The 109,707-nt window shown below is 63.2% G+C and carries 119 protein-coding genes, 4 tRNA genes and 1 pseudogene (1 of these 124 running past the window's edge); 53 read left to right on the top strand and 71 right to left on the bottom strand.

Annotation, left to right across the window (positions count from 1 at the left end; all coding sequences use genetic code 11):
* The 3 genes in view from QM801_RS06605 to QM801_RS06595 are tightly spaced (at most 12 nt apart) and all read right to left on the bottom strand, a layout consistent with a single transcriptional unit that may run on beyond the window.
* A protein-coding gene (locus tag QM801_RS06605; protein WP_415018416.1) for a class I SAM-dependent methyltransferase crosses the window boundary here: on the bottom strand, positions 1 to 171 show its start. Its footprint begins 636 nt before the window's first position; the window shows 171 of its 807 coding nt (coding positions 1–171); its start codon is at positions 169 to 171; the stop codon falls past the left edge of the window.
* Positions 172 to 183: 12 nt separating this feature from the next.
* Positions 184 to 1,068 (bottom strand): DMT family transporter, encoded by an 885-nt coding sequence (locus QM801_RS06600; RefSeq protein ID WP_415018415.1) that lies wholly within the window; start codon positions 1,066 to 1,068, stop codon positions 184 to 186.
* 6 nt (positions 1,069 to 1,074) lie between these two features.
* On the bottom strand, positions 1,075 to 1,605 hold the full coding sequence (locus QM801_RS06595; RefSeq protein ID WP_415018414.1) for a tetratricopeptide repeat protein: 531 nt from the start codon (positions 1,603 to 1,605) through the stop codon (positions 1,075 to 1,077).
* 78 nt (positions 1,606 to 1,683) lie between these two features.
* Between QM801_RS06595 and QM801_RS06590 the strand changes: the two genes are divergently transcribed.
* From QM801_RS06590 to QM801_RS06575, 4 genes are read left to right on the top strand one after another with little or no spacing between them, the layout of a single operon-like run.
* Positions 1,684 to 2,622: a DMT family transporter gene (locus QM801_RS06590; protein ID WP_415018413.1), complete on the top strand. Its 939-nt coding sequence runs from the start codon at positions 1,684 to 1,686 to the stop codon at positions 2,620 to 2,622.
* Entirely contained in the window at positions 2,619 to 3,545 is a 927-nt protein-coding gene (locus QM801_RS06585; RefSeq protein WP_415018412.1) for a DMT family transporter, read from the top strand. The genes QM801_RS06590 and QM801_RS06585 overlap by 4 nt, the downstream gene beginning before the upstream one ends.
* Positions 3,546 to 3,555: 10 nt before the next feature.
* Positions 3,556 to 4,794 carry an MFS transporter gene (locus QM801_RS06580; RefSeq protein ID WP_415018411.1) on the top strand — a complete coding sequence of 413 codons (1,239 nt, stop codon included), beginning with the start codon at positions 3,556 to 3,558 and terminating at the stop codon, positions 4,792 to 4,794.
* Positions 4,795 to 4,797: 3 nt separating this feature from the next.
* Positions 4,798 to 5,157 (top strand): hypothetical protein, encoded by a 360-nt coding sequence (locus tag QM801_RS06575; RefSeq protein ID WP_415018410.1) that lies wholly within the window; start codon positions 4,798 to 4,800, stop codon positions 5,155 to 5,157.
* Here the strand turns inward: QM801_RS06575 and QM801_RS06570 are convergent.
* Both QM801_RS06570 and QM801_RS06565 read right to left on the bottom strand, forming a co-directional pair.
* Complete coding sequence (locus QM801_RS06570; protein WP_415020900.1) at positions 5,152 to 6,465, bottom strand: NAD(P)H-hydrate dehydratase; 1,314 nt, start codon at positions 6,463 to 6,465, stop codon at positions 5,152 to 5,154. The genes QM801_RS06575 and QM801_RS06570 overlap by 6 nt on opposite strands.
* A 34-nt stretch (positions 6,466 to 6,499) precedes the next feature.
* On the bottom strand, positions 6,500 to 7,738 hold the full coding sequence (locus tag QM801_RS06565; RefSeq protein ID WP_415018409.1) for a pyrophosphate--fructose-6-phosphate 1-phosphotransferase: 1,239 nt from the start codon (positions 7,736 to 7,738) through the stop codon (positions 6,500 to 6,502).
* Between the two features lie 157 nt (positions 7,739 to 7,895).
* Between QM801_RS06565 and QM801_RS06560 the strand changes: the two genes are divergently transcribed.
* The 5 genes from QM801_RS06560 to QM801_RS06540 all read left to right on the top strand — a co-directional run bounded on the left by QM801_RS06560 (position 7,896) and on the right by QM801_RS06540 (position 12,222).
* Positions 7,896 to 9,179, top strand: a complete 1,284-nt coding sequence (locus QM801_RS06560; protein WP_415018408.1) for an MFS transporter — start codon at positions 7,896 to 7,898, stop codon at positions 9,177 to 9,179.
* A gap of 98 nt (positions 9,180 to 9,277) precedes the next feature.
* Complete coding sequence (locus QM801_RS06555; RefSeq protein ID WP_415018407.1) at positions 9,278 to 9,718, top strand: DUF2852 domain-containing protein; 441 nt, start codon at positions 9,278 to 9,280, stop codon at positions 9,716 to 9,718.
* A 245-nt stretch (positions 9,719 to 9,963) separates the two neighbouring features.
* The gene (locus tag QM801_RS06550; RefSeq protein WP_415018406.1) at positions 9,964 to 10,302 is read left to right on the top strand and encodes a P-II family nitrogen regulator; all 339 of its coding nucleotides are present in this window, start codon (positions 9,964 to 9,966) and stop codon (positions 10,300 to 10,302) included.
* A 42-nt stretch (positions 10,303 to 10,344) separates the two neighbouring features.
* The gene (gene glnA, locus QM801_RS06545; RefSeq protein ID WP_415018405.1) at positions 10,345 to 11,763 is read left to right on the top strand and encodes a type I glutamate--ammonia ligase; all 1,419 of its coding nucleotides are present in this window, start codon (positions 10,345 to 10,347) and stop codon (positions 11,761 to 11,763) included.
* A 105-nt stretch (positions 11,764 to 11,868) separates the two neighbouring features.
* The gene (locus tag QM801_RS06540) at positions 11,869 to 12,222 is read left to right on the top strand and encodes a hypothetical protein (protein WP_415018404.1); all 354 of its coding nucleotides are present in this window, start codon (positions 11,869 to 11,871) and stop codon (positions 12,220 to 12,222) included.
* Positions 12,223 to 12,228: 6 nt separating this feature from the next.
* Here the strand turns inward: QM801_RS06540 and QM801_RS06535 are convergent, their stop codons facing one another.
* From QM801_RS06535 to QM801_RS06520, 4 genes are all read right to left on the bottom strand, one after another.
* Positions 12,229 to 12,690, bottom strand: coding sequence for a methylated-DNA--[protein]-cysteine S-methyltransferase (locus QM801_RS06535; RefSeq protein WP_415018403.1), 462 nt, complete (start codon positions 12,688 to 12,690; stop codon positions 12,229 to 12,231).
* Between the two features lie 218 nt (positions 12,691 to 12,908).
* Positions 12,909 to 15,596, bottom strand: a complete 2,688-nt coding sequence (locus QM801_RS06530) for a valine--tRNA ligase (RefSeq protein WP_415018402.1) — start codon at positions 15,594 to 15,596, stop codon at positions 12,909 to 12,911.
* A gap of 111 nt (positions 15,597 to 15,707) precedes the next feature.
* Entirely contained in the window at positions 15,708 to 16,541 is an 834-nt protein-coding gene (locus QM801_RS06525) for a DUF2497 domain-containing protein (protein WP_415018401.1), read from the bottom strand.
* A gap of 112 nt (positions 16,542 to 16,653) precedes the next feature.
* On the bottom strand, positions 16,654 to 18,018 hold the full coding sequence (locus QM801_RS06520; RefSeq protein WP_415018400.1) for a TolC family outer membrane protein: 1,365 nt from the start codon (positions 18,016 to 18,018) through the stop codon (positions 16,654 to 16,656).
* A 249-nt stretch (positions 18,019 to 18,267) separates the two neighbouring features.
* On the opposite strand from QM801_RS06520, the gene QM801_RS06515 reads away from it, so the two are divergent.
* Positions 18,268 to 18,341, top strand: a tRNA-Cys gene (locus QM801_RS06515).
* Positions 18,342 to 18,381: 40 nt separating this feature from the next.
* On the opposite strand, the gene QM801_RS06510 is transcribed toward QM801_RS06515, so the two are convergent.
* Complete coding sequence (locus tag QM801_RS06510; RefSeq protein WP_415018399.1) at positions 18,382 to 18,696, bottom strand: hypothetical protein; 315 nt, start codon at positions 18,694 to 18,696, stop codon at positions 18,382 to 18,384.
* 115 nt (positions 18,697 to 18,811) lie between these two features.
* On the opposite strand from QM801_RS06510, the gene QM801_RS06505 reads away from it, so the two are divergent.
* The 4 genes from QM801_RS06505 (at position 18,812) to sseA (ending at position 21,579) form a co-directional block, all read left to right on the top strand.
* Positions 18,812 to 18,887: transfer RNA gene (locus QM801_RS06505), tRNA-Asn, on the top strand.
* Between the two features lie 102 nt (positions 18,888 to 18,989).
* Entirely contained in the window at positions 18,990 to 20,015 is a 1,026-nt protein-coding gene (locus tag QM801_RS06500) for a cysteine synthase A (protein ID WP_415018398.1), read from the top strand.
* Positions 20,012 to 20,734, top strand: a complete 723-nt coding sequence (locus tag QM801_RS06495; RefSeq protein ID WP_415018397.1) for an alanyl-tRNA editing protein — start codon at positions 20,012 to 20,014, stop codon at positions 20,732 to 20,734. The genes QM801_RS06500 and QM801_RS06495 overlap by 4 nt, the downstream gene beginning before the upstream one ends.
* An 8-nt stretch (positions 20,735 to 20,742) precedes the next feature.
* Positions 20,743 to 21,579, top strand: coding sequence for a 3-mercaptopyruvate sulfurtransferase (sseA, locus tag QM801_RS06490; RefSeq protein WP_415018396.1), 837 nt, complete (start codon positions 20,743 to 20,745; stop codon positions 21,577 to 21,579).
* Here sseA and QM801_RS06485 read toward each other — a convergent pair whose 3' ends face one another.
* From QM801_RS06485 to QM801_RS06475, 3 genes are read right to left on the bottom strand one after another with little or no spacing between them, the layout of a single operon-like run.
* Positions 21,580 to 22,593 (bottom strand): amino acid ABC transporter substrate-binding protein, encoded by a 1,014-nt coding sequence (locus QM801_RS06485; RefSeq protein ID WP_415018395.1) that lies wholly within the window; start codon positions 22,591 to 22,593, stop codon positions 21,580 to 21,582.
* 31 nt (positions 22,594 to 22,624) lie between these two features.
* Positions 22,625 to 23,368, bottom strand: a complete 744-nt coding sequence (locus tag QM801_RS06480; RefSeq protein ID WP_415018394.1) for a cobalt-precorrin-6A reductase — start codon at positions 23,366 to 23,368, stop codon at positions 22,625 to 22,627.
* Complete coding sequence (locus QM801_RS06475) at positions 23,358 to 24,398, bottom strand: cobalt-precorrin-5B (C(1))-methyltransferase (protein ID WP_415018393.1); 1,041 nt, start codon at positions 24,396 to 24,398, stop codon at positions 23,358 to 23,360. The genes QM801_RS06480 and QM801_RS06475 overlap by 11 nt, the downstream gene beginning before the upstream one ends.
* 21 nt (positions 24,399 to 24,419) lie before the next feature.
* On the opposite strand from QM801_RS06475, the gene cobA reads away from it, so the two are divergent.
* From cobA to cbiB, 4 genes are read left to right on the top strand one after another with little or no spacing between them, the layout of a single operon-like run.
* Positions 24,420 to 25,286 (top strand): uroporphyrinogen-III C-methyltransferase, encoded by an 867-nt coding sequence (gene cobA / locus QM801_RS06470; protein WP_415018392.1) that lies wholly within the window; start codon positions 24,420 to 24,422, stop codon positions 25,284 to 25,286.
* Positions 25,279 to 26,571 carry a cobyrinate a,c-diamide synthase gene (locus tag QM801_RS06465; protein ID WP_415018391.1) on the top strand — a complete coding sequence of 431 codons (1,293 nt, stop codon included), beginning with the start codon at positions 25,279 to 25,281 and terminating at the stop codon, positions 26,569 to 26,571. Before cobA ends, QM801_RS06465 begins: the two co-directional genes overlap by 8 nt.
* Complete coding sequence (locus tag QM801_RS06460) at positions 26,568 to 28,037, top strand: cobyric acid synthase (RefSeq protein WP_415018390.1); 1,470 nt, start codon at positions 26,568 to 26,570, stop codon at positions 28,035 to 28,037. The genes QM801_RS06465 and QM801_RS06460 overlap by 4 nt, the downstream gene beginning before the upstream one ends.
* A 43-nt stretch (positions 28,038 to 28,080) precedes the next feature.
* Positions 28,081 to 29,085, top strand: coding sequence for an adenosylcobinamide-phosphate synthase CbiB (gene cbiB / locus QM801_RS06455; RefSeq protein ID WP_415018389.1), 1,005 nt, complete (start codon positions 28,081 to 28,083; stop codon positions 29,083 to 29,085).
* 5 nt (positions 29,086 to 29,090) lie between these two features.
* On the opposite strand, the gene cobU is transcribed toward cbiB, so the two are convergent.
* Both cobU and QM801_RS06445 read right to left on the bottom strand, forming a co-directional pair.
* Positions 29,091 to 29,591 carry a bifunctional adenosylcobinamide kinase/adenosylcobinamide-phosphate guanylyltransferase gene (gene cobU / locus QM801_RS06450; protein ID WP_415018388.1) on the bottom strand — a complete coding sequence of 167 codons (501 nt, stop codon included), beginning with the start codon at positions 29,589 to 29,591 and terminating at the stop codon, positions 29,091 to 29,093.
* Positions 29,588 to 29,977 (bottom strand): DUF1636 family protein, encoded by a 390-nt coding sequence (locus QM801_RS06445; RefSeq protein WP_415018387.1) that lies wholly within the window; start codon positions 29,975 to 29,977, stop codon positions 29,588 to 29,590. Before QM801_RS06445 ends, cobU begins: the two co-directional genes overlap by 4 nt.
* A gap of 99 nt (positions 29,978 to 30,076) precedes the next feature.
* On the opposite strand from QM801_RS06445, the gene QM801_RS06440 reads away from it, so the two are divergent.
* Positions 30,077 to 30,844, top strand: coding sequence for an NAD kinase (locus QM801_RS06440; RefSeq protein ID WP_415018386.1), 768 nt, complete (start codon positions 30,077 to 30,079; stop codon positions 30,842 to 30,844).
* A 110-nt stretch (positions 30,845 to 30,954) separates the two neighbouring features.
* Here QM801_RS06440 and QM801_RS06435 read toward each other — a convergent pair whose 3' ends face one another.
* Positions 30,955 to 32,115, bottom strand: a complete 1,161-nt coding sequence (locus QM801_RS06435) for a DUF2336 domain-containing protein (RefSeq protein ID WP_415018385.1) — start codon at positions 32,113 to 32,115, stop codon at positions 30,955 to 30,957.
* 91 nt (positions 32,116 to 32,206) lie between these two features.
* Positions 32,207 to 32,581: a response regulator gene (locus QM801_RS06430; protein ID WP_415018384.1), complete on the bottom strand. Its 375-nt coding sequence runs from the start codon at positions 32,579 to 32,581 to the stop codon at positions 32,207 to 32,209.
* A 363-nt stretch (positions 32,582 to 32,944) separates the two neighbouring features.
* On the opposite strand from QM801_RS06430, the gene QM801_RS06425 reads away from it, so the two are divergent.
* Entirely contained in the window at positions 32,945 to 33,397 is a 453-nt protein-coding gene (locus tag QM801_RS06425) for a MaoC family dehydratase (RefSeq protein WP_415018383.1), read from the top strand.
* Between the two features lie 9 nt (positions 33,398 to 33,406).
* Here the strand turns inward: QM801_RS06425 and QM801_RS06420 are convergent, their stop codons facing one another.
* Genes QM801_RS06420 through QM801_RS06410 form a run of 3 tightly spaced genes read right to left on the bottom strand, consistent with a single transcriptional unit; the run spans position 33,407 to position 35,303 of the window.
* Complete coding sequence (locus QM801_RS06420) at positions 33,407 to 34,003, bottom strand: flavin reductase family protein (protein WP_415018382.1); 597 nt, start codon at positions 34,001 to 34,003, stop codon at positions 33,407 to 33,409.
* The gene (locus QM801_RS06415) at positions 34,003 to 34,707 is read right to left on the bottom strand and encodes an HAD family hydrolase (protein ID WP_415018381.1); all 705 of its coding nucleotides are present in this window, start codon (positions 34,705 to 34,707) and stop codon (positions 34,003 to 34,005) included. Before QM801_RS06415 ends, QM801_RS06420 begins: the two co-directional genes overlap by 1 nt.
* Positions 34,707 to 35,303, bottom strand: coding sequence for a nitroreductase (locus QM801_RS06410; protein ID WP_415018380.1), 597 nt, complete (start codon positions 35,301 to 35,303; stop codon positions 34,707 to 34,709). Before QM801_RS06410 ends, QM801_RS06415 begins: the two co-directional genes overlap by 1 nt.
* Positions 35,304 to 35,500: 197 nt before the next feature.
* Between QM801_RS06410 and QM801_RS06405 the strand changes: the two genes are divergently transcribed.
* Entirely contained in the window at positions 35,501 to 36,442 is a 942-nt protein-coding gene (locus QM801_RS06405) for a hypothetical protein (protein WP_415018379.1), read from the top strand.
* 4 nt (positions 36,443 to 36,446) lie between these two features.
* Here QM801_RS06405 and QM801_RS06400 read toward each other — a convergent pair whose 3' ends face one another.
* The 5 genes from QM801_RS06400 to thrS are packed head-to-tail and all read right to left on the bottom strand — an operon-like array spanning position 36,447 to position 41,296.
* Positions 36,447 to 37,340, bottom strand: coding sequence for a pirin family protein (locus QM801_RS06400; protein WP_415018378.1), 894 nt, complete (start codon positions 37,338 to 37,340; stop codon positions 36,447 to 36,449).
* 24 nt (positions 37,341 to 37,364) lie between these two features.
* Positions 37,365 to 38,393 carry an LLM class flavin-dependent oxidoreductase gene (locus tag QM801_RS06395; protein ID WP_415018377.1) on the bottom strand — a complete coding sequence of 343 codons (1,029 nt, stop codon included), beginning with the start codon at positions 38,391 to 38,393 and terminating at the stop codon, positions 37,365 to 37,367.
* 20 nt (positions 38,394 to 38,413) lie between these two features.
* Entirely contained in the window at positions 38,414 to 38,572 is a 159-nt protein-coding gene (locus tag QM801_RS06390; RefSeq protein WP_415018376.1) for a DUF2256 domain-containing protein, read from the bottom strand.
* A complete protein-coding gene (locus tag QM801_RS06385) occupies positions 38,572 to 39,297 on the bottom strand; it encodes an SDR family NAD(P)-dependent oxidoreductase (RefSeq protein WP_415018375.1) in 726 nt (241 codons plus the stop codon). Before QM801_RS06385 ends, QM801_RS06390 begins: the two co-directional genes overlap by 1 nt.
* Before the next feature lie 43 nt (positions 39,298 to 39,340).
* On the bottom strand, positions 39,341 to 41,296 hold the full coding sequence (gene thrS / locus QM801_RS06380) for a threonine--tRNA ligase (RefSeq protein WP_415018374.1): 1,956 nt from the start codon (positions 41,294 to 41,296) through the stop codon (positions 39,341 to 39,343).
* Positions 41,297 to 41,505: 209 nt separating this feature from the next.
* On the opposite strand from thrS, the gene QM801_RS06375 reads away from it, so the two are divergent.
* Entirely contained in the window at positions 41,506 to 42,186 is a 681-nt protein-coding gene (locus QM801_RS06375) for an outer membrane protein (protein ID WP_415018373.1), read from the top strand.
* A 49-nt stretch (positions 42,187 to 42,235) separates the two neighbouring features.
* On the opposite strand, the gene yidD is transcribed toward QM801_RS06375, so the two are convergent.
* Complete coding sequence (yidD, locus tag QM801_RS06370) at positions 42,236 to 42,472, bottom strand: membrane protein insertion efficiency factor YidD (protein WP_415018372.1); 237 nt, start codon at positions 42,470 to 42,472, stop codon at positions 42,236 to 42,238.
* A 12-nt stretch (positions 42,473 to 42,484) separates the two neighbouring features.
* Here yidD and betC point away from each other — a divergent pair, with 12 nt between their 5' ends.
* Positions 42,485 to 44,035: a choline-sulfatase gene (betC, locus tag QM801_RS06365; protein ID WP_415018371.1), complete on the top strand. Its 1,551-nt coding sequence runs from the start codon at positions 42,485 to 42,487 to the stop codon at positions 44,033 to 44,035.
* Here the strand turns inward: betC and QM801_RS06360 are convergent, their stop codons facing one another.
* From QM801_RS06360 to rpoZ, 10 genes are all read right to left on the bottom strand, one after another.
* Positions 44,036 to 44,311, bottom strand: a complete 276-nt coding sequence (locus QM801_RS06360) for a DUF1467 family protein (RefSeq protein WP_415018370.1) — start codon at positions 44,309 to 44,311, stop codon at positions 44,036 to 44,038.
* Positions 44,308 to 44,712 carry a methylmalonyl-CoA epimerase gene (gene mce / locus QM801_RS06355; RefSeq protein ID WP_415018369.1) on the bottom strand — a complete coding sequence of 135 codons (405 nt, stop codon included), beginning with the start codon at positions 44,710 to 44,712 and terminating at the stop codon, positions 44,308 to 44,310. Before mce ends, QM801_RS06360 begins: the two co-directional genes overlap by 4 nt.
* Before the next feature lie 51 nt (positions 44,713 to 44,763).
* Positions 44,764 to 45,486, bottom strand: a complete 723-nt coding sequence (gene recO, locus QM801_RS06350) for a DNA repair protein RecO (protein WP_415018368.1) — start codon at positions 45,484 to 45,486, stop codon at positions 44,764 to 44,766.
* Positions 45,487 to 45,495: 9 nt separating this feature from the next.
* On the bottom strand, positions 45,496 to 46,401 hold the full coding sequence (gene era / locus QM801_RS06345) for a GTPase Era (protein WP_415018367.1): 906 nt from the start codon (positions 46,399 to 46,401) through the stop codon (positions 45,496 to 45,498).
* Positions 46,398 to 47,093 carry a ribonuclease III gene (gene rnc, locus QM801_RS06340; RefSeq protein ID WP_415018366.1) on the bottom strand — a complete coding sequence of 232 codons (696 nt, stop codon included), beginning with the start codon at positions 47,091 to 47,093 and terminating at the stop codon, positions 46,398 to 46,400. Before rnc ends, era begins: the two co-directional genes overlap by 4 nt.
* Positions 47,093 to 47,908 (bottom strand): signal peptidase I, encoded by an 816-nt coding sequence (gene lepB, locus QM801_RS06335; protein WP_415018365.1) that lies wholly within the window; start codon positions 47,906 to 47,908, stop codon positions 47,093 to 47,095. Before lepB ends, rnc begins: the two co-directional genes overlap by 1 nt.
* 144 nt (positions 47,909 to 48,052) lie before the next feature.
* Entirely contained in the window at positions 48,053 to 48,445 is a 393-nt protein-coding gene (acpS, locus tag QM801_RS06330; RefSeq protein ID WP_415018364.1) for a holo-ACP synthase, read from the bottom strand.
* Positions 48,446 to 48,461: 16 nt separating this feature from the next.
* Positions 48,462 to 49,049 carry an orotate phosphoribosyltransferase gene (gene pyrE, locus QM801_RS06325; RefSeq protein WP_415020899.1) on the bottom strand — a complete coding sequence of 196 codons (588 nt, stop codon included), beginning with the start codon at positions 49,047 to 49,049 and terminating at the stop codon, positions 48,462 to 48,464.
* A 6-nt stretch (positions 49,050 to 49,055) separates the two neighbouring features.
* Positions 49,056 to 51,230 (bottom strand): RelA/SpoT family protein, encoded by a 2,175-nt coding sequence (locus QM801_RS06320; RefSeq protein WP_415018363.1) that lies wholly within the window; start codon positions 51,228 to 51,230, stop codon positions 49,056 to 49,058.
* 83 nt (positions 51,231 to 51,313) lie between these two features.
* Positions 51,314 to 51,721 (bottom strand): DNA-directed RNA polymerase subunit omega, encoded by a 408-nt coding sequence (rpoZ, locus tag QM801_RS06315; RefSeq protein ID WP_415018362.1) that lies wholly within the window; start codon positions 51,719 to 51,721, stop codon positions 51,314 to 51,316.
* 80 nt (positions 51,722 to 51,801) lie between these two features.
* On the opposite strand from rpoZ, the gene QM801_RS06310 reads away from it, so the two are divergent.
* The gene (locus QM801_RS06310; protein ID WP_415018361.1) at positions 51,802 to 52,281 is read left to right on the top strand and encodes a methyltransferase family protein; all 480 of its coding nucleotides are present in this window, start codon (positions 51,802 to 51,804) and stop codon (positions 52,279 to 52,281) included.
* 96 nt (positions 52,282 to 52,377) lie between these two features.
* Here the strand turns inward: QM801_RS06310 and QM801_RS06305 are convergent.
* Positions 52,378 to 52,463, bottom strand: a tRNA-Leu gene (locus QM801_RS06305).
* Between the two features lie 286 nt (positions 52,464 to 52,749).
* On the opposite strand from QM801_RS06305, the gene QM801_RS06300 reads away from it, so the two are divergent.
* The 4 genes from QM801_RS06300 (at position 52,750) to QM801_RS06285 (ending at position 55,170) form a co-directional block, all read left to right on the top strand.
* Positions 52,750 to 53,334 (top strand): transglutaminase-like cysteine peptidase, encoded by a 585-nt coding sequence (locus tag QM801_RS06300; protein ID WP_415018360.1) that lies wholly within the window; start codon positions 52,750 to 52,752, stop codon positions 53,332 to 53,334.
* 321 nt (positions 53,335 to 53,655) lie between these two features.
* Complete coding sequence (locus tag QM801_RS06295) at positions 53,656 to 54,207, top strand: transglutaminase-like cysteine peptidase (RefSeq protein ID WP_415018359.1); 552 nt, start codon at positions 53,656 to 53,658, stop codon at positions 54,205 to 54,207.
* Positions 54,208 to 54,235: 28 nt separating this feature from the next.
* A complete protein-coding gene (locus tag QM801_RS06290; protein WP_415018358.1) occupies positions 54,236 to 54,838 on the top strand; it encodes a helix-turn-helix domain-containing protein in 603 nt (200 codons plus the stop codon).
* 101 nt (positions 54,839 to 54,939) lie between these two features.
* Positions 54,940 to 55,170, top strand: coding sequence for a hypothetical protein (locus QM801_RS06285; RefSeq protein WP_415018357.1), 231 nt, complete (start codon positions 54,940 to 54,942; stop codon positions 55,168 to 55,170).
* On the opposite strand, the gene QM801_RS06280 is transcribed toward QM801_RS06285, so the two are convergent.
* From QM801_RS06280 to QM801_RS06260, 5 genes are all read right to left on the bottom strand, one after another.
* The gene (locus tag QM801_RS06280; RefSeq protein ID WP_415018356.1) at positions 55,162 to 55,692 is read right to left on the bottom strand and encodes a gamma carbonic anhydrase family protein; all 531 of its coding nucleotides are present in this window, start codon (positions 55,690 to 55,692) and stop codon (positions 55,162 to 55,164) included. The two genes, QM801_RS06285 and QM801_RS06280, sit on opposite strands and share 9 nt — an antisense overlap.
* Before the next feature lie 8 nt (positions 55,693 to 55,700).
* The gene (locus QM801_RS06275; RefSeq protein WP_415018355.1) at positions 55,701 to 56,015 is read right to left on the bottom strand and encodes a DUF6949 family protein; all 315 of its coding nucleotides are present in this window, start codon (positions 56,013 to 56,015) and stop codon (positions 55,701 to 55,703) included.
* 143 nt (positions 56,016 to 56,158) lie between these two features.
* Entirely contained in the window at positions 56,159 to 56,371 is a 213-nt protein-coding gene (locus tag QM801_RS06270) for a DUF3126 family protein (protein WP_415018354.1), read from the bottom strand.
* Positions 56,372 to 56,402: 31 nt separating this feature from the next.
* Positions 56,403 to 57,236 carry a serine O-acetyltransferase gene (gene cysE / locus QM801_RS06265; RefSeq protein WP_415018353.1) on the bottom strand — a complete coding sequence of 278 codons (834 nt, stop codon included), beginning with the start codon at positions 57,234 to 57,236 and terminating at the stop codon, positions 56,403 to 56,405.
* Positions 57,237 to 57,340: 104 nt separating this feature from the next.
* Entirely contained in the window at positions 57,341 to 58,105 is a 765-nt protein-coding gene (locus QM801_RS06260) for an alpha/beta fold hydrolase (protein ID WP_415018352.1), read from the bottom strand.
* A 52-nt stretch (positions 58,106 to 58,157) separates the two neighbouring features.
* On the opposite strand from QM801_RS06260, the gene QM801_RS06255 reads away from it, so the two are divergent.
* Both QM801_RS06255 and QM801_RS06250 read left to right on the top strand, forming a co-directional pair.
* Positions 58,158 to 58,403, top strand: a complete 246-nt coding sequence (locus QM801_RS06255; protein WP_415018351.1) for a zinc-finger domain-containing protein — start codon at positions 58,158 to 58,160, stop codon at positions 58,401 to 58,403.
* Between the two features lie 58 nt (positions 58,404 to 58,461).
* A complete protein-coding gene (locus QM801_RS06250) occupies positions 58,462 to 59,661 on the top strand; it encodes a winged helix-turn-helix domain-containing protein (protein WP_415018350.1) in 1,200 nt (399 codons plus the stop codon).
* On the opposite strand, the gene QM801_RS06245 is transcribed toward QM801_RS06250, so the two are convergent.
* From QM801_RS06245 to QM801_RS06235, 3 genes are all read right to left on the bottom strand, one after another.
* On the bottom strand, positions 59,654 to 60,961 hold the full coding sequence (locus QM801_RS06245; RefSeq protein WP_415018349.1) for an aspartate aminotransferase family protein: 1,308 nt from the start codon (positions 60,959 to 60,961) through the stop codon (positions 59,654 to 59,656). The genes QM801_RS06250 and QM801_RS06245 overlap by 8 nt on opposite strands.
* A gap of 25 nt (positions 60,962 to 60,986) precedes the next feature.
* A tRNA-Leu gene (locus tag QM801_RS06240) sits at positions 60,987 to 61,072 on the bottom strand.
* Positions 61,073 to 61,120: 48 nt separating this feature from the next.
* A complete protein-coding gene (locus QM801_RS06235) occupies positions 61,121 to 61,405 on the bottom strand; it encodes a hypothetical protein (RefSeq protein ID WP_415018348.1) in 285 nt (94 codons plus the stop codon).
* Between the two features lie 134 nt (positions 61,406 to 61,539).
* On the opposite strand from QM801_RS06235, the gene QM801_RS06230 reads away from it, so the two are divergent.
* Positions 61,540 to 61,890, top strand: coding sequence for a cyclic nucleotide-binding domain-containing protein (locus tag QM801_RS06230; protein ID WP_415018347.1), 351 nt, complete (start codon positions 61,540 to 61,542; stop codon positions 61,888 to 61,890).
* A gap of 1 nt (position 61,891) precedes the next feature.
* Here QM801_RS06230 and QM801_RS06225 read toward each other — a convergent pair whose 3' ends face one another.
* Positions 61,892 to 62,254, bottom strand: a complete 363-nt coding sequence (locus QM801_RS06225; protein WP_415018346.1) for a DUF3307 domain-containing protein — start codon at positions 62,252 to 62,254, stop codon at positions 61,892 to 61,894.
* A gap of 127 nt (positions 62,255 to 62,381) precedes the next feature.
* On the opposite strand from QM801_RS06225, the gene QM801_RS06220 reads away from it, so the two are divergent.
* Positions 62,382 to 63,146 (top strand): FecR domain-containing protein, encoded by a 765-nt coding sequence (locus QM801_RS06220; RefSeq protein ID WP_415018345.1) that lies wholly within the window; start codon positions 62,382 to 62,384, stop codon positions 63,144 to 63,146.
* A gap of 36 nt (positions 63,147 to 63,182) precedes the next feature.
* A complete protein-coding gene (locus QM801_RS06215) occupies positions 63,183 to 65,372 on the top strand; it encodes a CHASE2 domain-containing protein (protein ID WP_415018344.1) in 2,190 nt (729 codons plus the stop codon).
* Here the strand turns inward: QM801_RS06215 and gpt are convergent.
* Positions 65,369 to 65,866, bottom strand: coding sequence for a xanthine phosphoribosyltransferase (gpt, locus tag QM801_RS06210; protein WP_415018343.1), 498 nt, complete (start codon positions 65,864 to 65,866; stop codon positions 65,369 to 65,371). The genes QM801_RS06215 and gpt overlap by 4 nt on opposite strands.
* Before the next feature lie 149 nt (positions 65,867 to 66,015).
* Here gpt and QM801_RS06205 point away from each other — a divergent pair, with 149 nt between their 5' ends.
* The gene (locus QM801_RS06205; protein WP_415018342.1) at positions 66,016 to 68,337 is read left to right on the top strand and encodes an ATP-binding protein; all 2,322 of its coding nucleotides are present in this window, start codon (positions 66,016 to 66,018) and stop codon (positions 68,335 to 68,337) included.
* A 23-nt stretch (positions 68,338 to 68,360) separates the two neighbouring features.
* On the opposite strand, the gene QM801_RS06200 is transcribed toward QM801_RS06205, so the two are convergent.
* A complete protein-coding gene (locus QM801_RS06200; protein ID WP_415018341.1) occupies positions 68,361 to 69,131 on the bottom strand; it encodes a competence/damage-inducible protein A in 771 nt (256 codons plus the stop codon).
* Positions 69,132 to 69,189: 58 nt separating this feature from the next.
* Between QM801_RS06200 and sfsA the strand changes: the two genes are divergently transcribed.
* The 3 genes from sfsA to radC are packed head-to-tail and all read left to right on the top strand — an operon-like array spanning position 69,190 to position 71,414.
* A complete protein-coding gene (gene sfsA / locus QM801_RS06195) occupies positions 69,190 to 69,897 on the top strand; it encodes a DNA/RNA nuclease SfsA (RefSeq protein ID WP_415018340.1) in 708 nt (235 codons plus the stop codon).
* A complete protein-coding gene (gene map, locus QM801_RS06190; RefSeq protein WP_415018339.1) occupies positions 69,894 to 70,700 on the top strand; it encodes a type I methionyl aminopeptidase in 807 nt (268 codons plus the stop codon). The genes sfsA and map overlap by 4 nt, the downstream gene beginning before the upstream one ends.
* A gap of 21 nt (positions 70,701 to 70,721) precedes the next feature.
* Complete coding sequence (gene radC / locus QM801_RS06185) at positions 70,722 to 71,414, top strand: RadC family protein (protein WP_415018338.1); 693 nt, start codon at positions 70,722 to 70,724, stop codon at positions 71,412 to 71,414.
* On the opposite strand, the gene QM801_RS06180 is transcribed toward radC, so the two are convergent.
* From QM801_RS06180 to QM801_RS06145, 8 genes are all read right to left on the bottom strand, one after another.
* Complete coding sequence (locus QM801_RS06180) at positions 71,407 to 73,014, bottom strand: NTP transferase domain-containing protein (protein ID WP_415018337.1); 1,608 nt, start codon at positions 73,012 to 73,014, stop codon at positions 71,407 to 71,409. The two genes, radC and QM801_RS06180, sit on opposite strands and share 8 nt — an antisense overlap.
* An 18-nt stretch (positions 73,015 to 73,032) precedes the next feature.
* On the bottom strand, positions 73,033 to 73,710 hold the full coding sequence (locus QM801_RS06175; protein WP_415018336.1) for an XdhC family protein: 678 nt from the start codon (positions 73,708 to 73,710) through the stop codon (positions 73,033 to 73,035).
* Positions 73,707 to 74,018: an XdhC family protein gene (locus tag QM801_RS06170; protein WP_415018335.1), complete on the bottom strand. Its 312-nt coding sequence runs from the start codon at positions 74,016 to 74,018 to the stop codon at positions 73,707 to 73,709. The genes QM801_RS06175 and QM801_RS06170 overlap by 4 nt, the downstream gene beginning before the upstream one ends.
* A 16-nt stretch (positions 74,019 to 74,034) precedes the next feature.
* Positions 74,035 to 75,279: a vWA domain-containing protein gene (locus tag QM801_RS06165; protein WP_415018334.1), complete on the bottom strand. Its 1,245-nt coding sequence runs from the start codon at positions 75,277 to 75,279 to the stop codon at positions 74,035 to 74,037.
* 7 nt (positions 75,280 to 75,286) lie between these two features.
* Entirely contained in the window at positions 75,287 to 76,210 is a 924-nt protein-coding gene (locus QM801_RS06160; protein WP_415018333.1) for an AAA family ATPase, read from the bottom strand.
* A 113-nt stretch (positions 76,211 to 76,323) separates the two neighbouring features.
* Positions 76,324 to 77,118: an FAD binding domain-containing protein gene (locus tag QM801_RS06155; RefSeq protein WP_415018332.1), complete on the bottom strand. Its 795-nt coding sequence runs from the start codon at positions 77,116 to 77,118 to the stop codon at positions 76,324 to 76,326.
* A gap of 18 nt (positions 77,119 to 77,136) precedes the next feature.
* Positions 77,137 to 79,500, bottom strand: coding sequence for a xanthine dehydrogenase family protein molybdopterin-binding subunit (locus QM801_RS06150; protein WP_415018331.1), 2,364 nt, complete (start codon positions 79,498 to 79,500; stop codon positions 77,137 to 77,139).
* Between the two features lie 14 nt (positions 79,501 to 79,514).
* Positions 79,515 to 79,979, bottom strand: a complete 465-nt coding sequence (locus tag QM801_RS06145; RefSeq protein WP_415018330.1) for a (2Fe-2S)-binding protein — start codon at positions 79,977 to 79,979, stop codon at positions 79,515 to 79,517.
* Between the two features lie 431 nt (positions 79,980 to 80,410).
* Between QM801_RS06145 and QM801_RS06140 the strand changes: the two genes are divergently transcribed.
* The 3 genes from QM801_RS06140 (at position 80,411) to QM801_RS06130 (ending at position 82,095) form a co-directional block, all read left to right on the top strand.
* Positions 80,411 to 80,839, top strand: coding sequence for a DUF4864 domain-containing protein (locus QM801_RS06140; protein ID WP_415018329.1), 429 nt, complete (start codon positions 80,411 to 80,413; stop codon positions 80,837 to 80,839).
* A gap of 248 nt (positions 80,840 to 81,087) precedes the next feature.
* Positions 81,088 to 81,495 carry a rhodanese-like domain-containing protein gene (locus tag QM801_RS06135; protein WP_415018328.1) on the top strand — a complete coding sequence of 136 codons (408 nt, stop codon included), beginning with the start codon at positions 81,088 to 81,090 and terminating at the stop codon, positions 81,493 to 81,495.
* A gap of 6 nt (positions 81,496 to 81,501) precedes the next feature.
* A complete protein-coding gene (locus QM801_RS06130) occupies positions 81,502 to 82,095 on the top strand; it encodes a DUF2585 domain-containing protein (protein WP_415018327.1) in 594 nt (197 codons plus the stop codon).
* 54 nt (positions 82,096 to 82,149) lie between these two features.
* Here QM801_RS06130 and QM801_RS06125 read toward each other — a convergent pair whose 3' ends face one another.
* From QM801_RS06125 to QM801_RS06115, 3 genes are all read right to left on the bottom strand, one after another.
* Positions 82,150 to 83,430 carry a hypothetical protein gene (locus tag QM801_RS06125; protein ID WP_415018326.1) on the bottom strand — a complete coding sequence of 427 codons (1,281 nt, stop codon included), beginning with the start codon at positions 83,428 to 83,430 and terminating at the stop codon, positions 82,150 to 82,152.
* 120 nt (positions 83,431 to 83,550) lie between these two features.
* A complete protein-coding gene (locus QM801_RS06120) occupies positions 83,551 to 84,933 on the bottom strand; it encodes a glutamate--cysteine ligase (protein WP_415018325.1) in 1,383 nt (460 codons plus the stop codon).
* A gap of 84 nt (positions 84,934 to 85,017) precedes the next feature.
* Positions 85,018 to 85,776 carry a 16S rRNA (uracil(1498)-N(3))-methyltransferase gene (locus QM801_RS06115; protein WP_415018324.1) on the bottom strand — a complete coding sequence of 253 codons (759 nt, stop codon included), beginning with the start codon at positions 85,774 to 85,776 and terminating at the stop codon, positions 85,018 to 85,020.
* A gap of 53 nt (positions 85,777 to 85,829) precedes the next feature.
* On the opposite strand from QM801_RS06115, the gene ubiA reads away from it, so the two are divergent.
* The 4 genes and pseudogenes from ubiA to QM801_RS06095 all read left to right on the top strand — a co-directional run.
* Positions 85,830 to 86,738 (top strand): 4-hydroxybenzoate octaprenyltransferase, encoded by a 909-nt coding sequence (gene ubiA / locus QM801_RS06110; protein ID WP_415018323.1) that lies wholly within the window; start codon positions 85,830 to 85,832, stop codon positions 86,736 to 86,738.
* Positions 86,735 to 88,054 (top strand): TldD/PmbA family protein, encoded by a 1,320-nt coding sequence (locus QM801_RS06105; protein ID WP_415018322.1) that lies wholly within the window; start codon positions 86,735 to 86,737, stop codon positions 88,052 to 88,054. Before ubiA ends, QM801_RS06105 begins: the two co-directional genes overlap by 4 nt.
* Positions 88,041 to 88,799: a 3'(2'),5'-bisphosphate nucleotidase CysQ gene (locus tag QM801_RS06100; protein WP_415018321.1), complete on the top strand. Its 759-nt coding sequence runs from the start codon at positions 88,041 to 88,043 to the stop codon at positions 88,797 to 88,799. Before QM801_RS06105 ends, QM801_RS06100 begins: the two co-directional genes overlap by 14 nt.
* An 83-nt stretch (positions 88,800 to 88,882) precedes the next feature.
* Positions 88,883 to 89,092 (top strand): annotated as a pseudogene (locus QM801_RS06095) (DUF4170 domain-containing protein); the annotation flags it as partial.
* 3 nt (positions 89,093 to 89,095) lie between these two features.
* Here QM801_RS06095 and QM801_RS06090 read toward each other — a convergent pair.
* The 6 genes from QM801_RS06090 to QM801_RS06065 all read right to left on the bottom strand — a co-directional run bounded on the left by QM801_RS06090 (position 89,096) and on the right by QM801_RS06065 (position 94,710).
* Entirely contained in the window at positions 89,096 to 90,106 is a 1,011-nt protein-coding gene (locus QM801_RS06090; RefSeq protein WP_415018320.1) for a bifunctional riboflavin kinase/FAD synthetase, read from the bottom strand.
* Between the two features lie 27 nt (positions 90,107 to 90,133).
* Positions 90,134 to 90,556 (bottom strand): MaoC family dehydratase, encoded by a 423-nt coding sequence (locus QM801_RS06085; RefSeq protein WP_415018319.1) that lies wholly within the window; start codon positions 90,554 to 90,556, stop codon positions 90,134 to 90,136.
* Positions 90,557 to 90,649: 93 nt separating this feature from the next.
* Complete coding sequence (locus QM801_RS06080; RefSeq protein WP_415018318.1) at positions 90,650 to 91,468, bottom strand: TIGR01459 family HAD-type hydrolase; 819 nt, start codon at positions 91,466 to 91,468, stop codon at positions 90,650 to 90,652.
* 43 nt (positions 91,469 to 91,511) lie between these two features.
* Positions 91,512 to 92,735 carry an EAL domain-containing protein gene (locus QM801_RS06075; RefSeq protein WP_415018317.1) on the bottom strand — a complete coding sequence of 408 codons (1,224 nt, stop codon included), beginning with the start codon at positions 92,733 to 92,735 and terminating at the stop codon, positions 91,512 to 91,514.
* Between the two features lie 148 nt (positions 92,736 to 92,883).
* On the bottom strand, positions 92,884 to 94,239 hold the full coding sequence (locus QM801_RS06070) for an aspartate aminotransferase family protein (RefSeq protein WP_415018316.1): 1,356 nt from the start codon (positions 94,237 to 94,239) through the stop codon (positions 92,884 to 92,886).
* A gap of 117 nt (positions 94,240 to 94,356) precedes the next feature.
* Positions 94,357 to 94,710, bottom strand: a complete 354-nt coding sequence (locus QM801_RS06065; RefSeq protein ID WP_415018315.1) for a hypothetical protein — start codon at positions 94,708 to 94,710, stop codon at positions 94,357 to 94,359.
* Between the two features lie 207 nt (positions 94,711 to 94,917).
* Between QM801_RS06065 and QM801_RS06060 the strand changes: the two genes are divergently transcribed.
* Positions 94,918 to 95,646 (top strand): SIMPL domain-containing protein, encoded by a 729-nt coding sequence (locus QM801_RS06060; protein WP_415018314.1) that lies wholly within the window; start codon positions 94,918 to 94,920, stop codon positions 95,644 to 95,646.
* Between the two features lie 26 nt (positions 95,647 to 95,672).
* Here the strand turns inward: QM801_RS06060 and QM801_RS06055 are convergent, their stop codons facing one another.
* A complete protein-coding gene (locus QM801_RS06055; protein ID WP_415018313.1) occupies positions 95,673 to 96,116 on the bottom strand; it encodes a Crp/Fnr family transcriptional regulator in 444 nt (147 codons plus the stop codon).
* Positions 96,117 to 96,258: 142 nt separating this feature from the next.
* On the opposite strand from QM801_RS06055, the gene iolE reads away from it, so the two are divergent.
* Positions 96,259 to 97,158 (top strand): myo-inosose-2 dehydratase, encoded by a 900-nt coding sequence (gene iolE / locus QM801_RS06050; protein WP_415018312.1) that lies wholly within the window; start codon positions 96,259 to 96,261, stop codon positions 97,156 to 97,158.
* Between the two features lie 65 nt (positions 97,159 to 97,223).
* Here iolE and QM801_RS06045 read toward each other — a convergent pair whose 3' ends face one another.
* The 3 genes from QM801_RS06045 to QM801_RS06035 form a co-directional block, all read right to left on the bottom strand.
* Positions 97,224 to 97,556 carry a hypothetical protein gene (locus QM801_RS06045; protein ID WP_415018311.1) on the bottom strand — a complete coding sequence of 111 codons (333 nt, stop codon included), beginning with the start codon at positions 97,554 to 97,556 and terminating at the stop codon, positions 97,224 to 97,226.
* 143 nt (positions 97,557 to 97,699) lie between these two features.
* On the bottom strand, positions 97,700 to 98,599 hold the full coding sequence (locus QM801_RS06040; protein ID WP_415020898.1) for an NAD(P)-dependent oxidoreductase: 900 nt from the start codon (positions 98,597 to 98,599) through the stop codon (positions 97,700 to 97,702).
* Between the two features lie 19 nt (positions 98,600 to 98,618).
* On the bottom strand, positions 98,619 to 99,812 hold the full coding sequence (locus tag QM801_RS06035) for a mandelate racemase/muconate lactonizing enzyme family protein (RefSeq protein WP_415018310.1): 1,194 nt from the start codon (positions 99,810 to 99,812) through the stop codon (positions 98,619 to 98,621).
* Between the two features lie 138 nt (positions 99,813 to 99,950).
* Between QM801_RS06035 and QM801_RS06030 the strand changes: the two genes are divergently transcribed.
* Positions 99,951 to 101,564 carry a GMC family oxidoreductase gene (locus QM801_RS06030; RefSeq protein ID WP_415018309.1) on the top strand — a complete coding sequence of 538 codons (1,614 nt, stop codon included), beginning with the start codon at positions 99,951 to 99,953 and terminating at the stop codon, positions 101,562 to 101,564.
* A 1-nt stretch (position 101,565) separates the two neighbouring features.
* Here the strand turns inward: QM801_RS06030 and QM801_RS06025 are convergent, their stop codons facing one another.
* Both QM801_RS06025 and QM801_RS06020 read right to left on the bottom strand, forming a co-directional pair.
* On the bottom strand, positions 101,566 to 101,829 hold the full coding sequence (locus QM801_RS06025) for a hypothetical protein (protein ID WP_415018308.1): 264 nt from the start codon (positions 101,827 to 101,829) through the stop codon (positions 101,566 to 101,568).
* A gap of 46 nt (positions 101,830 to 101,875) precedes the next feature.
* Positions 101,876 to 102,865 carry a GlxA family transcriptional regulator gene (locus tag QM801_RS06020; protein ID WP_415018307.1) on the bottom strand — a complete coding sequence of 330 codons (990 nt, stop codon included), beginning with the start codon at positions 102,863 to 102,865 and terminating at the stop codon, positions 101,876 to 101,878.
* Positions 102,866 to 102,948: 83 nt separating this feature from the next.
* On the opposite strand from QM801_RS06020, the gene QM801_RS06015 reads away from it, so the two are divergent.
* Genes QM801_RS06015 through QM801_RS05990 form a run of 6 tightly spaced genes read left to right on the top strand, consistent with a single transcriptional unit; the run spans position 102,949 to position 109,612 of the window.
* Positions 102,949 to 103,833, top strand: coding sequence for a 3-keto-5-aminohexanoate cleavage protein (locus tag QM801_RS06015; RefSeq protein ID WP_415018306.1), 885 nt, complete (start codon positions 102,949 to 102,951; stop codon positions 103,831 to 103,833).
* Positions 103,830 to 104,822, top strand: coding sequence for a 3-hydroxyacyl-CoA dehydrogenase NAD-binding domain-containing protein (locus tag QM801_RS06010; RefSeq protein ID WP_415018305.1), 993 nt, complete (start codon positions 103,830 to 103,832; stop codon positions 104,820 to 104,822). The genes QM801_RS06015 and QM801_RS06010 overlap by 4 nt, the downstream gene beginning before the upstream one ends.
* Before the next feature lie 29 nt (positions 104,823 to 104,851).
* Positions 104,852 to 105,619, top strand: a complete 768-nt coding sequence (locus tag QM801_RS06005; RefSeq protein WP_415018304.1) for an SDR family oxidoreductase — start codon at positions 104,852 to 104,854, stop codon at positions 105,617 to 105,619.
* Positions 105,620 to 105,624: 5 nt separating this feature from the next.
* Positions 105,625 to 106,788 carry an acyl-CoA dehydrogenase family protein gene (locus QM801_RS06000; RefSeq protein ID WP_415018303.1) on the top strand — a complete coding sequence of 388 codons (1,164 nt, stop codon included), beginning with the start codon at positions 105,625 to 105,627 and terminating at the stop codon, positions 106,786 to 106,788.
* A gap of 11 nt (positions 106,789 to 106,799) precedes the next feature.
* On the top strand, positions 106,800 to 108,833 hold the full coding sequence (locus QM801_RS05995; protein ID WP_415018302.1) for an acetate--CoA ligase family protein: 2,034 nt from the start codon (positions 106,800 to 106,802) through the stop codon (positions 108,831 to 108,833).
* Positions 108,830 to 109,612: a carnitinyl-CoA dehydratase gene (locus tag QM801_RS05990; RefSeq protein WP_415018301.1), complete on the top strand. Its 783-nt coding sequence runs from the start codon at positions 108,830 to 108,832 to the stop codon at positions 109,610 to 109,612. Before QM801_RS05995 ends, QM801_RS05990 begins: the two co-directional genes overlap by 4 nt.
* Positions 109,613 to 109,707: the final 95 nt, after the last annotated feature.

Here is a 109,707-nt window from a genome sequence, read left to right as displayed (position 1 = left end):
GGCGTTCGATGCATTGGGCATCTTGAGGTTGGCAAAGGGTGCGAAGGCCCGCTGCCCTTCGCCGGTCATGAAGCGTTGCGCAAAGGTGTCGCCGCAGATGGGGTCGGGGTCCGCCGCGTCCTGCGCCCTCACTCCGCAGCAGTAGTAGGCAGTCTGTGCAACGGCATCCATGTCATCCTCCGTTCACCGCCGGCGCTGGGGCCAGTTCGAGATGCCCACGCCGATGGCAATCGCCCCTGCCCCCGCCCACACAAGAGGCGGGTAGTGTTCACCCAGAAAGACCACCCCGAGCAGCAGGCCGACCGCCGCCGCAACATAGCCGATCTGGCTCAGGTAGGTCGGTCCGCCCACCCATTGCAGGCGGAAGAACACCACGAACATCGCAGAAGAGATCGCAATCTGCAAAAGAAGAAGGCCGGGTGTTTGCAACGCCTGCGCGACGGCCCCCTCCTGCCCCCACAGCATCAGCAGGATGGCAAGCGGCACCGCCGCCACGAGGTTGGTGATCGCCGCCATCTGCAGGGGCGCCATCCCTTCGGGCCAGTAGGCTGTGCGGTAGACGTTGCCGAGGCCGAGCGAGATGGGCACCAGAAACGCCAGCCAGAACCAGTGCCCGCCGCCTTCCATGGTGAGCCCGTTGCGCGACAGCGTGATCAGAAACGCACCCGCAAAACCAAACGCCACGCCGGCGAGCAGCCGTCCGTTGGGTGGCCGCACACCCGCCGCCATGGAGAGCGCGGCGGTCACCAGCGGAGAGAAGGCATACATCAGCGACATGAACCCGCTCCCCACATGGGGCAGCGCCGAGAAGCCCACCGCATTCGGCACCACATAGGCGAGCAGTCCGGAGATGAAGCCGAAGAGAATATGAGGTGCCTTCAGGCTGAAGCTTCCGAGCACCAAGCTTGCAATCGCAATCAGCACGCCGGGCCCGAGCGAAATCACCAGCGCCCACAGCATGGGGTCGAAGCCTGCGCCATGCGCCAGCTTGCCCACCGGAAAATAAAGCCCGAGCAGAAGCCCGGTCGTCAGCAGCAGGAAGAGCGGGTTGTCTTTTGCGGGCACCATGCCGCCTTACTTGTCGAGGCCCATCTGCTCGCGCATCTTGGTCAGCACCTCGGCGGCGTGGGCATCGGCTATCTTGATCGCCGCATCCATGTCGGACTTGGCGGCCTTCTTGTCGCCCTTCCCCATGAGGTAGGAGGCGCGGATCACGAGCACCCGGTAATCGTTCGGGCTCGCCGCCACGGCCTTGTCAAAGTCTTCGAAGGCGCTCTTCCAGTTGTTGAGGACGATCTTCACCTCGCCGCGATGGGCAAAGGCCTGGCCGTTCGTGGGGTCGGAGAGCACGGCAGTGGTAAAGTCGGCAATCGCCTCGTCCAGCTTGCCAGCCTTCATGTAGAGCACGCCGCGCTCGAAGGCGGCAGCGGCATGCTTGGGATCAAGCTTCAGGGCGGCGTCGAACTGCGCCATGGCTCCGGGCATGTCCATCGCCTTGAGGGCGGCACGCCCGCGCTCCACCGCATCATCGGCGGGGGCGGCGTGGGCCAGCGTGGAGAGGGAGATCAGGGCGGCGGCGAGTGCAATGCGGGAGAATTTGAACATGATCACAATGCTAGCCACGGCTGGCATGACAGGCAAGCGCCGCTGGAGAATTGACCCCGCATCCGGAAACGGGCACCCATGCACGCCATGAGCGCGGCGCACGACAACACTCTCCCGAACACCGGCCCCAATACGGGCAAGGCCCTCGCGGCCCTGCTCTTCACGACCCTGACCTGGGGTGTGACGCCGGTCTTCGTGCGCGCCTTTTCCCTGGCTGTGGGCCCCATCGATGCGCTCCTCATCCGCACCACCCTGGTGGCAATCGTCTTCATCGTGCTGATGGCACTGACGACCGGCTTTGCCATCGCCGGCAAGGACTGGCCGCGCCTCCTCATGGTGTCGCTGGTGGGCGTCCTTGGCTACTTCGTCTTTTCGATCTTCGGCTTCGTCCACGCCCCTGCCGGCATCGGCACCCTGATCATGTCGACCCAGCCGCTCCTCATCGCCATCTTCGCGCGGCTCGCCGGAACCGAGAAACTGACCACCGCCACCATCATCGGCCTCCTCGTCTCCTTCGGCGGCTCGGTACTGCTGGTCTCGGGCAACGATCTCGCGACCACAACCTCCACCACCGCGCAGGTGCTGATGGGCTGCGTGCTGATCTTCCTCGCCGGCGTCAGTTGGGCGGTCTTCGTGGTCTTCAGCCGGACGCTTATCCTCGACTACGGCTCGCTCAAGATCACCGGCTATTCCAGCATCCTGATCGTACCGCCGATCCTGCTGATGCTTCTCGTGCCCTCCTTGGGGGCGGACCCAGTGGCAAAGATTGCAACGCTCGACGGCAATGCCTGGGCCTCGCTTGCCTTCCTCACCTTCATCGGCGCCACTCTCAGCGTCGTCACCTGGAATTATGCCGCCGGCGTCTTGAAGCCGTCCATGCTGGGGGCCGCGCTCTACGTGATCCCCGTGCTCGCGGTTTTCGCCGGCTGGGCCATGCTGGGCGAACAGATCACCCTGCACATTATCATCGCAGCCATCATCATCCTCGCGGGCGTCGCCATATCGCAACTCAAATGAAGCAGAGCAAACTCCTCGGGCTGGCGCTGGTGATCTATGCCGTCACCATGTGGGGGCTCGTGCCGGTGGGCATGCGTTCGCTGCTGCTTGAAGTCTCTCCGCAGACGGCCCTTCTGCTCCGCATTTTCCCGGCGGGCCTTTTCGCTGCGATCCTGCTGCCCTTCCTGCCCATGCGGAAACTCACCGGCGGCCACTGGCTCAGGCTGATCGCCGCCGCCCTCATCGGCAACATGGGCTATCAGGCGCTGGCCGCCATCGGCATCCAGCTGATCCCGGCGAGCTGGACGGGGATGCTCTTCGGCCTCGAGCCGGTCTTCATCGCATTGGGCGCCAGCCTCTTCGCGTCGGAGAAATTGACCGCGTGGTTCCTGGTGGGCCTCCTCGTGGCACTTGGTGGAACGGCGGTGCTTGTCCTCGGCAGCGCCACGGGTCAGGTCCGCGATGTCAGCGTCCTCGGCGTGCTGCTGGTCACCGCCAGCACCATGGGCTGGGCGATCTACACCATCCTCATCCGGCCCGTCTCACAGGCGAACGGTGCCTTTGCCACCGCCTGCCTCGCCCTTTCCATTTCCGCAATGCCCACCGTCGCACTGGTCTCGCCCAAGGCCGTCGCGGAAATTCTGACTCTCACCATCGCGCAGTGGGGCATCGTCGCCTTCCTCAGCATCTTCGCGACTGTACTTGCGACCGGCGCCTGGAACGTCGCCCTCGGCCACATGGAAAGTTCACGGGCGGGCATGTTCCTCTATGTCCAGCCGCTGGTTGCGGCGGCAGGCGGCATCCTGCTGCTGCGGGAAGAGCTGACCGGCTGGCTGGCGGCTGGCGGCGCCCTCATCTTCCTCGGCGTCGCCCTCAGCCAGATCCGGGGAAAACGCGACAATCAGCACAATAATGTGACAGACGAAACGGCCGAGGCATATTAAAAGCCGCACCATGACCACCTCCCAAACACCTTCCCAAACCGTCCCCTGGTACTTTGCACCGATGATCGTGCTGATTGCAGGTTGCGTCGTCGCCATCATCAATTTCGGCGTGCGCTCCACCTTCGGCCTGTTCACCCTGCCGATCACCGAGGCCAACCAGTGGCCACGCGAAACCTTCTCGCTGGCAATCGCCATCCAGAACCTTGTCTGGGGCATCGCCACACCGATCGCCGGCATGCTTGCCGACCGTTACGGCTCGGCCCGTGTCCTCATGGCGGGTGCGGTGCTTTACGCCCTCGGCGTGCTGGTCATGAACAACACCTCCGATGCCATGATCTTCAACGTGGGCGGCGGCATCATCGTCGGCATTGGAATCGCCATGTCGTCCTTCAGCATCGTGATGGCAGCACTCGGCCGCATCGTTCCGCCGGAAAAGCGGTCATGGGCGTTCGGGCTTGCCACCGCGTCGGGCTCGCTCGGCCAATTCATCTTCGCGCCCTTTGCGGCAGCCCTGCTCTCGGCCTACGGCTGGCACAATGCGCTCGCCACCCTCGCCTTCTCGTCGCTGCTGATCATCCTCTTCGCGCTTCCGCTTCTCGTGCAGAACACAAAGGCCAGCGCCAAGGTGGCGGGCGAGGCTGATCTCACCATGAGTCAGGCCATCGGCAAGGCCTTCGGCGAACGCTCCTATGTGCTGCTCACCGCGGGCTTCTTCGTCTGCGGCTTCCAGCTGGCCTTCATCACCGTCCACCTGCCACCCTATCTGGCCGAACACGGCATCAGCAAGGAACTGGCGGGCCTCGCCATGGGCCTCATCGGCCTCTTCAATGTCGCGGGCTCCTACCTCTCCGGCATTATCGGCGGACGCGGCGAGAAGCGCGTACCGCTCAGCGTCATCTACTTCCTGCGCTCGCTGTCCGTCGTCGCCTTCATCACGCTTCCGATCACGCCGGTAACGACGCTGATCTTCACCGCGACCATGGGCTTCCTCTGGCTCTCCACCGTTCCGCTCACCATGGGACTGGTGACCGTCATGTTCGGCACCCGCTACATGGCCACACTCTACGGCTTCGTTTTCCTCAGCCACCAGATCGGCTCGTTCCTCGGCGTCTGGCTGGGCGGCAAGCTCTATGACATCTACGGCAACTACGACATCGTCTGGTGGCTGGGCGTGGCGCTGGGTGTCTTTGCGGCCATCGTGCACCTGCCGATCATCGAGAAGCGGGCCACCACCTTTGCAGCGGCGTGAGCCGTGAGCCTGCCGGGCCACCGCTTCGTCTTCACCTTCTTCGCCACGGTGATCATCCTGTGGCTCGTGGTGATGATGGTGGTCATGCGCCACTCCGCCCTGCCGGCCTCGGCAACAGGCCCCATGATGGTTGTCTTTGAACCGGGCACGCCGCAGGACCAGGCCTTCGCGGCGATCGTGCGCGCAGGCGCGAAGCCGATCCGCGAAACATCCTTCGGTTTCATCTGGGTCGTGGATGGAGAGGCCGGCAAACTGGTGAGCGTCGGAGCCCTCGGCGCCTATCGCGAACTGCCGATTAGCCCGGTCATTGCCGGATGCGTCGCCGTTGCCGATGCCAAGGCGTCCGAGGCCTTCGGACTATAGCGCCGCGACGAGGTCTTCAGCGACCAGCCTGCCACAGCGCTGGCCAGCGTCCGCATGGAGCCATGCCCCGGCAGCGGCCGCATCGAAGGCACTCATCCCCTGTGCCAGAAGCCCCGTGATGATGCCAGCCAGCACGTCTCCCGATCCCGCCACGGCGAGGCTCGGCGTTCCGTTGCCGTTGATGACGGCGCGGCCATCCGGATGTGCGATCACCGTATCCGGCCCTTTGTAGAGAACGACTGCACCTGACAGGCGCGCAGCATCGCGGGCCCGCGCCACCTTGTTGTCACTTGCCGGCGCGAGTGCGGAGAACAGTCTCTGGAACTCGCCCTCGTGCGGCGTCATGACGGTCTCGCCCTGGCGGGAAGAAACCGCCTTGAACAGCTCTGCCGGATCGTCCGCAAATGCACTGAGCGCATCGGCGTCCAGCACCACGGCGGCGGAGCTCTTCAAGATGCGCAGCACGGTCTTGCGGGTCGCCTCGTTCACTCCGGCCGCAGGGCCGATGCAGATGGCGGTGACGCGCGGGTCATCCACCAAGAGGCGGAGATCGTCTTGCCGCTCCACGGACTTCAGCATGATGGACGACACATGCGCGGCATGCACCGCCAGCGCTGCGGACGGGCCTGCGATGGACACGACCCCTGCCCCCGCCGCAGCCGCGGCGGTCGCGGCCAAACGGGCGGCTCCGGTCGCAAGTGGCGGTCCGGACCAGACGATGGCGTGACCCCGCTTGTACTTGTGCGTATCGGCGGCCGGAACCGGAAGCGACGGCCGCCGGTTCTCGTGGAGCCGCGGAACGATCTCGGTCAGCACCGATGGCGGAATGCCGATATCGGCCACCACCACCTCGCCGCAGAGCGCACGCCCCGGATAAAGCAGATGCGCTGGCTTCTTGCGGAAGAACGTGACCGTCAGGTTGGCCTGGATGGCAGCCCCGCGCGGCTGTCCCGTCAGGCCATCGAGCCCCGATGGAACATCGATGCTGACGACGGGAACGCCCGCCGCACGCACACGCGCAGCCACGCCGGCCGGCATGTCACGATTCAAACCGGAGCCATAGAGCGCGTCGATGATCAGTCCTGCACCGCTGAGGTCATCGCTCACCGACGCGGGCCAGCCCCAGGACTGGAGATAGCGGCAGGCGACGAGGCCATCCTTGCCGTTGTTGCCGGGGCCGGCCAGCACCACCGTCTTGCGCGCGCCGTAGCGGCGCACGATTTCTTCTGCAACGGCGCGGCCCGCCCGGTCGATCAACTGTGCCTCGCTCACGCCCGCCGCGATGGTCAGCGCATCGGCGCGGTACATCTCGGCAGGGGTGAGGATCTCGTTCACGGCCGCCTCAGTGCCCGCCGCCGCCGGACGACTTGCCCATCGGCTGTCCGATGTCCTTCAGAAGGGCGTGGAACCACTTCTGCGTGGTGTCGAACGGCTTGCCACCCTTGATGCGGGGGAACTCGATCGCCCGCAGCGGCTTGCCCTTCTTGCCTTCATCATGTCCGATCACGCCCGGCACGCCGGCGAGCGCGCTCTTCACCGCCTCGGTGCACATCTTCTTGATGAGCGCGAGGTCTTCCTTGTTCGCCTTGGCCGAGCGCGCGAAATAGCCTGATTTCTGCACCAGCGTCTTTTCCGCCCCCACCATGTCGGCGAAGCGCTTGCCGAACCACTGGCCGGGATTGATCTTGTCGATCTTGACGTGGCCGAAGGCATCACGCTCCGGCTCCTCGCCGCGGGCCTGCATCTCGGCCACGATGTCCTCAACCCCTGCACCTTCCGACAGGAAGATGGTCACGCAGTCTTCCTCATCCATCACCTTGCGCAGGCGCTTGGCCTCCGCCTCAAGGTCGATGGCGATCTCCGGCACATACACGGCATCAATGTCCTTGTAGGCCATGGGCAGGTTGAAGCCCGGCAGGAACTTCTGCTTCTTGAGCCGCTTGCGGTAGGTCTCCGCAGTTGCGGCGGTGAGCCAGCCGCAGTGGCGTCCCATGACCTCGTGGATGAGCAGCATGCGCGGATTGGTGCTCTGCTCGTTGATGGCATTTTCCCAGAAGATGGCGCCCTGCTCCGCCGCCGTGACGGCGCCAAGAGTCTGGGCGATCGGCACCACGTCGTTGTCGATGGTCTTGGGCAGGCCCACCACCGTCAGCTTGTAGTTGTTCTCCGCCAGATAGGCGGCGAGGTCTGCCGCAGTCGTGTTGGTGTCATCACCGCCGATCGTGTGGAGGATGGTGATCCCGTCCTTCACCAATTGCTCTGCCGCGACGTGGAGCGGGTCCTGCCCTTCCTTGACGAGGCCACGCTTCACGCAGTCCTTCACGTTGGTGAGCTTGACGCGGGAATTGCCGATGGGGCTGCCGCCATGCTGGGTGAGGACCAGCGCATTCTTACGGACCTCTTTGGTAACGGGGATGGTCCAGCCCTTGAGCAGTCCCATGTAGCCGTTGCGATAGCCGATGATCTCCGCCTTCGGCAGCTTGCGGGTATACATGTCAATCAGGTAACCGACCGACGCCGAGAGGCACGGCGCCAGGCCGCCCGCGGTCAACAATGCAATCTTGTGTTTGGTCTGGGCCACGTTCCGACTCCGCTTGTGACAGTTTTCGGAGCCTTCCTACGCCAGAGCCGCCCCGGTTTCCAGCGGCCCCACTGCGCCCCCGGCGGCCCGGCCGGATATTGGCGCATCAGGACGATTTTCGCCATCACGCCCGCGGTTCACAATCGGAAGGCCGACCATGGCGAAAGCACCTCCTGAACAACCGACCTCCCTGCTTGTCATCCTGGCCGGCCTCGTCGGGAACATGATGGAGTGGTTCGACTTCGCGGTGTACGGGAACTTCGCCATCATCATCGGCACCCTGTTCTTTCCCTCAACCGATCCGCGCGTCTCCCTGATCGCCTCCTTCGGCGCCTTTGCCGCCGGCTTCCTGGCGCGGCCGCTGGGCGGACTCCTCTTCGGGCGGATGGGCGATGTCTTCGGACGCCAGACGGCGATGCTCGTCTCCATCTGCGCCATGTCGCTGCCCACCATCGCGATCTCGATCCTTCCCGGCTTCGAGCAATGGGGTATCTGGGCTCCGGCCTGCCTGATCACGCTTCGCATCATCCAGGGCCTTTCGGTTGGCGGCGAATACACGAGCTCTCTGGTCTTCCTGGCCGAGCGCAGCGGCCGGGGCCACAGGGCGCGCAATTCCGTGTGGGGATTGTGGGGCGCGGTCTTCGGCATGTTGCTCGGCTCTCTGCTTGCCCTCGGACTTGCGAGCCTTGTGGGCGAAGACGCCATGAAGGCCTGGGGCTGGCGCGTGCTCTTTGCCACGGGCGGCGTCGTGGCACTGGCCGGCATCCTGATCCGGCGCCTGTTGCCGCCCGAAATGAACCACCAGCGGACGGAGGCGCCCATCACCGAACTCCTGCGCGAGCACAAGCGCGGGCTTGTCTATCTCTTCCTCATCAACATCGGTGGCGCGGCGGCCTTCTACACCGTGATGGTCTATGCCGTGACCTACGTCCGCACCATGAACACGTTCGACCGCGTGAGTGCCCTGCAGCTCAACATTTTCTCGATGGCGCTGATGCTGGCCGGCTTGCCGGTCGCCGCATGGGTGGCCGACCGCTTCGGATTACGACGCGTTCTGGTCTGGGGTCTGGCCTTCTCGGCTGTCGCGTCGCTCGTGCTGTTCCAGGGCCTCGTCTCGCAGCAGGTCTCTGTTGTCTATCTCGCCGAAGCGGTATTCGCCTGCATCGTGGCACTGCTGCTGGCGGGTCTCGTGTCCTACAACGTCGATGTCCTGCCGCGGCATGTGCGCTGCACGGGTCTTGCGATTGCGTACAACGCAGCTGTGGGGCTCTTCGGCGGCATCACGCCGATGGTGGCGACCTGGCTGATCGATCAGACCGGCGACAAGACGGCACCGGCCTACTGGTTGTCAGCGGCTCTTGCTGTTTCGCTCGGCGCGGTGCTGCTGCATCGCTCTGCGGACGAAGACAGAGCGCATTCAAAGGCGATGGCAAAACACTGATGCGCAACAGACAATGTTACCATTGCTGCTGTCGTGTTTTCCTTGAATTCTGACCGGGAGGGGCCACGTATGGGGCGTTCACCAAGGAGGTCGGTTTCATGAACACAACGACAGCAGAAGCAGTTGCCTGCGGCAGCAAGCGCAAATGGTCTGCCCTCGAACTTGCCGTGATGATCGGCGGCTTCATCATCTTCTGGCCCATCGGACTTGCCGCACTCGCACTCAAGCTCATCCGTGGCGAAATGTGGCCCGGCGCCGCCCAGTCGGACTCGCCATGGACCGCCTACAAGGCCTGGCGCGACACGCCCGGCAACAAGGGCTTCTCCATGCCGCAGGCTTGGACCGCGCCGGGATCCTCCGGCAACGCCGCCTTCGATGCCTACAAGAAGGAGCAGCTCGACCGGCTTGAGGCGGAACGCCGCCGCCTCGAAGACGAACAGAAGGCCTTTGGCGAGTATCTTGCCCGCCTGCGCAAGGCCAAGGATCAGGACGAGTTCGACCGCTTCATGGCCGAACGCAATCAGCCGCAGGCCGGCTGACCGGGCACTGATAAAAAGGCATGAAATGAATGAGATGACCGGGGCCAAATCCCGGTCATTTTTGTTGCTTCGGGAGCCTCACCTCAGGGCAAAAGACCGAAAATCAGGCATTCTGCATAATTTATAAGCAGATCAGTTTTGTCCGGTCTTCAGATTTCCCACTAAATCCTTGATATCAGGCGATTTCGAGTCTGGCACGCGTCCTGCAAACAAGTAGGAAAACATAAAGAGGCGTGCCGCATCACATGAAAAAGATCGAAGCAATCATCAAGCCCTTCAAGCTTGATGAGGTGAAGGAGGCCCTTCAGGAAGTCGGCCTCCAAGGCATTACCGTGACCGAAGCCAAGGGCTTCGGCCGCCAGAAGGGCCACACGGAGCTCTACCGCGGCGCGGAATATGTTGTGGACTTCCTGCCCAAGGTCAAAATTGAAGTCGTCATCGCAGACGAACTTGTCGAAAAGGCCGTCGAGGCAATCCAGAACGCCGCGCGCACCGGCAGAATCGGGGACGGCAAGATTTTCATTTCCACAATCGAACAAGCAATCCGCATCCGCACCGGCGAGTCCGGCACGGAAGCGCTCTGATCACCGCAACAAGAAACTTAAGCCAGATACGAGAGGACAAACATGGCCAAGGACTCAGCTGTTGAAAATGCCTTGAAGATGATCAAGGACAAGGACGTGAAGTACGTCGATCTCCGCTTCACCGATCCGCGCGGCAAGATGCAGCATCTCACGATGGACGTTTCCCAGATGCACGCCGATGCATGGGAAGAAGGCCTTATGTTCGACGGTTCGTCGATCGCCGGCTGGAAGGCCATCAATGAATCCGACATGATCCTGCGTCCCGACGCCACGTCGGTCACGCTCGACCCCTTCTATGCCCAGACGACCATGGCCGTGTTCTGCGACATCGCCGACCCGGGCACCGGCGAAGGCTACAACCGCGACCCGCGCTCCATCGCCAAGCGCACCGAAGCCTACCTCAAGTCCACCAAGATAGGCGACACCGTGTTCGTCGGCCCCGAAGCCGAATTCTTCGTGTTCGATGACGTGAAGTTCTCGACCAACCCCTACAAGACCGGCTTCGAACTCGACGGCATCGAACTGCCGAAGAACTCGGATCGCGACTACGAGACCGGCAACATGGGCCACCGCATGCGCACCAAGGGTGGCTACTTCCCGGTGAACCCGATGGACTCCGCCCAGGACATGCGCGGCGAAATGCTTTCGGTGATGGGCGAAATGGGCCTTATCGTTGAAAAGCACCACCACGAAGTGGCCTCCGGCCAGCACGAGCTGGGCACCCGCTTCCAGCCGCTCGTCACCGCCGCCGACCACATGCAGATCTACAAGTACGTGATCCACAACGTGGCCCACTCCTACGGCAAGACCGCAACCTTCATGCCGAAGCCGATCTTCGGCGACAACGGTTCGGGCATGCACTGCCACTTCTCGATCTGGAAGGAAGGCAAGACCCAGATGGCCGGCAACCAGTATGCCGATCTCTCTGAGGCCTGCCTCTATTTCATCGGCGGCGTGATCAAGCACGCCAAGGCGCTGAATGCCTTCACCAACCCCTCGACGAACTCCTACAAGCGTCTCGTCCCGGGTTATGAAGCGCCGGTGCTGCTGGCCTACTCGTCGCGCAACCGCTCGGCCTCCTGCCGCATCCCCTTCACCAGCAATCCGAAGGCGAAGCGCGTTGAAGTCCGCTTCCCGGATCCGACCGCGAACCCCTATCTCGGCTTCTCGGCCATCATCATGGCCGGCCTTGATGGCATCGTGAACAAGATCCACCCCGGCCCGGCAATGGACAAGAATCTTTACGACCTGCCGCCGGCAGAACTCGCCAAGGTTCCGACGGTTTGCGGTTCGCTGCAGGAAGCCATCGACTCGCTCCAGGCCGATCACGAGTTCCTCACCAAGGGCGGCGTGTTCTCCAAGGACCAGATCGACAGCTATCTCGAACTGAAGCAGGAAGAGCAGGATCGCTACCGCATGACCCCGCATCCGGTCGAATACGACATGTACTACAGCTGCTAAGCAAGACGCGGGCATACCGCTACAGAAACCCCGGCCCCACGGCCGGGGTTTTTGTTTTGGCGGCAATGGTTGCTATGCTCTGGTAGCCAACATGGAGTGTCCCCGATGACCGCCCGCAGCCTGACCGCCCTCCTCGCCCTCGCACTCACTTGCCTGCCCGCCGCAGCGCAGGAAGAAAGCGTCACGCTAGGCGGAATTGCGTTCCCCGACACAGACAACTGCGACAAAAACATGAAAGGCAAGGATTGCGTGCTCACCTTCTCGATCGAGGGTGACGCAGCCAAGCTCCTCTACAACGGCATCAAGGCCAAGGCCGTGCATGAGGAATGCACCGGGGGCATGGAAAAGGTGGGAGGCGGCGGCCTTCATTGCATCAAGACCGACGAGAAGACATACACCTGTGATTTCGGCTATGCCTTCGGCAAGGAAGAATTCACCGGCGGCCACATGGATTGCTGATCGGCCTCAGACGAGGAGCGCGCCTTCGTGGCGCAAGAGCCAGAGCTTCCGGTCCAACCCGCCACCATAGCCTGTCAGCGAGCCATCCTTGCCGATGACGCGGTGGCAGGGAACGGCGATGGCGATCGGGTTCTTGCCGTTGGCCAGACCGACCGCCCGCATGCCGTTGGGATTTCCGATGCGGTTGGCCAGCTCGCCATAAGAGATGGTTGTGCCCAACGGGATCTTGCGCAACTCTGCCCACACTCTCTGTTCGAACGCCGTGCCGCCACCATCACACAGTACTTGATCGAGGGCGTGGAGATCACCTGCGAAATAGTCCCGAACCCGGTCAGCAAGTCCGAAAGGATTCGAGGCAGGCTCAAGCCGGACATCACCGAAACGCGCCCGCATCTCCTTCGTCACCCGCTCCGTTGCATCCTCGAATTCGAGCAGCAGCAGTACGCCATCCCGGGCGACGAGAATCATGTCCCCCACCGGTGTGGTGATGCGCTCGGTCTGCAAGCAGTGCATGGCGCGAGGCTAGCACGGACAAGTGGCACCTGAACACAACTTGACAGGCGGCTCACCTCGACAATTTCAATTCGTCACCCCCGCGCAGGCGGGGGCCCAGCTTCAAAACTCTCGTGCAGATCTAGAAAAGCTGGGTGCCCGCCTCCGCGGGCATGACGTGTTTTGGGAATGACTTACCCCAGGCGCTTCAGGGCTTCCTCGACCTTCGCCTTGCGGGCCTCGAGGCCGGCGCGAAGTTCGCGGGATTCCTCGAGCACTTCGGCCGGGGCCTTGGCCACGAAAGCTGCATTGTTCAGCCGGCCGTCGATCACGCCCATGTCCTTGGCGATCTTTTCCAGTTCCTTGCCGAGGCGGGTGCGCTCGGCAGCGAAGTCGATCACACCTTCCAGTGGCAAGGCCACGGTTGCCTCGTCCAGCACCATCTGGGCCGAGGCCTTCGGAACCTGATCCTCGAAAGCGATGGACGACAGACGGGCCAGCCGCATGATCTCGGCCTCCCACTGGGCAGCCCGGCGGCGGGCCTCCTTGCCGGCGCCAACCAGCACCAGCGGAATCTTGGCGCCTGCGTTGACGTTCATCTCGGCGCGCACCGAGCGCACCTCAGAAACGAGGCGGATGACCCAATCCATTTCAGCATCCGCAGCCGCATCACCCAGGCCCGTGTAGGAGGCCCACGGAGCCTCGATCAGCCAAGTGTCGCGCGTGGCCGTCTTCTGCCACAACTCCTCGGTGATGAAGGGCATGAAGGGATGCAGCATCACAAAGATCTGCTCCAGCACCCAGGCGCAGGTGGCCTGCGTCTCCGCCTTCTCGGCTTCATCGGTGCCAGACAGGATCGGCTTGATCAGTTCCACATACCAGTCGCAGAACACGTTCCAGACGAACTGGTAGGCAGCACCCGCCGCTTCGTTGAACTTGTAGTCCTCGATGCCCTTGGTGACGGCCGCATGCGCACGGGCCATCTCGCCGGCAATCCAGCGATTGACGGTGACGCGGGCCGCGACAGGATCAAAGCCGGGCACATGCTTCACGCCGTTCATCTCGGCAAACCGCGTGGCATTCCACAGCTTGGTTGCGAAGTTGCGGTAGCCTTCCACACGGGTGGTCGAGAGCTTGATGTCGCGACCCTGGGCCGCCATCGCCGCCAGCGTGAAGCGCAGCGCATCCGCACCATAGCTGTCCACGATCTCGAGCGGGTCCATGACGTTGCCCTTGGACTTGGACATCTTCTGGCCCTTCTCGTCGCGGACCAGGGCATGGATGTAGACGGTGTGGAACGGCACTTCCTTCATGAAGTGCAGGCCCATCATCATCATGCGGGCCACCCAGAAGAAGATGATGTCGAAGCCGGTGACGAGCACGTCGGTCCTGTAGTGACGCTTGAGTTCCGGCGTCTTCTCCGGCCAGCCCAGCGTGGAGAACGGCCAGAGAGCGGAGGAGAACCAGGTGTCGAGCACGTCCTCGTCGCGGCGCAGCGTCACCACCTTGCCGTAGTGCGCGGTTGCGGCGGAAAGCGCCGCCTGCTCCGTTTCCTCGACGAAATACTTTCCATCAGGCCCATACCAGGCGGGGATCTGGTGTCCCCACCAGAGCTGGCGCGAAATGCACCACGGCTGGATGTTCCGCATCCACTCGAAGTAGGTCTTCTCCCAGTTCTTGGGCACGAACACCGTGTCGCCCTTCTCCACTGCCGCAATGCAGGGCTTGGCGAGTTCGGCGGCGTTCACATACCACTGCTCGGTGAGCCAGGGCTCGATCACAACGTCAGAGCGGTCACCGTGCGGAACCTGATGTGTGTGAGGCTCGATCTTGTCGAGAATGCCCTGCTCTTCCAGTCGTGCGACGATCTGCTTCCGTGCCTCGAAGCGGTCGAGGCCGTGCATGGCGAGGGTCTTGCTCAGTTCGTCCGAGGGCGCAACGCCCGCAACAAAGTCATCACCCTTGAGATCCAGCTTGCCGAACTGGTCGAGCATGTTGATCTGCGCAAGGTTGTGGCGCTTGCCCACGTCGAAATCGTTGAAGTCGTGGGCAGGCGTGATCTTCACGGCACCGGTTCCCTTTTCAGGGTCGGCATAGTCGTCACCCACGATCGGAATGATGCGGCCGACAAGCGGCAGTCGCACGTGCTTGCCGATGAGGTGCTTCAGCTTCTCGTTCTCGGGATGAACGGCAATGCCGGTATCGCCCAGCATCGTCTCGGGGCGCGTGGTGGCGACGATGATCTCTTCGCCCGGCGCACCATCGATGATCGGATACTTGAGATGCCAGAGATTGCCCTTCACTTCCTTCTGCACCACCTCAAGGTCCGAGATGGCGGTGAGAAGCTTGGGGTCCCAGTTCACAAGGCGCTTGTCCTTGTAGATCAGGCCATCCCGGAAGAGCTGAACGAAAACTTTGCGCACCGCGGCCGAAAGGCCTTCGTCCATTGTGAAGCGCTCGCGGCTCCAGTCGCAGGATGCGCCGAGGCGCTTCAACTGCTTGACGATGGTGCCGCCGGACTCAGCCTTCCACTCCCACACGCGCTTCAGGAACGCTTCGCGGCCCATGCTGCGGCGGTCGGTATTGTTCTCCTTCGCGAGAAGCCGCTCCACCACCATCTGGGTGGCGATGCCGGCGTGATCGGTGCCCGGCTGCCAGAGCACATCCCTGCCGCGCATGCGCTCGAAACGCACGAGGATATCCTGGATCGTGTTGTTGAGGGCATGCCCCATGTGGAGCGAGCCGGTCACGTTGGGCGGCGGAATGACGATCGTGTAGGGATCCGCCTTGGGCTTGCGGCCCGGCTTGAAATAGCCGCCCTTTTCCCAGCCTTCATAGAGGCGGGCTTCGATATCGGCAGGCGTAAAGGTCTTGTCGAGCATGATGGCGCAAAATCACTGTTTGTTTGCGCCCGCGTATAGAGGGCAGTCCTGCCCCAAGCAACTGATCAGGTGGGGTGTTTTACAGATGGTCCGGGAGGCGCGGTTGGCCGCTCAGCGGCCGTTCCGGGCAACCCGCGCAATTTCCTCGCGCACCAGACGCTCGACCAGCGGAGGAAGGTTGTCATCCAGCCACTGCTTCAGCATGCCGCGGAGAAGTTCGCGCGTCACATCTTCGAGTGAGCGCCCGCCCATACCCTGCGAAAACAGCGATTCAGACAAGTGCCGGAAGGCGGCTTCCGTCACCGCTTCGGCATGATGGGACATCATCGGCTGCTGGGTCGCGGGCGGATGGTAGGCGCGCGCCGGCGGGGCCGGCGGATCGGGTTGGAAATTGTCTTCCGTGTAGCCCGGTCCATAAGATTGTTCGAAGGGTGGAACGTAAGGCGGCTCCACGACCGGCGGCGCCGGAATGGACGGTCCACCGTAAGTGATCTCGTCGAATTCGTCCTGCAGCGTGCGGGTGCGAATGGGCGGTGGCTCGGGCTGCCGCTGGGCCGAGCGGCGATCAATCCGGGGAGATTGTTCCCGCATCTGCTGAAGCTGGCTTTGGCGGCCAGCAAGAATGGTCTTGAAATCGTTGCGCGCCGTGGCGGGCGGGCGCTGCGGTTCGAGCAGCGGACGGGCAGCGCGGCGGGGCGGCGCAGGAATGGGCGGCGGTTCCTGGGAACTGCGCAGGATGCGGCCGCGAAGTTCTGCGATTTCCTCGCGGGCTTCCCGGTTGCGCTGCTTCGTTTCGCTGAGATTGACGCGCAATTCCCGCAGCGCACCACGCATCAGCGTGCCACGCGACTCGCTTGCGGTCGAAGAGCCCGGCTCATCCTCATCGCTGTCGATTGCCTTGCGGATGGAGGCCAGCAGGTCTTCCATTTTTGGTTCGATCGACAACCCAATACCCCCAACAAGACTGCCGGCCCACACCGGCAGCGTCGAACACCGTCACCCTATCAATAGCAACTTGCGTGGAAATGTCACGTCCGGAGAGACCCGCCGTGGCTGGTTATTCGACCGTCTCGACGTCGGTTCCGATCCACTTGTTCTTCACGCGACGGTAATTTTCCCCTGCGTCGTAATAGGGGCCGGCCAGGCCGAGATTGCGGGCCGTCAATTTGCCGATCGCCGCCTGAAGCTCGTAGGAGGCGAGCACATGATCATGCTCGGCGGAAACAAGGTTGATGCGGGCGTTTATCACTTCCTGCTCGGCGTTCAGCACGTCGATGGTCGAGCGTGAGCCGACCAGGTACTCCTGCTGCACACCGTTCAGGGCTTCAGCCGCTGCGGCCACCTGCGCACGGGCGGAGACAATCACTTCACGGGCCGCCGAGAGGAAGTTCCACGCCGTGGTCACGCCCTTGACGACGGCGCGCCCTGCCTCAACCACCTGAATGCGGCGCTGGCTTTCGATCTGCTTGGCGCGGCGCACATCCGAATAAACGGCGCCCGCCTCGTAGATCGGTACGTTGAGCACACCCGCAATGTTGGCGGACCGGGATTCGCCCCCGCCGAATTGTGCATCATTCGACAACGACGCGCTGGCCTGCAGGCTGGCCGATGGCAGAAGATCACCCTTCGCCACCTCGACCGCATGCTCCTGTGCGAGTTGGGTATGTGCGGCCTGAAGAATGTTGGGGTTGACGCTGCTGGCGATCTCGATCGCAGCGCTCAGCGTCTTCGGATTGTTGGCAAAGCCGGGCGTTGCCAGCTTGTCCGGCTTGTGGCCGATGATCTGGGCATAGCGCGCCGAGCTTTCGGCAAGCGTGGAACGGGCCGAAGCGACCTGCGCCTTCGCACCGCTCACGCGGGCACGGGCCTGCGAGACATCCGTGCGGGTGACTTCACCCGCTTCGAACCGGGCCTGCGCCGCGTTGGCCTGTCGCTGCAGGTTGGCAACGTTCTGCTCGCGCAGTGCCAGGATGCGGCGGTCACGGATCACATTCATGTAGGCGGTCGCGGCATCCAACAGAACCTGCTGTTCAACAGCAAGGAGCTGCTGGCGTCCGGCCTTCACGTTTTCACGGGCCTCGGCCACCCCTTCCACGGTCTTGAAGCCGCGGAACAACGGCTGCGTCAGCTGGATGTCGACTGAACTCGAGGTCCAGTCCCTGTCGGGGACGCCTTCCGGGTTCGAGTAATTGCGGGAAACGTCTCCGCTGGCTTCGATGCGCGGACGCCAGCCCGACTTGGCCGACGGCACCAGTTCATCAGTGCTGCGCTGACGGGCCCGGTCACCCTGAAGTGTAGGATTGCTGCGATAGGCGTTTACCAACGCCTGCTTGAAGGATTCGGCCTGTGCCGCAGGCGTCACGCCCAGCATCACTGCTGTCAGGCCTGCAAATGCGGCCTGCTGCAACAAACGGCTTTTCAAGTAGGTCATCATATCCTGCACCCCGACTCACGCCTGCGCGAGCCACCTATCAATTCGATATATGCTTTAGAGTATAGGTTACCAGTTGTTTCAAGTGTTTTTCATGCATGGAATGGCCGCAGCCCCGCCTCTTAAGCAAGTCTGCCACAAGATTCTTCAATTGACAGGGAAAGGTTGTGCGAGGCGGGACAGTCGTCTATAGCCCCGACCGGATTGTTGACCGCTCCTTCGAGTGCGAGACGACCCAATGGCCTCGTGGCGGAGTGGCTACGCAGAGGACTGCAAATCCTTGTACGGGGGTTCGATTCCCTCCGAGGCCTCCATTAAACTTCCGGCAGAACGAATGGCGCTGAAACCCCGGGTTCAGGGGTAGGCAGACGACTTCCTGTTGGAGCGGCGGCGGCCCAAGCCCAGCTTCTGTGACAGCCCCGGAAAACGCCGCGACAGCCAGTCCACGATCTTCACCGTCACCGCCCGCCGGAACCGCCGCACGGGCGGGAAATCGATCGACAGAATCAGAAGGCCGAGGGGCAGCATCCAGAAGCCCAGGACCGGCAGGAAGCCGAGGAAGCCGCCCAACACCAGCGCCACCCCAAGGATGGCCCTCAGGATGGGGTGCCCTGGCACGGGTACGCTTTTGCCCAGGAATTTGACCGACCGCACGTTCTTCTCCTTCAACGATCACTACATATAGGAGGGAAAGCTGAAGTTTCACCCCCTGGGTGGCCCGCCGGCCGGCTGGGCAAAAAACACTTTGACTGGCAATTCGGCTCTGCTAAAGCCCGCGCCACATTCCCCGATAGCTCAGTTGGTAGAGCATTCGACTGTTAATCGAATGGTCCCTGGTTCGAGTCCAGGTCGGGGAGCCAGATCTTTAAACGCCGGTCCCCAGGGCCGGCGTTTTGTTTTAGTTTCCTCGATTTGACGCCACGGCAGCGAGCCGCCATTGTTGTGGCCAAAGGACCCTTGAAATGCACATTCGCACCGACGTCACCGCCGCCATCGGCAACACGCCCTTGATCAAGCTGCGCAAGGCGTCCGAACTCACCGGCTGCACCATTCTCGGCAAGGCGGAGTTCATGAACCCCGGCCAGTCGGTCAAGGATCGCGCTGCGCTCTTCATCATCAAGGATGCCATGGCCCGCGGCGAACTCAAGCCCGGCGGCACGATCGTCGAAGGCACGGCCGGCAATACCGGCATCGGACTCACCGTGGTGGCGAATGCCCTCGGCATCCGCAGCGTCATCGTCATTCCCGAAACGCAGTCGCAGGAAAAGAAGGACGCACTGCGCCAGCTCGGCGCCGAGCTCGTCGAAGTGCCGGCGGTGCCCTACAAGAACCCCAACAACTACGTGAAGTATTCGGGCCGCCTCGCAAAGGCCATGGGCGGCGTCTGGGCCAACCAGTTCGACAACGTGGCCAACCGGCAAGCGCACATCGAAACCACAGCTCCCGAGATCTGGGAACAGACCGAAGGCAAGGTGGATGGCTTCGTCGCGGCGGTAGGCTCCGGCGGTACGCTGGGCGGCGTCAGCCTCGCGCTCAAGGAGCGCAACAAGAATGTGAAGATTGCCCTCGCCGATCCCATGGGGGCAGCCCTCTTCAGCTACTACAAGACAGGCGAACTGAAGTCGGAAGGTTCTTCCATCACCGAAGGCATCGGTCAGGGCCGCATCACCAAGAACCTCGAGGGCATCGTCGTCGATGATGCCTTCCAGATTCCGGACGACGAAGCGCTCACGGTTGCCTTCGACCTGCTCGAGCACGAGGGCCTTTGCATGGGCGGCTCGACCGGCGTCAACGTCGCAGGCGCCATCCGACTCGCTAAACAGCTTGGTCCGGGCCACACCATCGTGACGATTCTTTGCGACTACGGCACCCGCTACGCTTCGAAGATCTTCAACCCAGCCTTCCTGCGTTCCAAGAATCTGCCGGTGCCACGCTGGCTTGAGGCGCCTTCGACGGCACCCAAGGTCTTCGAAGAGGTCCCGAAGTGACCACCCTGCTCTTCCGCGAGGACGCCTACGCAACATCCTGCGAGGCCATGGTCGTAGCGGTAAACGAGCGCGGCGGAATCCTGCTCGACCGCACCGTATTCTATGCCACTGCGGGCGGACAGCCGGGTGACAAGGGTACACTGACACTGAACGGCCAGCCCATCGTCATCGCCACGACAGTTTACGACGAACAGAAGAACGTGGTGCACGTGCCGGCGGAGGGACAACCTGTTCCGGCGGTTGGCGACACGGTCACCGCCGAACTCGACTGGGCTCATCGCCAGCGCATCATGCGCTGCCACACCATGATGCATCTGCTTTGCGCGGCGGTGCCCTTCCCCGTCACCGGTTCCTCGATCACCGAGGATGGCGGACGCATCGACTTCGATATACCCGAGGGGCAGATTCCGGATCGCACTGCGCTCGGCGAGAAGATCAATGCGTGGATCACCGACAACCATCCCGTGAGCACGCGGTGGATCACCGACGAGGAACTGGATGCCAATCCGGAACTCGTGCGCACCATGTTCGTGAAGCCGCCGCGCGGCACCGGCAAGGTACGCCTCGTGCTGATTGGCGAGGATGGCCGCATCGATCTCCAGCCCTGCGGCGGCACCCACGTCAAGGCCACCGGCGAGATCGGCCCCATTCTCGTCGACAAGATCCAGAACAAGGGCAAGATCAACCGTCGCATCCGTTTGGTGCTGGCCAATCCCTGAAGGCTATCATGAGCAATCTCGTATCGACCGACTGGCTGGGCCAGCGCCTCCATGCCCCCGACATCGTGATCCTCGATGCGTCGTGGCATCTGCCCGCAGTGAAGCGCGATGCCAAGGCGGAATTTCTGGCGGCGCGCATTCCCGGCGCCCGCTTCTTCGACATTGATGCCATCTCTGACCGCACCTCCAGCCTGCCGCACATGCTGCCGCCACCGGCGCAGTTTGCAAGCGCCGTGAAGAAGCTTGGTGTCGGCGATGGCAAGAAGGTGATCTGCTACGACAGCGCCGGGCTCTTCTCTGCGGCGCGGTGCTGGTGGATGTTCAAAGCCATGGGCCATGACGATGTCGCCGTACTCGATGGCGGTCTGCCCAAGTGGCAACGCGAGGGTCGGCCGCTGGAAGATGGTCCTCCTGTGCCTCCACAGGAACGGCACTTCACGCCGCGCGTCCGCGCCAGCATGGTGAAGGGCATGGCCGATGTGGCGAAGGCCCTCGACAGCGGATCGGCACAGGTTGCCGATGCCCGCTCCGGCACACGCTTCCGCGGCGAAGAACAGGAGCCGCGCCCCGGCGTCCGCCCCGGCCACATGCCGGGCGCGAAGAACGTCCACTATGCCTCGCTGCTCCAGACGGACGGCACGATGAGGCCTGCGAATGAACTTTCAAAAAAGTTCGCAAGTGCAGGAATCAACTTGGAAAAGCCGGTGATCACGAGCTGCGGCTCAGGGGTGACGGCAGCGATCCTGACCCTCGCTCTCACCGAACTCGGCGTGCGCGATCATGCACTTTATGACGGCTCATGGACCGAGTGGGGCGCAAGCACCAACCCGGTCGCAACGGGCTGATCAGCGCACGGGCGGCACGTAGAGAATGCCGCCCTTGTCCCACAGGTTGTTGAGGCCACGCTCGATCTGCAGCTTTGATCCGGCGCCGAGATTGCGGTCAAAGATTTCGCCATAGTTCCCGACAGCGGCGATGGCCCGTGCGGCCCACTCCGCATCGAGACCGAGGTCAACACCGAACGTGCCTTCAAGCCCGAGCAGACGGCGGACATTCGGCTTCTTCGACTTCTCCTTCGCTTCGGCAACGCCGGGGCCACGCACTTCCAGTTCCTCGGCATCGATCAGCGCAAAGAGAGTCCAGCGGGCGATGTTGAACCACTGCTCGTCACCAACCCGCACGGCCGGGCCGAGCGGCTCCTTCGAGATCACCTCGGGGAGGATGATGTGATCTTCCGGCTTCGCCAACTTGAGGCGAACCGCATAGAGCTGCGATTGATCCGCCGTGTAGGCATCGCACTTGCCCGCCTCATAGGCGGCGACGGCATCCGTGATGGTGGAGAAGGTCTGCGCCGTGTAGGCCATTTCCTTCTCGCGGAAATAGTCGTCGACATTGGCTTGCGTGGTTGTCCCGCTGACGAAGCAGATCGACGCCTGGCTCATGTTGTAGACGGAGGTCACGCCCGAGAGCTTGGACACCATGAAGCCCTGTCCGTCGTGATAGCTGATGCCGGCAAAGCGGAACGGCAGCTTGGTCTCGCGCTCCATGGTCCACGTGGTGTTGCGGGCAAGGATATCGACGGCACCCGATTTCAGCTTGTCGAAGCGGTCCTGGGCGGTGAGGCCGACGAACTCGACCTTCGATGCATCGCCGAGAACGGCGGCCGCAAGCGCCTTGCAATAGTCCACGTCGAAGCCGGCCCAGCTGCCATCTGCCTGCTTCTCGGCAAAGCCTTGAAGTCCCGAGTTCACGCCGCAGAGGAGTTTGCCGCGGGCTTTCACATCCTCGAGTGTCGAAGCCGAAGCCGCCCCGGCAAAGAGCACAGTGGCAGCCAATACGCCGAGCAACTTCCGCAGCATCTCGAAACCCTTTCTGGTTGAATTCAGAAGACTAACCCGCCTTTGGGGCGATTCCAAGCAAGGCCTCCGGCACGGTGGCAAAGGTCTCGCAGGGCGGTTTGAAGGGGCGCGCAATCATCACTACGGGAAGCCCAAGGGCCCGCGCCGCGGTGAGTTTCGCAACGGTGCTTCCGCCGCCCGCATTCTTGGTGAGGAGGCAGGTGATGCCTTCCACCTCCATGAGACGCTGCTCGGACTCGGTGTTGTAGGGTGGGCGATCGAGGAGCAGCGACCAGCCGTCAGACAGTTTCTCCGCCGGCTTTTCGATGGAGCGGACGAGCCCTGTCAAATCCCGCCGGGCAAAGAGACCGGCCAGCCCCTTGCGGCCCGTCGTGACCAGCACATGGGAGTCCGCCGGAATGCGCGTCACGGCATCGGCCATGTCTGCCGCCGATATCCAGTGATCCCCCTGCTCCGCCTGCCATTGCGGGCGCTCGAGACGCAAAAGCCGGATGTGTTCAGCAACGCAGGCGGCACTGGCCTGCGCCGACATCTGCGCCGCGAAGGGATGGGTTGCATCGACGACAAGCGAGATTCGTTCGGCGCGGAGGAAATCGCGCAAGCCTTCGCTGCCGCCGAAGCCGCCGCGATGAATGCGTCCCACGGGCAGCAGCGGATCCTGGGTTACGCCCGCAAAGGAGGAGATGACGTCACTGCCTTGAGCCACAAGGGCATTGGCGAGATTGCGCGCCTCGGCTGTTCCGGCAAGGATGAGAATGCGGTGCTCACGCGGCATGGGCGATCACCTTTCCGGCGCGGTCGACGATCATCAGATCGGTTACGACCGGCGCGTCACCCAGCACCTTGCGCGCTTCTGCGAGCGCCGACACTGCGACATCTTCGGCCAGCGCCGGGCCTGCCATCTCGAGCACGTGCTGCGCCGTGTTCGCGGCAAGAACCTCTTGGCGCAGCGATGGCGCAACTCGCTCCGCCAGCCAGGTGAAGTCCACCTGGCTGCGGCCCGAGTGCAGGTCCATGTGCCCCTGCGCCAGCTTCGTCATCTTGCCGAAGCCGCCGCCGATTGTGAGGCGCGGCACGGGATGCAGGCGAAGATACTTGAGCACGCCGCCCGCAAAGTCGCCCATGTCGAGCATCGCCTCGAGCGGCAAGCCGAAGCGGGCCCTGACAGCGTCCTCCGATGTGGACCCGGTGCAGCCTGCGACGTGGGAAAGTCCGATGGCGCGCGCCACATCGATGCCGCGATGGATGGAGGCAATCCACGCCGCGCAGGAGAACGGATTGACAATCCCCGTCGTGCCGAGAATGGAGAGGCCGCCGACGATGCCCAGCCGCGGGTTCCACGTCTTCCCGGCAAGGGCGGCACCACCCGGAATGGAAATCTCGATCTCGGCACCGGTGCCGAGTTCGGCGGCAACGGCGGTCATCATCTGGCGCGGCACGGGATTGATGGCGGGTTCGCCGACCGGAACCGGGAGGCCGGGCTTCGTCACCGTCCCCACGCCCTCACCCGCTGCAAATGTGACGCCCTCGGGCCGCAACCAGACCTTGGCCATTACCATGGCACCATGGGTCACATCCGGATCGTCGCCCGCGTCCTTGATGATGCCGACTTGCGCCCAGTCCGCCCCCCGGTCCTCCCGGGCCAGCGCGAAGGATACCCTCTCGCCCTTGGGCAGCGTGATCTCCACCGGGTCAGGGAAGCGCCCCGTCAGCAGGGCCGTCAGGGCGGCCTTCGTGGCCGCTGTGGCGCAGGCACCTGTCGTCCAACCGCGACGCAATGTCTGTTGTGGCTTTTCCCGGGGCATCGGCCATGGGTATAAGGGGCCATGAGCCACGCGCCAACGAAAAGCGCAAAGCCCTGGGAAGGCGACAACCACAGCCCCGGCTTTGCCCGACTTGACCACGAACCCTTCCCTCATTTCGAGGCGGGTTGGGTCTGGCTTGTGGGGGCGGGCCCGGGTGCACCGGGCCTCATGTCCCTGCTCGCCTACCATGCCATGCAGAACTGCGACGTCGTCGTCTACGATGCCCTCGTCAACCCCGACATCCTGCGCTGGGTGCGGGTGGGGGCAGAACTGGAATACGCCGGTAAGCGGGGCGGCAAGCCGTCGCCCGTCCAGCGCGACATCTCCGAGCGCCTGATTGACTTGGCGCGCTCGGGCAAGCGCGTCCTGCGCCTCAAGGGCGGCGATCCTTTCATGTTCGGCCGCGGCGGCGAAGAAAGCCAGACGCTGGCCAAGGCGGGCGTGCCCTTCCGCATCGTGCCGGGAATCACTGCCGGCGTGGGTGGCCTTGCCTATGCGGGCATTCCCGCCACCCACCGTGATACCAATCACGCCGTCATCTTCCTCACCGGCCACGATGCCACCGGCCGCATGCCCGCCAACGTGAACTGGGCGGCAATCGCCACCGCTGCCCCCGTCATCGTCATGTACATGGCGGTGAAGAACCTGGGCGAGATCGCCGCCGTGCTGCAGTCCAACGGCCGCCCCAGCGACGACCCCGTGACCATCCTGTCCAACGCCTCGATGCCGAACCAGCAAGTGGCCTCCACCACGCTTGCGGATGCAGGCGCCTATGTCGCCGCCAACGAGCCACCGACACCGGCCATCGTGATCGTCGGCCACGCCAGCGACTGGCGGCCGCTGCTCGACTGGTACGGCCCGGCGCTGCGGGAGAACCCCATTGGCTGAAGCCCGCTTGGGCCGGGGCATCGTCATTGCTGCGCCGGCTTCCGGCAGCGGCAAGACGCTGGTGACCCTCGGGCTGCTGCGCGCCCTCAGGAATGCGGGCCACCGTGTGCGCTCCGCCAAGGCCGGACCTGACTACATCGACCCCGGCTTTCACGCCGCGGCGACGGGGGCTCCCTGCGTCAACCTCGATCTCTGGGCCATGGGTGAGAGCACCTGCCGCGCCCTCCTCGCCCGCCAGGCGGCAGAGGCGGACATCGTCATCGTCGAAGGTGTGATGGGTCTCTTTGACGGCCCGGAGGGTGCTCCGGGCTCGACCGCCGACCTCGCCGCCGCCCTCGGCCTTCCCGTCATCCTGGTGATCGACTGCGCCCATCAGGCGCAAACGGTAGCGGCCCTTGTTCATGGCTTCACGCGCTTCCGACCGGAGGTGTCAGTGGCGGGCATCTTCCTCAACAGGGTGAAGTCCGACCGCCATGCGAACCTTCTGAAAGCCGCTCTCACAGGAGCGCCACCGGTCATCGGGGTGCTGCGGCAGAGTGACTCAATCCACATGCCATCGAGGCATCTCGGACTGGTGCAAGCGCAGGAAAATCAGGGGCTTGAGAGCCTGATTGAAAGCGCGGCAGCAGGAGTCACACGTGAAACAATTCTTGACAAGATGCGTCAAATTGGAGCGGAAATTCCGAATCAACCGGAGGCCGTAATCCTGCCGGCCCTGGGACAGCGGATCGCCGTGGCGAAGGACGAAGCATTCGGCTTTTCCTATGCCCATCTGCTGGCCAACTGGCGCCGCGCCGGGGCGGAGATCCTGCCCTTCTCGCCGCTTGCCGATGAGGCGCCGGATGCCTCGGCCGATGCCCTCTTCCTGCCGGGCGGCTATCCCGAACTTCATGCCGGGCGCCTCGCTGCCAACACCCGTTTCATGACAGGCGTGCGCCGCTTCACCGGGACGGTCTATGGCGAGTGTGGCGGCTACATGGTGCTGGGTGAGGGGCTGACCCACGCCGACGGCAGGCGCCACGCGATGGCCGGCCTCCTGCCCCTCGAGACCAGCTTCGCCACCCGCAAGCTCCATCTCGGCTACCGGGCGCTCTCTTGCGCCGGCGGTCCCTTCCCGGCCCAGATGCGCGGTCATGAGTTCCACTACTCCACCGCGACGGTGAAACCCGGCGCCGAGCCCCTCTTCACGGCGCAGACCGCGGCGGGCCAAGACCTTGGCCCCATGGGCCAGCGGATCGGCAGGGTCATGGGCAGTTACGCCCACATCATCGCGAGCGCGCCATGACGGCGAAGGCAATCATGTTCATGGGCACGGGAAGCGATGTGGGGAAGTCCCTGATCGTCGCCGGCCTCGCCCGCGCCTTCGCCAACCGGGGCATCAGGGTCGCACCCTACAAGCCGCAGAACATGTCCAATAACGCTGCTGTCGCCATTGACGGGGGAGAGATCGGCCGGGCCCAGCACCTGCAGGCGCGCGCTGCCCGCATCGCCCCGTCGGTTCACATGAACCCGGTGCTGCTCAAGCCCGAGAGCGAGACAGGCGCACAGGTGATCGTGCAGGGCGAACGGCGCATGACCCTCAAGGCGCGCGACTACTTCAAGCGCCGGGGCGAGTTCCTGCCCGCCATCACCGAAAGCTTCCGCCGCCTCTGCGGTACCCACGACCTCATCCTCGTGGAGGGTGCGGGCAGCCCGGCAGAGACAAACTTGCGGACCGGTGATCTCGCCAATTTCGGCTTTGCCCAAGCCATGAACATTCCAGCGGTGCTGGTTGGCGACATACACCGCGGTGGCGTGATCGCCTCCATCGTCGGCACACACATGGTCCTCGATGAGGCTGACCGGATTTTGCTGAAGGCGTTTCTCATCAACAAGTTCCACGGAGATCCCAACCTGTTTGATGAAGGGCGCGACGAGATCACGAGGCGCACCGGACTGCCGTGCCTTGGTGTGGTGCCGCACTTCGAAGCGGCACGGCATCTGCCAGCCGAGGATGCCGTTGCCCTCGAAGAAATGACGGGGCGCTTCGCCAAGGATTCACTGAAGGTCGCCGTGCTGCGCCTGCCCCGCATAGCCAACTTCGACGACCTCGATCCTTTGCGGGCCGAGGCCAATGTCTCGCTCATCTTCGTCAATGTGGGCGAGGCCCTGCCCGGCGACACCGACCTCGTGATCATTCCCGGCAGCAAGTCGACGATCAGCGATCTCGCAGCCCTCCGCGCCAACGGCTGGGACATTGACCTCGCCGCCCACCACCGCCGTGGTGGCCGCGTGCTCGGCCTCTGTGGCGGTTACCAGATGCTCGGCCGCCGCATCCATGATCCGCAGGGTCTCGAAGGTCCGGTGCAGAGCGTGGATGGCCTGGGCCTTCTCGATGTCGAGACCACCCTTCTCCCGGACAAGACCGTGACCGAGACGGCCGGCACCCACGTGGGAACCGGCATGCCCATCCGGGCGTATGAAATCCATCTGGGGGAAACGACGGGACCGGATTGTGCCAGACCTTTTGCAACGACCGGCCGCGGCCACGACGGGGCCGCGAGCGCGGACGGCCGGATCATGGGGACCTACCTGCACGGCTGCCTCGTCAGCGATACCTTCCGGGCCGCCTTCCTGCAAAGTCTCGGCGGCAGGGCCAGCCCGCTGGCCTACGACCACCTTGTTGACAGCACCCTCGACGCCCTCGCCCGGCACCTCGAAATGCATGTAAACCTTTCCCGCCTATTGGACATCGCAACGACACCCACATAGCCTATACCTTCGCTCCCAAGCCCCCGCGCCCCTCCACGGATCCATGACCCCGCCTCCCCCCTTTCTCCTCAACCTGCTTGATGCGGGTTCCCAACCGGTGATCTCCACCGTGGTGGAACGGGTCGTTGGCTATCCCAACTGGCTTTACAAACTGATCGGTCATCCCGTGACCTGGATGGGGAAACTCATCAACCTGATGGACGAGCGCATGAACACCATGGCGCACGTCAAGTCGCTCTCGCGCCTGAACGGCATCCTCGCCGTGCTGCTTCTCTGCACGGGCGTGTGGATTGCTGCGACTGCCATCAACGCGGTGTGCAATCTCATTCCCTACGGCTGGGCCTTGAGCGCGCTGCTCGCCTCATCCCTCATCGCGCAGAAATCGCTCCGCGATCATGTGCGCGATGTGAACGTGGCGCTGAGTTCCTCGCTCGCTGCGGGCCGCATTGCGGTCGCCAACATCGTGGGCCGCGACACGCGCGGTCTTGGGGTGTCGGATGTGGTGAAGGCCGCGCTGGAAAGCCTTGCGGAGAACACTGCCGACGGCGTCGTTGCGCCCGTCTTCTGGTACTGCGTCGGCACGCTGACCATCGGCGGCCTGCCTGCGATTGCCATCTACAAGGCGATCAACACGGCGGACTCGATGATCGGCCACAAGACCCCGCAGTATCTTCACTTCGGCTGGGCTGCAGCCCGCCTCGATGATCTCGTCAATCTTCCCGCTTCGCGTCTCACGGCACTGCTCTTCGTCGCAGCCGCCCTCTTCAGCGGTAAGGATCAGGCGGTGAAGGCCGCACGGATCACATGGCGCGATGCCCGCCGCCACCGTTCGCCCAATGCGGGCTGGCCAGAGGCCGCGATGGCGGGCGCCCTCAACATGCGCTTCGGCGGGCCCCGCACCTATGGCGGCGAATTCGTGAAACTGCCCTACATGGGTGATGGCCGCGACCACTTCCTCCGTCAGGACATCGAGACAGGTCTCAAGCTTTATGACCGCGCCATGCTGGTCATGTTCGTGCTGCTGGTGCTCTTCGCCTTTGCCGTGTGACGATTTCAGCCCTTGAGGACGAGCAGCAGGCCTGCCGCTACGAAGACGACCTTGTCCGCCACCTGTGCCACGCGCTGGTTGAGGATGCCCTGGGCATCGCGGAATGCGCGGGCCAATGCATTTTCCGGCACAATGCTCAGGCCCACTTCATTCGTGACCAGCACCACATCGGCTTTCATATGGGTCAGAAGCGACACAAGCTCCTGCGCAGGACCATCCCAATCCTTCTCGGCGAGCATCAGGTTCGAGAGCCACAGGGTGAGGCAATCGACCAGGATGACACGGCCGACCGCATCGATCTCCTTCAGCTTTCCGGGCAGCGCCTCGGTCACCTCGTGGGTCACCCAGTTGCCGCCCCGGTCACAGCGATGCTTGGCAATGCGGGCGCGCATTTCATCGTCGAAGGCCTGTGCCGTCGCCACGTAGTGCCGCTCGCCGGAACACAGGCTCTCGGCATGGCGCGACTTGCCGGACCGGGCTCCGCCAAGAACGAGCGTGACGGTCATGCCTTCTCTCCCTTGGCGACGGGCGGCATGCGGGCGATGAAGTGCCCGCGCATCAGGTCGGGCCATTGGCGGAACGGCACTTCGCCTGTTTCCGTGGCACCGTGCATGTCGAACCACGCGAGAATTGCCTCGGCCTGCTCCCGGGTCGGCTGGTTCGCGCCCGTCACATAGGAGAAGCGCTCGTCATCCCGTACCACCACGGAACAGGGCCGTGTGCAGTTCCACAGGCAGGCCTGGGTCTGGATGGTGACGTCATTCCGGCCCTTTTCGGCCAGCACTGTTTCCACGGCTTCGACCATGTAGCTTCCGGCGGTCCGGCCTGCGTCGTCCAGCTTCCGGCCATCGGCGTGCTTGCAGGTGGTGCAGATGACAATGGCGCGGGTCATGAAAAAGGTGGCCTATGCAATGGGTTGGAAGCGGGTTAGGTTGCGCTTCTCCATGGAACGCCTTTCCGCCCCCGTCAACCCGCCAGCCCCTGCCGCCCGATGAAACTGAACCGCATTGCCTTCGTGGCCTCCGACAGTCCTGCCGCCCGCCGGGCGGTGAACAGGCTGCGCAAGCTGTTCGGTACCCACGAGCCCGAGAATGCCGACGTGGTGGTCGCCCTCGGCGGCGACGGCATGATGCTACAGACCATGCACCGCTTCGTGTCGACCGGTCTTCCCATCTACGGCATGAACCGCGGCACGGTGGGCTTCCTGATGAACGACTTCAGCGAGAAGGATCTCGAGGCGCGGCTCCACGCTGCGGAACTCACCACGATCCACCCGCTGAAGATGACGGCGCTCTCGACCGACGGAAAGAAGGAGTCGGCCATCGCCTTCAACGAAGTCTCGCTTCTGCGTCAGCGCCACCAGGCGGCCAAGATCCAGGTGGTGGTCGATGGCCAGGTGCGGCTTGATGAACTCGCCTGCGACGGCATCCTGCTGGCGACGCCCGTCGGCAGCACGGCCTACAATCTGTCCGCCCATGGACCGATCCTGCCCATCGGCTCTCCCCTGCTCGCGCTGACGCCGATCAGCGCCTTCCGGCCGCGGCGCTGGCGCGGCGCCATCCTGCCGCAGAAGGCGAAGGTGACCTTCCTCATCCACGAGTCGGGAAAGCGCCCGGTGGCGGCGGTGGCAGATCATCTGGAAGTGCGACACGTGGAGCGCGTCGACATCGCCGAAGACAAGAAGCGCTCGGTGCGCATTCTCTTTGATCCGGGCCACAGCCTCGCCGAACGCGTGCTGAACGAGCAGTTCAAGTTCTGAGAGAGATGCTTCGAGGCTTTGCCTTCGGCAAAGCACCTCAGCATGAGGAGTACAGCACCACCTCACCCTGAGGTGCGGCGAAGCGGCCTCGAAGGGTGCGCTTGCGATACTCAGGCGGCGCGCTGCAAATCGGCCTTGAGCTGCCGGGCAATCTTGCGCACCCGCTCTTCGGCGAAACGGCCGATGTACTCGATTTGCTTGGCGCGGTCCGCCGGTGACAGGTTCTCATAGCGCGTCATCAGCGCTTCGAGCAGGCGGCGGCCAAAACTGTCGCGGCCAAGATTGATGCCTTCGGCGCGGGCTTCCACCACAACATCGGCAAAGGCCTGCAGGATGCCGGCGCAGGATGGCGGCAGGCCGCACTTGGAATGCAGCGACTTCATCCCTCCGCGGCTGTACATCATCGAGGCGGCGCGCTGCGGCGTGTACCCCGAGAGATGCGCCAGCGAGGCCTCGACCACGCGCATTTCGCCGAGGCAGGCGGCGCGGATGATGAGTGCAGGCGTCAACAGGTTCTTGGCGGCAAGGAAGGCGATGCCGCGCACGAGGTCTTCCGGTTCGGCAGATGTGAGAACGGCGAGGACGGCACTGTCCTCAGCATCGGAGACGAGCTCTGAGGCATCGTTGGCGGCGAGCCAGGAACGCTCGGCCATGAGCTGGCGCATGCGCATGGCAGCGCGCTTCGCTTGAACGATGCGGATGTCGAGCGGCAGGTCCGGCATGGCGAGGAGCCGGTCAACAAGGTCGCCCGACTGCCCGAGCCGGGTGTAGAGGGCGCGCATGTCATTGGTGTCGAGCGCCACGGCCTCGTTGTCGAGCATGGCGAGAACGACGGCGACGGGTGACGACTTGATGATGTAGGCCGCGGCCTCTTCGGTGATGTCGTAACGGCCGGCGACCGTGCACTGGCGGGCTTCATCGCCCACGCGGAGAACTGCCACCATCTGCCAGGGATTGAGCGCCGGCGTCACCTTCAGGAAGGGAAGAGCAAGTTCGTCTTCGCCAGCAATGATGCAGAAGAGAAGATCAGGATGGATGTTCTGGATCGAGGACAGCTCTTCCGCCATGACGGCGCGCACCGCGCGCTCTTCGTCGACCGCGAGCTTCAGCATGACGGGAAGAACTTCTTCGCGCTCGCTATCCGGCGTGTCCGCATCCGCGATCAGCGTGCAGAGCTGGCGCGCCAACGCGATGCGCGCAGACGCACCTCCCGTCTCTATGACAGCTTCCAGAACAGTGACATCCAACCCGGAGACAGACTCGACCAGCATTTTCCGATCCACGCGAAACTGGTGTGAGGGTAAAGTGCATCCCTTAACAATCGGTTCACCATGCCCGTTCACGTTTCGGCAAGGATTGCCGTCAGTTGGCGCGGGCGGGAATGACGCCGGACTGGCGGAGTTTGAATTTGAGAAGGTCGCGGTCGAAGGGCTTCAGCAGGAATTCGGCTGCACCCTCGCGGATGGCCTCGCCCATGGTTTCGACGTCGGGCGTATCCGAATAGAAGATCACCACGGGGCGGCCATCGTCCGTACCCGGAGCAAAGCGCAGGAAATCCAGCGCATCGTCGGCGGTGCCGGCCGCCATGACCACGACGTCGGGACGGTACATCTCGCAATAGCGGATGGCATCCGACGCCTCGGGAAGTTCCGTGCAGTCGAAACCAAGTTCGGCCATCAGGCCGGACAGCTTGTGACGCTCGCCTGCATTCCTGTCGATGAGAAGACAACTGACCATGTGACGCGACTCTCTTTTGCAACCACCTGGGCCTTGGGGCCCCTCCACGTGCCGGTTCCCCTGCACGTTTCGCGAGTCCTGCGCCCGCTTGGTTAACGAGGCGTTAAACAGCTTTTCCACAGCTTTTTCACAGGGCCTAAGGCAATGAAAAAATGAGGTTTTCAACTCATGTCCACAGGCTTTTCCACAATGGCGAAATTGTGGCGTTCCACGTCCGTTCAGGACTCGCGTCACGACTCATCCCCTTGGTTCACTGTCGCATTAGTTGTATTTTTTTATGTGCATTCGCCAGTTCTGATGCAGTTGCCCTTTCCTGCCTGATGGGCTTCATTCCGCTGCAAGCATTTGACTCTGGAGGACGAAATGCCAGCGCTGTGGTTTGAGGACTGCGAGGTGGGCAAGACCTATGACCACCCCATCCGCCGGACGGTCACCGAGTTGGACAACATCTTCTTCTCCGCCCTCACCTACAATCCGCAGCCGCTCCACATCGACAGGGAGTTCTGCAAGACCACCGAGTGGGGCCAACCGCTGATGAATTCGCTTTTCACGCTGGGCCTGATGGTGGGGATTTCGGTCAATGACCTGACCACCGGCACGATCGTCGCCAACCTCGGCATGACCGAGGTGAAGTTCCCGGCCCCGCTCTTCCAGGGCGACACCATCAATGTCAGCACCCGCGTGGCCTCGAAGCGCGAAAGCAGATCAAGGCCCGATGCCGGTATCGTGGAGTTCGATCACCGCGCCTTCAAGCAGGATGGCACGCTTGTGGCCCAGTGCCTGCGCCAGGTAATGGTGAAGAAGCGTCCCGTGTGAGCAGTAAGGTCAGGCCGGGCGGCGCATCCGCCAAACATTCTCGACGGTCGCATACTCGGCATAGCCAAGGCGGCCCAGCGGCTTCAGGGCGGCGGTATCAACGCGGCCATCGTTAATGTAGCGATCATCGATATGCACGCCGACCACACGGCCGATGATAAGGAAGTCGTCGACGTGGCCATCATCATTGGGCAGGTCGATGGTCTTGTAGTGGCGGCATTCGAGTGCTGCCGGGCTCTCGCCCACGCGATTGCACTTGATGAAGCGGCACGGGACAGCCGTCAGCCGTGCAAGCTCGAACTCGTCCACATGGGGCGGTACGGTCGCTGAAGAGGCATTCATCTGCTCGCGGAGATCGAAGGTCGCGAGGTTCACGGCAAATTCGCCGGTGGCCTCGATGTTGGTGAGCGAGTCCTTGCGTCCGCCAGATCCGAAGGCGACGTAGCTCGGATTGTCCGAGAACAGATTGAAGAAGCTGTAGGGCGCCAGATTGTTCACGCCAGCGGCAGAGACGGTCGAAATCCAGCCAATGGGACGCGGCGCAACGATGGCCTTGATCGGATCGACAGCGAAGCCGTGATCGTTGCGGATCGCATCGTAGAACATCAGAGGCTCCGCAGAAGTGCCGGCAGATCGGCCACGCTCTGCAACGTGTGATCCGCCATGTGGGCGATTTCGGAATGGGCGGAGTTGCCTGTCAGCACCGCAACCGCGAGCCCTGCCCCGCCGTGGCGTGCCTCCTCCATGTCGTGGCCGTTGTCGCCCACCATGGCCACTTCCTCAGGCTTGAGGCCGGTTCTGGAGCAGAAGTACTCGATCATGTGGCCGGAGGGCTTCGGCACCACGACCGAATCCCACCCGATGATGTGCTCAAAATAGTGATGCACATCGAGATGGTTCATCTGCGCCTCGGCGGAGCGGAAGCTGTCATTGGTCGCTACGCCGAGACGGAGCCCCATGGCGCGCAACTCGTCGAACACCTTGGAAAGCTCCATCAGCGGCTTGATGAACTCCTTGGCGCGGGGTGCAATGTCGTTGTCGATCACCGCCACGCGCTTTTTCAATTCTTCCTGCGAGAGCCCCGGCCACCACAGCGCGGCGATCTGCGCGGTGGTGCCTGCGGCGAGTGCGCTCCCCGCGCGGAATGCGCCCGTCGCGGGTTCGTAGCCGCCACGGATCAGCATGTCCTCGACCTGATCGGCCGGAACGTCGAAGTCCTCGGTCAGCATCTGGCGGTAGAGCGGCACCCAGGTGCCGTTCACCTCGATCAGCGTGCCATCCTTGTCGAACAAGACACCCTTGATGGCCATCAGCCGCTCCATGCCGTGAGAAGTTGGTCGACGTCGGGGCGCGGCCTGTCTTCGAGAGGCGCCGCCGCCTTGCCGATGAAAATGAGGCCTGCAAGCTGCTCACCCGCAGCAAGGCCGATCGCGGCTTTCGCCACTTCGTCATAGGCCACCCAATCGGTGATCCAGGTGGCATCGAAGCCGTGGGCAAGAGCCGCAAGCTCGAGGTTGAAGGCAACGGCACCCGCCGACATCTGCTGTTCCCACACGGGGATCTTGGGATGGGGTGCGGCTTTCGAGACCACGGCCACAACGGCGGGTGCCCGCATCAGGAAACCCTTCATGAAGGCGAGGCTGTCCTCGCCCGGCTCCGGGTGGAGTTCCTTCCAGCGGGCAGCAAACTTCTCCCCGGCCTTGGCCCGGGCATCACCGGTGAACGAGATGAAGCGCCACGGCGCCAGCTTGCCGTGATCCGGCACGCGCACCGCAAGCGAAAGCATGGCCTTGAGCTGCTCGTCACTGGGACCGGGGCCTGTCATGGCCTTGGCCGAGGCGGACTTGCGGGATTTGAGGAAGGCAAGAAGGGAAGACGTGTCGTTGAACTGGGTCATATGTCTCATCAGGGTTGCAGGCCACCATATGGCAAAGCCCGCCCTGCCAAGGCAATGGGCGCAAATGCAATGCCGCCATTAACCATTGGTTAGTCAATTCATTGCCCCAGCTTCAAGCTTGGTGTTCACTCCCGATTGCCGGCCGATGAGGCTTGGGGAGTACGGCGCAGGGATGGCGCCAACAGAGTGGATACAGGGGATTGACGATGGACGCCTGCACCCGTCCTTCGCACACACGCCGCCAGACGGGAAAAAACAACAACCTCCGTCTGGCGGCCTTTTTTTCGTGCGTTGCGCTTTCACTGAACCTTGCCGCCGGACCCGCCTTCCCGGCCGCCCAGCCCGACCTTGCACCCGAGAACGACCAGACCGGATCGATCTCGCCTTCCTCCCAGCATGAGGTGGCGGTGGGCCAGGTGCCTCCCGGACAGGAGATGGCCACCCTCTCCGCCCGTCTGACCGACCAGTCTTCATCCCTGCTCCGGAATGTGCACTGGCTGGTGCGCAATGCCCAGGGCGGCGTTGTCTTCAACAGCGATGCGACGACCGCCGCCATGGCGCTTCAGCCCGGCGACTACAGCGTCTCCATGCGCTTCGGTGCCGTCGACATGGAAGAGGATTTCAGCCTGCTGGAAGGCACCCGCATGGACATGCGCTTCGTGCTCAATGCCGGCGCGCTCCGTGTCCTGCCCCGCATCAAGGGCGTGGAAGCGGCAGGCCTCGCGACCCGCACGCGGATCTTCGCCCTCACGGGCAAGGCCCGCGGACGGCTCGTCGATGAAAGTGCTGTCCCCGGCGAAGTGATCAACCTCGCCGCCGGGCAATACCGTATCGAAAGCCGCATGGGCGAAGGCAATGCCGAGGCCGTGATGGACGTCAAGGTCACCGCCGGCATGATGAGCGCCGTCGAGATCGATCATCGCGCCGGGCTCGCCCGCCTCTCCTATGTGGGCGCTCCCTCTGCGGCGGTGAAATGGGAAATCCGCCGCGGCGAAGAAACCGCACTCACCGGCATCAACGGCCTCAACGCCAGTGTGACGCTGACGCCCGGCGATTACACCGCCATCGCGCGCGTCGGCTCCGAAAGCCTCACCGCCTCCTTCCACATCACGGAAGGCGAAGCGCGCGACATCATGCTCGGCAATTGAGACGTCACGTCTCCGGAAGCGGGATGAATTCCTTTTCGTCGCCGGGCACGATGGAAAAGCGCGCCCGCTTCCAGTCATCCTTGGCGGCCTCGATCTTGTCCTTCGAAGAAGACACGAAATTCCACCAGATGTAGCGCGGCCCATCCATGGGTTCACCGCCCAGCATCATGAAGCGGGCACCGGTCTCGGTCGAGAGCGTGATCTCGTCGCCGGGCTTAAAGACGAGCAAACGGCCTGCCTCGTGCGTGTCGCCCGCAATGGTGAGTGAACCCTCCGAGATGTAGATGCCGCGCTCCTCGTGCTCTGCAGGAAGAGGCAGCCGCGCGCCCGCCTCCAGCACCACATCGGCATAAAACAGGTCAGAGGCCGTCTTCACCGGCGAGCGTTCGCCATACATGCTGCCCGCAATGATTCGAACGCTCCGCCCCTTGTCGGAGAGCAAGGGAAGTGCGGCATCGGCAACGTGTTCGAAGTTGGGCGCGATCTCCTCGTGCGTCTTCGGCAGCGCCACCCAGCTCTGGATGCCGAAGACTTTTTGCCCTGCCGTCCGCTCCATCGGTGGCGTGCGCTCGGAATGGACGATGCCCTTGCCCGCCGTCATCCAGTTGAGTTCACCGGGCTTGATCGGCTGGTCGAAGCCAAGGCTGTCCTTGTGCTGGATCACGCCGTCATAGACCCAGGTCACGGTGGAAAGTCCGATATGCGGATGCGGGCGCACGTCCATGCCCTGCCCCGCCTTCATCAGCACCGGCCCGAACTGGTCGAAGAAGATGAAAGGTCCCACCATCTGCCTTTCAGCCGAGGGCAGCGCCCGGCGCACCTCGAAGCTGCCGATGTCACGGGCGCGCGGCACGATGACAAGATCGATCGCATCCGCTGCGGCGGCATCACCCGGCATCGGATCCGGAACGTTGGGAAGAACTCATTGCACACCTCCAACCGCGGCGCGCACTTTCGGCGCCACCTTCGTGCCCATCAGTTCAATCGCCTTCATCTGTTCGGAATGAGGCACCGTGCCGATCGCCATCTGAATCATGATTCGCGTGTTCCTGAAGATCGAATGCAGCTCGATGATGCGGTCGGCAACGCGCTCGGGGCTGCCGACGATGAGGTTGCCGGTGGGGCCACACGAGGCATCGAAATGCTCGCGGCCCTGCGGCGGCCAGCCCCGTTCACGGCCGATGCGGTTCATCACTTCAAGATGCGCAGCGGAATAGGTGTCGCGCGCCTTCGCGTCCGTGTCGCTGACGAAGCCATGCATGTTGAGGCTCAGCTGGATCGTCTTTGCATCGTGTCCGGACTTGCCGTGGGCATCGCGGTAGAGCGCGAAGAACGGCTGGAAGCGGCGCGGATCACCGCCGATGATGGCCAGCGCCATGGGAAGATCAAGCGAGGCCGCGCGCACCACCGATTGCGGCGTGCCGCCCACCGCGATCCAGATCGGCAGCTTCTTCTGTTCGGGGCGCGGATAGATGCCCTGACCGTTGAGCGATGGCCGCAGCGACCCTTCCCAGGTGATGTGCTCGCTGTCGCGCAGCTTCATCAGAAGATCGAGCTTCTCGGCGAAGAGCGCGTCGTAGTCATCGAGGTCGTAGCCGAAGAGCGGATAGGATTCGATGAACGACCCCCGTCCCGCCATGATCTCGGCCCTGCCGTTCGAAAGTCCGTCGACGGTGGAATACTGCTGGAAGACGCGCACGGGATCGTCCGAACTCAGAACGGTGACAGCGCTCGACAGGCGGATGCGCCTTGTGCGCGCCGCACCAGCGGCCAGCGCCACGGCGGGTGACGATACGGCATAGTCAGCACGATGGTGTTCCCCCACGGCAAAGATATCGAGCCCCACCTGATCGGCGAGTTCCATTTCTTCCACGAGATTGCGAAGGCGTTGGCCGGCAAGCTCGGGATGGCCCGCAGCGACGTCGGCAAAGGTATAGAGTCCGATTTCCATGATGCACCCTTATAGGCGGGTTATCTGGAACTTGTCTTGTTACTTTTCAAGGTGCGACATTTGTCGCTGCAGTATTTGACCTCGGCCCAGACCCTTTCCCACTTCTTCCGCCACGTGAAGGGGCGGCCGCAGGTGGCGCAGGTCTTGGTGGGGAGGTCGGCCTTGGCGACACCCCGCATCAGCCCCGCCCGCGCAGGCTGGACCGGCCGCCATCCACCCCGATCACCTGCCCCGTGATCCAGCCCGATTGCGGCGACAGAAGCAGCGCTCCAAGGGCCGCCACATCCTCCGGCGTACCGAGGCGCTGCAGCGGATGCAGGCCGGCAATGGCTGCAGCCGTCTGCTCGTTGGCGGTGAGGGCCGACGCGAGCGGTGTACGCGTCAGCGACGGTGCAATCGCGTTGACGCGAATCTTGGGCGCAAGCTCTGCCGCAAGGGTGCGGGTCAGGCCTTCGATGGCGCCCTTCGCCATGGCTACCGACGTGTGCGAGGCAAAGCCCTGCTGCACGGCCACGGTCGAGAACAGGAGGACGGATGCAGAGGGCTGGCCGGAGGCCTTGAGGGCGGGAAGTGCCGCCTTCACGGCGCGGAATGCGCCCACCGCATTGAGCTGGAAATCAGCCAGGACATCCTGCTCGGTCACGCGCGAAAGCGGCTTCAGGTTGATGGAGCCCACGCAATAGGCCAGCCCGTCAATTGCAGGACCGCCAGCTGCAATCGCGGCTTCGAGTGCGCCCTCCTGGGTCACGTCAGCAACCGCATGGGTCGCCCCCGTCTCGGCCGCGAGAGCCGACAGGCGCTCAGGATTCCGTGAAACGAGGTGAAGGGACGAACCCGCTGCCGCCAAGTGCCGCGCGAGGGCTCCGCCGATGCCGGATGTTCCGATGATGATGGTGCTGGACATGACCTCCATACGGGATCATGCCCAGCCCGGTTCAGTCGGGGGTTCAGCGCAGGTCGGGCGGTGTCGCCTCGGCCTTGAGGCTGGACAGCGCATCGGCCAGGGTCATGGCCTTCTGCTCCTGGCTGCCGAGACGGCGGATGTTGACCGCCTTGTCATCCATCTCGCGCTTGCCCACAACAAGAATGACCGGAACCTTCGTCACCGAGTGTTCGCGGACCTTGTAGTTGATCTTCTCGTTGCGGAGATCGGCCTCGGCGCGAAGGCCTGCATCCTTGAGCTGCTTGCAGACTTCTGCCGCGTAGGCATCCGCCTCGGAGGTGATGGTGCAGACCATCACCTGCGTGGGTGCCAGCCAGAGCGGGAAGTGCCCGGCAAAGTGTTCGATCAGGATGCCGAGGAAGCGCTCCATGGAGCCGCAGATGGCGCGGTGGATCATCACCGGCACATGCTTGTTGCCGTCCTCGCCGATATAGAAGGCACCGAACCGCTCAGGCAGATTGAAGTCCACCTGCGTGGTGCCGCACTGCCAGTCGCGGCCAATGGCATCGCGCAGCACGTATTCGAACTTGGGGCCATAGAAGGCGCCCTCGCCCGGATTGATGGCGGTCTTGATCTTGCCGCCGCTCTCGCTGGCAATCTGTTCCAGCACCTTGCTCATGATGCCTTCGGCGCGATCCCATGCGTCGTCGGAGCCGACGCGCTTTTCCGGCCGCGTCGACAGCTTCACCACGATCTGCTCGAAGCCGAAGTCGCGATAGGTCGAGAGAATGAGATCATTGATCATCAAGCACTCGTTGGCCATCTGCTCGGGCGTGCAGAAGATGTGGGCGTCGTCCTGGGTGAAGCCACGCACGCGCATGAGCCCGTGCAACGCGCCCGAAGGCTCGTAGCGGTGGACGTTGCCGAACTCGGCAAGGCGCATCGGCAATTCGCGATAGCTGCGCAGGCCGTGCTTGAAGATCTGCACGTGGCCCGGGCAGTTCATCGGCTTGATCGCGTAGATGCGTTCGTTGTCTTCGGCATCATCGCCCGCAGGCTTCGCCGAGAACATCGCCTCCTTGTACCAGCCCCAATGGCCGGAAATCTCCCACAGGCTCTTGTCGAGCAGCTGCGGCGCATTCACTTCGTCATAGCCGAGCCGGTTCAGGCGGCGGCGCATGTACTGGATCAATTGCTGGAACATGGTCCAGCCCTTGGGATGCCAGAAGACGACACCCGGGCCTTCTTCCTGGAAATGGAACAGATCCATTTCGCGGCCCAGCTTGCGGTGGTCGCGCTTCTCGGCCTCTTCGAGGGCAGTCACATAGCCCTGCAGGTCCTTGTCGTTGTGCCACGCCGTGCCATAGATGCGGGTCAGCATCGGGTTCTTGCTGTCGCCGCGCCAATAGGCGCCGGCCACCTTCATCAGCTTGAAGGCGCTGCCGATCTTGCCCGTCGACGTCATGTGTGGCCCGCGGCACAGGTCAATCCAGCCGCCCTGATCGTAGAACTTGATGTCCTCGTTGCCGGGAATGGCATCGACCAGCTCGACCTTGAAATTCTCGCCCTTGGCGCGGAAGAAGGCCTTCGCCTCGTCGCGGGTCTTGGTGCTCTTGGTGAACGGCTTGTCGCGCTGGATGATCTCCCGCATCTTCTTTTCAATGGCCGGGAAATCGGCAGGCGTGAACGGCTCGTTGCGGAAGAAGTCGTAATAGAAGCCGTTCTCGATCACCGGTCCGATCGTCACCTGCGTGCCGGGAAACAGCTCCTGCACTGCTTCAGCGAGCACGTGGGCACAGTCATGCCGGATCAACTCGAGGGCGCGCGGATCGTCACGCACCACAATTTCCAGCTTCGCGTCAGCAGTCAGCGGATCGGCGAGATCCGAGAGCTGGCCGTTGATCACGGCAGCGACGGCTTTCTTCTCGAGGGATTTTGAAATGGCGGCGGCCACCTGGCCTGCCGTGGTGCCCGATTCGAATTCGCGCTTGGCGCCATCGGGGAATGTCACGGTGATCATCTGTCTGTCCTTCCTGCCCACTCCCGGCCACAGACCCGGGTAGGCAAATCATCTGTGCAATTGGGGATTGCCCCGCCCGGCTCCCAAAATCAAGAAGCCTGAAAAAAGCCATCGAAATTAAGACTTTCTCAATTTTTCAGAAACGCGCCGTTAACCTTAACAAGTCATGTTGGCCCCACTGACAGAGTTAACTGTAACTGGGTACCAACATGAAAAAACTGCTTCTTGCTCTTGCCTTGTCCACCGCAGCGCTCCTGCCGGCGGCTTCTGCTCTCGCTGCGGACCTCGATGTCCCGCCGCCGCCGACCGAAGAACTCCGTCAGTCGACCTATGACTGGACAGGCCTCTATGTGGGTGCCTGGGTTGGTGCCACCTGCATCGACGGTACGCTCACCGACAACGCTGGCCCGACCGATTGGGAAATGTCCGGTTGCGGCTGGAAAGGCGGCGCGCTCGCCGGCTACAACCACCAGTTCAACAACTTCGTGCTCGGTCTTGAAGCCGACTGGGGCACCACCGGCAACATCGCCACCAACGAAGAAGCCGGCGGCGACTTCGCCTTCTCGATGGATCATATCGCCACGTTCCGCGGCCGTTGGGGCGTTGCCTTCGATGACACCTTGCTCTTCGCAACCGGCGGTGTGGCCTATGCCCGTGGCGACCTCGACGGCATCAATGGCGCCGCCACCCCTGATCACATCAAGGGCGATCACTGGGGCTGGACCGTCGGTGGTGGCGTGGAACACGCCGTCACGGACAATCTTCGCCTCCGCCTCGACTATCTCTTCACGCGCTTCAAGGGCGATGACTACACCAAAGCATGCTGCGACGTGAGCGTCCACGACTTCGACGATCATGAAGTGCGCCTCGGCGCCATCTGGGCCTTCTGATCCAGAGACCATACCGAATTGCCAAGGGCCGGAGAAATCCGGCCCTTTTCTATTTGTGGTGCGCGCAATCCGGATGCTCGGGAACCGGATCGAACCCCTCACCACCCCACGGGTGACAGCGTGAAATCCGCCTGAGGGCCAACCGGCCGCCGCACCAAACCCCGTGTTTCTCGATTGCCTGACGCGCATAGTCCGAACATGTCGGAAGAAAGCGGCACTGCCGGCCCATCAGGGAGGATAAACTCACCTGATAGAGGCGGATCAGCAACAGGATCGCGGATTTCATGGGACCCACATAATGGCTCAGACTGCAAAACCCAACATTCTCTTCGTCATGGCCGACCAGATGGCAGCCCGCTTCCTGCCCTTTCATGGCCACCCGCTTGTGAAGACTCCTGCCCTTTCCCGCCTCGCTGCGGAAGGCGTGGTCTTCGAGAACGCCTACTCCACCAGCCCCCTCTGCGCACCTGCCCGGGCCACGGTGATGAACGGACTACTGCCCTCCCGGACGGGCGTCTACGACAACGCTGCCGAGTTTCCTTCCGCCATCCCCACCTGGGCGCACTATCTCCGCATGGAGGGCTACAAGACCTGCCTTTCGGGCAAGATGCATTTCGTCGGCCCCGACCAGCTCCACGGCCTCGAGGAGCGCCTGACCACCGACATCTACCCCGCCGACTTCGGCTGGACGCCGGACTGGCGCCTCCGCCAGGAACGCATCGACTGGTGGTACCACAACATGACCAGCGTGCTGCAGCCCGGCATCGCCGAGATCACCAACCAGCTCGAATTCGATGACGACGTGGCCTTCCAGGCGACGCGGAAGATCTACGATCACGTCCGCTTCGACGGCGACAAGCCGCTGGCATTGATGGTGTCCTTCACCCATCCCCATGACCCCTACGCCGCCCGCAAGCAGTTCTGGGACATGTACCAGAATGAGGAGATCGACCTTCCCGCCACGCCGCGCCTTGCCCGCGCCGATCTCGATCCGCACAGCCAGCGCCTCTACGATGTGTCGGCGATGGACGACTACACCGTGACCGAAGCCGACCTTCGCGCCGCGCGCCACGGCTATTATGCCAACATCTCCTATGTCGATTCACTGGTCGGAAAGTTGCTCGATACGCTGGAAGCAACCGGCCTCATCGACAACACCGTGGTGGTGTTCACTTCCGACCACGGCGACTTTCTGGGCGAACGCGGCCTCTGGTACAAGATGAGTTACCTCGAGCCTTCGGCCCATGTGCCCATGCTGGTGTGGAACCCGAAGCGCTTCCGGCCGCGCCGTGTTGCGGAGCCCGTGACACTCGCAGACATCCTGCCCACGCTTTCTCACCTGGGCCAAGGCAAGTCGCTGAAGCTGGCGCGCCCCGTCGATGGCCGCTCGCTTGTGCCGCTGCTTGAGGGTACGCCTGAGAATCCGGAGCACACCGCGTGGGGCGAGTATCTGGCGGAAGGTGCCATAGCGCCCATGTACATGCTGCGCAGGGGACCATGGAAGTTCATCCACTCGCCGGTCGATCCGGATCAGCTGTTCAACATCAAGGACGATCCGGAAGAGCGGACCAATCTTGCGTCCACGCATCCGCTGGCTGCATCGATGCGGAAGGAAGTGGAAGCGAAGTTCGACATTCCCCGCATTCATGCGGAGGTACTGCAAAGCCAGCAGGCCCGCCTGATGATGTTCGAGGCCATGAAGAAGGGTTCGCTCTTCCCGTGGGATTTCCAGCCGCTGCGCAAGGCCTCCGAGCAGTATACGCGCAATCACATGAGCGTCACCGATCGCGACCTGCAGTCGCGCTTCCCGCAAGCCCCCGACATCGAGGACAAGCGCGCAAGACAGTGATCAGAGTTTGGGCGCGTCCTTGAGGTAGGCCGGGTCCATGAGGTCCAGATAGCCGTTCACCAACAGGTATCGCACGCCGAAGAAGATCACCAGCGCCACCACCGTCGTCACCACCAGCTTCCAGCGGAGGCCGTGAGCAACGGGTGCGCCATGGTCGTGGCCCTCCTGCACCTTGGCGCCCGCTTCAACGCTGTTGCGCACCCCGAAAGGCAGCACCGCAAAGAGCGCCGTCCACCAGATGATGAAGAAGATGGCGAGGGAGGAAATCCAGTTCATGCCTGCTCCAGTTCGATCAGGGTGCCGTTGAAATCCTTGGGGTGGAGGAAGAGCACTGGCTTTCCGTGGGCGCCCGTCTTCGGGTTGCCGTCGCCCAGCACGCGCGCACCCGACGCCTTCAGGCTGTCACGCGCGGCAAGAATGTCATCCACCTCGAAACACATGTGATGAATGCCGCCGGAGGTGTTCTTGGCAAGGAACGCGGCAATTGGCGAATTCTCGCCCAGGGGTTCCAGCAGCTCGACCTTGGTGTTGGGCAGTTCCACGAAGACAACGGTGACGCCGTGGGCCGGTTCCGGCTGCGGCGCCGAGACCTTCGCACCCAGCATGTTGCGATACTGGTTCGCTGCCGCGGCAAGGTCGGGCACGGCAATGGCAACGTGGTTGAGGCGGCCGATCATGAAAAACTCCGGTTCTGGTCCTGCACCCCTAGCGGCAGGGCGGGCTGCCGTTCAATGCGTCCTTTGGCCCAGCTTTTCCTGCAGCATCTGGCGGGCCTGGGGCATATCGACGGCCCTTGGGCCGAAAACATGGCGTTCAAGGAAATAGCCCGTGAGGCGAAGCCCATCCATCACCTCGCCATCGCCGCCCAGCCCCTCGCCCCGCAGGAAACCCGGCAACTGGAACAGGCGCTGGTGATAGGGTTCGCCTGCCTCCCGGCTCACCGCCCGGCCCGACTTGGGCGAGACGTAGATGAGGTCATGGCTGACGCCGGTCGCCGCGCACTTGCTGAGGTCGAGGCCGAATCCCAGCTCATCAAGAAGGCCCATTTCCCAGCGCACCAGCAGCGCCGGCCACACGGTGTCCTGATCGATACTCGCCAGCACCACCTGCAGGGCGGAGAAAAGCTTGGGATGCGGTTCGCGCTCCGGCAGCAGTTGCGCCAGCGCCGTCATCGAGGTGACGCCAAGGAGGCGTAGCGGCTCATCGATGATGAGGCCCGCCTGCAGGTGCAGCGGCTCCAGCACGAAGTGGCCGAGGTGTTCCTCAAGCCGCGCATGCCAGACGCAGCCCACATGATTGCCCGGCTGTAACAGGGGCCGCAGGCGGCGTCCTCGTCCACCGCGGACAAGGCCGAGGCAGCGGCCATGGTCAGCCGTCAGGATTTCGGCAATGGCAGAGGTTTCGCCATGGGGCCGAACGGCAAGGATGATTCCCTCGTCACGCCATTCCATGGCCCGAGATTACAGCGTGAGCCCCATCATGCGCAAACGCTCGGGATCTTCGGCCCAGTTCTCGCGCACCTTGACGAAAAGGAAGAGATGGACGCGCCGCCCGAAGGCCTTCTCCATGTCGGCGCGGGCAAGCTGGCCCAGGGTCTTGGCCATCTGGCCGCCCTTCCCCACGACAATCGCCTTCTGGCCGTCGCGGGCAACGAAGATCGCCTGCCCGATCTTGACCGAACCGTCCTTCATTTCCTCCCAGGTTTCGGTTTCCACGGTGGAGGAATAGGGCAGTTCTTCGTGGAGACGCTCGTAGATTTTCTCGCGGGTGATCTCTGCCGCGAGGAAGCGCAGGTTGACGTCAGCGATCTGGTCTTCCGGATAGTGCCAGGGCCCCTCAGGCATCATCGACACGAGGCGCTGCTTCAACTTTTCGATGCCGGACCCGGTGAGCGCCGACACCATGAAGGTCTCGGTGAAAGGATGAGCCTCATTGAGCTTCTGCGCGAGCGGCAGCAACTCCTCATGGCGCACAAGGTCGGTCTTGTTGATGACCAGCATGGCCTTGCGGTTTTCCTTGGCGAGGTGCGCGAAGATGCGCTCCACTTGCTCGTCGATTCCGCGTCGGGCATCCACCAGCACCAGCACGGCGTCGGCCTCCGAAGCGCCGGCCCAGGCGTTATCCACCATGGCCGTATCGAGCTTGCGGCGCGGCACGAAGATGCCGGGCGTATCCACCAGCACCACCTGTGACTGGCCTTCCACGATGATGGCCCGGATGCGGGCCCGCGTTGTCTGCACCTTGTGGCTGACAATCGAAATCTTGCTGCCGGCAAGCTGGTTCACCAGCGTCGACTTGCCCGCATTCGGCGCGCCGATGATGGCGGCAAAGCCGAAGCGCTGCGGGCCCTGTGATGTGTCGCTCAACGCAATTGCTCCCGGGCGATGAAGGCGGTCGCTGCCGCCATTTCCGCTGCCTGTTTGGTCGGGCCGACGCCATGCGCCTCCGAGTGATTGTCGATCAGCAGCCGCACCGTGAACTGCGGCTTGTGTTCCGGTCCCTGACGGCTTGCGAGTTCATATTTCGGCAGCGCCAGCGCCTGTGCCAGCGCCCATTCCTGCACGAAGGTCTTGGCATCCTTCTGCACCGTGTCCGGGTGCTGCAGCGCCTCTTTCCAGAAATGCAGGATGACCTTGCGCGCCGCTTCCAGCCCGCCGTCGATGTAGACGGCGCCGATCACGGCTTCCACCACGTCGCCGAGCACCGACTTCATCTTGTGCACGCCGCTCTTCTTCTCGGTGTCGCCCACCTTGATGAAGTCATGAAGGCCCATGGCCTCGCCCACGGCAGCGCAGACGTCACCCCTGACGATGGCACTGTGGCGGGCGGCAAGCTTGCCTTCCTTTTCCTTGCGATGGTTGTGGAAGAGCTGATCGGCAATTACCAACGACAGCACCCGGTCGCCCAGGAACTCGAGACGCTCATAGTCCTTCGCCTTGCGACCGGAGGAACCGTGCGTCAGCGCCTGATGCAAGAGTTCATGATCGCCGAACTCGTATCCGAGCCGGTCGCTGAGTTTTGCCAGTGGTGCCCGTCCGTTCGGTAGAGGATGCGGCATCAGATCAGGTTGAAGAAGCGGGTCCATCGGGTGAGGAACGGCCACTCCCAAGGCTTCCACAAAACGGCGTTGGGCGAGATCGAGAAGAAGATGATGTCGGCACGGCCGACATAGTTCTCGATCGGGACATAGCCCACCACGTTGAGATAACGGGAGTCCTGGGAGTTGTCGCGGTTGTCGCCCATCATGAAGTAGTGACCTTCCGGCACCTCATAGACGGGCGTGTTGTCGGCATCACCCGTGGGGGTGATGTCGAGGGTGTTGTAGCTCACGCCGTTGGGCAGGGTTTCCCGGTATTGCGGGATGGGCGTGCCATGGCCCTCGCCCGACGGATCGACATAGTCCTCGACCCGCACGCGCGGCACGGCCACGTCGTTGATGTAGAGCACGCTGTCACGCACCTGGATGCGGTCACCCGGGAGCCCGATCACGCGCTTGATGTAGTCGATGTTGGTGTCGGTCGGCAGCTTGAAGACAGCAACGTCACCGCGCTTTGGCGTATCCGCCAGCACCTTGCGGCCCGGGAAGTCGAAGGGGCAGCAGGCGAAGAGCGTGGAGTTGCCGAGCCCCATGCTGAAGTTGAAGGAGTACTTTCCATAACCGTAGGAAAGCTTTGAAACGAAGAGATAATCACCGATCTTCAACGTCGGGTACATGGACGACGACGGGATGTTGAACGGCTGATAGAAGAAGGTGCGCACGAAGAAGGCGATGGCCAACGCCTGTATGATGACCTTTGCGGTTTCCCACAGGCCGTCTTCCTGCTTGCGGCCCGAGGAACGTTGGGCCGCGAGCGTATGGTCTTCTTTGTGCATGCATCCACAGGCTGCGCGGACAGCCTTCCCAAAAACAGAAGCCAAACTATAGCTTCCCGGCGATATGGGTCGCAATCAGGGCAAGAGCAAGCCAGATAGCTGTTGCCATTATGCAACATATTGTGACCGCACGGTGAAAACGCCTCAGAGCGCCTCGATGATCACGAAGGCCTGGGCGTAGGGGTACTCGTCGGTCATTGTGAGGTGGACCCGGGCGGTCATGCCGGAGGGCGTCATGGCCGCCAGCCGCCGCCCTGCCCCTTCCGTCAGCTTCATGGTGGGCTTGCCCGAGGGTTCGTTCACCACTCCCATGTCGCGCCAGTACACGCCCTGGCTGAGTCCCGTACCCAGCGCCTTGGAACAGGCTTCCTTGGCGGCGAAGCGCTTGGCGTAGGAGGCGGCGCGCTCGGCCCGCCGGTCGGACTTGCGTTTTTCGATCTCGGTGAAGATGCGGTCGGTGAAGCGGCTGCCGTGGCGCTCAAGGGTCTTCTCGATCCGCCGGATGTCGATGATGTCGTTGCCGATGCCGATGATCATCGTGGGGGCCCTGCTCTTATTTCGCGAGACCGCGGCTGCCTGGCTTGATGGCCGGAATGGCGGCCAGCTCCGGGGGCAGCGCGTCTGCCGCATAGGTCGGCACATCAAGGCGGGTGAGCGAGAACAAGGGCACGCCCACATCCGCCTTGCCGCCGGACCGGTCGATGAGGCAGGCGGCCGCAACGGTCTTGCCGCCGTCCGACGTGATGCCCTCGATGCACTCCCGTGACGAGAGGCCTGTCGTCACGATGTCCTCGACCATGAGGACGCGGGCGCCCGCCGGAATTTCAAAGCCGCGCCGCAGCACCAGCTTGCCATCCACACGCTCGTAGAAGATCGAGGGCACGCCCATCTGGCGGGCCATTTCATAACCCACGACGACGCCGCCCATGGCAGGCGAAGCCACGATATCGATCTCTCCGAAACCGCCGGCACGCACCTTGGCTGCAAGGTCCTTGCACAGGCGCTCGGCCCGCTTCGGGTCCATCAGCACGCGCGCGCACTGCAGGTAGCGCGGACTCCGGAGCCCGGAGGACAGGATGAAGTGTCCTTCCAGCAGAGCGCCTGCCGCGCGGAACTCGTTCAGAACCTCTTCGTGTGACAGCATCGCTTACCCCGTGACGCGCACCACCTGGGTGACGCTCGATTTGGCCTTTAGGCCATTCATGATGTCGTTCAAATGCCGGTTGTCGAAGACTTCCACAAGAATGGTGAGGTCGAAGAAGTCGGACACGCCCTCGCGCTTCAGCAATTGCAATTCGTCGATGTTGCCCCCCTGCTCACCGATCACCTGTGTCACCTGTGCAAGCGCGCCCACCTCGTTGATAAGGGCAAGGCGGATGCGGGCCGGGAAGCGCTGGCCTTCTTCGGCAACGCCCCAGGCAAGATCGACCCAGCGTTCGGGCTGGCTGTCGAACTGTTCCAACGCCTGCGCGAAGATGGGATAGATGGTGATGCCCTCGCCCGGCGTGGAAATGCCGACAATGCGCTCGCCCGGCACGGCGCCTGTAACGGTGTGGAACTTGAGCACGGTGCCGGCTGCAGCACCCCGCACCGGGATGCTGCCCTGCCCGCCCTTGTCGCTCTTCTTGGGCGCGGTCTTGCGGCGCGCTTCCTTGGCATCAGCCTCGCTCACGGCAATGCCCAGCGCCTTCAGGATATCGGTGCCGGACAACTCGCCCCGGCCCACGGCGGCAAGGGCGTCGTCGGCATTCTTGTGGCCGAGGCGCGGAACCGCCGCAGCAATCTGCTTCTCGGAATACTCGACCTTGTGCCGCTCCAGAAGCTTGCTCACGATTTCGCGGCCAAGGCCTGCAAACTGCTTGCGGATGGCCGCTCGCGTGGCGCGGCGGATGGCGGCCTTGGCCTTGCCCGTCTTGGCAATCGCTTCCCAGGCCGGTGGCGGCGACTGTGCTTCGGAACGGATGATCTCCACCTCGTCGCCGTTGGAGAGCGTGGTCACAAGTGGCGCATGGCGGCCGTTGATGCGGCAACCCACGCAACTGTCACCGATCGAGGTATGAAGCGCATAGGCAAAATCGATGGGAGTGGCGCCGCGCGGCAACGCGATGAGCTGGCCCTTGGGCGTGAAGCAGAACACCTGGTCATGGAAGAGTTCGAGGCGCGTATGCTCGAGGAATTCCTTGGGGCTGTCGCCCTCCTGAAGAACTTCCATGAGATGACGGAGCCAGCGGTAGGCATTCGATTCGGCAGCTCCTTCGCGGGCCCCGGTCTCGGCCACCTTCACTTCCGCCGTATCCTTGTAGAGGGCATGGGCCGCAACACCGCGCTCGGCGATCTCATGCATGATCTTGGTGCGGATCTGCATCTCCACGCGCATGTGATGCGGGCCGACGACGGTGGTGTGGAGTGAACGGTAGTCGTTCTGCTTCGGCGTGGAGATATAATCCTTGAAGCGCCCCGGCACGGCGCGCCAGGCCCGGTGCACCATGCCCAGCGCCCGGTAGCAGTCATCGAGCGTGTCGACGATGACGCGGAATCCGAAGATGTCGGAGAGCTGATCGAGCGACAGGTTCTTGCGCTCCATCTTGCGCCAGATCGAATAGGGCCGCTTCTCGCGCCCGAAGACCTGGGCGTTGAGGCCGCGGTCGTTGAAGAGCTTGAGCAGCGCCTGCTCGATCTCCACGATCACGTCACCGCTTTCGGCGTGTAGACGCGTGAGGCGGTCGATGATCGTCTTGTTCGCTTCCGGGTTGAGAATGCGGAAGCAGATGTCTTCCATCTCGTCGCGCACCAGCTGCATGCCCATGCGGCCCGCAAGCGGCGCATAGATGTCCATGGTCTCCTGGGCAATGCGCGTGCGCTTCTCGGGCTTCACGTGATTGAGGGTGCGAAGATTGTGCAGGCGGTCGGCAAGTTTCACCAGCAACACGCGCACGTCGCGCGACATGGCGAGCAGCAGCTTGCGCAGGTTCTCCGCCTGCGTTGCTTCGCGCGTCACCCGGTCGAGTTGCTTGATCTTGGTGAGGCCGTCGACAAGGGCGGCGATTTCCGGCCCGAATTTCTCGCCGATCTCCTCCATCGTGGCGCCGGTGTCTTCGACCGTGTCATGCAGGAGGGCCGCAGCGATGGTGGCGTCGTCGAGGCGCATGTCGGCGAGAATCGCAGCGACCTCGAGCGGATGATTGAAATAGGCTTCGCCCGATTCCCGCTTCTGGTTGCCATGGGCCTTCATGGCATAGACGTAGGCGCGGTTGAGGAGGTCCTCGTTCGCATCCGGATCGTAGCGCGTCACCCGCTCGACCAATTCGTATTGGCGCATCATGATGATGACACTCTACAAAAACAAAGGCCGGGGTCCAGCCCCGGCCTTGGCATGCATGCTAAGACAGATCAGCGCGGATAGCTTCAATAGCCGTTGCGCTGGCTGCCGGGGCTCTCCGCCGGCGGCAGGCCTTCGAGGCCGCGCAGCAGCTCTTCCTCGGTCATCTGCTCGAGTTCCGGCTGGTCCTGGCCCTGATCGTCCACGACCGACATGTCGCCGGACTGGGCAATGAGCGGCACTTCGGTCTCTTCCGGCTCGTCCACTTCCACATGCTTCTGCATGGCGTGGATGTATTCCTCGCGGAGGTCGTCCTTGTTGATCGCCTCGGCCGCGATTTCGCGGAGCGCCACGACCGGATCCTTGTCGCGGTCACGGTCAACGGTGAGCGGCGCACCCTGCGACAGCAGGCGGGCGCGGTGGGCGGCGAGCAGAACCAGCTCGAAGCGGTTCGGCAACTTGTCAATGCAGTCTTCGATGGTGACGCGCGCCATGAAGCTTGAACTCCTTGGATGAATTGGGAATTGGCCGGGCTTCTAGCCACTATGGCCGGCAAATGCAAGTATTGTGGGCCATGGAGACCGAAGATCGCCCCAACACCATCCCCTGGCCACCCCTGCTCTTTGGCGGGGCGGCGGCAATGGCTCTCGCCATCCACGGACTGGCGCCCCTGCCATTTCCGGACGGACGTCTCTGGCAAGTGCTGGGCGCCCTGATGGCCGCGGCTGCCATCGCCATCGACCTTCTCGCCTTTGCTGCCTTCCGCCGCCATAAGACGACGATCCTGCCCCACCGTGGCGCGGATCATCTCATCACAACGGGCATTTACGGCTGGAGCCGCAATCCCATCTATCTGGGCAATCTGTTGCTGGTGGCAGGCGCCGGCCTGTTCTTCGGGATCTGGTGGCTGGTGCTGGCGGCCCCCATCGCCCTCCTCCTCACCTGGAAACTCGCGGTGGAGCGGGAAGAACGCCATCTGGCGCAACGATTCGGACCGTCGTGGCATCAGTATGCCCGGACCACCAGCCGCTGGCTGGGCCGCTCGATTTCCTGACTGTTTTGGGTATCTGAGGTTTTCCGGGGGCCAGGCGCAGGTGCCAAAGGCACCTGCTGACCCGGTTTGCCATCCCTTGTTCCGTTAGAACAGGGATGGTGCGGTCGAAAGGACTTCGAACCTTCACGAGTTTCCCCGCTACCACCTCAAGGTAGTGCGTCTACCAATTCCGCCACGACCGCTCTTCTTGCGAAGCGCGGGCGTGATTAACAGGGGATTTCCAGAAGCGCAACCCCCGCAGGGCACTATTGCGCGCGATTGTTCTTTTCCTTGGAAAATCACGTGTCCTGACCTCCATGGTTAACAAGACCTGCCGGAAATCGGAAGCAATTACATAAACTTGCGACGCGCAGCTGAACGTGGCTGCAATGTGGCGAAGCTATCGTGGCCCCAACAACAACGAATGGGGCGTTACAAATGGTGAGGTCAAGTGCAGTGGGGGCTGCCCTTCTTCTCGGAGCGATGCTGATGCCGCAACCGGCCTTGGCAACGAACACCGCAGACGAAACTCAGCAGGACTTTGCAATCGAATACGGCCCGGCCCGTCCGCCGATCGGCTTCGTGCGATTCTGCGCCGAGAACCCCGGCGACTGCAAGGACCGCACCAGCCGCGCCCGCCGCATCACCCTGGACCAGGAGCGCTGGGCCCTGATCGACCAGGTGAACAGCTACGTGAACGGAAAGATCAAGCCGGTCAGCGACATGGAGCTCTACGGCGAAGCCGAGCACTGGGCCTATCCGGTCGATGCCGGCGACTGCGAGGACTATGCCCTGCTGAAGCAGCGTTACCTGCTCGGCCTCGGCTTTCCCCGCGAAGCCCTGCTCAACACCGTCGTCCTCGATGAAGCCGGCGAAGGCCATGACGTGCTCACCGTGGTCACCGACAAGGGCGAATTCGTTCTCGACAACCGCCGCAACGACATCCTCCGTTCGCGCGACACGAAATACACCTTCCTCAAGCGCCAGTCGCAGGTGAACCCGCGGCAGTGGGTGGCTCTGGTGAAGGAAAAGACAATCACTTCAGGCACCGTGACGAGCACACCCGCCCAGTAAGTGCCAGTAAGTGATTGAAACAGGAATTGGCCCGGCCGGCGTCCCCCCATCCCCCAAACCGCCGGGCTTCTCGGAGCCGACACCGTCCCACCCGGTGTCGGCTCTACTTTTTTGTGCATATCCCGGCTTCGCCACACCCTCGCCGCGAATGTTAAACATTTCTCCTGTGTATTAACCAATCGGTAACACTTGTGTTGCGCCACGGCCCGCGATGTAAGAGTCTTAACGAAGAGTTAATTGTGTGGGTGGGCTGTGGTGATGTGGGTGCGGGTCGGTTTGCTGGTCGTGGCGTTGTTGTCGTGTCTCGGTGGCGGAGTTGCCATGGCGGGTGACAGCGCGCTGTTTGTTGCAGAGCACGGAAAGTCCAAGCCGCCCATCGGCTTCGTGAAGTTCTGTGCCCAGAGCCCATCCGAGTGCAAGGGCAAGGGCACCCTGCTCACGCCCCGCCTGCGCATGTCCCCCGAACGCTGGGCAGACCTGTTCGAGGTCAATCTCCAGGTCAACAAGGACATCAAGCCCGCCTCCGACCAGGAGCTCTATGGCGAAGTCGAGTTCTGGGCCTATCCCGTCACCGCTGGCGATTGCGAAGACTATGTGCTGCTGAAGCAGCGCGAACTCGAGCAGCGCGGCTTCCCCTCCTCTTCGCTCCTCATCACCGTGGTGCTGGACGAGAACAATGAGGGCCACGCCGTCCTCACCGTCAGCTCCGATGCCGGAGACTTCATTCTCGACAACCGCCGCGACGACATTCTCCTGTGGAGCGAAACCAAGTATCGCTTCCTTAAGCGCCAGACGCAGCGTGATCCCAAGCAGTGGGTTTCGCTGGACGATGCCAAGACCACGGCCACGGCCTCTCTCGGCACCGGCAACTGAGGACGGGCGAAACACCCGCATGATCTGAATGGCGGAGCGGCCGGATCAGCACAGCTACATTCGCGATGTTCTCCGCCGCACAGGCCTGAACCAGACCGAACTTGCAAAGCGCGCAGGCCTTGATCCCTCAACCCTGTCGCGCTTTCTTTCCTCACCGACGTCACCCACGCTGCGCGCCACCACCATCCGCCGCATCGAGCAGGCATCCGGCGTTATCTTCGGCGCAGGCGGGGCCGCCACGGACGACAGCACGCCGGGCCTGTCCGAGTCGGAAGCCCTGCCCCTTGCAGCCGATGCGTCTGATCTCGTGACATTGATGCTCACGCACCTCAGGTCCGCCAATGGCAGCGTCGATGCCTGGACACTCCGCAGCCGCGCGCTCGAACTGGGCGGCTTCCGTCCGGGCGACATCCTGTTCGTGAAACTCGGCGCTTCCCCTCTCAAGGGCGACGTGGTGTGCGCGCAGGTCTATGACTGGACCGCGGCCCGCACCGAGACCGTGTTCCGCATTTTCGATCCACCCTATCTGATCTCGGCGACGGCGGATCCCAGGCTCTTCGCGCCCTTTCGGCTGGATGACGAACGCATCGCGGTGAAGGGCGTCGTGCTCCACAGCCTTCGCAATAAGTAATTGGCAAATAAGCATAATTTCACATATTTCATGTGAGTTTGTGCTTTTTGGCAACGTCCGCGCGTGATATCAGAACATCACATTCCACCGGAGAGCAAGGGATGAAACTGGTCTTCACCGCATCAGAACTGGCCGAGGCGCTGCAGATTTCCGCCGACGAATTCAAGGAACGGCGGCAGGCGCTCGAAGCCAGCGGGTTCCCCCGGCCGCTCCCCACGCTCGGTGAGCGCTGGTCGATCATGGATGTGGTCAACTGGGTGAACGGCGCCACCCGTCACGGGCGCGAGGACAGCATGGGACACAGCGGCACGCCACTCACGCGCCTATCCTGAGGGCATCAGCCCCGCAGCAAAGCGCTGCCAGTTCCGCACATAGCCTTCCGCCGACTTGGTGAGACGCGCAACTCCCTCTGCATCGATCTGGCGGAGCACCTTCCCCGGCGCGCCGACCACGAGCGAATTGTCGGGGATCACCTTGCCTTCGGGGATCAGAGCATTGGCACCGATCAGGCAGTTTTCTCCCACGACAACATTGTTGAGGATGGTGGCGCCCATTCCGATCAGCGAATTGTTCTTGATGATGCAACCGTGCAGGATCGCCTTGTGACCGATGGTGCAGTTGCGCCCGATAATGAGCGGTGAGCCCATGTCGGTATGAAGCACCGCGCCATCCTGCACGTTGCTGCCTTCGCCCACTTCGATCCATTCATTGTCGCCGCGGAGCACCGCGTTGAACCAAACGCTTGCGTTGGTGAGCAGGCGCACCTTGCCGATCACATCGGCGCTCTGTGCGATCCAATAGCGGCCCTCGCCGGGAAGCTCCGGCGCGATGCCATCAAGGCTGTAGATTGCCATGCGACTCCTCAGGTCAGTCCGAACACCTGAGTGAGAATAAACACGCCCTGGAAAAAGCTCCAGACCAGAGCAGCAGCCAGAACCGGCACGCCCAGCAAAGGCCGGTCGATCAGGTCGTCAAAGGCATCGAGCAGGATGGTGGTCGGAGCTGCAAACACGATGGCCAGCACCCGGAGCGGCGTCATCAGTGTAGGATTGGGATCAAGCAGCCGCGCCAGCCGCGGCTCTTCATCCATGGCAATGGCCCACACCGATCCCACGATCCCTGCGGAAACAAAACCCACAGCGATGGCAAACAGATAAGCTGCGTGCTGCACGTCCATGACACAACCCCGAACAAACCGCACCCGTCCCGGAATGGGACAGGGGCTTTACACAAGATTCAGGATTGCAAGTCCGGGGCCGGATGACAAGGGATGAGGTCTTTCCCTCACGCCGTTTGGATGGAATGCCGGGCGGCTCTGATCTACTCGTCGAGATCGAACTCGAGGATCGCCATGGAGAAGTTGTAGGAGAGTTCGCCGTCTTCCTCGTCGCGGAAGATCACGCCGATGAATTCATCGCCGATGTAGACTTCGCCCGAGTCCTTCTTCTGCGGACGGGCGCGCACGGTGAGTCCCGCGTTGTCGAACTTGGCGCGCAGGAATTTCGTCAGCTTGGCAATTTCGTCGGGCTTCAAGGCATGTGCTCCACTGGTTGTGGCAGGGGGCTTAGACCTGATCGGCCCCCTCCGCAACTGCATCGACCTGATGGTCCATGGCGCGGGCCGGCTCTTCGCAGCCGGCATAGCCCACCACCTTGGCGGGCACGCCGGCAACGGTGCGGTTGGGCGGCACGTCATGCAGCACCACCGAGCAGGCGGCAATGCGCGAGCAGTTTCCGATTTCGATGTTGCCGAGCACCTTGGCCCCTGCCCCGATCAGTACGCCGCGCCGGATCTTGGGATGGCGGTCGCCGCTTTCCTTGCCGGTGCCGCCCAGGGTTACGCCCTGCATGATCGAGACATTGTCTTCAATGACACAGGTCTCGCCGATCACGATGTCATGGCCGTGATCGATCATGATGCCCTTGCCGATGCGGGCTGCGGGATGGATGTCGAGGCTCGCGATCATCGACGAGCGGCTCTGGAGGAAGTAGGCGAAGTCCTTTCGCCCCATGCTCCACAGGCGGTGCGCCATGCGGTGGGTCTGCAGGGCCTGGTAGCCTTTGAAATAGAGGAAGGGATCGATGTAGCGGTGGCAGGCCGGGTCACGGTCGAAGGTGGCGGTGAGGTCCGCACGGGCCGAAAGGCCGATCTCCGGTTCAGCGGTGATCGCATCCTCGAAGGCATTCACGATCGTGTCGGAGCCGAGGTCGGCACTGCCAAGACGCTGGGCAAGACGGTGGATGAGCGCCGCTTCAAAACTGTCGTGGGCAAGCAGCGACGAATAGATGAAACCGCCCAACGCGGGCTCGATGCGCACCGCCTCTTCGGCTTCCGTGCGGATACGGTCCCAGACGGGATCAATCTTTTCGACCGGCTTTGTATTGGTGTCACGGGCCATGGGCGTGCTCCTCGGGTCAGTTACCCTAGCATGGATTGCAGGATGTGGGGAGGAGGAAGAGTTCCGGCTAGTCCGCCAAGGTTAAGGCCTGCTGCCTGCCCCCTTCACGCGCTGGCCTCCGCCGTCTCGGCGAGGAACGCCAGTACGGCCGCCTTGTATCCCTTGTCGCCCACGGCGTTCATGTGATTCTTGCCGGGGAGCGACACGCCACGGGCCGTGGGCATGAGGGCCACGAGGGGTGCCACCGGGCCTGCCACGTCGTCCGCATCCCCCGCTACCACCAGAACGGGCACCCGGATGGTCGCCAGCGCTTCCGGCTTGATCTTGACCCGCGACGACCGCATGCAGGATGCCAGCGCCTTGAGGTCGCTCTTGGTGTTCTGGGCGAAGACCCGGAATGACCGCGCGCCCGGATCGGTGACATCTTCCAGGGACGGCGCTTCAAGACCATCGGCGATGGCTTCGGCACCGGGCACGCCCGTGACCATGCCTTCGGCAAGGCCTGCGAAGATCACCCGCGACACACGCTCCGGATAGTGCAGCGTCAGGAAGGCCGAGATCCGCGCGCCCATGGAGTAACCCATGACCGCCGCCCGGTTGATGTTCAAGTGATCGAGCAACCGCTTCGCATCATCCGCCATGATCGGCGCCGAATAGTCTGCCGGCGAATAGAGCTTCTGGCTGTGGCCGTGGCCGCGGTTGTCGATGGTGATGACGCGATAGCCCGCCTCCAGCAGGGTCTTCTCCCAGCCGGTGGCAACCCAGTTGACGGTGTGGTTGGAGGCGAAGCCATGGATGAGAAGGACGGGCTCGCCCTCCCCCCGGTCCGTGTAGGCGATCTCGACACCCGCAGAATTGAATTTTTGCATGGGCCGCAAGATATGCTATCCGCCTCTTGAAACAAGCCTTTGGAGTTCGGACATGGCGTCTGGCGCAACCCCCCACTTCCACAACAGCATGGGCCTGGCCTCGATCGAGATCGGCGCCAAGGAGTTCATGTGCATCGGTGCGAAGCCGCCCTTCGATCATCCCCACGTCTTCCTCGACATGGGCGCGGCAACCGAGATGATCTGCCCCTATTGCTCGACGCTGTACAAGTTCAATCCGTCGCTGGAACTCGCGGCCTCCATTCCCGCCGAAGCCGCCTGGCACGAAAAGGCCGCATGATCGCGGCTCGGGTCACGGTCCGGGACACTGCGGAGCGTGACCAAGCGGACATGATGTTGTGAAATCGCTTTCGCTTGATCAGGCCCGCCGCATTGCCCTTGCTGCCCAGGGCTTCGACAGCCGGCATCGCGGCTCAACACCAAACTGGGGCGCTATCGCGCGCACGATCGACAAGCTTCATCTCTTGCAGATCGACAGCGTCAACGTGCTGGTGCGCTCACACTATCTGCCGCTCTTCGCCCGCCTCGGAAACTATGACCGCGCGGTTCTGGACAAGCGTTCCCTGAACACGAAGAACCGCCATCTGTTCGAATGCTGGGCCCACGAAGCCAGTCTCGTTCCGATGGAGCTTCATCCCCTCATGCGCTGGCGCATGCACCGGGCCCGCGCCGGTGACGGCATCTATACTTCCATGGACCGCTTCGCCCGCGAGGAGCCGGAGTTCCTGAAATCGACACTGGCCTTTGTCGAGAAGAACGGACCCACACGCGTGCGCGACGTGCCGGAAGGCGGCAAGGGTGACGGCGGCTGGTGGGGCTGGAGCAAAGGCAAGATGGCGCTCGAAACGCTCTTCGACCACGGCCTCGTTACCACATCACGGCGCGATGGCTTCGAACGTATCTACGACATTCCCGAACGCGTGATCCCCTCCGAGGTGCTGGCGCGCGAAACCCCGCCCGAACGCGAGGTCTTCCGGCAGCTGATGGCGATGGGTGGGGCCGCTCTCGGCATCGCCACCGAGATCGATCTCCGCGACTATTTCCGGCTGCCTGTGGCGGACGCGAAGACGGCGCTCGCCGATTGCCTCGCCGATGGCTCGCTCATCGAGGTTGAAGTGAAGGGCTGGAAGGCGCCCGCCTACATCCACCGCGATGCGAAGCGCCCGCGCGAGGCTGGCGGCATCGCCCTGCTCTCACCGTTCGATCCGCTCGTGTGGAACCGCGAACGGGCCGAAAGGCTGTTCGGATTCCACTACCGGATCGAACTCTATACCCCTCAAGAGAAAAGAAAATTTGGCTACTACGTGTTACCCTTCCTGCACCACGACAGAATGGCGGGCAGGCTCTGCCTCAAGGCCGACCGGGAGAACAATGCGCTCCTGGTCAATGCCTCCTATCACGAGGCCGATGCGGATCCCGCTGAGACCGCGCGTGCCCTCGCGCCGGAACTCCGGCTGATGGCGGTGTGGCTGGGGCTTGCCGAGGTCAAGGTGGCGCGCAGCGGCAATCTCGCCGCTGCCTTGCGCAAGGTCAGTTGAGCAGCGACCTGTTGCTTTCGACAAATTCCTGAAGCGCTGTTTCGAGTGCGCCAAAATCCTGATCCGAGAGGGTGAGCGCCAGCGCCATGAATCCGCGTTCGGCGACATAGATGCCGTGATCGAGCAGATGGAAGTAGACGAGCCGCTTGAGGCGGATGTCAGCTTTGCCAGCATCTTCCGGGCTTGCAATTGCGCCGCCCAGCGGGTGCAGCGTGAGCAGTGAGCCGACGCCCGTCACCTGCATGGGCGCCTGATAGCGCATGAACATCTCGTTGAGGCGCGCCTTCAATCCTTCGCCCCGCGCATTGTGAGCCACACAGGCTTCGCGCGTGAACACTTCGGTGAGGCCGACGCGGCCCGCCGTCATGGTCAGCGTATTGTTGTTGAAGGTGCCCGCATGCGGCAGGGGCTTCGGCCGGGTTGGGTCGAAGAGGTTCATGATGTCCGCGCGGCCGCCGAAGGCGCCGAAGCTCATACCGCCGCCGATGTATTTCCCCAGTGTCTTGAGATCGGGCGTGATCCCCGTCTTCTCCGCAAGCCCGCCGGGATGAAGCCGCGAGGTCATCACCTCGTCGAAGATCAGCACGATGTTGCGCGCCGTGCATTCCGCCCGCAGCATGGCCAGGAATTCCTGTGTCGCAGGCAGGCAGCCGCCGCTTCCCAGCATGGGTTCAAGTATGACCGCCGCCAGCTTGTCGGCAAGATCCGCAATGAGGGCGCGGGTCTCCTCCACCTTGTTGTAGTGGCCGAGCACGCATTCGAACGGCGCATTCACCGCCGAAGGACCGGCTGTGAAATAAAGCGTGCCGCCATGATAGCCGCCGAGCATGGGCATGATCGCAGGCTTCCCCGTGAAAGCGCGCGCGGCGGCAAGGGCGAGCATGTTTGCTTCCGTGCCGGAATTGGTGAAGCGCAAGCGTTCCAGTGCAAAGCGCTCCGCCACGGCTTCGGCAAAGGCGACTTCGCGCACATGCTGAGCACCCATGTTAATGCCGCCGGCGAGAGCATCCTGCACCGCCGCCATGATCTTCGGATGGGAATGCCCATAGATGCCGGCCGAGTATTCGCCCACGTAATCGATGTAGCTGTGGCCATCGATATCGTAGAGGCGCGAGCCCTCCGCCCTTTCAACGCGGATGGGAAACGGCTGCGAGAACAGCACCGTGCGGGTGTTGCCGCCCGGCATGACGGCCTTGGCCCGCTCGTGCATGGCGGCGGTTTTCGGCCGCTTGGCAACAAAATTCGCAATTGCGCCATCAAGGGCGGCATCAATCCGGGCATCCCGGTCCAACTTGGTCACGTCATTTTCCTCACACGGCGCCGGCTGGTACGGGCGGAGGGACTCGAACCCTCACGGAGTTTCCTCCAACGGATTTTAAGTCCGTTGCGTCTACCATTCCGCCACGCCCGCACTGACGGAGTGCCATTTCTTCAAGACCAGTCCCGTCAAGCCCTGCATCTAGGCGCGCTTGTCCTTTCTTGACAAGGTCTTGCTGATGTTGCGAATTTGGCAGGGCTCGGGGGAGGAGTGGAACTGATGGACTTGATGTCGTTTGGCAATGCCTTTGGGCATCTGTCTTATCTGATCCTCGCGCTTTCCTATTGGCTGACCAACATCTATTGGCTGCGCGTGGTCGCCGTGTTGGGGTCGGCACTCGAAATTATCTACTTCTCCTACACGGGCGGAGACCTCGCGGTCGGCATCGGCTGGACCGTTGTCTTCATCCTGATCAACCTCTTCCATCTGGTGATCCTGACGCGCGAGCGCCTCAGCCTGCGGTTGCCGGAAGCGGATGCGCCGCTGCTGCGCGAGTTCTCTCGGGCCTCAGCGACTTCCAGATTGCCAAGCTTCTGCGAGCGGCCGACTGGAAGGACTATGTGGCGGGTGATGTGCTCACGCGGCAGGACGCGCCGGTCGATGCGCTTTACTTCCTCTGCCGCGGCCGCGCCAATGTCGAGGTCAGCGGCAAGTTCGTCACCTATCTCGAGAAGGGCACCTTCATCGGTGAAATCGCCTATCTTACCGGCAACCCTGCAACAGCAACGGTGACCGTCGAAGAGCCGAGCCGCGTCCTGGCGTTCTCAAAGATGAAGATGGCCCGCGTCGTGGCATCCGACGAGCAGATCTCCGGGATCATGTACCAGCTCCTGGGGCGAGATCTCGCCATGAAGATGCGCCGCACCAACACCCGCCGCGTGTTGGACGACGACGACCCGACGCGGCTTTGAACTAGACCCCGCTGAAAACCAAATAGGTCAGGAACAGGTAGGTCAGTTGATGCGTCATCTGGTCGGCGCTGAGCGCCCACCAGAATTGCGGGACCGTGGTGGTCCACCCTGCCCGCCGCACGATCTGCTCCTTGGTGAAATCCACATGGTAGTGGATGGCGAAGTCGAGCAGCGCCAATTTGACCGCGACAAGGGCCGACGTTCCGAAAACGAGCAAGGTGCACAAAGTTCCGGCACCGTGGATGGCGGCGTGAAGGATTCCCAGAAGCCGGCCATAATGCCCCTTGTCCCGCACCATCGCACCCGTCTGCAACGGCCCATCACAAATGAAATGCTTCACCTGGAACAGGACGAGAAGCAGCAAGACAGGATTTACTGGGGAAAAAGCCATCGCCGCCTATTTAGGGATAAGGCGCCCTGTTGCCAACCCTTTGGTGTGCGTCTAGAACCTTCGTACGGGGCTTATACATAAATCAGCAGAGTTACGTGTTATGACCGAGCGTCTTGCGTTTCGTGCCCTCTTAGCAGTGGCCGCCCTTCTTTTCTCACTTACGGCTGCACATGCGGCAAACCAGATCGGCAAGGTCGTGGCAACGGCCGGTTCTCCTTCGGCTTCGGGGCCGGGCGGCGACCGCAAGTTGTCAGAAGGATCGAGCGTCTACGAAGACGACAAGATCACGGTTGGCGCTGGTGGCAATGCCCAGATCATTCTGAACGACAACACCAAACTGGTGGTCGGACCGAGTTCCTCACTGGTGCTCGATCGCTATGTGACGGGGGGATCTGGCACAGCCCAGAAGGTGTCCATCAAGACACTGCGCGGCACCTTCCGGTTCATCACCGGCCGCAGCGCGAAGAGCGCCTATGACATCAGTTCGTCGAGCGCCACCATCGGCATCCGCGGCACCGGATTTGATTGGTCTGACAAACGCAACACTGGGCTCGCGGTCATGAGCGGCATAGTGCGCCTTTGCGATGCGAAGTCCGGCAAGTGTGTCAATCTCTCCGAAAACTGCGAGGTCGGTCAAGCCGGCGGCAGCCAGGCGCAGGAATTCTCGGCAGCCCAGGCCGGTGGTCTGATCGTGGGCAACCTGCCCTATGTTCTTGATCAGCGTCCGCTGAACAGGCAGTTCCATCTCCCGACCAACAAGTGCAAGCAGGCGATCGCCAAGTTCCTGAATACGGGTGGTGGTAACGGCTCAATTCGCCAGCCCTTTGAACCGAAACAGAACGACGACAATGGTGACGGCGGCTGATAAATCGCTGGCAACCTCTATGGTTCTGGCTGACTCATGCTCAACAAGCTGAGCAACGGGTGGCCGGCTCTCGCAGGCGTGGTGATGGTGGCACTGCTCACCCTCATGCGCAGCGTGGACCCGGCGCCCGTTTCTTCGCTGAGGGGCTCCGGCTTCGATGCACTGCAGAGGTTGTGGCCGCGGGCCATGCCGGAAGCCCAGCCTGTCCGCATCATCGACATCGACGAGACCTCTCTAAATGAAGTGGGGCAATGGCCCTGGCCTCGCTCGACCCTGGCGACACTCACCAACGAACTGGTAGATCTTGGAGCGGCCGTCGTCGCCTACGACATCGTGTTCCCTGAACCGGACCGCATGTCGCCGCGGCGGATTCTTGCTGCGCCCGAAGTACAGGACGCGTTGAAGACGGCCTCGGCCAACCTCGATGCCTCCGTGTTGCCGGACAACGACGAAGCCTTTGCCTCGGCCATCCGCGGACGGCCTGTGGTGCTCGCCTTCGCCTCTTCGGGTGCCAGCATCACGGCCCATCCGCCGATCAAGGCTGGCTTCGCACAGACCGGTGAAGATGCGCTGGATGCAGCGCCGCGCCTGGCCGGCATCACCACGAACCTGCCTCTGCTCGATGCCGCCGCTGCAGGTGTCGGCAGCATGAATGTGTCGCTGGCCTCTGAAGGCGGCGTGGCCCGCCAGATTCCCTTCCTGCTGGGCGATGGCTCAAGGCTCTATCCGTCTCTGGCCGCCGAAGCGCTTCGCGTGGCCCAGGGTGCCGAGACGCTTCTGGTCCGCGCCTCGCCTGACACGAAGAATGCCATCGAGTCGCTGGTGGTGGGCGACCTCGAGATTCCGCTGTCGGAAGCCGGGCTGTTCTATGTCTACTACCGGCCCGATCCTCGCGATCTCTATGTACCGGCCGCCAAGGTGCTCTCGGGCAAGGAACGCGAAGCGCTACGCCCCCTGATCGAAGGACACGTCGTACTGGTGGGCACTTCGGCCGTGGGCCTGCTCGACGTCCGAACTTCGGCCCTTGGCGAAACCGTGCCCGGCGTCTCGGTCCATGCCCAGGCCATAGAACAGGTCCTGAGCGGCGCCTTCCTCACACGTCCGGAATGGGCGGCAGGAGCTGAAATTCTCGGCGTGATCATTATCGGCCTCGGGCTCTCGACCTTCACCGGCTTCGTGAAGCCGCGCAATTCGATCGTGGCATACGCCATCATCGCGGCAGCCATCTTGGCCGGCACGCTCTACGCCTTCCGTAGCGCCAGCCTGCTGTTTGATGCCACCTATCCGCTGCTCGGCATTACACTCACCTTCCTCGCCAGCATCGCCATGAAACTCATGGTCACGGACAAGCAGGGCCGGCAACTTCGCGGCGCCTTCGCGCAGTATGTGGCGCCCGCCGTTCTGGAGGAAATCGAGAACAATCCCGCCAGCCTCAAGCTCGGTGGCGAGATGCGCGACGTGACAGTGCTTTTCGTCGACATCGAGAACTTCACGCCGTTGTCGGAGAAGCTCGATCCCGTGAGCCTCGTGAAGGTGGTGAACCGCCTGCTCGACGCCGGCAGCAAGGCAATCCTCGCCGAGAAGGGGACCATCGACAAATACATCGGCGACGCCATCATGGCCTTCTGGAATGCGCCCATTCCACTGGAGGACCATCAGTATCATGCAGCCCGCGCGGCAATCGGCATCCGTGAAGCGGTGGCTGCCCTCAACGATGATCCGGACCTGCACGCGCTGTTGACCGGGCGCGGCGCCCCACGTCTCGCGGTCCGCGTCGGTCTGACCAGCGGCCCGGCCTGCGTCGGCAACATGGGCTCCTCGGAGCGCTTCGATTACTCCGTGCTGGGTGAGACCGTGAACACCGCTGCCCGCACTGAAGCAACTTGCAAGAACTTGGGCTTCGATATCGCCGTCGCGGGCGAGTTGCGCGGCAAGACCGATAGCCTCGCCTGGCTCTATGCCGGCAGCCTGCCCATGAAGGGCAAGTCGAAGGCCGAACCCGTCTACATCATCATCGACGATGAAAAGCACGGGGCTTCACCCGTGTTCCAGCAATTCCGCAAGACCTACAATGAACTCATTGAACGGCTTGACGTTGCCGACTCAAAGGACATCCCGGATACGATCCGCATTCTGTTCGACGAACTGGCCGTCCAGCACCCCGCCCTCGCCCACTATTTCGAGAAGCTGGTGAAGCGGGCGGGTGACTTCGCCCTCAAGACCTAGACCGTCGCCCGTTCCCGGATGGGAGGAGCAAACTGCAGGTCCATGTCCCACGGCAGATAAATCCAGGTGTCCTGGCTCACCTCGGTGACAAAGGTATCGACTAGCGGGCGGCCTGACGGCTTGGCATAGACGGTAGCGAAATGGGCCTGGGGCATCATCTCGCGCACCACCCTGGCGGTGGCGCCGGTATCCACGAGGTCATCGACGATCAGCACGCCCTTGCCCTTGTCTTCCCCGGAAATGTCGCTGGCGACCCGCTTCAGAACCGAGATTTCGCCTTGCTTGTCATAGTCATAGGAGGCGATGCAGACGGTCTCTATCACCCGGATGCCAAGCTCTCGCGCAACCACGGCGGCAGGCACCAACCCGCCGCGGGTGATGGCGACCACGGCCCGGAACGGGCCCGCCGCCGAGAGCCGCCATGCCAGGGCCCGGGCGTCCCTGTGGAACTGGTCCCAGGACACCGGAAAACTCTTCTGCCACTTCTCGTCCATGGTACCCCCCTCAAACGGCCTGCCCAACGTTGAACAGGCTTTATGCATGGTCACCGGAAAGCGTTCAATGGCAAGAGTTGGCGAAAGGTTTGTTTCACTCTTTTGGAGTTAGAAAGTCAGCTTCGTGTCTTCTTTTCGCAGGGCGGCAGATGATTGAAAAGCTGATCAAAGCCATGGACGCAGCGGGGGCCGAGGCCATGGCCGTCTCCCTTCCCGATGCAGTGGTGACAGAGGTCACCCTGCCACTCCTGCGTGCCTGGAACTGCCAGCGCGTCGATGTGGTCGGCAAGGGTCTCTACAAGGCCGGCGCGGGCACCCTTTCAGCCCGCCGCGTTCCGAACGAGGACGGCAGCGACACCCAGCAGATCGAAGTCTCCTACCTCCATCCCCTCGGCTCCGCGATCCGCAAGGTCTTCTCGGCCCAGAAGTGGGACGAAGGCGGCCAAACCTTCTACCTCCTTACCGGCAAGGGCATCGACGCCAGCACGGCGCAGCAGGTGCTACAGAATGAAAAGCGCCTTTCGCTTGCCCTCAAGTCCGGCGGCTATGCCGTGTGGGACTACAACTACGAGACCGAGGAAACCTACAATTCGCCGGAGATGTACGACATCTTCGGCCACAAGGTGGGCGAGAAGAACCTCAACTTCGCGAGCTTCGACGAGCTCATCCATCCGGAAGACAAGGACAAGACGATCTCGGAGAAGATTCGCAAGGCGCCCTTCGGCGCCGACGTCTTCCAGACGCGCTACCGGGTGAAGACATCGTCGGGCAAATACGTCTGGATCGAGTCGCTTGCCGGCGTGATCCGCAGCCCGACCGACGGCCACCCGATGAAGTGCATCGGGCTCTGCCGCAACATCGACGAGCAGATGGTGGCGCTCGAGCGCCTCAAGGTCTCCGAACGGAATTTCAAGCGCACCCAGGCGGCAGCCCGCCTCGGCAGCTTCGCGCTCCGCAACGAATCCGGCGTCTCGCGCCTCTCGCAGGAAATGGCAGCGCTGATCGGCATGGCCGACGCCATGATCCATCCCAACCTCAACACCTTCATCGGCATGATCGAGCCGGGCGACCGCGAGAAGTTCTGCGAGGCCCTCGAACTTGCCAAGATCGGCACGGCCATCAAGAACCTCGAGATCGCCGTCAAGGACAAGAAGGGCGAGCTCGCCTACTTCGAAGTGAGCATGGAGCCGGAGCGTGACGACAAGGGCGTCGTCGACGGTGTCTTCGGCTGCTGCCAGTGCGTCTCCGAGCGCAAGGCACTGGAGAAGCGCTTCCACCAGGCCCAGAAGATGGAAGCGGTGGGCCAGCTTACGGGCGGCATCGCCCACGACTTCAACAATCTGCTCATGGTGGTGATGGGCAACCTCCAGCTTGTCGAACAGCTGGTGCGCAGCGACGACCGCGCCCTGAAGCGCATCCGCGCCGCCATCGATGCTGCGGAAAAGGGTTCGGAACTTACCCGCCGCATGCTGGCCTTCTCGCGACAGCAGACGCTGCAGAACAAGGAAGTGACGGTCAACGAACTGCTCTTCTCCATGCAGGACATGCTGAAGCAGGCACTCACCGCCATCGTCGACCTGAAGATCATTCCGAGCGAGGAACTGTGGTCGATCAAGGTCGACAAGACCATGCTGGAAACAGCCGTGCTCAACCTCGCCATCAACGCCCGCGACGCCATGCAGCCGGCGGGCGGCAGCCTGATCATCGAAACCTCGAACCGCAAGCTCGATGCCGCCTACTGCGCCGAGCATGAGGAGGTGATCCCGGGCGATTACGTCGAGATCTCGGTCACCGACACGGGCTCCGGCATGGCGCCCGAAATCATCGAAAAGGTGTTCCAGCCCTTCTTCACCACCAAGGGCCCGGAAAAGGGTTCAGGCCTCGGCCTCTCGATGATCTACGGCTTCGTCAAGCAGTCGAACGGCCACATCAAGGTCTATTCGGAAGTGGGCCACGGCACCACGGTCAAGATCTACCTGCCGCGCCTGCGAGGCGAGTCGAAGGATATCGAACCCAGCCTGCCGGCCAATCTCCAGGCGCAGCTGAAGCGTGAACTGGGCAGCCTGCCTTCGGCGCCCGCCATGACGCTCACCGCAGAGAAGCGCAAGCAGCTTGTGCTGGTGGTGGAGGACAATCCCTCAGTCCGCGACGTCGCCGCCGCGATGATCGAGGAAATGGACTTCGACGTGATTACCGCGAAGGATGGTCACGAAGGCCTGAAGCTCATTACCGAACGCAAGGACATCGATCTCGTGCTCTCCGACGTCATCATGGCGGGTGGCATGAACGGCCCCGAACTGGCCGTGAAGGCGATGAAGGTCAGGCCCAACCTGAAGATCCTCTTCATGTCGGGTTATGCGCCGGGCTCCGTGCGCCAGATGCAGGACCTGCCGGATTCGATCGAGCTTGTGAACAAGCCCTTCACGCGCAACGACCTGACCGAGAAGGTTCGGAAGGCACTGGTCGCCTAAGGGCGGCCGTCAGTCTTTCGCCGTCATTCGACTTCGGCCCAGCCCCGCGCCTTGCCCTGCTTGAACAGGGCATCCGCCGCCTGCTTCACCTCTTCGGTGGCAGCGGCAAGAACCGCTTCATCCCGGCCTCGCAGCACGAGATTGGTGGAGAAACCGCGCTCGCTCTCGAAGGGATAGGAACCGATCGACAAGGCGGGATAGCGCTCCTGCACCTCCTTCAGCGGCTTGGCGACATCGCCCTCGCCGCCTTCGAAGCGGATCGTGCGCGACTTGACCGGCGTTCCCGTCACCAGCGTGGGCGCGATTGCATCCATCATTGCATGCATGACCTTGGGCACGCCCGCCATCACATGCACGTTGCCGATCCTGAAGCCCGGTGCCTTCGAGACCGAGTTGTAGATCAGCGTGGCGCCATGGGGGATGCGGGCCATGCGCATGCGCGCCTCGTTGGCCTCGCGGCCCATCTCCTTGAAGAAGGCTTCGAGGATGGCCGTCGCCTCCGGATGATGCGAGATGCCCACGCCAAAGGCCTTGGCAATGCAGTCGGCTGTGATGTCATCATGGGTGGGGCCGATGCCGCCCGTGGTGAAGACGTAAGTATAGCGCGCCCTGAGCGCATTCACGGCTTCCACGATGGCTGCCTCGTCGTCGGCGACAACGCGCGCCTCGAGAAGATCAATGCCGAGCGCCGTCAGGTAGTCGGCGATGTAGCCCAGGTTCTTGTCCTTGGTCCGGCCCGACAACACCTCGTTGCCGATGAGCAGCACGGCGGCGGTGGGAGCAGTCTCGGACATGTCAGGAACCTCTTGATGAGGCTGGACATATCCCACCCGGCATGGTTCCTGTCAAAGCATGAAGCTTCCCCTTCCTCTCATGCCTGCCACGCTGATCCGGCGTTACAAGCGCTTCCTCGCGGATGTGCGGCTGGAGACGGGCGAGGAGGTTACGGCAACCTGCCCCAACACCGGCACCATGCTCGGCCTGTGCAGCGAGGGGGCACGGGTCTGGCTGTCGCGCTCCGACAGCCCGACGCGGAAGTATGCCCACACCTGGCACCTGACCGAGCGCGATGATGTGGGCCTCGTCGGCATTGATACGAGCCTGCCAAACCGCATCGCGCAGGAAGCAATCGAGGAGGGGCTCCTGCCCGAGTTGGCGGGCTACGGCACCCTGCGGCGCGAGGTGAAGTATGGCACCAACAGCCGCATCGATCTCCTGCTGGAAGGGGAAGGCCGGCCACCCTGTTATGTGGAGATCAAGAACGTCACCCTGCTCCGCCAGCCGGGCCTGGCCGAATTCCCGGATTGCGCCACGGCGCGGGGCACGAAGCATCTGGCGGAAATGGCTGAAATGGTGCGGGCCGGCCACCGGGCCGTGATGCTCTATGTGATCCAGAATGCCGGACCCACGCGCTTCACCCTGACGCCCGACCTTGATCCTGTCTATTTCAAGGCATTTCAGGCAGCCCGGAAGGCGGGGGTTGAAGCACTGGCGTTCACCTGCCATGTGAGCGTAGACTCCATCAGGCTCAAGTCCCAGGTCCCGGTCATCGATCCATGAACACACGCACCGAAGCACAACCGCGCATCCGCCTCCACAAGCCGGAGGATTTCGTCAAGATGCGCAAGGCCGGCCAGCTCACGGCGCAGCTTCTCGACATCCTCGTCGAGGAGACGAAGCCGGGCGTGACCACGGCGGCGCTGGACCGCATCTGCGTGGAGTTCGCCCGCGACAACAACGCCATTCCCGCCACCATCGGCTACCGCGGCTACAAGTACGCGCTCTGCACCTCCATCAACCACGTGGTCTGCCACGGCATGCCCAACGACAAGCCGCTGATGGAAGGCGACATCATCAACATCGACGTGACGCTCATCGTCGATGGCTGGTACGGCGACTCCAGCCGCATGGTGAACGTGGGCCGTGTCTCGCGCTCGGCCGAGCGGCTCGTCGAGATCACCTACGAGTGCCTGATGCGCGGCATCGAGGTGGTAAAGCCCGGCGCCCATCTGGGCGACGTGGGCCACGCCATCCAGTCCCATGCCGAAGCCAACCGCTGCTCGGTGGTGCGCGATTTCTGCGGCCATGGCCTGGGTGAGGTGTTCCACGACCATCCGAACGTGCTGCACTACGGGCGCCCTGGCGAAGGCGTTCTTCTCAAGCCCGGCATGTTCTTCACGATCGAGCCCATGATCAACCTCGGCAAGCCGCACGTGAAGGTGCTCTCCGACGGCTGGACCGCCGTCACCCGCGACCGCTCGCTCTCGGCCCAGTTCGAGCACACCATTGCCGTCACCGAAACAGGCCACGAGATCTTCACCCTCTCGCCGCGAGGGCTGCACTGTCCACCCTACCATTTCTGAGCCATGACGAAGGGGGGCGGCATGGCAGAGGCGATGGGGACGGCGCCGGACTATCTCGGCCATCGCGAACGTCTGCGCCAGCGCTTCCGGCAGGCTGGAGGCGATGCCCTGCCCGACTACGAGATGCTGGAGCTGGTGCTATTCCGCTCCATCCCGCGCGCCGATACCAAGCCGCTCGCCAAGGCCCTCATCGCCCGCTTCGGCAGCTTTGCCGAAGTGATCAGCGCAGCCCCTGAGCGCCTGATGGAAGTAAAAGGCGTGGGCGAGGCCGTGGCGATGGACCTGAAGCTGGTGCAGGCGGCAAGCCTGCGGCTGGCGCGCGGCGAGGTGATGAACCGCCCTGCCCTCTCCTCATGGAAAGCGATCGTGGACTATTGCCGCGCCGCCATGGCCTTCGAGACGCGCGAGCAGTTCCGCATCCTCTTCCTCGACAAGAAGAACCAGCTGATCGCCGACGAGGTGCAGCAGCGCGGTACCGTCGATCATACGCCGGTCTATGTCCGCGAGGTGATCAAGCGCGCGCTGGATTTGGCCGCAACGGCGATCGTGCTCGTCCACAATCACCCCTCGGGCGATCCCACGCCCTCCATGGCCGATATCGAGATGACGAAGAAGATCGTGCAGGCGGGCGACAAGCTGGGCGTGCTGGTGCACGATCACCTGATCATCGGCAAGAACGCGCACGTGAGCTTCCGCTCATTGCAGCTTATCTGACGGCAGCCCGCATCTCGGCGAGGGCTTCCGGAGTATCGGCATCGGCAATGACGCCCAGATCATCGACGGCGATTTCGACCGCCTCTGATTTCAGGTCGCCGATCAGGCTGCGCGCGCCGCGGTCGCCTTCCAGCGTCTGTAATTTCGGGAAATGTTCGCGGCCCCACAGCACGGGATTGCCGAACTGCCCGTGATAAGTGGGGGCGACAATGGTCCGGTGCTCGGTCGGATTGAACGCGGCGATCAACCGGCCGACGGTCGCCGGCTCGACGAGCGGCATGTCCCCCAGCACGATCAGCACCGCATCGCTTTCTACGGCGGCGGCCACGCCTACCCGGATGGAGCCCGCAATGCCCTTGGCAAAATCAGGATTGAGTACCGTGCGCATGGTGGCAGGCACGTGGTGCTTCACCTCTTCGGCATCGCGGCCGAGGACGACAACCACCTCATCGACACCAGCCGATTCCAGCTTCGCCAGTGTTGCCGCAATGAGCGGTTGCCCATGAAAATCAGCGAGCAGCTTGTTGGCGCCCATGCGGGAGGACAGCCCGGCCGCCAGCACAACGGCCGTCACCCGGGGCGCGAGAATGGCTGGGCTGGCTCCTTCGCGCGGTGAGGGACGCGACGGAATTTCCGCCAGCAAGCCGCCTGCCCCCATGTCCATGATGTCGGTGGGTGAGACAGGCACGTCGGCGAGCACGCGTTCCAGCACCCAGTCGAAGCCGTTCACCTTCGGCGAGCGGGCACATGAGGGTACGCCGATCACGGGCGTGTCCTGCACCTGACCCAGCATGAGCAGGTTGCCGGGATCGACCGGCATGCCGAGGTGCAGCACCTCGCCGCCTGCCTCCGTCACGGCGGCGGGAATGACGTCGCCCCGGTCCACGATGGCGGACGCTCCCATCACGAGGATCGGTGAATGTCCTGCCGCACGCGCAGCAGCCACGGCCTTGGCAACGTCATCCTGCGCATGGTGGCAGATCACCACGGAGGCCAGCGTGGCGCCCATGGCTTCAAGGCGCTCCCGCATCACCAATTCGCTCTTGGTGAGGATCGACTCTTTCGTCTGCGGCAGGCGGGTGAGGATGAGTGCAGCATGTTGCACCCGGAAGGGCGAGACGCGGAGCAGCGGCTTGCCACCGATGATCGCAAGCGCTTTCTCCAGCACCGGACGCGGCACGGCAAAGGGAATGACCTTCACGGTCGCCACCATCTGCCGGGGCGAGACCCGGGCGAAATTGGGCAGCGTGGCGATGGTCAGGCTTTCATGGAGATGATTGATGGCACGGATGCGCGCCTCGTCGAAGACAACGACTCCGGCCTCCAGCGCGTGAAGATTGGCCCGGCCGGTGAAGGGTTCCTGCGCCCGCGCACCACCATCACAGATGGCCAGTGCGATGCGGCGGGCGGCCTCGTCCTCCGGCACATCATCTGCTGCGAGCCGCGCCGCGATCACGTGGGTGTGGCCTGCGGCCTGGAGTGCGGCCACATCCTCTGCTGACAACACGCGGCCCTTCTTGAACATGCCACCCGCATGCTTGGTGCCATGGGCAAGGATTGCGCCCACCGCATCGGAGAGTGAAGTCTTGCCGAAAATCATCCCAACCTCACCCCAGCCTCATCCCAGCCTCAGGCACTTGGTCATCTCGGCCATGATGGAGATCGCGATTTCGCTTGCACCCACCGCGCCGATGTTGAGCCCGATTGGCCCATGGATGCGCGAGAGCTCATTGTCGCTGAAGCCCTTGGCCTTCAGGCGTTCGAGGCGCGAGCCCTGCGTCTTCTTCGATCCCAATGCGCCGATGTAGAACGCCTGCGAGCGCAACGCCAATTCGAGCGCCGGATCATCGATCTTCGGATCGTGGGTGAGCGCGATGAAGGCGGTGCGCTGGTCGAGACCGATCTGCGGAATGATCTCGTCCGGCCATTCTGCATGGAGGGAGATATCGGGGAAGCGCGCGCCCGTGGCGAAGGCACCGCGCGGATCGACAACCCAGATGTCGTAACCAGCGGCCCGGGCCATGGGGATGAGCGCCTGCGCAATCAGCACCGCACCCGTGATCACCAGCCGCAGCGGTGGATTGTGCACGGTGACAAAGACCTCGCCGCCCTCGGTCTGCTCAACGCCCGACTTGTCGAAGCGGAAGGCCTTGTCGAGGATCGCCGCCAGAGGATCATTCGCCGCCTCGGCGCGGGGCACGAAGCGCTCTTCGCCCGTTGCAAGATCGGTGACGACGGCACAGGGCTGACGCGCCGCACGGGCGGCATTCACCCGGGCGAGCAGCTCCCGTTTCACTGCACGGCCTCGACGAGGATGCGGATCTTGCCGCCGCAGGCCAGGCCCACCTTCCAGGCGGTTTCATCGGCCACGCCATAGCTCAGGACCTTGTGACCGCCCGTCGCAATCGCATCCTGCGCGGCGGTGATGACGTCGCCTTCCACGCACCCGCCCGACACGGCGCCCTCGAAATTCCCCTCGGCATCGACCACGAGCTGGCTGCCCACCGGCTGCGGTGCCGAGCCCCAGGTTTCGATCACGGTGGCCAGCGCCACCTTGCGGCCTTCCGCCAGCCAGGATTCCGCAATCGTCAGAACATCAGTCATTTCATATGCTTCCACGTCAGCCCTGATGCGGGCCCTTCAACCACTTGCGGGGATCATGGGCATCGCGGCGGGGTTCCGCAAGGGTCTCGGCCAGATCGGCCAGGCTGTTCAGACTATGGACCGGGCGGAACTCGTCCACAAAGGGCATCATGACGCGGATGCCGCTCGCCCGCGCCTCGAAGCCGTCATAGCGGAGCAACGGATTGAGCCAGACGATCCGCTTGGCCGAGCGCCGCAGCCGCTCCATCTCAGCCTTGAGAGAGGTTACATCCTCACGGTCGAGACCGTCGGTCATCAGCAGCACATGCGCGCCCTGCCCCAGCACGCGGCGTGCCCATTTCAGATTGAACTCGTGCAGCGCCGTGCCGATGCGCGTGCCGCCGGACCAGTCCTTCACCGCCGCCGAGACCTTCATCATCGCATCGTCGATGTCCTTGCGGCGCAGCTCGCGGGTGATGTTGGTGAGGCGCGTGCCGAACAGGAAGACATGCACCCGGTCCCGGTCGTTGATCAGCGTGTGTAGGAAGTGCAGGAACATGCGGGAGTAGTTCGAGCATGAGCCCGAAATATCGCAGAGAATGACCAGCGGGGGTTCGCGCCAGACCCGCTCCTTGCGGTAGATGTCGACCACTTGCCCGCCGGCATGGATGACGCCGCGCAGGGTGCGGCGCATGTCCACCCGCCGCCCGCCGTGGGAGGCGCGGAAGCGCCGCGTCGGCACCTCGATTCGGTTGAGCCTGATCTTGCGCAACGCCTGCTTCGCATGGGCCTGCTCGGCCACCGTCATCTGCTCGAAGTCCTTGCTGCGCAACACCTCGTTGGCAGAAGCCGTGAAGGTGGCTTCCACCTCCAGCTCCTCCTTCTTCGGCGCATTGCGACTTTCCACCTCGGTCTTGTCGAACATCGCCTCGGCGAGGCGGCGGAAGCCTGCCTCCTTGCGCTTCTCGTGCGGCTTGCGGGCAATCTGATGATACATGAGCTGCATCAGCTGCTGCAGCATCTTCGGTTTCTTCCAGAACACATGGAATGCCTGGTCGAAGATCTCCCGCTGCTCGCGCCGCTTCACGAACACCGCATGCAGCATCCAGTAGAAATCCTCGCGCTTCTGCAAGGGGCCTGCCATCGCGGCATCAAGCGCATCGAGCACGCTGCCCGGCCCCACGGGAATGCCCGCCTCGCGCAGCACGCGGGCGAAATGCATGATGTTCTCGGCCAGCTTGCCGGTGAGAGGTGTGTTGGAGTTGGCAGGCGCCACGAACATGGCGGCGCTACACCGTGCCCATCAGGCGGATTTCCTCACGCACCTGATCGAGAATGCGCTTCGCCTCCGAGCCTTCCATGCGGGAGATGTCGTCCTGGTACTTCAGCAGAACACCCAGCGTGTCGTTGACCGTCTGCGGATCGAGCGTCACGCAATCAAGCTCGTGGAGTGCCGACACCCAGTCGAGGGTCTCCGCCACACCCGGCGCCTTGTAGAGGTCGCCCTTGCGCAGCGCCTGCACGAAGCCCACCACTTCCTTGGCAAGCTGGGCGGAGGCCTTCGGCCGCTTGGCACGGATGATCGAGACCTCGCGCTTGGCATCGGGGTATCCCACCCAGTGATAGAGGCAGCGGCGCTTGAGGGCGTCGTGCACCTCGCGGGTGCGGTTCGAGGTGATGATGACGATGGGTGGTTCCTTGGCCTTCACCGTGCCGAGTTCCGGGATTGACACCTGGAAATCGGACAGCACTTCGAGAAGGAAGGCCTCGAAGGCTTCGTCGGTGCGGTCGAGTTCGTCGATGAGCAAGACGGGGGCTGCCCCCTCGTCAGACTCCAGCGCCTGCAGGATCGGGCGCTTGATCAGGAAACGCTCGGCAAAGACGTCGGAGCCCAGCCGCTCACGGTCGATGCTGCCGGTCGCTTCCGCAAGCCTGATCTCGATCATCTGCTGGGGGTAATTCCATTCATACACCGCGGAGGCCACATCGAGGCCCTCATAGCACTGGAGGCGGATCAGCTTGCGGCCCAGCCCTTCGGCCAGCACCTTGGCGATCTCGGTCTTGCCCACGCCCGCCTCGCCTTCGAGGAACAGCGGCCGCCCCATCTTGAGGGCGAGGAAGACAACCGTACCGAGATCCCGCCCCGCCACATAGTCGCGCGACTTGAGTAGGTCGATGGTGTCGTCAATCGAGGCCGGAAAGGGCTTGCTCATCGGTTGTTCAAACTCCTGTCACCTTTACGGCCGACTTGGGCCGAAGGTGAAACTCCTACCACAAAAAAACACCCGCCAACTGGAGTCAGCGGGTGTCGCTCCTGTCGGTCGGACTACTTTGCTGCCGCCAGGGCCCGTTTGGCCATGACGGAGATCAAATGCGCCCGGTAGGCGGCAGTGCCGTGCAGGTCGCTATTGAGACCGCGCGGCTTGACCGAAATACCGGCCAGCGCATCAGCCTTGAACGACTTGCCGAGTGCCGCTTCCATGTCGGACTGGCGGAACACGCCGGGGCCTGCGCCCGTGACGGCAACGCGCGCCGAGCCGTCCTTGCCCTGCGCCACGTAGACGCCGACCATCGCATAGAGCGAGGCCGGGTTCGGGAACTTGGCATAGCCGGACTTGGCGGGGATCGGGAACTCCACGGCTGTGATGACCTCGTCGTCCTTGAGGGCGGTCGAGAACATGCCGGTGAAGAACTTGTCCGCCGGGATCTTGCGGCGGTCGGTGTGGATCGTGGCGCCAAGACCCAGGCAAGCGGCCGGATAGTCAGCCGCCGGGTCGTTGTTGGCGATCGAGCCGCCAATCGTGCCCTTGTGGCGGACATGGGGGTCGCCGATGCCGCCTGCGAGGGCGGCAAGGCCCGGAATGGCCTTCTTGAGGGCCTTGTCCGAGGCGACCGCCGCGTGCGTGGTGCCGGCCTGGATCACCACCGACTTTGCACCCACCTTCACGCCTGCGTTCTTCAGGCCCGAAAGGTCGATGATGTCGGTGGGGCTGGCAAGGCCCTGCTTCATGGTGGGCACAAGGGTGTGCCCACCGGACAGGAACTTGCCGTCCTTAGCCTTCTTCATCAGCTTGACGGCATCCGCCACCTTGCTGGGACGGTGATAGTTGAAGTTTTCCATTGTTCTCTCTCCCCGTCCTTATTCCGCGGCCTTCTTCATGCCCTGCAGGGCATTCCACACGACGAGCGGGCTCGCCGGCATGGGAATGTCCTTCACGCCAAGGGCATTGGTGATGGCGTTGATGACGGCGGGCGGCGAACCGATCGCACCCGCTTCGCCGCAGCCCTTCATGCCCATCGGGTTCGTCGGGCAAGGCGTGCAGGTGAAGCCGAGCTTGAAGCTCGGTACGTCGGCGGCGCGCGGCATGCGGTAATCCATGTAGGAACCGGTCAGCAGCTGGCCCGAGGCGTCGTCATAGACGCAGCCTTCGGCAAGCGCCTGGCCGATGCCCTGCACGATGCCGCCATGCACCTGGCCTTCGACGATCATCGGATTGATCAGGTTTCCGAAGTCATCCACGCAGGTGTAGTTGGCCACCGTGGTGACGCCCGTGTCCGGATCAATCTCCACCTCGCAGACGTGCACGCCCGCCGGGAACACGAAGTTCGCCGGATCGTGGAAGGCACTTTCCTTGAGGCCGGGTTCGATTTCGGCGGAGTTGAACTTGTGGGCCACATAGGCCGACAGCGCCACTTCTCCGAAGGCCATCTTCTTGTCGGTGCCCTTCACGGTGAAGGTGCCGTTCTTGAACTCCACGTCATCGGTCGAGGCTTCCATGACGGCGGCAGCGATCTTCTTGGCCTTGGCCTCGATCTTGTCGAGGGCCTTGGAGATCGCGTGCATGCCGACGGCACCCGAGCGCGAGCCGTAGGTGCCCATGCCGAACTGCACCTTGTCGGTATCGCCGTGGACAACCGAGACGTTGTTGAAGTCAACGCCGAGGCGGTCCGAGACAAGCTGCGCGAAGGTCGTTTCGTGGCCCTGGCCGTGGCTGTGGGAACCGGTGAGGATTTCCACCGTTCCGACCGGGTTCACGCGGACTTCAGCCGATTCCCAGAGGCCGACGCCGGCACCCAGCGAACCGATCGCCGCCGAGGGCGCGATGCCGCAGGCTTCGATGTAGGCCGAGAGGCCGATGCCGCGCAGCTTGCCCTTCTTGGCAGAGGCGGCCTTCCGTTCGGGGAAGGACTTGTACTCCGAGAGCTCCAGCGCCTTGTCGAGGGCGGCACCATAGTCGCCCGCGTCGTAGCACATGATCACCGGGGTCTGATGTGGGAACTGCGTGATGAAGTTCTTCCGGCGGAATTCCGCCGGGTCCATCTTCAGTTCGCGCGCCGCGGTTTCGACGATGCGCTCCACCACATAGGTGGCTTCCGGGCGCCCTGCCCCGCGGTAGGCGTCAACCGGCGCGGTGTTGGTATAGACGGCGTCCACTTCCGCATAGATGGCGGGGATGTTGTACTGGCCGGAGAGCAGCGTGGCGTAGAGATAGGTCGGCACGCAGCTCGAGAAGGTGGACAGGTAGGCGCCCATCGAGGCCGTGGTGTGCACGCGAAGACCGGTGATCTTGCCGCCGGCATCGATGGCGAGTTCGGCCTTCGACACGTGGTCGCGGCCGTGCGCATCGGCCAGGAAGCTTTCGGTGCGTTCAGCCGTCCACTTCACGGGGCGGCCACCCACGCGCTTCGACACCCAGACGCAAACCACTTCCTCGGCGTAGATGAAGATCTTGGAGCCGAAACCGCCGCCCACGTCCGGCGCAATGACGCGCAGCTTGTGCTCGGGGCACAGCCCGTGGAAGGCGGAGATCACCAGACGCGCCACGTGGGGATTCTGGCTGGTGGTGTAGAGGGTGTAGGCGTCCATGCCCGTGTCATAGGAGCCGATCGCGGCGCGGGGCTCCATGGCATTGGGAATGAGGCGGTTGTTGACGATATCAAGCGTCGTCACGTGGGCTGCATTCTTGAATGCGGCTGCGGTGGCGGCTTCATCGCCGATCGACCAGTTGTAGACGCGGTTGTCGGCGGCGACGTCATGCACCTGCGCCTTCGTCGACATGGCCTTGGCGGCATCGACGTTGTGCGGCAGCACGCCGTAACTCACCTGCACGGCGGCAGCGGCGGCCTTGGCCTGCTCCTTCGTCTCGGCAACGACAACGGCCACGTGGTCACCCACATAGCGCACCTTGCCGTCCGCCAGGATCGGATGCGGGCCGGCCTTCATCGGGCTGCCGTCCTTCGAGTGGATCATCCAGCCGCAGATCAGGCCGCCGATCTTGTCTTCCTTCACGTGTTCGCCGGTGAAGACACCGAGAACGCCGGGCATGCCGGCGGCCTTCTTGGTGTTGATCGACTTGATGGTGGCGTGGGCGTGCGGGCTGCGCACGAAATAGGCGTAGGTCTGATCCTTCAGATTGATGTCATCGGTATACTGGCCCTTGCCAGTGAGAAACCGCTGATCTTCCTTGCGCTTGACTGAAGCGCCAACTCCGGTTCCGGTCATCTCCGCATTCTCCCTTACATGTTCTCGGCGCCGGCCTGCACGGCCTTGACGATGTTATGATAGCCCGTGCAGCGGCAGATGTTGCCTTCGAGGCCGTGACGGATCGTGTCCTCGTCCAGCTTCTTGCCTTCGCGCTTCACGAGATCGATCGCCGACATGATCATGCCGGGCGTGCAATAGCCGCACTGCAGGCCGTGATGTTCGCGGAAGGCTTCCTGCATCGGGTGCAGCTTGCCGTTCTTAGCGATGCCTTCGATGGTGGTCACGTCGGCGCCGTCACAGGCGGCGGCGAGCGTGGTGCAGCTCTTCACGGCCTTGCCGTCGACATGCACGACGCAGGCGCCGCACTGGCTGGTATCGCAACCGACGTGGGTGCCGGTGAGGCCGAGGTGTTCGCGGATGAACTCGACCAGGAGCGTGCGGCCTTCGACCTCACCGCTCACGGCTTTCCCATTCACTTTCATGGAGACTTTTGGCATTTCATTTCCTCCCATTGTCCGTTCGTTGTGTTCGCAATGACATGCAAAGCCGCAACGCCGGACACGTTGTGCCAGGAATGATGATCATCTTGCGAAGTGAAACCGTCAAGCGGTTGCACCTTCCGACTTTAGAATTGTCCTTTGTGTAGAGGGACTTGCATCGGCTTGAGCGCAAGGGTTGAGCAATTCCCGAAACCGCATAACGCAAGCACGATCAGTGCGAAAAACAGAATGTTCCCAGTTGCCGGACAACTATTCGGTTATTCCCGTGCGGGAATAGAAACTCCCATCCGCTGCGACATGTTTGTGCAGACATCATGACACGGGTCCGCAAATTATTTTGTTGCCGCATCGCAGCATGACTCTCTCATGCGAAATCATGATCCTCGCTCAGTCGAGCCACGTAAAATCCGGAAACACGGGAGCTGACCATGCTGCGAGTCCTGTTTGCCCTTCTCCTTTGCGTTCCCCTCCTCTCCGCTCACGTCCGCGCCGACGGCGTGCCGCCGGGTGACCAGTCCGCGATTCGTGATGTGATCACCGGTCAGCTGCAGGCCTTCTCGTCTGATCATGATGCAGAAGCCTACGGCTACGCAGCTCCTATCATTCAGTTCGCCTTCCCCACAGTGGACAGCTTCATGGCGATGGTGAAGAAGGGCTATCAGCCGGTCCACCGCAACAACGGCTACCAGTTCGGTGCTTCCGACACCATCAGCGCCGACAGGGCCACACAGACGGTGATCATCAAGGGCACCGACGGCAAGACGTACGAGGCGCTCTACACCCTTGAGCGCCAGGCCAACGGCACATGGAAGATCGCTGGCTGTTCGATCAAGACGCTGCCGGGAACGGAAGTGTGACGCTGCCACGATAGGTAGCGTTGCCCATGCCCCACGCAAGGTCTGCCCGTCTAGATGGCGGCATGAATGTTCAACACACACCGATCGACGACAATCCAGACCGGCTCATCTTCGCGCTCCTGTTTTTGGTCTCAGCCCTGATCTCGGCCTTCGTGCCGATGCTTGATTCGCTTTTCTGACATTCGGACGGGGCCTTGCGCGGTTCAGGGACTTCCGCCAACACTTCGCCCGGACACGGGAGAACGAAGATGGCCATCACCAGGGGATACAAGCAGCTTCTCGACGAGGCGAATGCCCAGGTGCGAACCGTAACGCCCCAGGAGGCGCAGGCCATGGCCGCGTCCGGCGAGGCGCTGATCATCGACCTTCGCGATCCGCGGGAAGTGGAGCGCGAAGGACGCATTGCCGGGGCGCATCACTGTCCGCGCGGCATGCTGGAATTCTGGATCGATCCGGAGAGCCCCTACCACAAACCCTATTTCGCCGAAGCCAAGAGCTTCATCTTCCATTGCGCCTCGGGCTGGCGCTCGGCGCTTGCGGCAAAGACCGCCAAGGACATGGGGCTTGCGCCCGTCATGCACATGGGCGGCGGCTTCACGGCCTGGAAGGGGGCTGGCCTTCCCGTCGAATCCGGCGAGCGTCCTGCCAGGGGCTGAAGACCGATGAGCGCCCCCACGTCAGCCCCCTCCCTCCGCAGCCGCGAGATCACAACAGCACTTCTGGTCGCCGGCGTGATCATCATCACGGCTGCCGTCATCCTGCTCAGCATGGGGCGCGAGCCCATCTGCAAGTGCGGCTACGTCAAGCTTTGGCATGGCGTGGTGAACAGTTCCGAAAACTCGCAGCACATCAGCGACTGGTACACGCCGAGCCACATCATCCACGGCTTCATCTTCTATGGCCTCACCCGGCTCGCCCTCCCCCGCGCCAGCCTGCCGGTGCGCCTTGCGCTGGCAACCCTGGTGGAAGGAAGCTGGGAAATCTTCGAGAACACCGACTTCATCATAAACCGCTACCGCGAGGCGACGATCTCGCTCGACTACTATGGCGACAGCGTTCTCAATTCGGTGTGCGATATCCTTGCCATGGTAGCTGGTTTCTTCGCCGCCCGCACATTCCCCGTGTGGCTGACGCTGACGCTTGCGGTGTTCTTCGAGGCTTTCACCGGTTACATGATCCGCGACAACCTCACCCTCAACATCATCATGCTGGTGTGGCCGCTGGATGCAATCAAGGCCTGGCAGGCCGGCGCATGAAAAAGCCATGGCCCGCGTTTGCGGACCATGACCCATTCTCAATGTTCGTGGTGATCAGTTCAGAGCCCCGGTCGGGATGAAGATCGCACGGCCAACCTTGTCGGGCCCAACATCGAAGCACACGTTCGCTCCTGCCGTATCGTAGTAGCGGCACACAGGCTGGCTGTTGATGTCGATGTTCGTCTGCTTCCAGGGGCTGAAGCTCTGGCCTGCCTTCCAGCGGCGATGCCACAACTTGCCGTCCATTCCCTTCACCAGCACACGGACCTGCTTGCCATCCACACTGGCAATGGCGCCGGGCCGCTTGTCGGTCTGGCCACCGAGCTTGATGATGGTCGCCTTGACCAGCGCATCGGCAAACTCGACGGTTTCGCCTTTGTTGTTGCGTCCGTAGCAGTCGACGTGGGTGCCGCCCATGAACACGCAGTAGACGGCGCTGGCACTCACCACGCCAAGGCCACGGTAATCGGACCAATTGTAGAGGTCTGTGTCCTGGTCCTTGTAGCGCGCGATCACCGACAGTTCGCCGGAGTTCGAGCGGAGGATCACGTAGAGGGCCGGAGAGCCATTTGCATCAAGGGCCGAAACCGCCGACGGCGAGCCGGTGGTGGCGCCGCCGAGGCGCTTGAAGGGATACCAGCCACCCTTCTTGTCCTGCTGCGTTGTCCATAGCGCGTTGTCGCTGCCGATCACGAAGCAATGAATGGCCTTCTGGAAGATGGTGCAGGAGGGCGAATACTTGATCTCGCCGCCGATGCGCTGCCAGCCGTTCCATGCGCCCTTGCCGTTACCGGTCTGCCACCACAAAGCATTGTCCGTGCCGCGGCCGAATACGGCGATGGGCTGTCCAGCGGGAAAGAAGTTGGACGAGGTCGAAAGCTCGCCCATGAGCTGGCCGCCGATCTTCACGACTTTCGCCATGGGCTGCTGCACAGGCTCACCGTCACCACCCTGCTGGGCGATCTCATCATCGCCAGCGGCAGCACCGCCGGTGCCGTCATCGTCGATCTGAACAGTGTTGTCCTTGCAGGTGATTGTCTTGAAACCCGTGCAGCTGTCGTCATTACAGATCTGGCCGCCGGAGAAGACCTTGGTCGGCGCACCCGGATTGGGGTCCTGCACCCACGTTGCGGCGGCGCTGAACTCATGCAGTTTGCAGAAGGCATCGGCCGCGGGCTTGCCGCATTGATCGCCCCACTTGCGGCACCAGTCCAGGCGCACCCCGTTGATCTTCGGTTTGTTGAATGTTGCATCGTCGGCCAGCGCCGGCAGTGCAAAAGCAATTGCGCTCGCGGCAAGCATTGCCAGACCGCGCAAAGTCGTCGTCCCGTTCATGTGATCTCCCAGTTCCGTTGCCCCTTGAGCGGCATGCTGCTTGACGGTGCAGATTCCTTCAAGGTGCCACGGAGGTTGCCCCAGCCGGGCTGAACGGCAACTGAACGCCGGGTTCAGCTCTCAGTAGGAGAAGTCGCGGAAGACGCGGGAGATATCGCCCTTCCAGGCACCGTGATAGAGATCCAGCAGGTTGTCCGCGGCGGTCTTGCCGCTGGTCACCGTTTCGTCCAGCACGTCGAGGAAGGAGGTTTCGGGCTTGCCCTTGCAGCCGAGGATGCCACGCGACGATAGGCCCGTTCGGGCGAGCACGAGCACTTCGGCGGCGATGTCGCGCACGCTGCGGCCCCCGATCTTCGCCTTGAGGCCGAGACGCGGCACGTCGTTGCGGAGTGTCTGGCGTTCTTCCGCCGTCCAGCCCTTCACCAGATCCCACGCGCCATCGAGCGACGCCTGGCTGTAGAGAAGGCCGGTCCACAGGGCCGGCAAGGCGCACAGCCTGCGCCACGGACCGGAGTCGGCGCCGCGCATTTCGAGGTAACGCTTGAGGCGGACCTCCGGGAAGATCGTGGTGAGGTGATCGGCCCAGTCCTTCATCACCGGCTTCTCGCCGGGCAATTGCGGGAGCTTGCCCTCCATGAACTTGCGGAAGCTTTCTCCCGACGTGTTCACGAAGCTGCCGTTCCGCATCACGAAGTACATGGGCACATCGAGCGCATAGTCGACATAGCGCTCGAAGCTCATGCCGTCTTCGAAAGCGAAGGGCAACATGCCGGCGCGGGCATTGTCGGTGTCGGTCCAGACATGGCTGCGGAAGGAGAGGAAGCCGTTGGGCTTGCCCTCGAGGAAGGGCGAGTTGGCGAAGAGCGCCGTGGCGATGGGCTGGAGTGCGAGCGAGACGCGGAGCTTCTGCACCATGTCGGCTTCGCTGGCAAAATCGAGGTTCACCTGCACCGTGCAGGTGCGGAACATCATGTCCCGGCCAAGCGTGCCCACCTTGTCCATGTAGGGCGCCATGATGCCGTAGCGGCCCTTGGGCATCACCGGTGTCTGTTCGCGCGTCCACACCGGCGAGGCGCCAAGGCCGAGGAAGCCGATGCCCAATTGGTCACCGACCTCGCGCACCTGCTGCAGGTGTTCGTTCACCTCGGCGCATGTATCGTGAACGCTTGCAAGTGGGGCGCCCGAGAGTTCGAACTGGCCGCCGGGCTCGAGCGAAATGTTGGCCATGCCCCTAGGATCGGAGAGCGCGATGATGTTCTCACCCTCATAGACGCCATCCCAGCCAAAGCGGGCCTTGAGGCCTTCGAGGAGTGAACGGATCGAACGCTGGCCGAAATACGGAACCGGCTCCAGCGTATCGGTGAGGAAGGGAAACTTCTCGTGCTCGGTGCCGATCCGCCATTCGGACTTCGGCTTCAGGCCCTTGTCGAAATAGGCGACGAGCTGCGCCTTGTTCTCAATGATGGCCTTGCCTTCGGCCGTTTCGGGTGTTGGTCCACTCACGCAATTCTTCCTTGTTGCCTGCCGTCATCTAGGCAGGGCCGCGGGAGCCGACAAGCCATAAAATGTGATACCAATCATCACAGTTTATGGCGCCCGCCCCGCGCTGCCCGACCTTGCGCCCCAGTCGCCGATGGCCGCCTGGACAACGGCAAGGGCGGCAATGGCCACCGTATCAGCCCGCAGGATGCGCGGTCCAAGGGAAATGGCCGTGACAAAGGGTTGCGCCCGCAACAGGCGGCGCTCCTCGTCGGTAAAGCCGCCCTCGGGACCGACAAGCACCGCCGCCGGGGTGGCAATGGCAGCGAGGGATTGAAGCGGATTGGCTTGCGCGGCGGTCTCGTCGCAGAAGACCAGCCGGCGGGCCGGGTCCCAATCGGCAATGGCCTTGGCAAGCGGCACCGGGTCCAGCACCTCCGGCACAAAGACGAGGTTGCACTGTTCGGCCGCCTCAATGGCATTGGCCTTCATGCGCTCGAGATTGACCCGCTCGGCAATGGTGCGGGCCGTCATCACCGGGCGAAGGCGGCGGACGCCAAGCTCGGTGGCCTTCTGGACCATGTAATCGAGCCGGGCATGTTTCAGGGGCGCGAAGAGGTAGTCGATGTCAGGGGGTGGTGTCACGTCGGCGAGGCGGCGCTCACAGCGGATGGAAACGGCCTTCTTGCCGGCATCCGCCACGTAAGCCAGCCAAGCCCCCTCCTGCCCGTTGAAGACCTCGACCGCGTCACCGGGAACGAGCCGCAACACATGGGTGAGGTAATGGCCCTGCTCGCGCGAGAGGGGAATGTCGTGGGCGGGGGAAAGCTCTGCCTCAAGGTGCAGCCGGGGTGTGGTCTTCGCCATGGCGGCCGTGTTACACGGCCCCGGCAATGGATTCCAGCAGGGCAAAATCACGGGTGGCGGATGCCGTCCCGGACAATTGGGTCGAACGCTTCCTCCCCGAGGCGGCACTCCCCTATGCCCAGTTGATGCGCCTCGACCGTCCCATCGGCTGGTGGCTGCTGCTTATCCCCTGCTGGTGGAGCGTGGCGCTCGCCGGGCAGGTGACAGGCCCGCACTGGCAGATGGTGGCAGACGGCATCCTCTTCCTGATCGGGGCGGTGGTCATGCGGGGCGCGGGCTGCGTCATCAACGACATCTTCGACCGCAAGTTCGATGCCCAGGTGGCGCGCACACGTTCGCGCCCCATTCCGTCGGGCCGCGTGAGCGTGAAGCAGGCGATCATCTTCCTCGCGCTGCTACTGCTCTGCGGCCTCGCGGTGCTGTTGCAATTCAACCTGCTCACCATCATCACCGGCTTCGGATCGGTGGCGATCATCGTCGTCTACCCTTTGATGAAACGCATCACATATTGGCCACAAGCCGTTCTGGGACTTGCATTTAACTGGGGCGCGCTGGTGGGTTGGACGGCCGTCACCGATACCCTGCGCTGGCCTGCGCTCGCGCTCTACGCGGCAGGCATTGCCTGGACGCTGGCCTACGACACCATCTATGCCCACCAGGACAAGGACGACGACATCCTGATCGGCGTCAAGTCCACGGCGCTCCACTTTGGGGCCAACACATTGCCGTGGCTCGCCGGCTTCTTCACGCTCACCACCCTGCTCCTCGCGCTTGCCGTCAGGGGTGCGGGCGGCGGCTTCCTGAGCTATCTCGGCATCGCCGCAGCCGCCCTCCATGCCCTCTGGCAATGCCGCAGCTTTGATGACACCAACAGCGCTGTGTGCTTGCAACTCTTCAAGTCAAACCGCACATATGGGCTGCTGGTATTCGCCGGCTTCACCCTGGATCTTTTCACCCGATGACCGAACTTCTTACGATTGCCAAAGACATTCTCGCGCTTGCCCGGAAGGAAGGCGCCACCGACGCCGAAGCCATCGTGGCCGATGGCAGCGACCGTTCCATCACCATTCGCAACGGCGAGATCGAGAATCTCGAACAGGCCGAAGCCCGCGAAGCGACGGTGCGCGTCTTCGTCGGCAAGTCGTCCGCCACCATGTCAGGCAGCGTGCTGACACCCGATGCGCTCGAACGCCTCGTGAGCCGTGCTGTCGCCATGGCGAAGCTCGCTCCGCCTGATCCCTACGCTGGTCTTGCCGATCCGTCACAACTCGCCACTCATTTCCCTGACCTCGACGTGGCATCGCCTGAAGTGATCACCGCGGACCAGCTCCGCGAACGCGCGCAGGAAACGGAACGTACCGCGCTTGCCGTGAAGGGAGTCACCCGCAGCAACGGGGCCGGCGCATCATCCTATTCCGGCCACTCCGCCGTGGCCGCAAGCAATGGCTACGAACGCACCTCACACCGCACCAGCTTCGGCAACAGCGTCTCGGTGATCGCCGGTGAAGGCACGGCCATGGAGCGTGACTTCGACGGCCACGCCGCCGTCTACTGGTCCGATCTCGAACCCGCCGAGAAGATCGGCCGCACCGCCGGCGAGCGCGCCGTGCGTCGCCTCAATCCGCGCAAGATGCCCTCGCAGACCGTGCCGGTGATCTTCGACCGCCGCATTGCCACGAGCCTCGTCGGCCATCTGCTGGGCGGCATCAATGGCGCCGCCATCGCCCGCGGCACGAGCTTCCTCAAGGAGGACCTCGGCAAGGCCCTCTTCGCGCCGAACGTCACCATCATCGATGATCCCCTGCGCCGCCGCAGCCTCGCCTCGCGCGCCGCAGATGGCGAAGGCTTGCCGGTCAGCCGCCGCGCCGTGATCGACAAGGGCGTTCTCACCAACTGGATCCTCGACCTGCGCTCGGCACGGCAACTTGGCCTCGCCCCCACCGGACAGGGTGGCCGTGGCGGACCCAGCACCAGCAATGTGCATATGGAAGCAGGCACGCGCTCGCCCGAGGAAATGATGAAGGCGGTCGGCACCGGCTTCCTCGTCACCGAATTCATCGGCTCTTCGATCAACATGGTGACGGGTGACTACAGCCGCGGCGCTTCCGGCTACTGGATCGAGAACGGCGAACCCGCTTTCCCGGTGAGTGAAATCACCATCGCCGGAAACCTGCGCGCCATGTTCAAGGCGCTGGAGCCCGCCAACGATCTCATCTTCCGGTCCTCGACCGTTGCCCCCACCTGCCTCCTCGGAGAAATGACACTTGCTGGACGCTGACCTTACGCTCCTCCTCGACACGCTCCGCGAAGCGGGTGCGCTCGCCCTGTCCATGCAGAAGGCGGGTTTCCAGCACCGCAAGAAAAAGGATGGCACCTTTGTCACCGACGTGGACGAGGCCGTCGACAAGCTGCTGCTGCAGCGCATCGCCAAGGCCCGGCCGGAGGATGGCTGGCTTTCGGAGGAATCGCCCGACACGCCTGCCCGCCTGCCGAAGTCGCGACTGTGGATCGCCGACCCCATCGATGGCACGCGCGGCTTCCTCGAAGCCAATGCACCGTGGTGCATCGGCATGGCGCTGGCGCTCGATGGCGAGGTGGTGTTGTCCGCCACCTATGAACCGGCTGACGATATCATGTGCCACGCCGTGCGGGGCGGCGGCAGCTTTGTGAACGGTACGCGCCTCTTCACAACAAACATGCAGAACGTGATTGCACCCCGCCGCTTCGGCGATGATCTACGCGCCAAGGGCTTCACCCCGGAAGCGGACAGCCCCATTCCCCTCCTCCTCCGCATGGCCTCCATTGCCCGCGGCCATCACGGCGGGGCCATTTCGATCGGCAACAAGTACGACTGGGACATCGCGGGCGGCCACCTCATCCTCACCGAGGCAGGCGGCGTTATCTCGGACCTCACCGGCAAGGGTCTGATTTACAACCGCCCGGAGCCATGGCAACGGGGCCTGATCGCGGCGGCGAATCCTGCTATCCATGCCGCGCTTGTGGAACTCATGAGGACAGCATGAACGCGAAACCCGCCCCGAAAGCCGCCGCAAAGAAAGCTGCCGCCAAGAAGGCGCCTGCAAAGAAGAAGACGGCCGCGGACGGGCAGCTTCTCCACCTCGTCTTTGGCGGTGAACTGGAAGACGTGTCAGACGTCACCTTCCGCGACCTCGCAAAGCTCGATGTGGTCGGCTTCTATCCCAACTATGCGGAGGCCCATCGCGCCTGGCTCGGCAAGGCCCGCGAGACGATCGACAACGCCCAGATGCGTTACTTCATCGTCCATCTGCACCGGCTACTCGATCCGGGTACGTGACGCTTAGAGCCGGCCCTCGCGCTGCAGCTTGCCCAGCGGGAAGACTGCAATTTCGTCATCCGCCTTGTCCCGTGCCAGAATCTCGCGCGCACGGCTGCAATCATCCTTCATCTGCTCGATGAGCTCCCCCACCGAGGCAAAGGTCTTGTCGCCGCGGATGAGATCATGGAACGACACCAGAAGCGTGCGGCCATACAGGTCCACATCAACGTCGAGCAGATAGGTTTCGAGGAACGTACGGTTTGTGTTGAAGGTCGGGCGGTCGCCGAAATAGGCCGCCCCCTGCCAGGCCGGCGTGCCGTGCGGCTGTGCCGCATCCCGCACCTCGACGGCATAGATGCCGCGCGCCGGCTCTGCACCGGAGTCAACGATGATGTTGGCGGTGGGGAAGCCGATGGTGCGGCCACGCTTATCGCCATGCACCACTTCACCCATCACGATCCAGCGGTAGCCCAGGTCGTGGGCGGCGGCGCGCACATGGCCGCGGCGGATGGACGAGCGGATGGAGCTTGAGGAGAACGGCGCATTGCCGTCGGCATCGTCGGTCACCTGATCGACCGTGGTGACTCCGAAGCCGTTCTGCTGGCCGAACTGTCGCAGGGTTTCGGTGGTGCCCTTGCGGCCTTTGCCGAAGTGGAAGTCATATCCGGTGATGACATGCGAGACGCCGAGCCATTTCACCAGATAGCCCAGGACGAAATCCTCGGGCGACCGGGTGGAGAGATGTTCGTCGAAGGTGGCGACTGCAAGGAGGTCGGCACCCAGCGCCGCCGCGAGACGCTGCTTCAATGGCGCAGGCGTGAGGCGGAAGACGGGTTCGGACGGACGGAAAAACGAGCCCGGATGAGGCTCGAAGGTGAGGATGCCCCAGCGCACGCCGCGTCGCGCCGCCTCGGCCTTTGCCACCTTCAGAAGCTCCTGATGGCCACGATGCAGCCCATCGAAATTGCCGATGGCGATCACGGCACCCTTCAGAGATTCCGGAATGGCCTTGGTGGCCGAAACAACCTGCATTGCACCCTTCAGACTGGACAGCAGGGACTACGGACTGCGGGAAGGAACGAAGACCATCGCCTCGCCTTCCACCACCGTCTTCCCCGCCACTTCACAACGGCAGTGGAATTGGGCGCGCTTTTTCACCAAGTCAAGAGCCGTGAGCCTGGCGTAGGTCGAGACGGTATCCCCGATTCGCACAGGTGCAAGGAAGCGCAGGGTCTGTGACATATAGATGGCGCCGGGCCCCGGCAGCTTGGTGCCCAGCACCGCCGAGATGAAACCCGCCGAGAGCATGCCGTGGGCGATGCGCGTTTTGAAGAAGGTCTTGGAGGCATAGTGCTCGGAGAGGTGCACGGGATTGCGGTCGCCCGTCACCTCGGCGAAGGCCGTGATGTCCTGCGCGGAGACGGTCTTGTCGAAGCCCGCCTCCATGCCGATCTCGAGATCCTCGATGAAATAGCCCGTCATCACAGCACCTGTTTGCAGTGCACAATAAGGCCTGTGCAGCGCAGCGCAACTATAGAAAAGTCGGACGGAAATGGGCAAGACAGCGCGAGGGCGCTACCAGTCCAGGCTCGCCACCGTGCGGATGATGTTGGCTTTCGGAACATGAGCGCGGATCGCCGCATCGGCCTTTTCGAGGTCGTCGTGATCCTCGTGCAGGCCGGTCATGAAGACGGCGGCAATCCCCTGCTCCGCCGCCCCCTTGATGTCGGTCTCGGGACCGTCGCCGATCGCCAGGATCGACGAGAGCGGAACATCATGGTCGCGGATCGTGGCGGCCCGCCTGCGGGCAAGATCGTAAATTGGCGCATAGGGCTTGCCCGCCATGCGGACTTCGCCACCCATGGCGGCGTAAACATCTGCAAGCGCACCCGCGCAATACAGCAGGCGCCCAGCCTTGCGCACCACCTTGTCGGGGTTGGCGCAGATCATGGTGAGGCCGCGGGCGTGCATGTCCGAGAGCAGTGCCACATAGTCCTTGGGCGTCTCCCGATCGTCGTGGAAGAGCCCGGTACAGATCACCGCCGAGGCGTCCGGCAGCTCGACCCGCGTCACATGAAGACCATCAAAGATCGAGAGGTCACGGGCGGGACCAAGGTGAAAGAGCTTGCCGTCTGTCTGCTGCATCAGGTCTCGAGTGACGTCGCCCGAGGTGACGGCGGTGTCATAGGCATCGCGGGGCACGCCCAGTTCATCGAGCTGCTTGCTCACGCCGATCGTGCTCCGCGGCGAATTGCTGACGAGGATCACGCAGCCGCCCGCCCGCCTGTGCCGCTGCAGGCTATCGACCGTCGGCGCGAAAGGCGCATGGCCATCGTGGACCACGCCCCAGATGTCGCAGAACCAGACCGGATAGAGATTTGAAAGATCGCGCATGGCCTTGTCTTAGCCCATGGCCCCTGCGCGTGGAACGCCTGCCTTACTCGGCCGCGGCAACGTCTTCCGGCGGCGGCGGCTGGCCCGCCACGTCGCGGCGCACGCGGCGCGGTTCGGCGAAGGCGGGGCCGGCAGCGAAGCGGGCCACGCGCATCAGCTGCGTCGCCTGCTGGGCATTGGCAACGCCCGTGACGATGACCTGCACGCGGAGCGCGCGTGCGGCCTGCACGAAGTTGGCAATGCCGGCAGACTGCTTCGGCTCGGAGCCCACGCTGCCCGCTGCAATGCCCACGTAGCGGACGTTGAGCTTGTCGAGCGCGGCAAGATCGAGGCCAGACACAGCGGCATTCGAGAGGCTCATCTCGATCCCCGAGCGCGCCATGTAGGCGAGGCCTTCGAGGCTCGACTGCGAAAGGCTGGCGAGAACGGCATGCGGAATGTCGACCACAAGACCATCGCTGATCCCGGGTTCGGAGGCGTGCAGCTGGGCGATCCGCGACAGCGCATCCGGAATGGCGAGCGTGCTGGACGACAGCGGCACGAGAATGTTGAGGCGGTTGTCGCGCTTGCGCAGGCGGCGCAGCAGCACCAGCGCCTCGCGATAGAGATAGATGTCGAGGGCCGGACGGCGCTCCGCACGGTCGGCGTCTGTCTTGTGCGCAGCATCGAAGGCGTGGTGCAGGCGATAGTGTGCGGTCTTGCCCGAGAACAGATCGATCACCGGCTCAAGCGAAATGATCACCGCGTCGCCGAACGACGACATGTCATCGAGCGAACCGGCGCGCGGCGGCATCGGCATCGGGGCAGCAATCTCTTCTTCCTGCGGAACCTCGACCGCTTCGGCCTGAGTCCACTGGGACGGATGGACGACGACGGGCGCGCGGGCCCGCATCTGCTGGGCCATCTGCTGCTGGATCTGCGCCTGATAGTGATACTGGCGCTCCGCCATGGCCCGCATGTCGTTGACCATCGCGGCATGGCCCTGGCGCATTTCATTGACGCCCGAGTTCACGTTGGCGCCGAGCTGCTCGACTTCCGAACGAAGGATGCTGACCTGGGCGGAAAGCTCGGCCGAGACCCGTTCTTCCTCACGCGACTGGCGCATGAGCGAAGAGATTTCGGCAGCGATGCGGCGCACATCGCGGCGCGCGACGTGGGAGTTATGGACAACGACCCACGAGAGGATGAGGAGACCGCAGGCGAGCGAGAGAAGTGCGCCGATCACTAGCAGCACCACCGGTGCCGAGGCCGAAGTGTAGGATTGCACGGCAACGTAAACCGGCAGTGCACAGCACAGCGCGACTACGAGAAACCAAGGTAACTCACGTCCGTAACCCATCCCACCGTGCTCGCATACAACAGGAACGCGGCCCTAGAACCGCGTCCCTTGCTAACGCCCCCAACGGTGGACAGTATTACAGGCTCGCTACGGATGCCAAGACTTTTGGCATCTTATCCATGAAGATTTCTTCGATTTGGTTACGCGTGATCATCAGCGGCGGCGAGAGCGCAATCGTGTCGGCCGTGATGCGGATCAGCAGGCCAATGTCATGGAATGCGTTTTCCATGGCCTTGTAAGCCCTTAGACCCGGCTTTCCATCCACCGGCTTAAGATCGATTGCCGCCACGAGGCCCATTGTGCGGATGTCTTCCACCAGCGGATGGCCCTGCAGCGTGAAGGCGGCATCAGCCCACGTCTCTTCGAGCGCCTTGGCATTCTCGAAGAGCTTCTCGTCGCGATAGACGTCCATGGTGGCAACACCAGCAGCAGCCGCCATCGGGTGGCCCGTGTAGGTGTAGCCATGGAACAGCTCGATCACATGATCGGGGCCGTTCATGAAGGTGTCATAGATGCCCTGGCGCGCCAGCACGCCACCCATCGGCACGGTGCCGGAGGTGACACCCTTGGCGAAGGTGAGAAGGTCGGGCGTCACGCCGAAACGTTCGGCAGCATAGGCATGGCCGAGACGGCCGAAGCCGGTGATGACTTCGTCGAAAATCAGCAGGATGCCATGCTTGGTGCAGATCTCGCGCAGCTTCTTGAGATAGCCCTTGGGCGGCGGCAGCACGCCGGTGGAGCCCGCCATCGGCTCGACGATGACGGCAGCGATGGTGGACGCGTCATGCAGTGTCACCAGACGCTCCAGTTCCTCTGCGAGATGAGCACCCCAGGTCGGTTCACCGCGGGTGAAGGCCTGTTCCTTGCGATTGTAGGTGTGCGGCAGGTGATCGACGCCGGCCAGCATGGCGCCGAACCACTTGCGGTTGGCGACCATGCCACCCACCGAGATGCCGCCGAAGTTCACGCCGTGATAGCCGCGCTCGCGGCCGATGAGGCGGGTGCGGGTACCCTCGCCGCGGGCGCGGTGATAGGCCAGTGCGATCTTGAGAGCGGTGTCGGCAGCTTCCGAACCCGAGTTGCAGAAGAAGGCATAGTTCAGGTCATCCGGCGCCATGGTGGTGATGCGCGAGGCGAGTTCGAACACCTTGGGATGGCCGTACTGGAAGGTCGGCGCGAAATCGAGTTCGGCGGCGGCCTGCTGGATCGCATTCACGATCGGATCGCGGCAATGGCCGGCGTTGGAGCACCAGAGGCCGGCGCTGCCGTCGAGGATCGCCCTGCCCTTCAGGTCGTAGTAGTGCATGTCCTTGGCGCGGGCGATCATGCGCGGGCGCTGCTTGAAGGCCCGGTTGGGAGTGAAGCCCATCCAGAAGGATTCAAGGTTGTTGGGCGTCGGTTCGAAAGTGGACGGTTTGACCGGCTTGTTCATGGGCGAGCCTCCTTGGGCGTCGGGTGACGATAGACCCGCATAGCAGATTGGCCGGGGAATCGAAAACAGGCCAGAGGCGTGGATTGCCCCCAGCCAGTGTGTCCGGTGATCGCCCGATCAGTAGCGGGTGTTGAAATCGCCCAGCAACCGGTCTTCGAGGCAGCGGTCGCGCTCCTCGGTGTAGACCAGACCCCATTCGCGGGTCACCGTGCCGATGGAGGCCCGCTGCAGCCCGTTGCCGGCCACCTGCCGGGGAACCTGGTACTTGCGGCCATAGGCATGGACAGTGATGAAGCCCTGGGCGGCGGACTTATTGCCATCCAGGCGGACCACCTGTTGGGACATGTACCTGTCGGCAACCGCGGCGGCGTACTGGCGGCAGGCGACGCCCAGCGCGCTGTCGGCAAAGGCCGGCGTGGAAACGATCACGGAAACGGTAGCGGCAACACCCGCAAGGAAAACCTTACGCATAACAATCACCCAGATGAACAACGCCGCATCTCGTCCATCCTGCAATGGCACAGGACGTTAGTAAAGCGTTAAGCATGGTTAACGCGGGAGAGCGTAAACAGCGTGTGGGCAAGCGGCACTGCCCGCACTGCGTGTCATCATCGCAACACAATCGGCAGCGACAAGAACGCAATAAGCGCGGGGGCGCTTTCAGACGGAACTTCTCTCATGTCATCTCTATCGCGTGTGATTGCCGGCGGTCTCGTCGGCCTGGGCGTTGCTGCGGGCGGACTGCTCGCAGGCCAGTCCCTTGTGGAAAGCCGCCTCGGCTACCGGGTCGTGACGGTCAAGGGTCTCTCGGAACGGGAGGTCAAGGCCAACCTCGGCTTCTGGCCGATTCGCTTCGTCACCACCGGCCCCAGCCTTGAGGATGCGCGCGGCAAGCTGGAGACTTCCGAGCAGGCGGTGAAGCGATTCCTCACCACCAACGGCTTCGCCGAGGCGGACCTGCAGGTGCAGAACATCCAGGTGGAAGACCGGCTCGCCGGCTACAACGCGCAAGGCACGCCGGAGGACAGCCGCTTCGTGCTTACCGAGGATTTGCTCGTGCGTTCCTCGGAAGTGGACAAGCTGCAGAACTCTGCCCGCATGATCGGCGATCTGCTCAAGTCCGGCGTGGTCTTCTCGGCCGATGCCTACAACGCCGGGCCGTCCTTCATCTTCACGCAGGTGAATGACCTCAAGGGCGAGATGCTGACCGAGGCCACCAAGCGCGCCAAGGAGGCGGCAGAGAAATTCGCCGCCGAGTCGGGCGCCAAGGTGGGCGACATCCAGAGCGCCAATCAGGGCGTGATCGAGATCACGCCGGCGATCGAGATTCCAAACGACCGTCCGGAAAAGCAGGTGATGAAGAAGGTCCGCGTGGTCACGACCATCACCTATTTCCTCAAGGAGTAGGCCGCGCCATCAGGCGTGCAGGGCGCTCACTCCGTGGCAGGGCCATAGAGCGTTGCGAGAATCCGGCGAAGGAGCCCCTGCTCGCTGGCCTTGTCCTTGTTCTGCTTCGAGAGCTCCACGAGCAGCGCCGAGGTGGCGTCGAGCCGCCCGGCGACAAGTGCGGCCACGCGGCGGGCAAGTCCCGGCTCGCTGTCGAGCAGCGCGTTTGCATCCTTGATCACGCGCACCTTGGCCGGGCCTTCTGCCCGCACCGTGGCGCTGTAGGGCGTCCCGCGCAGCACCGACATTTCACCCACCAGCGTTCCCGGCTGATTGATGGTGGCGATGCTCACGCCATCGCGTAGGACCGCCAGCTTTCCGCTGAGGAGAATATAGAAATCCCCGCCGCCCTCGCCCTGCACCAGCAGAACCTCCTGATCCGAAAGGTCCCGTGTCGGTCGCGTTGCCGTCAATTCCTGGAGGCTGGCCATGATGTTTTTGTTCCCCAAAATCCCGGAAAAAACCTAGCCGTTCATATTTTTCCCGACAAGGGGATAGTTCCCGGCCACACCCGTTGAAGGATTGGCCATCCTGGCCTATGGGGCGGGAACCCTGACCCTGACGGAGCTTCACATGAAGGCCAAACTCGGCATGTCTCCCATCGCCTGGTGGAACGACGATCTGCCTGAACTCTCGGACGACGTATCGCTGGAAGAATGCCTGCGCCAATCGCGTTCGGCCGGCTTTACAGGCATGGAAAAAGGCCGGCGCTTCCCGGAGTCGGCCGCCGAAATGCTGCCCGTGCTGAAGAAGGCCGATGTGACGCTGTGCGGCGGCTGGTTCTCGGGCACCCTCACCATCGAGGACCTTGCCACCAACAAGGACCGCATCCAGCCCATGATCGAACTGTTCAAGGCGGTGAAGGCGCCTTGCATCGTCTATGGCGAAGTCGGCCTCTCGATTCAGGGTGACCGCTCCAAGCCGCTGGCGACCAAGGCCAAGCTCTCCGGCGACGAGATGAAGGCCTATGCCCGCCGCATGACCGAATTCGGAGAATGGTGCGCCGACCAGGGCATGCCGCTCTCCTATCACCACCACATGGCGGCTGTTGTGGAAACGGAAGCCGAACTCGACAGCTTCATGCACCACTCGGGCGCCGGCATTCCCCTGCTCTTCGATGCAGGCCACATGGCCTTTGCCGGTGGCGATGTATTGCGCGTGATCGACAAGCATCACAAGCGCATCACCCACGTCCACACCAAGGACGTCCGCATGGACGTGATCAACACACTCGACCGCAGCAAGGAAAGCTTCCTCGACGCCGTGATCAAGGGCGCCTTCACAGTGCCCGGCGACGGCTCGCTCGACTTCGAGGCGATCGTGAAGCGCCTCGCCTCCTACGGCTATGAAGGCTGGTTCGTGGTCGAAGCCGAGCAGGATCCGAAGACATCGCCGCCGCTCAAGATGGCGCAAGTGGGCGCGAAGGAACTCAACCGGGTCCTGAAACTCGCAGGTTACACCGTCGTCGCCTGACATCGTTCAGACCAAGCAAAAAAGGCCGGGAGACGTCCCGGCCTTCCTGTTTCAGATTGCTGCGATTACCAGCTGCGGCAATCGTCGTAAGCGCGCCAGTAGTACTTGTCCCACTTGGAACCGCTGTACACCATGCCGCCACCAGCACCGAGTGCGGCGCCGGCAACCGTGGACTTCTTGCCGCCCACGGCAGCACCCAGAAGACCGCCGACAACGCCGGCAGCAAGCATGTTCTGGGCGACCTTCTTGTTGGTCTTCTTGTTGGCGTACTTGCGGGCGTAGTTGTCGCAATAGGCGCGGCTGGCGGCCTGAGCGGTGGAACCCGTGGCAACGACAACCGGGAGGGAAAGCGAGGCAACCATGGCCGCGCTCATGACTGTGGAAATGATCTTCTTCATGGACTTTGCTCCTCGCTGTTTGATCCAGTACCGGCTGAATAACACTGCGACTCTGGCGAAAACATGAACCTGCCGTTCATCTGCCGTTCATGTTCATGGGACCCCAGTCATCGCATTCAGTAGTTCTGGCACAACGCCAGGTTTTATTCCAGCCTTGCGGGAAACCCCGGCGCTCGCAGGTCGGTTCCCAGGGCATCTTCCAGGAGTTTGGCAATCTGGGTGGATTGGGCCCCCCCACCGTAGACCGCCTTGCCCTTCATGAAGGTCTGGTTGGTCATGGAGGCCAGGTCGAGCGGCACCCCGAATTCCTTACCGAATGACATGGCGAAACCGAGGTCCTTGAGGGCCAGGTCCATGGTGAAGGCGATGTCGTAGCTGCCGTTCAGGATGAGCTGGCCTTCGGTCTCGTGCACGAAGCTCGTGCCGCTCGAGGCGGTGATGGCGTGCCATGCCTGGGCGAGGTCCAGCCCGCCGCGCTTCGCCAACATCAGCGCCTCCGCATCGGCGACGAGGTGGATGAAGGCGAGCATGTTGGTGATCACCTTGATGATCGCCGCAGACCCGACGGGACCCATGTGGAATATCTTTTTCCCGATCGATTGCAGGGCCTTGCGCTGGAACTCGAAGAGTTCGCTTTCGCCGCCGACCAGCACCGTGATCTCGCCCCGGGCCGCAAGGTGGACACCGCCCGTCACCGGGCACTCCAGCGTTCTCACGCCCTTGGCCTCAGCCATCTTGGACAGCCGGATCATCTCGTCCCGGCCGTTGGTGGAGTTCTCGAGCCAGGTGCTGCCCGGCTTCAAGGTCTCGAGGATTTGAGTGAGGACCTTCTCGGATACCGCGGGCGACGGAAGGCAGGTGAACACATGATCAACTTGGGCCGCGAGCGCCTGCGGGCTGTCCGCCCAGGTGGCGCCGGCGGCGACGTGCCGCTCGCCCAGTTTCCTGTCGATGTCGTTCACGACAACCTCGAAGCCATTGCGGATGAGGCTCATGGCGAGGTGGCCGCCCAGGTTGCCCAAGCCGATGTAACCGTATTTCATCATTGTCTCCTGACCGGGTTCAGTGCACCGGTTCGTTGGTCATCTCGAGGTGGAGGCGGTCACCGGTGTAGGGATGCGCCAGCGCCACCTCCTCGTTCAGCTCGATGCCGAGGCCGGGCTCGGTGGGCGGGATCACATAGCCCCCCTCCCAGCGAATCGGCTTCTTGAGGATCTGCGAATGGAAGCCGGTCCACGTCTCGATGCTTTCGAGAATGAGGAAGTTCGGCAGCGTGGCAGAGAAGTGGATGTTGGCGGCACCCTCGACAGGGCCGGCATAGAGATGGGGCGCGATCTGCGCGTAATGGGCTTCCGCCATGGCTGCGATCTTCTTCGCTTCCATGAGCCCGCCGACACGGCCCAGCGCCATCTGCAGGATCGAGGCGGCCCGGCATTCGAGCACGCGCGCGAATTCGTATTTCGTGGTCAGGCGCTCACCCGTGGCAACGGGGATCGACGTGCCGCGCGCCACCAGCGCCATTTCCTCGGGCTTCTCAGGCGGCGTCGGCTCCTCGAACCAGAGCGGATCGAATTGCTCGATCTTCTTGGCGAAGCGGATGGCGCCCGAGGCGGTGAACTGGCCATGGGTTCCGAACAGCAGGTCCGCCTTGTTGCCGACGGCCTCACGGATCAGTTTGCAGAACTTGACGCAGAGATCGATCGACTCGAGCCCCGGCTGGCGCGGATCGAAGGAGGAATAGGGTGCCGCCGGATCAAACTTGATGCCGGTGAAGCCCATCTTCACGTATTGCGCCGCGCGCTCCGCCGATTGCTCGGCGTTCCAGAAGATCGAGGAGTCCTGCCCCTTGCTCTCGTCGGGGTAGATGTATGTGTAGGAGCGCAGGCGCTCGTGCACCTTGCCGCCCAAGAGGTTGTAGACCGGCTGGCCCAGCGCCTTGCCCTTGATGTCCCAGAGCGCGATCTCAAGACCGGACAGCACGCCCATGAGCGAGACATCGGGGCGCAGCGTGTAGCCGGAGCCATAGACCTTGCGCCACAGCTTCTCGATCTCGAAGGGGTTCATGCCCTCGACGTAGCGCTGGAAGGTGTCCTCGATCATGGCGGTCATCGCCTTGGCGCCGAAGGTGGCACCGTAGCATTCGCCGATGCCGCTGATGCCGTTGTCGGTGGTGAGCTTCACGAAGGTGAAGTAGCGGCCGCCCCAGCCCGGAGGAGGATTGCCGACGATGAACACTTTCAGGTCCTTGATTTTCATGACGCGCGTTTCCTGCCTTTTCATCAGATTGGCAAAAACCGGAGGCTTCGGGAATGCCCTCCCCCCTGCTTCCCTTTCAGTTTTTTTCACCGATGCAGGGCTTTGAGGATGGCGGCCCATCCCGTAGATAACGGCTTCATGACATTCGACTTCATCATCGTGGGCGCGGGCTCCGCCGGCTGCGTGCTGGCTGACAGGCTTTCCGCCTCGGGCCGCCATTCCGTGCTGGTCCTGGAGGCAGGCGGCAGCGACCTCAGGTTCTACGTCCAGATGCCGCTGGGCTACGGCAAGACCTTCTACGACAAGACCGTGAACTGGCTCTACGCCACCGAGCCCGACCCCGGCCTCAACGGCCAGCGGGACCACTGGCCGCGCGGCAAGGTGCTGGGCGGCTCCAGCTCGATCAACGCCATGGTCTATATCCGCGGCCAGAAAGAAGACTACGAGAGCTGGAAGGCGGCGGGAAATCCCGGCTGGGGATGGGACGACGTGCTTGCGGTCTACAAGGCCATGGAGGACGTGGAGACCGGAGACGCTGCCTGGCACGGCCGCGGCGGGCCTCTTCACGTTACTGACCCGAGCCATGCGGTCCATCCCATGACGCGCGACTACATCAAGTCCTGCGAGGCTGTGGGCCTGAAGTTCAATCGCGACTTCAACGGCGAGACGCAGGAAGGCAGTGGCGTCTATCACACCACCACGAAGGGCGGCCTGCGCCTCTCGGCGGCGCGCGCCTTCCTGCGCCCGGCGATGAAACGCAAGAACGTAACGGTGGAAACAAATGCCTTCGTGACGAAGCTGCTGTTCAAGGGAACGCGCGTCACCGGCGTGGAATACGAGCACGCCGGTGTCCGCAAGACCGCGAAGGCGGGGCGCGAAGTGATCCTCTCGGGCGGTGCCGTCAATTCACCGCAGCTCCTGCAACTGAACGGCATAGGGCCCGCCCCACTTCTGAAGAAGCTCGGGATCGACGTCCGCATCGACCAGCCGAACGTCGGTGAAAACCTCGAGGACCATCTCGGCATCAACTACACCTACCGCATGAGGGTGCCGACGCTGAATGACGAGCTGCGTCCATGGTGGGGCAAGCTCAAGGTCGGGCTTCAGTACATCCTGTTCCGCAGCGGCCCCCTCAGCCTCTCGATCAATCACGGCGGCGGCTTCTTCAAGACCAATCCGGCGTATGACCGGCCGAACATGCAGCTCTACTTCCAGGCCTTCTCCACCCTGAAGCCGAAGGTGGGTGAGCGCCCCATCCTCTCGCCCGATCCCTTCTCGGGCATGTCGATCGGACTTTCCAATTGTCGCCCCACGTCACGCGGCACGATCTTCATCCGCTCCGCCGATCCGAAAGAGCATCCGGTCATCACCCCCAATGCCTTCGGCACGCAACACGACATCGACGAGATGCTGGCGGCCGTGAAATTCATCCGCAAGATCGCCGCTCAGGAACCCCTCAAGAACCTGATCATCGAAGAGCTGCGTCCGGGTCCCGCGATCCAGAGCGACGCCGACCTGATCAACGATTTCAAGCAGCGGAGCGGAACGGTCTATCATCCCTCCTGCACGTGCCGCATGGGACCGGACCCGAAAACATCGGTCGTCGATTCACGTCTGCGGGTTCACGGCGTGCAGAACTTGCGCGTCTGCGATGCCTCGGTCTTCCCCAACCTCATCGCCGGCAACACCAACGCGCCCGCCATGATGGTGGGCTGGAAAGGCGCAGAACTCATTCTGGAAGATGCGAAGTAGATCAGTGGCCGATCTTCACGGCGGCGAAATCCTGCGGATAGACAGGCTCGACGATGTAGTGCGGGATCAATGTCACGTAAGCCTCGCCGTCTGCGATGACGCGGCAGATATCACCTGAGACGGATGTCACGCGGCCTTCGCGGCCATCAGGCACCATGACCTTGTAACCGACCGTGCACCAGTTGTCCTTGGTCGGCGGGATGTAAGGCGTGATGTCACCCTGCGGGTACATTGCCGCCGTTGCGAACAGATAGGCTGCTGTCAATTTTCCCAATTGGCCGCCTCGTGCGTGGTCACTGCCCCAGACAGGGTTAATTTGCCAGCGATTGCGGTGATTTGGCAAGAGGGTCCGGCACGCCGCTCCGGCCCTTGCGGAACTGGCTGGGTGAGAGCCCCGAGCGGCTGCGGAAGGCGCGTGAGAATTCGGCCAAGGTCGAAAAGCCCGCCGCCAGCGAAACATCGCGCACCGGCAGGTGGGAATAGGACAGCAGATGTTCGGCCCGCTCCAGCCGCAGGGCGCGATAGAAGCCCATGGGCCGCGTGCCAAGCTCATCGCGGAACAGCCGCTCCATCTGCCGCACCGAGAGATGCGCAATGCTGGCCAACTGGGCCGCAGACAGGGGCTCCTCGATCTGCTGCTCCATGGCCGAGATGATGGCGAGAAGGCGCGCATCCCCCGTGCCGAAGCGGGTGCGCGCCGAGGCGCGGACCTGCCCCTCCTGCTCGCGCGAACGGAAATGCACGAGCTGGTCGGCCACCAGCACCGAAAGTTCCCGGCCCATCAGGTCTGCGATCCATGCCAGCATCATGTCGATGGCGGCGGCACCACCCGCGCAGGTCATGCGGTCCCGGTCGCGCTCGAACAAGGCCTCCCGCACTTGCACGGCCGGATAGCTTTCGCGGAAGCCCGGCAGACTTTCCCAGTGGCACGTGGCGCGATAGCCATCGAGCACGCCTGCCTCCGCCAGCACGAACGGACCCGTATCGAGACCGGCGAGCAAGACCGTGGCGCGGGCGAGCTTCCGGATCGCGGAGAGCAAGGGCCGCCCTACCCCTGCCTCATGTTCATACGATGCGCAGACCATGGCCATGGCCGGCCGGCCCACATCGGCAAGCCCTCCACTCACCGAAACGGGAATGCCATTTGAGGCTGTTACCGGCTTGCCGTCCGCCGAAATGAAGCGCCAGGAGAAGGCGCCGTTCGCAAAACGGTTGGCCACGCGCAGGGGCTCCATGGCGCCGTAGAGCGCGATCATCGAAAAGCGGGGCACCAGCAGGAAGGTGACGTCAAAACGGGCCATGACGTATTTTGGCAAACTGTGGCGAAAAATGTCAAATCACCTTTTTGCCCCCGGATAGTCTCCGGCCCAATTGGAGGAAGACCATGCAGCCAAAAGTCATCATCACCTGTGCCGTCACCGGCGCAGGCGACACGGTGGGCAAGAGCCCCCATGTCCCCGTCACTCCCGAGGAGATCGCCAATGCCGCCCTTGAGGCCGCAAGCGCCGGCGCCACCGTGGTGCACTGCCACGTTCGCGACCCCAAGACAGGCAAGGGCTCGCGCGACACGAACCTCTATCGCGAGGTGATGGAGCGCATCCGGGCGAAGAACAAGACCGTCATCATCAACCTGACCGCTGGCATGGGCGGCGACGTTGTCGTTGGCGACGGCGAGAAGCCGCTCGAGTTCGGACCCGGCACCGATTGCGTGGGGCCGCTGGAACGCCTCGTCCACGTCAAGGAATTGCGCCCGGAAATCTGCACGCTTGACTGCGGCACGCTGAACTTCGGCGACGGCCAGTCGATCGTGGTGCAGACGCCGACGCAGCTGCGCAAGCAGGCGGAACTGATCAAGTCCTACGGCGTGAAGCCCGAAATGGAAATCTTCGACTCGGGCAATCTCTGGTTCGCCAACCAGTTGGTGAAGGAAGGCCTGATCGCGGATCGGCCGCTCTATCAGCTCTGCCTCGGCATTCCGTGGGGCGCGCCCTACAACACCGAGACCATGGCCTATCAGAAGAGCCAGTTGCCCGAGAACGCCATCTGGGCCTCCTTCTCCATCGGCCGCAACCAGATGCAGGCGGTGGCACAGGCCGTGCTGCTCGGCGGCCATGTGCGCGTCGGCCTCGAAGACAATCTCTGGCTCGAGAAGGGTGTGCTCGCCACCAACGGCGCGCTCGTCGAGAAGGCGGTGAAGATCATCGAACTGCTCGGCACCAAGGTGGCGACACCGGACGAAGGCCGCGAGATCCTGGGGATCACGAAATGAAGATCAAGACCGTTGGCATCGCCGGAACCGGCCTCATCGGCGCAGGCTGGGCCGCCCGTCTCCTCTTCCGCGGCTTCGACGTCATTGCCTACGACGTCTCGCCCGCCGCCGAAGAGAGGCTGAAGGCGCAGATCAAGACGGCCTGGCCATCGCTGGAAGCGCTGCTCGGCAAGCCGAAGAAGAAAGGCAAACTCACCTTCACCACCGATCTTTCCCACATGGCCTCGAAGTCCGACTTCATCCACGAGGCGGCACCGGAACGGGAAGATCTCAAGATCAAGCTGTTCAGGGACATCGATGCGGCGGCGCGGCCTGATGTCGTCATCGCCTCGTCGTCCTCCGGCTTCCTGCCCACCAACCTGCAGAGCCAGTGCAAGCATCCCGAACGCGTGATCATCGGCCACCCCTTCAACCCGGTCTATCTGCTGCCGCTCGTGGAAACCGTGCCGGGCGAGAAGACCTCGGCTGAAGCCATGGATCGTGCGGGGGAATACTTCGAGGCGATCGGCATGCAGGTGCTCCGCCTCAAGAAGGAGATCATGGGCTACATCTGTGACCGCCTTCAGGAAGCGCTGTGGCGCGAGGCGCTGCATATCCTCAACAAGGACATCGGCACCACTGGCGACATCGACGATTCGATCGTCTACTCCGCCGGCATGCGCTGGGCCTTCATGGGCTCGTTCCTCACTTATCACGTGGCGGGCGGCCCCGGCGGCATGCGCGACTTCATCAAGCAGTTCGATCCCACGCTGGAACTGGACTGGACCGACCTCAAGTTCCCGAAGTGGAACGCCGCCCTCGAGACCCGGCTGGTGGAAGGCTGCGAGGCCCAGGCCGCAGGCCGTTCCGTGCGCGAGATCGAAGCCAAGCGCAACGCCATCCTCGTCGACATGATGAAGCTCTTCAAGAAACACAAGATCGGCGCCGGCCTTGTGCTGGAGCGGGAAATGAAGGCAAAGAAGAAGCCCGCCGCGCGCAAGAAGAAGTAAGCCCCGCGCGCCGCCAAGGGAGGGAAACCATGCCGCAACGTGTCATGATCACCGCCGCCGCCAGCGGCATCGGGCGTTCCATCGCCAAGGCTTTCCACGAGGATGGCGCGCAGGTCCACATCTGCGACGTCAACGAGGCAGCCCTCGCAGCCTTCCGCGAGGAGTTCCCCGATATCGCCGCAACGCATGTGAACGTGACCTCCGAGGCGGAGATCGAGAACTGGTTCGACGAGGCGCTCGATGATCTGGGCGGCCTCGACGTGATGGTGAACAATGCCGGCATCAAGGGCCCCACCGCGCCCGTGGACGACATCGACTTCGCGGACTGGCGCGAGTGCCTCTCCGTCGGCATCGACAGCTACTTCCTCTGCGCCCGCAGGGCCGCACCCCTGCTCAAGGACCAGAAATCGGGCACGATCATCAACCTCTCCTCCACCGCCGGCCTCTTCGGCTTTGGCAACCGCACGCCCTATGCGGCGGCGAAGTGGGCGGTCGTGGGCTTCACCAAGTCTCTCGCCATCGAACTCGGGCCCTACAAGTGCACCGCCAACGCCATCTGCCCCGGCACGGTGCGCGGCGACCGCATCAACCGCGTGATCCAGGGCGAGGCGGACATCCGCGGTATGCCCTTCGAAGTCGTGGCCAAGCAGATGGTGGGCGGACAATCCATCGAACGCTTCGTCGAGCCCGAGGAGATCGCCGACCTCGCCCTCTTCCTTGCCTCCCCCGCCGCCAAGATGATCAACGGCCAGGCCATCGCTGTCGATGGCCACACCGAAACCTTCCACATCAGGTAAGCCTCATGGATTTCTCCCTCAGCGACGAACAGCAGATGATCATCAAGACGACGCGCGATTTCGTCGTCAATGAACTCTATCCCCACGAAGCCGAGATCGAGGAAACCGGCGTGCTCCGGCACGACCTCCGCGACGCGCTGAAGAAGAAAGCGATCGAGGCGGGGCTCTATGCCGCCAACATGCCTGCGGAGGTGGGGGGCGCTGGCCTCGATACGCTAACATGGGTGCTTTACGAAAAGGAACTGGGCAAGGCCAACTATGCCCTGCATTGGACCTGCGTGGCGCGGCCCTCCAACATCCTCATGGCCTGCAATGCCGAGCAGCGGGAGAAGTATCTCTTTCCGGCGATCCGCGGCGAGGCCGGCGACTGCCTTGCCCTCACCGAACCCGGCATCGGCTCGGACCTGCGCGGCATGAAGACCTTTGCGAAACAGGATGGCGACTGGTTCGTGATCAACGGCACCAAGCACTTCATCAGCCACGCCGACGAGGCGACGTTCTGCATCCTCTTTGCCGCCACGGGTGAGGAAGACACACCGCGCGGCAAGAAGAAGCTGATCACCGCGTTCCTCGTCGACAAGGATACGCCGGGCTTCACCACCCGCATGGGCTACAAGAACGTGAGCCATCGCGGCTACAACAACTGCATCCTCGAATTCACCGATTGCCGGGTGCACAAGTCGCAGGTTCTGGGCGAGATCCACAAGGGCTTCGAAGTGGCGAACGACTGGCTGGGTGCCACCCGCCTGCAGGTCGCCGCCACCTCCATCGGCCGGGCCGAACGCGCGCTTGAACACGCCAAGCAGTATGCGGTGGACCGCGTGCAGTTCGGCCAGCAGATCGGCAAGTTCCAGGGCGTCTCGTTCAAGCTCGCCGACATGGCGCTCGAACTTAAGGCGGCGGAACTGCTCACCCTCGAGGCCGCGTGGAAGTTCGACAACAAGACCGTGACCGACATGGACATGGCCATGGCGAAACTGAAGGCCACCGAGATGCTCGCCTTTGTCGCCGATGAAGCGATCCAGATCCACGGCGGTATGGGCCTGATGAGCGACCTGCCGCTGGAACGAATCTGGCGCGATGCCCGCGTGGAGCGCATCTGGGAAGGCACCAGCGAAATCCAGCGCCACATCATCAGCCGCGCCCTGCTGCGCCCGCTGGGCGGCTGACGGACGTTCGCATGTCGCTCAAGCAACTGATTTTCCCGCGCTCGATCGCCTTTGTCGGCGGCAATGAATGCGAGATCGCCATCCGGCGCACCATGGAACTGGGCTTTGCCGGCAAGATCCATGCGATCCACCCGAAGCGCGAGCAGCTCGCCGGTATCGCCACCAAGCGGTCGGTGGCGGAGATCGGTGAACCGGTCGATGCCGCCTTCGTGGCGGTGAAGCGCGAGCCCACCGTGGAGGTCGTGCGCGAATTGCGTGACCTCGGCTGTGGTGGCGCGGTGATCTATGCTGCGGGCTTCGCCGAGGCGGGCGACGTGGCCCTGCAGAACGAATTGATCAAGGCGGCGGATGGCATGCGCCTGATGGGGCCCAATTGCTACGGCTTCGTCAATGTTCTCGCCAATGCCGCGCTCTGGCCGGATGAGCACGGCATCAAGCCCGTCAAAAAGGGCGTCGCCATCATCACCCAGTCCGGCAACATCGCCTGCAACCTCACCTTCACGAAGCGCGCACTGCCGCTTGCTGCCGTGTTCACCATCGGGAACCAGGTGGATGTGGACATGGCAGCGATGGTCGCCGAGCTTGCAGATGACGAACGTATCTCGGCCATAGGCCTCCATGTGGAGGGGCTGAAGGACGTTGCCGCCTTCGCCCGCGCCTGCGAAACCGCCCGCGCCGCACAGAAGCCCGTGGTGGTGCTCAAGACCGGCCGCTCCGAACAGGGTGCCAAGGTGGCGCTGAGCCACACCTCGTCGCTGGCAGGCGCCGACACGCTCTACGATGCACTGTTCGAGCGCCTGGGCGTGGCCCGCATGACCTCGATCACCGCCTTCGTCGAGACGCTGAAGTTCCTGCACTTCGGCGCAACGGGTGGCGGCAGGCTCGTCTCGCTCTCCTGCTCCGGCGGTGAAGCGGCACTTGCAGCCGATCTCTCTGTCGGACGCGGCGTCTCGTTCCCGCCGTTTGATCCGGTCACGAAAGAAAAGGTCTCGGCGACACTCAACGAATTCGTCTCGATCGACAATCCGCTCGACTACCACACCTTCATCTGGAACCAGGAAGAGAAGCTCACCAACACCTTCACCGCCGTGCTCTCGGGCGGCTTCGATGTGGGCATGCTCATCCTCGATACGCCGACTCAGGCCCACCTCAACCCGGCGGCGTGGCTGAAGACGGCGCGCGCCTTCAAGGTCTCGGCCCTCGCCAACAACGCCCGCGCAGCGGTCGTCGCTACACTTCCCGAATGCCTGCCGCTGGACCTCGCCGACGATCTGGTGGCGGATGGCATCGCCCCCATGTTCGGGCTGGACGATGCCCTCACCGCCTTCGAGGCCGCCGCGAAGATCGGCGCCAACTGGGCCCGCACGGACAAGCTCCCACCCGTATCGTCGCCCAAAGCCAGCGTCGGAGAGGCGAAGACCCTGAGCGAGATCGAGGCGAAGGCGCTGCTCAAGTCGCACGGGCTCAGCGTGCCGCAGGGCCGCGAATGCAGCATTGCCGATGCGCCCGGTGTGGCCGCAGAGATCGGCTTTCCGGTCACCCTCAAGGTCTCTTCCGCAGCCATCGCCCACAAGACGGAAGCGGGCGGCGTGAAGCTCAACCTCACGAGCAAGGACGAGGTCGCCGCGGCGGCCCACTCCATGGCGCATCTTTCTGACAAGGTGCTGGTCGAACGCATGGTCAAGGGCGCCGTGGCCGAACTCATCATCGGTGTGAACCGCGATCCGCAATTCGGGCTTGCCCTCGTGATCGGTGCGGGTGGCGTGCTGACCGAACTCCTCAAGGACTCCTCTGCCCTGCTTCTCCCCACCTCGCGAGCGGAGATCGAGCGCGCCGTGAAGGGCCTCAAGGTCTGGACACTGATCGAAGGCTTCCGCGGCAAGTCCGGTGACCGCGAGGCCGTGTTCCGCGCCATCGAAGCCGTGGCAGCCTTTGCCGCCGCCGCAGGTCCGGCGCTCGATGAACTTGACGTCAATCCCCTGCTCGTCCTCCCGGACGGCGCAGTTGCAGTCGATGCCCTGATCCGCATGAGGCCCATAACATGACCAACCCAATCAAGACCGAGCGCCGCGGCGCTGTTCTCGAAGTGACGATCGATCGCCCCAAGGCGAACGCCATCGATGCTGCCACAAGCCGCATCATGGGCGATGTCTTCGCCAGCTTCCGCGACGATCCCGAGCTGCGCGTCGCCATCCTCACCGCCACGGGTGAGAAATTCTTCTGCCCGGGCTGGGACCTGAAAGCCGCTGCCGCTGGCGAAGCACCGGACGTGGATTACGGTGTTGGCGGCTTTGGCGGCCTGCAGGAACTGAAGGGCCTCAACAAGCCGGTCATCTGTGCCGTGAACGGCCTCGCCTTCGGCGGCGGCTTCGAGATCATGATCTCCTGCGACATCATCATCGCGGCCGAGCATGCCACCTTCGCGCTGCCCGAGATCAACTCCGGCACGGTGGCGGATGCCGCCACCATCAAGCTGCCGCGCTTCATTCCCTATCACGTGGCGATGGAACTGCTCTTCACCGGGCGGCGCATCGACACCGCGGAAGCAAAGCAGTGGGGCATCATCAACGAGGTGGTGCCGGCGGACCAGCTCATGACCCGCGCCCGCGCCGTGGCGGCACAGCTCGCCGAAGGGCCGCCGCTCGTCTACGCCTGCATCAAGGAGATCGCGCGCGAGACCATGCACCTTCCCATCCATGAGGCCTTCCACATGGTGACGAAGCGCAAGCTCAAGACAGTGGACGTGCTGTATTCTTCCGAAGACCAGCTCGAAGGTGCGCGCGCCTTTGCGGAGAAGCGGAAGCCCGTGTGGAAGGGCAAGTAAGCGCCTTCGCAACCGCAAAAGAAAATGGCCGCGCCCGTTGGGGCTGCGGCCATTTCAGTTTGGCGGGGAGTGTATCCGCCGGATGGGGTATCTGA

Source organism: Aestuariivirga sp. (assembly GCF_047600585.1).
In the GTDB taxonomy this organism is placed as follows: Bacteria; Pseudomonadota; Alphaproteobacteria; order Rhizobiales; family Aestuariivirgaceae; genus Aestuariivirga.
Note: the sequence above shows the minus strand (reverse complement) of the source record. Positions and strands in the feature narration are given on the sequence as shown.

Bases quoted from the DNA above. Each gene is read 5' to 3' on its own strand.
- QM801_RS06580 (WP_415018411.1), top strand. From the start codon at position 3,556: ATGACCACCTCCCAAACACCTTCCCAAACCGTCCCCTGGTACTTTGCA.
- QM801_RS06010 (WP_415018305.1), top strand. From the start codon at position 103,830: ATGAAGATCAAGACCGTTGGCATCGCCGGAACCGGCCTCATCGGCGCA.
- QM801_RS06200 (WP_415018341.1), bottom strand. From the start codon at position 69,131: ATGTCCGAGACTGCTCCCACCGCCGCCGTGCTGCTCATCGGCAACGAG.
- QM801_RS06440 (WP_415018386.1), top strand. From the start codon at position 30,077: ATGAAACTGAACCGCATTGCCTTCGTGGCCTCCGACAGTCCTGCCGCC.
- QM801_RS06280 (WP_415018356.1), bottom strand. From the start codon at position 55,692: ATGGCAATCTACAGCCTTGATGGCATCGCGCCGGAGCTTCCCGGCGAG.
- lepB (WP_415018365.1), bottom strand. From the start codon at position 47,908: ATGCACAAAGAAGACCATACGCTCGCGGCCCAACGTTCCTCGGGCCGC.
- map (WP_415018339.1), top strand. From the start codon at position 69,894: ATGAACACACGCACCGAAGCACAACCGCGCATCCGCCTCCACAAGCCG.
- QM801_RS06310 (WP_415018361.1), top strand. From the start codon at position 51,802: ATGGAGACCGAAGATCGCCCCAACACCATCCCCTGGCCACCCCTGCTC.
- QM801_RS06400 (WP_415018378.1), bottom strand. From the start codon at position 37,340: ATGCCGGGTGATGCCGCCGCAGCGGATGCGATCGATCTTGTCATCGTG.
- QM801_RS06275 (WP_415018355.1), bottom strand. From the start codon at position 56,015: ATGGACGTGCAGCACGCAGCTTATCTGTTTGCCATCGCTGTGGGTTTT.
- QM801_RS06045 (WP_415018311.1), bottom strand. From the start codon at position 97,556: ATGAAGAAGATCATTTCCACAGTCATGAGCGCGGCCATGGTTGCCTCG.
- cysE (WP_415018353.1), bottom strand. From the start codon at position 57,236: ATGGCCCGTGACACCAATACAAAGCCGGTCGAAAAGATTGATCCCGTC.
- QM801_RS06255 (WP_415018351.1), top strand. From the start codon at position 58,158: ATGGCGTCTGGCGCAACCCCCCACTTCCACAACAGCATGGGCCTGGCC.
- QM801_RS06260 (WP_415018352.1), bottom strand. From the start codon at position 58,105: ATGCAAAAATTCAATTCTGCGGGTGTCGAGATCGCCTACACGGACCGG.
- QM801_RS06480 (WP_415018394.1), bottom strand. From the start codon at position 23,368: ATGCCGCGTGAGCACCGCATTCTCATCCTTGCCGGAACAGCCGAGGCG.
- QM801_RS06585 (WP_415018412.1), top strand. From the start codon at position 2,619: ATGAAGCAGAGCAAACTCCTCGGGCTGGCGCTGGTGATCTATGCCGTC.
- QM801_RS06205 (WP_415018342.1), top strand. From the start codon at position 66,016: ATGATTGAAAAGCTGATCAAAGCCATGGACGCAGCGGGGGCCGAGGCC.
- QM801_RS06155 (WP_415018332.1), bottom strand. From the start codon at position 77,118: ATGGAAAACTTCAACTATCACCGTCCCAGCAAGGTGGCGGATGCCGTC.
- QM801_RS06540 (WP_415018404.1), top strand. From the start codon at position 11,869: ATGACCGCCCGCAGCCTGACCGCCCTCCTCGCCCTCGCACTCACTTGC.
- gpt (WP_415018343.1), bottom strand. From the start codon at position 65,866: ATGGACGAGAAGTGGCAGAAGAGTTTTCCGGTGTCCTGGGACCAGTTC.
- QM801_RS06530 (WP_415018402.1), bottom strand. From the start codon at position 15,596: ATGCTCGACAAGACCTTTACGCCTGCCGATATCGAAGCCCGCCTCTAT.
- QM801_RS06060 (WP_415018314.1), top strand. From the start codon at position 94,918: ATGTCATCTCTATCGCGTGTGATTGCCGGCGGTCTCGTCGGCCTGGGC.
- QM801_RS06390 (WP_415018376.1), bottom strand. From the start codon at position 38,572: ATGCGGGGTGTCGCCAAGGCCGACCTCCCCACCAAGACCTGCGCCACC.
- QM801_RS06000 (WP_415018303.1), top strand. From the start codon at position 105,625: ATGGATTTCTCCCTCAGCGACGAACAGCAGATGATCATCAAGACGACG.
- radC (WP_415018338.1), top strand. From the start codon at position 70,722: ATGGCAGAGGCGATGGGGACGGCGCCGGACTATCTCGGCCATCGCGAA.
- QM801_RS06165 (WP_415018334.1), bottom strand. From the start codon at position 75,279: ATGTTCGTGGCGCCTGCCAACTCCAACACACCTCTCACCGGCAAGCTG.
- sfsA (WP_415018340.1), top strand. From the start codon at position 69,190: ATGAAGCTTCCCCTTCCTCTCATGCCTGCCACGCTGATCCGGCGTTAC.
- sseA (WP_415018396.1), top strand. From the start codon at position 20,743: ATGAGCAATCTCGTATCGACCGACTGGCTGGGCCAGCGCCTCCATGCC.
- thrS (WP_415018374.1), bottom strand. From the start codon at position 41,296: ATGATCACCGTGACATTCCCCGATGGCGCCAAGCGCGAATTCGAATCG.
- QM801_RS06570 (WP_415020900.1), bottom strand. From the start codon at position 6,465: ATGTACCGCGCCGATGCGCTGACCATCGCGGCGGGCGTGAGCGAGGCA.
- rnc (WP_415018366.1), bottom strand. From the start codon at position 47,093: ATGCCGCATCCTCTACCGAACGGACGGGCACCACTGGCAAAACTCAGC.
- QM801_RS06080 (WP_415018318.1), bottom strand. From the start codon at position 91,468: ATGCGCGATCTTTCAAATCTCTATCCGGTCTGGTTCTGCGACATCTGG.
- QM801_RS06560 (WP_415018408.1), top strand. From the start codon at position 7,896: ATGGCGAAAGCACCTCCTGAACAACCGACCTCCCTGCTTGTCATCCTG.
- QM801_RS06295 (WP_415018359.1), top strand. From the start codon at position 53,656: ATGGCGGGTGACAGCGCGCTGTTTGTTGCAGAGCACGGAAAGTCCAAG.
- QM801_RS06420 (WP_415018382.1), bottom strand. From the start codon at position 34,003: ATGTTCTACGATGCGATCCGCAACGATCACGGCTTCGCTGTCGATCCG.
- cobA (WP_415018392.1), top strand. From the start codon at position 24,420: ATGAGCCACGCGCCAACGAAAAGCGCAAAGCCCTGGGAAGGCGACAAC.
- acpS (WP_415018364.1), bottom strand. From the start codon at position 48,445: ATGATCATCGGCATCGGCAACGACATCATCGACATCCGGCGGATCGAG.
- QM801_RS05990 (WP_415018301.1), top strand. From the start codon at position 108,830: ATGACCAACCCAATCAAGACCGAGCGCCGCGGCGCTGTTCTCGAAGTG.
- QM801_RS06015 (WP_415018306.1), top strand. From the start codon at position 102,949: ATGCAGCCAAAAGTCATCATCACCTGTGCCGTCACCGGCGCAGGCGAC.
- QM801_RS06035 (WP_415018310.1), bottom strand. From the start codon at position 99,812: ATGAAAATCAAGGACCTGAAAGTGTTCATCGTCGGCAATCCTCCTCCG.
- QM801_RS06235 (WP_415018348.1), bottom strand. From the start codon at position 61,405: ATGGAAGAGGTTGATCAGGATGAAGACAACGGTCCAGCCGATGCCGAC.
- QM801_RS06500 (WP_415018398.1), top strand. From the start codon at position 18,990: ATGCACATTCGCACCGACGTCACCGCCGCCATCGGCAACACGCCCTTG.
- QM801_RS06070 (WP_415018316.1), bottom strand. From the start codon at position 94,239: ATGAACAAGCCGGTCAAACCGTCCACTTTCGAACCGACGCCCAACAAC.
- QM801_RS06065 (WP_415018315.1), bottom strand. From the start codon at position 94,710: ATGCGTAAGGTTTTCCTTGCGGGTGTTGCCGCTACCGTTTCCGTGATC.
- QM801_RS06385 (WP_415018375.1), bottom strand. From the start codon at position 39,297: ATGTCCAGCACCATCATCATCGGAACATCCGGCATCGGCGGAGCCCTC.
- QM801_RS06130 (WP_415018327.1), top strand. From the start codon at position 81,502: ATGAGCGCCCCCACGTCAGCCCCCTCCCTCCGCAGCCGCGAGATCACA.
- glnA (WP_415018405.1), top strand. From the start codon at position 10,345: ATGGCCAAGGACTCAGCTGTTGAAAATGCCTTGAAGATGATCAAGGAC.
- QM801_RS06040 (WP_415020898.1), bottom strand. From the start codon at position 98,599: ATGAAATACGGTTACATCGGCTTGGGCAACCTGGGCGGCCACCTCGCC.
- QM801_RS06435 (WP_415018385.1), bottom strand. From the start codon at position 32,115: ATGCTGGTCGAGTCTGTCTCCGGGTTGGATGTCACTGTTCTGGAAGCT.
- QM801_RS06055 (WP_415018313.1), bottom strand. From the start codon at position 96,116: ATGGCCAGCCTCCAGGAATTGACGGCAACGCGACCGACACGGGACCTT.
- QM801_RS06375 (WP_415018373.1), top strand. From the start codon at position 41,506: ATGAAAAAACTGCTTCTTGCTCTTGCCTTGTCCACCGCAGCGCTCCTG.
- iolE (WP_415018312.1), top strand. From the start codon at position 96,259: ATGAAGGCCAAACTCGGCATGTCTCCCATCGCCTGGTGGAACGACGAT.
- yidD (WP_415018372.1), bottom strand. From the start codon at position 42,472: ATGAAATCCGCGATCCTGTTGCTGATCCGCCTCTATCAGGTGAGTTTA.
- QM801_RS06360 (WP_415018370.1), bottom strand. From the start codon at position 44,311: ATGAACTGGATTTCCTCCCTCGCCATCTTCTTCATCATCTGGTGGACG.
- QM801_RS06180 (WP_415018337.1), bottom strand. From the start codon at position 73,014: ATGATTTTCGGCAAGACTTCACTCTCCGATGCGGTGGGCGCAATCCTT.
- QM801_RS06085 (WP_415018319.1), bottom strand. From the start codon at position 90,556: ATGACGGGCTATTTCATCGAGGATCTCGAGATCGGCATGGAGGCGGGC.
- QM801_RS06290 (WP_415018358.1), top strand. From the start codon at position 54,236: ATGGCGGAGCGGCCGGATCAGCACAGCTACATTCGCGATGTTCTCCGC.
- QM801_RS06320 (WP_415018363.1), bottom strand. From the start codon at position 51,230: ATGATGCGCCAATACGAATTGGTCGAGCGGGTGACGCGCTACGATCCG.
- QM801_RS06220 (WP_415018345.1), top strand. From the start codon at position 62,382: ATGACCGAGCGTCTTGCGTTTCGTGCCCTCTTAGCAGTGGCCGCCCTT.
- QM801_RS06300 (WP_415018360.1), top strand. From the start codon at position 52,750: ATGCCGCAACCGGCCTTGGCAACGAACACCGCAGACGAAACTCAGCAG.
- QM801_RS06030 (WP_415018309.1), top strand. From the start codon at position 99,951: ATGACATTCGACTTCATCATCGTGGGCGCGGGCTCCGCCGGCTGCGTG.
- QM801_RS06595 (WP_415018414.1), bottom strand. From the start codon at position 1,605: ATGTTCAAATTCTCCCGCATTGCACTCGCCGCCGCCCTGATCTCCCTC.
- QM801_RS06600 (WP_415018415.1), bottom strand. From the start codon at position 1,068: ATGGTGCCCGCAAAAGACAACCCGCTCTTCCTGCTGCTGACGACCGGG.
- QM801_RS06285 (WP_415018357.1), top strand. From the start codon at position 54,940: ATGAAACTGGTCTTCACCGCATCAGAACTGGCCGAGGCGCTGCAGATT.
- QM801_RS06410 (WP_415018380.1), bottom strand. From the start codon at position 35,303: ATGAGACATATGACCCAGTTCAACGACACGTCTTCCCTTCTTGCCTTC.
- QM801_RS06105 (WP_415018322.1), top strand. From the start codon at position 86,735: ATGACCGAACTTCTTACGATTGCCAAAGACATTCTCGCGCTTGCCCGG.
- QM801_RS06550 (WP_415018406.1), top strand. From the start codon at position 9,964: ATGAAAAAGATCGAAGCAATCATCAAGCCCTTCAAGCTTGATGAGGTG.
- cbiB (WP_415018389.1), top strand. From the start codon at position 28,081: ATGACCCCGCCTCCCCCCTTTCTCCTCAACCTGCTTGATGCGGGTTCC.
- mce (WP_415018369.1), bottom strand. From the start codon at position 44,712: ATGATCGGCCGCCTCAACCACGTTGCCATTGCCGTGCCCGACCTTGCC.
- QM801_RS06535 (WP_415018403.1), bottom strand. From the start codon at position 12,690: ATGATTCTCGTCGCCCGGGATGGCGTACTGCTGCTGCTCGAATTCGAG.
- QM801_RS06425 (WP_415018383.1), top strand. From the start codon at position 32,945: ATGCCAGCGCTGTGGTTTGAGGACTGCGAGGTGGGCAAGACCTATGAC.
- recO (WP_415018368.1), bottom strand. From the start codon at position 45,486: ATGGAATGGCGTGACGAGGGAATCATCCTTGCCGTTCGGCCCCATGGC.
- QM801_RS06135 (WP_415018328.1), top strand. From the start codon at position 81,088: ATGGCCATCACCAGGGGATACAAGCAGCTTCTCGACGAGGCGAATGCC.
- QM801_RS06485 (WP_415018395.1), bottom strand. From the start codon at position 22,593: ATGCTGCGGAAGTTGCTCGGCGTATTGGCTGCCACTGTGCTCTTTGCC.
- QM801_RS06115 (WP_415018324.1), bottom strand. From the start codon at position 85,776: ATGGCGAAGACCACACCCCGGCTGCACCTTGAGGCAGAGCTTTCCCCC.
- QM801_RS05995 (WP_415018302.1), top strand. From the start codon at position 106,800: ATGTCGCTCAAGCAACTGATTTTCCCGCGCTCGATCGCCTTTGTCGGC.
- QM801_RS06445 (WP_415018387.1), bottom strand. From the start codon at position 29,977: ATGACCCGCGCCATTGTCATCTGCACCACCTGCAAGCACGCCGATGGC.
- QM801_RS06475 (WP_415018393.1), bottom strand. From the start codon at position 24,398: ATGCCCCGGGAAAAGCCACAACAGACATTGCGTCGCGGTTGGACGACA.
- QM801_RS06020 (WP_415018307.1), bottom strand. From the start codon at position 102,865: ATGGCCCGTTTTGACGTCACCTTCCTGCTGGTGCCCCGCTTTTCGATG.
- QM801_RS06215 (WP_415018344.1), top strand. From the start codon at position 63,183: ATGCTCAACAAGCTGAGCAACGGGTGGCCGGCTCTCGCAGGCGTGGTG.
- QM801_RS06145 (WP_415018330.1), bottom strand. From the start codon at position 79,979: ATGCCAAAAGTCTCCATGAAAGTGAATGGGAAAGCCGTGAGCGGTGAG.
- QM801_RS06160 (WP_415018333.1), bottom strand. From the start codon at position 76,210: ATGAGCAAGCCCTTTCCGGCCTCGATTGACGACACCATCGACCTACTC.
- QM801_RS06005 (WP_415018304.1), top strand. From the start codon at position 104,852: ATGCCGCAACGTGTCATGATCACCGCCGCCGCCAGCGGCATCGGGCGT.
- QM801_RS06150 (WP_415018331.1), bottom strand. From the start codon at position 79,500: ATGACCGGAACCGGAGTTGGCGCTTCAGTCAAGCGCAAGGAAGATCAG.
- QM801_RS06460 (WP_415018390.1), top strand. From the start codon at position 26,568: ATGACGGCGAAGGCAATCATGTTCATGGGCACGGGAAGCGATGTGGGG.
- QM801_RS06090 (WP_415018320.1), bottom strand. From the start codon at position 90,106: ATGCAGGTTGTTTCGGCCACCAAGGCCATTCCGGAATCTCTGAAGGGT.
- QM801_RS06405 (WP_415018379.1), top strand. From the start codon at position 35,501: ATGGACGCCTGCACCCGTCCTTCGCACACACGCCGCCAGACGGGAAAA.
- QM801_RS06430 (WP_415018384.1), bottom strand. From the start codon at position 32,581: ATGGTCAGTTGTCTTCTCATCGACAGGAATGCAGGCGAGCGTCACAAG.
- QM801_RS06125 (WP_415018326.1), bottom strand. From the start codon at position 83,430: ATGAACGGGACGACGACTTTGCGCGGTCTGGCAATGCTTGCCGCGAGC.
- QM801_RS06415 (WP_415018381.1), bottom strand. From the start codon at position 34,707: ATGGCCATCAAGGGTGTCTTGTTCGACAAGGATGGCACGCTGATCGAG.
- QM801_RS06590 (WP_415018413.1), top strand. From the start codon at position 1,684: ATGCACGCCATGAGCGCGGCGCACGACAACACTCTCCCGAACACCGGC.
- QM801_RS06395 (WP_415018377.1), bottom strand. From the start codon at position 38,393: ATGGAAATCGGACTCTATACCTTTGCCGACGTCGCTGCGGGCCATCCC.
- QM801_RS06170 (WP_415018335.1), bottom strand. From the start codon at position 74,018: ATGACTGATGTTCTGACGATTGCGGAATCCTGGCTGGCGGAAGGCCGC.
- cobU (WP_415018388.1), bottom strand. From the start codon at position 29,591: ATGACCGTCACGCTCGTTCTTGGCGGAGCCCGGTCCGGCAAGTCGCGC.
- betC (WP_415018371.1), top strand. From the start codon at position 42,485: ATGGCTCAGACTGCAAAACCCAACATTCTCTTCGTCATGGCCGACCAG.
- QM801_RS06555 (WP_415018407.1), top strand. From the start codon at position 9,278: ATGAACACAACGACAGCAGAAGCAGTTGCCTGCGGCAGCAAGCGCAAA.
- rpoZ (WP_415018362.1), bottom strand. From the start codon at position 51,721: ATGGCGCGCGTCACCATCGAAGACTGCATTGACAAGTTGCCGAACCGC.
- QM801_RS06140 (WP_415018329.1), top strand. From the start codon at position 80,411: ATGCTGCGAGTCCTGTTTGCCCTTCTCCTTTGCGTTCCCCTCCTCTCC.